The following is a 111,557-nucleotide window of genomic DNA, read 5'->3' as shown; positions in this document are numbered from 1 at the left end:
GACGCACGACTTTCTGACTCCGGCGGACGTCGAGTACTACGCCACGCGCGTCCCGCTCTACTTCCCGGAAGTGGACCTGACCGTGGCGGAGGTCGACGGAATCGCGGCGGGCTTCTCGGGAATCGCCGAGGGAAAGCTGGAAATGCTGTTCGTGCACGACGATTTCCGCGGTCGCGGCGTCGGCACGGCTTTGTTGCGCGCGGCGCTGGACCGCCACCCGGATCTCACGCTGGACGTGAACGAGCAGAACCCGCAGGCAGTCGGTTTCTATCTGCACCACGGGTTCGAGGTCGCCGGCAGGCAGGAGACCGATTCGGACGGCCGCCCGTTCCCCTTGCTGGAGCTCAAACGAGCTTGACCAACGTCTCCAGCGCGCCCGCGGCGATCGAAACCCCGCGCCCGTGCCGGATCTCCGGCTCGCGCGGATTGATCCGGACCAACGCACCCGTCGCCGCGCTGGCGAGTTCGGAATATCGTCGCACCGTCGGAACCGCTTGTCCGGCACCGATTTCGACCACCACTACGTCGCGATGCGCACGACGCCAAGCGGTGAGTTCGTCCAGCTGTTCCTGACTCCGGTCGGGAACCCAGTCGAAATCCCCGAACATCAGGATGTTCGGCCGCGCCAAACCGCCGCAGCGCGGACAGGACGGCAACGGCGGCCGGGCACGCATCGTCGCCTCGTCGATTTCGACCCTGATTTCTGTGGCCGACCAGATCTCCCTCGAACACCCGGCCAGGCACTGCAGATGGTGGATCGACCCGTGCGCCTCGGCGACGTGCGGAAATCCCGCCGCCTGAAACTTTCCGTCCACATTGGACGTGAACACGCGCACGCCGCCCGGTTTCGCCAGCCCCCATTCGAGAAGCAGACCGAACCCGCGATGCGGCACCGTTTTCCGGTACAGCTCGAGCCGATGCCCGTAGAAACCCCAGGCCAGCTCTGGATCCGAGGCGAAATGCCGCGGGTCGGCCAGCTCCTCGAACCGCAGCCCGAGCCCGGCGTACGGCGGATAAGCTCGCCAAAACCCTTCCCCGCCACGGAAATCAGGCAGCCCGGAGTCGACGCCCATCCCGGCGCCGGCGCACACGAGCAGCGCGCCGGCGCCCGAGATCAGCTCGGCGGCGCGGGAGAGTTCGTCACTCACCCGGCTTCGATGCCTGCACGACCTCGAACTCCAGCAGATTCGCACCGGTCGACACCGGATTCTTGCGCTCGCCCGCGTGCGCCTCGCGCGCCGGACCGCCCGCCCAGGCCTGGTAGTGCTCCTCGGTTTCCCACTTCGTGTACACGAAGTAGCGCGTCTCGCCCGCGATCGGGCGGAGCAGCTCGAAGCCGAGGAACCCTTCCTGGTCGTCGACGGAGTGCAGCCGCGCGGCGAACCGCTTCTCCAGCTCGGGGCCGGCGCCTTCAGGGACCTCGATTGCGTTGATCTTGACTACAGCCATGGGTTGAGTCTATGGCGTCGGCTCCGCCGCCGCGGCGGGATCGCCTTTAAGTCGGCGTCTGACGGAGCTGCGCGCCCGGCCCGGGGGGCCGTGCACGCAGCTCCGTCAGACGCCGACGCGATCCCGCGTTGTGGCTGGGTTGGGTGGCTGCGGCTGGCCCGGGTTCGCGGGTCGTGCCACTCTGTTTGCATGGGGGACGACGGAGTCTTTGGCACTGAATTGGCCCGTAATCTGCAGCGGCTCGTGAAAGCTGCGGCGGAGTCGGCTGGTTCGGGCAACGGGAATGAGCTGATCGGGCGAGTTACTGGGCACCTTGGCGTGCCGCTCGCGCGGGCGCTGGTGGTCACGCGCAATTTTGAGGACTGGGAACACGCGACCATCCAGGCCGGGGTCGACGCGTATCTCGCCGAGCATGGGGTCGGCACCGACTGGTTCGGCATCGTCGGCGGACTGCGCGGCCACGAAGACCTGGTCGGCATGCTGTTCACGGCCAAGCAGCACGGCCACTACGAGCTGGGCGCGGTGGACTACGCGACGGTCGCGGTCGGCCCGGACGAAGCGGCGGATGTCGTCCAGCTCGGGCTGGTCGGCACGACAGCGCCGGACGGTTCCCCGGTGCTGGTCGGCATGCGCGGCGCGGCCCCGCAGTACGGGCAGGCGAACTGTCGGCTCGAGGTGATCGCCGAAGACCGACGGGCGGCCACCGAGACCCGCGACCGCATCGAAACGTTGATGACCGAACACGACGTGCTGCGCGGCCAGGTGATCGCCTTCGGCCTGAGCGAGCACCGCAACAACGAGCTGATCACCTTCTTGCCGCGGCCGGAGCTGAGCAGCGAAGACGTGGTGCTGCCGGACGGCATCCTGGAATCGATCGAACGGCACACCATCGGCATCGCCGAACACGGCGCGCGGCTAGCTGCGGCGGGTCAGCATCTGAAGCGCGGCCTGCTGCTGCACGGCGCGCCCGGCACTGGAAAAACGCACACCGTGCGATACCTGATGGGTCAGCTCCCGGAGTGCACGGTCGTAATCCTGACCGGCACCGCGATGCGGTTCATCTCGAAAGCCGCTTCCCTGGCGCGCCGTCTGCAGCCGAGCATCATGGTGCTGGAGGACGTCGACCTGATCGCCGAAGATCGCGACCTCGTGCACGGCCCGACACCGCTGCTGTTCAGCCTGCTCGACGCGATGGACGGCGTCGGCGGCGACGCGGATGTCACCTTCCTGCTCACCACCAATCGGGCGAGCAGCCTGGAGAAAGCGCTGGCAGACCGGCCAGGCCGAGTCGACCTGGCGGTCGAGGTGCCGCTGCCGGACGCGGCGGGCCGGGAAGCGTTGCTGCGCCTCTACTCCCGCGGTCTGGAGCTGACGGCTGATCTCACACCGGTGGTCGAGGCGACCGACGGCGTCACGGCGTCGTTCATGAAGGAACTGCTTCGCCGGGCGTCGCTGCACGCGCTGGCGCTTCGGCCGGACGACGAAGTGCGGGTCGGTGACGCCGAACTAGGCGAGGCCCTGGCCGAGATGAACGATGCTCGCAGCAGCCTGACCAGGTCGTTGCTCGGCAGTCAGGGTCGCAACCCGCCCGGGTAAAGATCGGCATCCGACGGCACCTTCGTCCCGTGGAACCAGTCGTTGAGGAACCCGCTCACATCGCGTCCGGCGACCTTCGACACCAGCTTTTCGAAGTCCGCCCACGTCGCGTTGCTGTTGCGGTGCTGGCCCACCCATTCGTGCAGCACCTTCTCGAATCCCGGCTCGCCCAGTTCCCGGCGCAGTGCGTGCACCGCGAGGATGCCCTTGTCGTACGCGCCCTCGAACAGGTGCTCCGGCCCCATGTCGACGAGCTTCTGGCCCCAGAAATCCGTGCTGCCCTTGGTGATTTCGACGGCCGCGCGATAACGGTCGTCGAGGTTCTGGCCCTCGCGCTCGCCCCACATCCACTGCGCGTACGACGCGAAGCATTCGTTCAGGCAGATGTCCGCCCACGAGTTGAGCGACACCGAATCGCCGAACCACTGGTGCGCGTTCTCGTGCACCATGGTCAGGATTTCCGCCCATTTCGCATAAGTGGGACGGGTTTGCGTTTCCAGGGAGAAGTGGATGTCCTCGTCCAGGTAGATCCCGCCGGCCGCGCTCTGCGGGTATTTGCCGAACTTGCTTTCCAGGAACGAGAGCACCTCCGGCAGCCGGTCGCCGGTGGCCTCGCGGGGTTCCGCGCCGGGCGCGTACCCGGAAACGACCGGCGTGCCGTCCGGGAGCGTGGAGCGCTGCACGGTGAACTTGTCGATCGCGATCGTCGTCAGGTAGCTGGCCACCGGATTCGGATCGGCCCACGTCGTGGTCGTTTTGCCGTCCTTGGCGCTGGTGCCCTGTTCGCGGCCGTTGGACATGACCGTCCAGCCGGTGGGCACGTGCGCGGTCAGCGTGAACGTCGCCTTGTCGCGCGGGGTTTCGTTGACCGGGTACCAGAACGACGCGGAATGCGGCTCGCCGACCAGGTACGCGCCGCCGTCCTCGGAGCGGGCCCAGCCGTTTTCGGACCCGCCGTCGTGCGGGGTTTTCGCCGGAACACCCGAATAGCGCACGCGCGTCCGAAACGTCGAACCCGACCGCAGCGGTTCGGCCGGAGTCACGATCAGCTTGTTCTTTTCCCGGCTGTACTTCGCCGGTTTTCCGTCGATCTCCACCGCGGCGACGTCCAGCCCGCGCAGGTCGAGGTCGAAGCGGCTGAGGTCTTGGGTGGCTTTCGCGGAGACCGTGGTGTCGCCGTCGAGACGGCCGCTCGGCGGGTCGTAGCTGACGTCGACGTGGTAGTCGAGGGCGTCGTACCCGCCGTTGCCGTCGTCGGGGAAGTACGGATCGCCCGCGCTGCTCGCGCCCGGCGCCGGATGCATCGGCGGCGGCGGAGCGGCGGCGGGCTCGGCGGGGCTGCACGCGGACAGCGCGAGCACGCCGATGAGGGCGAGGACGGCGGTCTGGCGGCAGCGCATTCCTTCACCCTAAGCGCAGGTTTGTGATGAAGTGGCAGTGAAAACCCAGGAGGACTAATGCGACCAGGCCTGATCGACTTCGGCGGCGACGAACGCCCCGGCGTGTCGATCCTGCTGCTGCACGGGTTGATGGGCCGCGCCCGCACCTGGTGGCCGGTCGCGCAATGGCTCAAGCGGTACGGCCGCGTGCGCGCCCTCGACGCCCGCGGTCACGGTCGCGCGCCGCACACCGGGCCGTGGACGACCGAGCGGTTCGCCGAGGACGTCGCGGACGTGCTGGCCGATCTCGGTCCGTCTGTGCTGATCGGGCATTCGATGGGCGGCCTGCACGCCTGGGCGACGGCGGCGAAGTACCCGGAGCTGGTGCGCGCGGTGGTCAGCGAGGATTTCGCGCCGGACCAGCGCGGACGCACCGTCGAGACCTGGCGCGGCTACTTCGAGAGCTGGCCGGTGCCGTTCGAATCGCTGGCGCACGTGCGCGAGTTCTTCGGCACCGCGGGCGGCTACTTCACCGAATGCGTCGAGGAACGCGAAGACGGCTATCACCTGATCGCCGACCTGGAGAACCTGTACGAGATCGCCGCCGAATGGGGCCGCCGGGACTACTGGTCCATTGTGGACGGCATCCGCTGTCCGCTGCTGCTGGTCGAGGGCGAGCACACCGCGATGCCCGCTGGTCAGCAAGCCGAGGTCGCGGCGCGGGTGCCCGGCGCGAAGCACCTGATCGTGTCTGGTTCGGCGCATCTGCCGCACGCCGAGGCTCCGGAGACGTATCGCGGCGCGGTGGAGGCGTTCCTGTCCGGCCTGTGACGCCTCACGCGTGCTGCCCTCGCTGGCACACGTGAGGCGTCCCCGGTCAGCGGGCCAGCTCGGTGCGCCACGCGGCGGTCGAGCGGTCCGCCGGCACGATCAACGGCCAGACGTCCGAGCCGAGGTAGGCGGACTCGTCGCTGGCCCGAGCCGCGGTGCAGCTGTCGCGGGAAAGCCCGTGCGCGGCCGTCAAAGAGGACACCGCGTCGGCGGTCGCCTTGCCGAACACGCCGTCGGTGGGCACGCCGAACCCGGCTGCGCGCAGGAAACCTTGCGCGGTCCTCACCTGCGGCCCGGTGTCGCCCGGCTTGAGCAGCGGCCACTCCGGAGCGTCGAGCGGCGCGACGGACAGGCCGAGCTGCTGCCCGACCGCCTTGCGCAGCTCCGGCAGCCGGTTGTAGAGCACCTGGCCGCAGCACTCGGTCGAGTTGAAATCGCGGTGGCCCTTGATGAAGTCGGGGGTGATGCCGTATTGGTGCGCGATGTAGGCGATCAGCTGCACGAGCGAATTCCACAGTGCGACCGGCACGTCGACCGTGCTGTAGAGGCCCTCGTTCTCGATGCCGAGGCATTCGCTGTTGTGGTTGGCGACGTTCGCGCCCTGCACGTGCTGCTTCCCGCCGCGCAGGATTTCGAGGCTGCGATGCCGCCCCTCGGTGACGAAGCCGCCGCGGCTGTTCGTGAACTGCTGGCCGGTGTCGATCCAGCCGCGGGTGTCCATGTGGAAATTCTGAATGTCCCGCGAGATCTGCAGGGCGTGCGCCAGCGAGTAGTCGGTGTTGTTGCCGGGATCGACGGTGTGGTGCACCACGATGTAGGTCGGCTTGTGGTTCTCCACCACGATCGCGCCTGAGGCGGGCCGGGCGTTCCATTCGGCCGTCGAATGGATGACCGGTGTGGTGACGGCGGCCGCGGATCTCGCCGTGGCGAACCCCAAAGCGCCCACGGCAGTGACGGTGAGGCCGCCCTTCAAGACGGCACGACGCGTTGCTTCCCCCATGCGGAACTCCTCAGCCCGGAAGTGCGACGGGAGGAAAGCTAACCCGGCGCCCCGGAGGGGACAACTTTTTGCCGACTTTCGTCGTAGTGCGTCAGTGTTCCCCGGGGAGCGCGAAGAGCCCGTCGGGCGTTTGCTCCAGCAGACCGTCCACGAGCAGCGAATCCAGGCAGCGGTCGCGCTGGCCGGATTCGTGCCACACGAGGTCCAGCCGCGCCTTCTCGACCGGTCCTTCGCTACCGCGCAGGACGTCCAGCAGCAGCCCGCGCACCTGCCGGTCGGTGCCGGCGAACTTCTGCACCGGCTTGGCCGGACCGGCGTATTCGGGACGGCCGTTGTGCTGCCAGGCGCATTCGGCGTAAATCGGGCAGTCCGCGCACTTCGGCGACCGGGCGGTGCAGATCAGCGCGCCCAGCTCCATCAACGCCGCGGACAGCTTGGCCGCCGGCGCGTCTTCGGCGGGAAGCAATGCCTCGACGTCCGCCATGTCGCGCGTATTCGACGCCGGGCCAGCGTCTCCCGCGCCATGCACGGCACGCGCGACTACCCGCCGGACGTTCGTGTCCACGACCGGCGCGCGCTTGCCGTACGCGAACGTCGCCACCGCGCGCGCGGTGTACGCGCCGATGCCGGGCAACGCGAGCAGAGTGTCCACATCGGACGGAACGACGTCGCCGTGCTCCTGAGCGATGACGGTGGCGGCGGCATGCAGCCGAAGCGCGCGACGCGGGTAGCCGAGCTTGCCCCACGCACGCACGACCTCGCCGGTGGTCTCCGCGGCCAGCGCCGAGGGCACCGGCCAGCGAGCCATCCACTCCAGCCAGATCGGCTGGACGCGCGAGACCGGCGTCTGCTGCAACATGATTTCGCTGACCAGCACGCCCCACGCCGAGCAGTCCGGTTCCCGCCACGGCAGGTCCCGCCCGACGTCGGCGAACCAGTCGATCAGTACCTCGGTGTCAACTGCCACCCCGCCATTGAATACGACGGCTCTTACTTGACCTCGGTCAGGCTCCCGGCCTTCACGTCGTAGACGAATCCGCGCACGTTGTCGTTGTGCAGCAGGAAGTCGCTGCGCCGGGCGCGCTCGATCGAGGTGCGCACGCTGTCCTCGACCCTGCGGAACGCCTCGACCGCCCAGGTCGGCCGCAGTCCGGTGGCGGACTCCAGTTCGTCCTTGAACTCGTCCTCGGTGACCGTGGAGAGGCCGCAGTCGGTGTGCTGGACGATCAGCACCTCGCGGGTGCCGAGCTTGCGCTGGCTGAGCGCGAGCGAACGGATCATGTCGTCGGTGACCACGCCGCCCGCGTTGCGCAGCACGTGCGCCTCGCCCTGGAGCAGGCCGAAGATCTCGAACACCCGGATCCGCGCGTCCATGCAGGTCAGGATCGACACCTGCAGCGACGGCTTGGGGGAGGACCGGTCGCCGGGGACGATGTCGCCGATTTCCTGATTACGCTTGAGCAGCACGTCGATGGAGGTCATGGGGCACCTTTCGGCCTGCGCTTCCCCGCGGGAGCGGGCGGTTCTTCCCATGGAACCGGCCCGAGGGCGCGCACACAATGCGGTGGGCCCGAAATCACGGCAAAGGCTGGGGTGACTTGTGAGTGTTTGTGCCGGTTCTAACCGGCATAAACACTCACGACGTCACCCGCCGAACCAGGGCTCCTCGACCGTCCGCGGCGGCGCCGACGTGCGTCCCACCCGCAGCTCCGTCGGCAGCGTGATGACCTTGGGCCCGACCCGCTCGGCCGAGCTGAGCAGCAGCCGTCCGGCCACCTTGCCCTTCTCCAGCACCGGCTGATGCACCGTGGTGAGCCCGGAGCGCTCCGCCTCGGCGATGCCGTCGAAACCGGTCACCGTCAGGTCGAGCGGCACTCGCAGCCCGCGTCGCGCGGCCTCGGCCAGCGCACCGAGCGCGAGAATGTCCGAGGTGCATACCAGGGCGGTGACCTGCGGATACGCGTCCAGCAGCTGACGCGCGGCAGAGGCGCCGTCGTCCACCGTGTGGTCAAAGCGCTCGACCACCGGCACGGTCGCCCAGTCGACTCCGGCCGAGGAGAACGCCGTCGCCAGCGCCTCCAGCCGGGTGCGCTGCACGTGGAAGTGCGCGCCGCTCTGGCGTTCGGAAGTCACGAAGTCGTCGTTGCGCTCGCGGCCGAGCCGCATGCAGAGCACGCCGATCTGCCGATGGCCCAGCGCGACGAGATGGTCGGCGAGCTGCGTGACCGCGGCGGCGTCGTCCGGGCCGACCCGGTCGACGCCCTCGATGCGGGGCTGGTCGATGATCACCGTCGGCACGGGCCGTTCCAGTACGGCCGCGAGATGCGGATCGTCGTCCGGCACGGAGTACACGACGAACCCGTCCACGCCCGCGCGGTGCACTGCGGCGAGGTCTTCGCGACCGGGGCTGGCCGGCACGAGATGCAGGCCGACGCCCGCGTCCTCGCAGGCCAGCGCGAGCCCTTCGAGCACGCCGACGGCGGCCGGATCGCGGAAAGCGTAGGAGAGGTTCTCGGTCAGCAGCAGCCCGACCGCACCCGCCTTGCGGGTGCGCAGCGAGCGCGCGACCGGGTCCGGGCCGGGGTAGCCGAGCCGCCGCGCGGTCTCGAGCACCCTGCGGCGCAGTTCCGGGGAGAGCTGATCCGGGCGGTTGTAGGCGTTGGACACGGTGGTCCTGGACACCCCGAGTTCCGCCGCGAGCGACGCCAATGTCGCCTGCCTCCGGGTGCGAATAGGACGGCCCATCCGCAAACCGTAACGGTTCAGATCGTTTTCCAGAAGCGACACCCCTGTGGTGAGTGTCTCGATCCTCTCGGTGATCAAGAGCGGGTACGGCCACCCGGTGGAGTGATGCTCGCCGTTCGGATGGGGTAAAGTGAATCTGACAACGGTTTCCATTAGCAGTTCGACTCAGGAGTGCCCGATGACTTCCCGCCGCACCACGAGCGTTCTCGCCGCCGCGTCGGCTTTGGCCGTGTTCGCGCTCGGCGCGTGCTCCAGCACGTCCTCGACCGGTTCCGGGGCGGGAGGGGGAACGGGCGACCAGGTGAAGGTCGTCGCCTCCACCGACGTCTGGGGCAGCGTCGCGTCCGCCATCGGCGGCGACAAAGTGCAGGTCACGTCGATCATTCACGACCCCTCCGCCGACCCGCACTCGTACGAATCCACCGCCGACGACGCGCTCGCCGCCAAGAAAGCGCAGCTGACGCTGGCGAACGGCGGCGGTTACGACGAGTTCTTCACCAAGCTGTCCGGTGAGGCGGCCTCGGCGAAGAAACTGGTCGCCTACGACATCGCCAAGCCGGGCGAGGAGAACGAGCACGTCTGGTACGACCTGCCGGGCGTCGAGAAGGTCGCCGACCAGGTCGCGGCCGCGCTCGGCGAGATCCAGCCAGCGTCGAAGCAGACGTTCGAGGACAACGCCAAGACCTTCAAGGGCCAGCTCGACGGCCTGATCAAGAAGGCGGGCGCGCTCGGCGCCGCGCACCCGGACACGAAGGTCGTCGTCACCGAACCGGTCGCGCACTACCTGCTCAAGACCGCGAACATCGGCGACGCCACCCCGAAGGCGTTTTCCGACGCGATCGAGAACGAGACCGACGTGCCCGCCGCGGCGGTGTCCGAGTTCACCAAGCTGATCAAGGAGAAGCAGGTGAAGGCGCTGGTCAACAACGTGCAGACGGTCACCCCGCTGACCAAGCAGGCAGTCGCCGACGCGAAGGCGTCCGGGGTCAAGGTGGTCGACGTATCCGAGACGCTCCCGGCGAACGTCACGGGCTACATTGACTGGATGACCAAGGATGTGGACGCGCTGTCGGGGGCTCTGAACAGCTGATGTCCGTCCAGCTTCCCGATGCCGGCCCCGCGGTCCGCGTGCGCGGGGCCGGGCTCGCCTTCGGCGACCGCACCCTCTGGTCCGGTTTGGATCTGGACGTCGAGCCGGGCGAATTCCTGGCGGTCCTCGGTCCGAACGGTTCCGGCAAAAGCAGCTTCCTCAAGGCGTTGCTGGGCATGCAGTCGCTGTCGGCGGGCACGGTGGAAATCGCCGGCGGCCGTCCGGGCGGCGCGAACCGCAAGGTCGGCTACATCCCGCAGCAGCGCGCGATCGACGATTCGCTGACGTTGCGCGGCGTCGACCTGGTCGGGTTAGGACTGGACGGCCACCGCTGGGGCCCCGGCCTCGCCGGGATGCGCGCCCGGAAGCGCCGCGTCGCCTCGGTGATCGAATCGGTCGGCGGCACGCGCTACGCGAAACAGCCGGTCGGCCGCTTGTCCGGCGGCGAGCAGCAACGGCTGCGGGTGGCGCAGGCGCTGGTCGGCGACCCGACCGTGTTGCTGTGCGACGAACCGCTGCTGTCGCTGGACCTCGCGCACCAGCGCGCGGTCAGCGAATTGATCGACGCGCGACGGCGCGAAGCCGGGTCCGCCGTGCTGTTCGTGACGCACGAGATCAACCCGGTGCTGCAGTTCGTCGACCGCGTGCTGTACCTGGTGAACGGCCAGTTCCGGATCGGCAAGCCGGACGAGGTGATGACCTCGGAGACGCTGTCGGATCTGTACGGAACGAAGATCGAGGTGCTGCGCGTCGGCGGGCAGATCCACATCGCGGGTGCGCAAAGCGCGCTGTGCGAGGACGAACCGCATCACCACGAGCAGGAAGCAGTGGGCTGAGCCTTGGACGGCATGTTCGACTTCGCCAAGACGTGGGAGCTGATCGCGGAACTGGACAGCGTCCGGATCGCGCTGATCGCCGCCGCGGTGCTCGGCCTGCTGGCCGGGGTGCTCGGCCCGCTGATCGTGATGCGCCGCATGTCCTTCGCGGTGCACGGCACGTCCGAACTGGCCTTCACCGGCGCGGCGGGCGCGCTGTTGCTGGGCGTCGGAGTGGAGTACGGAGCACTGGCGGGTGCGGTGGCTGCCGCGCTGTTGCTGGGAATCCTGGGCATCCGCGACTCCGACCGCGATTCGGTCATCGGCGTGATCCTGTCCTTCGGGCTGGGCATGGGCGTCCTGCTGCTGTCGTTCTACAAAGGACGGTCGGCGAACAAATTCGGGATTCTGACTGGTCAGATCATCACCGTGGACAGCACGAACCTGACTGCCTTGGTGATCGCCGCGGCGGCGGTTCTGGCGGTGCTGTCGCTGATCTACCGCCCGCTGCTGTTCGCCAGCGTCGACCGCGCGGTGGCCGAGGCGCGCGGGGTCCCGGTCAAGACTTTGACGGTGCTGTTCTCCCTGCTGGTCGGCGTTGCGACGGCGCTGAGCGTGCAGGTGGTCGGATCGCTGCTGGTGGTCGCTTTGATGGTCACTCCCGCCGCGGCCGCCGCGCGAGTGACCGCCAGTCCGCTGCGCGCGACGGTGTTGTCGGTGGTCTTCGCGGAGATTTCCGCACTGGGCGGGATCGTGCTGTCGCTGGCCCCGGGGCTGCCGGTGAGCGCGTTCGTGACGTCGATTTCGTTCTTGATCTATCTGGTGTGCCGGGTGCTCGCGTGGGTCCGCGACCGTCGGCGCGGGGTGCGGACCAGCCCGGTGGAAGCAGCCCCGGTTCCAGTCGGCTAGCGGTACACGCTCACCTGCTGGCGCGAAATCGTCGGCTGGTCGATCTGGTCGAGGACGGCTGTCGCAAGATCCGCGTAGGACAACGGAATCGGCGCTGCTTGGGCGTCGAGCACGTCGCCCCCAATCCGGTACTCGCCGGTCGCCGGTGCTTCGAGCGACAACGCGGGCGGCGGTGTAATGACCAGCCAGTCCACCTCGGCGGACTGTTCCCGCCAGGCGGCCAGACTCTTCATCCGGGCTTCGGCGAAGGGGCGCAGGAAAGCGGGAAAGACCGCGGGATCCTCGAACATTCGGCCGCTGCCGGTACGAAGAGTCGCGGCGAGACCGATTTCGATCAGCCGGGCTCCCCGCGCGCCCCGAACCAGGTTCTCGACCAAACGCACGTAGTGCTCAGGGTCGAAGCCTTCGAACGACTCCGGCGGGCCGGGAAACGGCGCCACCGCATTCACTAACGCCGCGACCTCGCCCGACACGCCAGCCAGCACAGCCGCGACGCTGTCCGAGTCGGTCAGATCTCCTGCGACGACCGCGACGTCGTCCCCGAGGGCGGAGATTTCGGAGTGCCGGGCGGGATCGCGAACCACCCCGAGCACTGGGCGTCCGCGTCGCAGCGCCTCGGCGACTATGGCGAGCCCAGCCCGCCCGCCAGCACCGAAAACCACGACCGGACTGTTTCGCTTCTCAGGCACCATGTGCGCGAAGGTATCTTCGGAAAACTGGTTACTTCAACGAAACCGGAGGCTCGCGGACATGTCTGCCGATGCCCAGCTCAGCGCCCGGATGGACCCGGCGTGCCCGATGGCCGCTTTCCCCTTCCACGTCGGCGGGAAGTGGACCGGGATGGTCGTCGTCGCGTTGCTGGACGGCCCGCGGCGCTTCGGTCACCTCCGGCAAGTCCTGGGCGTCAGCAGCGCCAAAGTCCTCACCGAAACCCTGCGCGACATGGCCCGCGACGGTCTCCTCACCCGCACCGACCACCAGGCCAATCCGCCGCACGTCACCTACGAACTGACCGACCTTGGCCGCAGCCTCCTGCCCGTCATCGACGCCATGCGCGAGTGGAGCGACCAGCACCTGGCCGATCTCCTTGCCCACCGCCAAAACCACTCGCTGGCTACCGAATCGGATGCTGCGCCAACGCCGTCTTCACCGCCGAAATAAACCCCTCGTCGGTGAACGGCACCAACCCGCCGGCGACATTCCGCTCCACCGCCTGCAAAACCACCACGTGCGAGTTCACGAACTGGTCCACCGCCTGCGATTGCGGCGTCTTGTCCGTCGAATACGCGAGATACGTGAGATTCGTGAACGCCGCCTCCAGATACCGCGACGAGGCGAGGCTGAACGAGTCGCCGTAGACGAGGGTCGGCTGGTCGATCGTGCCGACGATCGGCGCGGCCGAGCGGTGCACCGGCTGGTCGATGCTTCCGACGAATTCTCCCGCGCGGTCGGTGACGCCGTCCGGGCGCAGGTTGTACCGGGTGTTCGTCTTGACGCCGGTTTGGCCGAGCAGCAGCGGCAGGTCCGCGACCGCGTCGTACTGGCCGTCCGGGGCGCTCAGCCAGCTGTTGGTGGCGCCCGGCTTGAGCGTCTCGGCGAGCGCGCGGGTCAGGACGAGGCCGCCTTCGTCGCGCCAGTGCGTGTCGTTGGGGGCGTAGATCGGGTGCCCGACCCTGGCCGCTTCGGCGGCGAGCTGCGGGCGCAGGTCGAGCGAGTGGCCTTCGGTGGTGATCTTGTACCAGTCGTTCGGCGAGGCGGCCTGCGAGCATTCCTTGCCCGGATAGCTCGCGGGCAGGAACTGCGGCACCATCGTTGTCTTGTCCGGTGTCACCACGAACACGAACTTCCGGCCGGACGCCTCGACGGCCGCGCGCAGTTCGTCGATCCGCTTCATCGTGGTGTCGATGTCCTGGGTCGGCGTGCACTTCGCCTCGGAGTCGTAGCCGTAGTACAGCCAGCCATCGGCGCCCTGAACCACCTTGCGGTACCCGGCCTGGCTGGAACCCGGTCCGCTCGGCACGGCCGGACCCGTGTTCGGCGCGCCCGGCTGCTGCAGCGGCGGTGCCGGGATCGGGCCGTTGTTCGACGCCGAGCCCTGGTCGAGCGGCGCGGCCTCGCCGAAGACGCCCTCGCTGATCCCGTTCGCCGCGTTGATCGCGCCCGCCCGGAACGACAGCTGGTCCGTCGCCCATTTGGGGAGGTTGGTGAAGAACTTGAACCCCTCGCCGAGGCTGGGGAATCCGGCGAGCTTGTGGTTCTCGATCTCGCTCGGCCGGACCCCGACGACCCACAGCAGGGTCGGCGTCACGAAGAACAACAGGGCGCTGACCAGTGCGGTCAGCTGCCGCTTGCCGTGCCGCGGGCGATGCAGCGCGTGCTCGCGGGGCAGGTAGGCCTCGTGGACTGCGGGCAGCTGCGGTGGCTCGGACACGTCACTGAGGTTAGTCAGTTCGAGTGAGCCCGGCGCGAACAACCACCGAAAAGTCAGCCGAGCATTCAGCCGAGCATGAGGAGGACTTGCAGCTCGCCGACGAGGAACCCGATCACGCCGCCCACCGCGATCAGCTTCCATTCGTCCTGCCGGAACGCCGGCCGCAGCAGGCCCTCGAACTCCAGCGGCGTCAGCGCGAGCATCCGTTGCTCCACCATCTTCGCCACGTCCATCGCCTCGGTCAGATACCCCTCGGCGTACCGCGCGGTCAGCGGCAGCTCAGCCAGCGCCCGCTGCGCCGCGGCGTGCTTCATCTCCTGCAGCCGCTGCGCGCCGACAGCGAGCGCGACCACCGGTTTCGCGGCGCTGACCTGCGTGTCCACCGCGTGCCCGACGGCGCGTTCGACCATCGCCACGAGCCGGTCCGACTTCGGGCCGCGCAGCAAGGCGTCGAGCAGATTCGGGACGGTCAGCACCTCGTTGGCGACGAGTTCGCCGTACTGCCGGGCCACCTCGGCCCGCCGCCGCTGGAACTTGCCCTGCAGGATCACCCGGCCCAGCCGCACCGGTTCGCGCGGCAGGAAGATCATCTTGATCGCCAGCCAGTCGGTGAACAGCCCGATCGCGCCGCCGAAGATCGGCAGCACCAGCGGCTGCCGGGTCAGCGCCCAGACCAGGGCCTGAACGAGACCGAGCACGAAGCCGAACACGATCCCGGCGCGCGCGATGAACGTCATCTCCGGACGGGACGTCTCCCGGATCAGCCGGACCAGCAGCGCGCGGTCGCGGGTGAGCCGTTCGACGGTCATGTGCCGGACGTCGAGGACCTCGTCCAGGTTGTCGCGGACCTCGTCCAGGAACTCCCGCACCAGCTGCGGCGCGCTGGCCTGCACCTGCTTGATCAGCAGTTCCTGCGCGATCGTGGGCATGACTTCCCACAGCCGCGGATGATGCTGTTCGAGCACGTCGCGGGCGATCCCGTCGACCGCGCGCAGCAGCGGCTGTTCGAGTTCGCGGGTGATGATCACCGGGTCGACGCGCGCGAAGACCTCGTCGATGTCGAGCAGGTTGGCGGTGAGCAGGTCGGTCGCGATCGCGGCCATCCGCCCGCCGTGCTTGGGCACCACGCCCTGCCAGCCCAGGAACGGCCGGATACCGACGAATTCGAGCGGCCGGAACATCATTTCGATCGCGACGCGCTTGGTGACGTAGCCGATCAGCGCGGCGACGAACGGCATCGAGACGTACACCGGCCAGTGCCGCGCGAAGTCGTCCAGCACCGCGTCCACCGGGTCTCCCTCCCCGCTCCGGAAGGAAACCGTATCGTGTGCCTGGCTACCCGAGGAGAAGCAACGCCTGCAGCTCGCCGACCAGCCCGCCGATCACCGCGCCGACGGCGATCAGCTTCCATTCGTCCTGCCGGAACGCGGGCCGCAGCAGCTGCTCGAACTCGAGCGGGCTGAGCCGGCGCATCCGGTCCACGATGGTGTTGCGGACGTCGAGCGCGTTGATCGCGTACGTCTCCGCGTGCCGGATGGTGTCCGGCACCCGCTCGGCGGCTTTCGCGGCGGCGACCTGCTTCATTTCCTGGAACCGTTTCGTGCCCACCGCGATCGCGACGAACGGCTTCACGACGCTCGCCTGCGCGTCGATCGTCTTCTGCACCTCACGGCTGATCAGCGAGAACAGCCGGTCCGCCTTCGGCCCGCGCAGCACGGCTTCCAGCAGATTCGGCACGGTGATGATCTCGCGCGCGATCATGTCGCCGTAGTCGGCGGCCACCTCGTCGCGGCGCTTCTGGAACACGCCCTGCCAGTTGTAAAAGCCGAAGAACCGTTTCGGCTCGCGCGGCAGGAAGATCATTTTGAGCGCGAGCCAGTCGGTCAACCAGCCGATCGCGAGTCCGAACAGCGGAAGCACGATCGGCGACTTGGTCAGCGCCCACACGAGCAGCTGCACGCAGCCGAGAATGAACCCGAACCAGATCCCCGACCGCGCGATGAACCGCATTTCCGGGCGCGAGATGTCGCGGATCAACCGGTTGAGCAAAGCCTTGTCGCGCACCAGGTTCGTGACGACCATGTGCTTGAGGTCGAGCACGTCCTCGATGTTCTGGGAAATCTCGCGCATGATCTTCGTGATCGCCCGCGGCGCCTCCGCCTGCACGCGTTTCAGCAGCAGCTGCTGCGCGCCGGACGGCAGCATTTCCCACAGCCGCGGCTGGTAGGTCTCCATCACCTCGCGGGTGACGTCCTCGACCACGCGCAGCAGCGGCTGTTCGATCTCCTTCGCGACCTGCGCCGGGTCGAGCCGGGCGAAGATCTCCCGCGGATCGACGAGATTGGTCGTGAGCATTTCGGTCGCGGTCGTCGCCATCCGCTCGGCGTTCGCGGGCAGCACGCCCTGCCAGCCGAGGAAGGGCCGCAGGCCGACGAATTCGAGCGGCCGGAACATCATCTCGATCGCGACGCGCTTGGTGACATATCCGATGAGCGCCGCGATGAACGGCATGGAGACGTACACCGGCCAGTGCTCGGCGAATGTGTGCACGCGCGTCCCCTCCGTGTTGCCTACGGAACGGTAACCCGCGCGTTCAGTGGAGCAGGAGCAGGACCTGCAGTTCGCCAACCAGCCCGCCGATCACCGCGCCGACCGCGATCAGCTTCCATTCGTCCTGTTTGAACGCCGGACGGAGAATGCCCTCGAACTCCAGTGGCGTCAGCTGCTGCATCTTCTCGACGATGGTGTTGCGGACATCGAGCGCGTCGGTCGCGTAACTCTCGACGTGCTTGACGGTCTCCGGCAGATACGCGATGGCCTTCTCCGCGGCGGCCTGCTTCATCTGCTGGTACTCGCGCCCGCCGACAGCCAGCGCGACCAGCGGTTTCGCCAGCCCAGCCTGCGCGTCGACGGTTCGTTGAACTTCCCGCGTAACGAGCGCGAACAACTTGTCCGCCCGCGGCCCGGTCAGCACAGCCTCCAGCACATTGCCCGCCGTGAGCACTTCTTCCGCGATCAACGCACCGTAATCCGCCGCGACCTGCGCGCGGCGTTTCTGGAACATTCCCTGCCAGGTGAAGAAGAGGAACTTGCGCGGCTGACGCGGGTAGAAGATCATTTTGAGCGCGAGCCAGTCTGTGACGAAGCCCGTGACGAAACCGAAGATCGGCATGATCACCGGTTGTTTCGTGAGCGCCCACGCGATGAGCTGGACGAGCCCGATGACGAATCCGAACCCGATCCCGCTGCGCGCGATGAACCGGAACTCGGGCGCGGCGACCTCGCGGATCAACCGGCAGGTGAGCGATTTGTCCCGGACCATGGCGTTGATCAGCATGTCGTTGACGTCGAGAACTTCGTCCACATTGGCCGACACTTCCCGCATCAGCCGCTTCACGACCACCGGCGCCTGCGCGCGGACGCGGTCCACCAGCAGTTGCTGCGCGCGGGCGGGCAGCATTTCCCACAACCTCGGCTGATAGGTCTCGAAGACTTCGCGGGTGACCTCGTCGACCGCCTTCAGCAGCGGTTCTTCCAGCTGCGCGACCATTTCTTCGGGATCGAGCCGGGCGAAGACCTCGCGCGGGTCGAGGAGGTTCTTGGTCAGCAGGTCGACCGCGGTGGTCGCCATTCGCCGGGAGTTGGCCGGGATGACGCCCTGCCAGCCGAGGAAGGGCCGGATGCCGCGGAACTCGAGCGGCCGGAACATCATCTCGATCGCGACGCGTTTGGTCAGGTAGCCGATGAGTGCCGCGATGAACGGCATGGTCGCGTACACGTGCCAGTGCGCGGCCAGGTCGGCGGCGATGGCTGAAAGGTCCATGCGTCTGCCCCGTTCGCCCGCGCGGTACGTCGAGGGGACAGGATGCCATGCGTGACGTCGGGTTTCGCGCTTTGTAATACAGCCGTTTGGCGGTACGTGCCGCAGGTGCCCCGATCACTAAGGTAGCCCGATGGTCGCGCCCGAAAAGCCGCAGCACCCCGCCTTTGCTGTTACCCGGAAGGGCTACGACCCGCATCAGGTCGACGCCCGCATCGCTCAGCTGACCAGCGAACTGAGCACGACTTCCCACGGCCGCGACGAGGCGGTGGCGACAGCGGGCGAGCTCACGAAGGCTCTGACGACAGCCCAGTCGGAGCTCTCCGAAGCGAAGGCCGCGCTAGTCCGAGTCACCTCGAGTCCGGCCGGCGCCGGCGCGATCTCCGAGCGCGTGCGGATGATGGTGCAACTGGCCGAGGAGGAAATCGCCGACCTCCGCCGCTCCGCGGAAGCAGACGCGTCCTCGACCCGCGGCGAAGCGGACCGCTACGCGCACGAAACCCAACGGGCAACGGACAAAGCGGCTAAAGAAGCGGAAGCGGAACGCCAGCGTCTGCTGACGGAGACCCACGCCGACCTCGCCGCGCGCTCGGAAGCCCTGGACGCCCGGGTCGCGGCCGCGGAGAAGGACTTGGCCTCGCGACAGGCGGATCTGGAGTCCCGGATCGCGGCCGCGGAAGCGGATATCGCTACTCGCACCGCCGCCGCGGACGAGGAGATCGCGACCCGCCTGGCGGATCTGGAGGCACGGCTCAAGGCGGGCAACGAAGACATCGCCACCCGCACTGCGGCGGCTGATGCGGACATCGCCGCGCGCACGGCCGCGGCCGATTCGGAGATCGCGACCCGCCTGGCCGCGGCCGACGAGGACATCTCCACGCGCACGGCTGCGGCTGATTCGGACATCGCTACTCGCACCGCCGCAGCTGATTCGGATATCGCCACCCGTACCGCGGCGGCCAATGAGGACATCACCTCGCGCACCGCCGCAGCCGACGCCGAGATCGCGTCCCGCACCGAGGCCGCCGACCGCGCCCGCACCGAAGCCGACGAGGCCGCCGCCCGGGCTCGCGCCGAGGCCGACCAGGCTTCCGCCTCCACTCGTGCCGAAGCCGACCAGACGGCGCTAGCTGCCCGCACCCAGGCCGACGAAGCCGCAGCCGAAGCCCGAGCCAAGGCCGACGCCGAATCCCAACACGCCCGCCTAGCCGCAGACGCCGAAGCCCGCCGAATCCGCGACGAGAAGGATGCGGAAGCCCTCCGCGTCCGCACCGAAGCCGACGAAGCGGCCGCCCAGGCCCGCGCCGAAGCAGACGCCGCCGCCGAAGCCGCCCGCCTCGCCGCCGACGAAGAATCGGCCCGCGTCCGCGCCGAAACGGACGCCGCTGCCGAAGCCGAGGCCGCCAAACTCCGAGCCGAAGCCGACCGTCGAGCGTCGGAAGAGATCGCGATCAAGAAGGCACAGGCCGAAACCGCCCTCGCCGACGCTCTCCAAAAGCAAACCGAAGCCACCGAATCGCGCACCCTGGCCCTGGACCTGCGCACCAAGGTCGCCGACCGAATCGCCGCCACCAACGAAGCTGTGCAGGAGGCATTGCGCTTTCTCGGTACGCAGGAAGAGGAAGCCGCCGCTGCGGAGACTTCGCAGGCTTCAGCCGACGCACCTTCGCCGACTGACTCGCCCGCACCCGCCCTGCCCCAGCCGACCCCGCGCGCAGCCGCATCCGCGACTCCGGACGCGGCCCCGCAGGAAACCGCCAAACCCGCGGACCCGTCGGCCCCTCGTACGGGCAATGGCAATGGCCGTCGCCCCGGTCGCCCCCGGGCAGGCCGTTCCTGACCTACGCCAGCTGACCCGGGTCGCATCCGCGACTCGGGACGCAGCGGCGGCCGGAGACTCGCAGTCAACCGCCAAGCCCGCAGACCCGGCAGCAAATTCCCTGGCCGGAACGGAACATGCGGGAAGATCGCGCCGAGGAAGAGTTGGCTCCGCCTGGCGAACCTGCCGGACCGGTGCGGTCGCGGCTGCTCGCACAGTGAATTCCATGGCCGGAATGGGACAACCCCGTGGATCCCGCCAAGGAAGATGAGAGGCTAGCGACTACCCGCGATCCTCAGGAGTTCCGAATGTCCGTACCGCCGGGTTTCCCTTCACCGACCCCCGCGTTGGCCCGCCGCCGGACGAACCTTCCGGCCGGTGTGGTCGCGGCCGCCCTCGGGGGCTGCACGGTGATCGCGCTGGTGTGGTTCGTCTTCGCGAACGTGGTGATCGGCGGCCCGTTCAGCAAGTGGCCAGGCATGGTGTGGACGAACGTCGTGTGCGGCCTGATCTCCGCGTTCGCCGTGGCCGTGCCTGCCGGTTTCCTGCTCGCGCGGCACGTCTGGGCGGCCTGGACCTTGTTCGGGCTGTGTCTGCTGTACGTGGTGGTGGTTGTGGCCGTACCGATGCCGGTGGGCACGAGTTTCAGCGCGCACCTCGACTTCGTGCTCGGCTTCCACAAGAGCAACGGGGTGCCGATCGGTCTGGCCACGATCTTCGCGTTCCTTACCGCGATCGCCGCGCTCGTCTCCGCGACGGTGCGGACGCCGCGCCGCTGAACGAAGTAGCAGAAATCCGGTTCGATCGCCTCGGCGCACGTCTCCTTCGGAGTGCCGCCTGAGACGGGCTGACCAGACCGAGGGTTAGCCTCGCAACGACCCCAGTCGCATCACCCCACCGCCACTGTGAACAGTTCTTCGTCAATCCAGCCACGGTCCCGTAGCTCCCGGCAAAACCGTTGATACGAAGCCAGCATCGCCGCTTCCTCACGAGGATCAGGCGCGACGAGCGACCCCACCGGCATGTCCGCGCACACCGCACTGAGCCCACCCGGAGTGCACCCCGCCGCCGCGAGGAGCGCCGCGCCGTACCCCGTTTCTGCCTGTGGTGCCACCTGCAGTCCAAGGCCGCTCACCGTAGCCCGGATCCGAGTCCACAAAGGACTCTTGCTGCCGCCGCCCGCCGCGAGGAGCGGGTCGCGGACCGAAACGCCCAGTCGTCGTAGATGATCCAGTGCGAGTCTTTCGAGGAAGGCGACTCCTTCCAGCCGGGCCCGGTGCAGTTCGACCTCGTCAGCTGGAGTGCCGAGGACGAATCCCTCCGCTTCGCCATGCGCGAAGGGGAAACGTTCTCCCTTGCGCCGCAACGGGAACGTCACCACTTCGGCCGGGCCGCGTGCGGCAGCGGCGGCATCCAGTTCCGTCAGCCGTGGACTGTCCGAAACGGACTCACCGCCGGTATTCGACGCGCCGCCTGGCAACCACCAGCCGTCGGGATGCCGGTGGCTGTACATGACTCCCGTGGAATCCGGCACCAGTGATTCCGTGACGCCCTTCAGGACATAAGTGGTCCCCAGAATCCCGACGAACCGGCCTGGTTCGACCGCGCCCGCGGCCAGCTGTCCCGCGCATCCGTCCGTCATGCCCGCCACCACGAGACATCCGGTGGGCAACCCAGCGATCGGCACTGAAATCTCACCGAGCACGGTCGTCGGAGCGACGACCGGCGGCAGCATTCCTTCTGGCACGCCCAATCCGGCGAACACCTCGGACGGCCATTCTTCAGCCAGCGGGTCGTAGCCACTCTTCAGCGCGTGCGACCAATCCGCCGCGACCGGATGTCCGGTCAGTTTCGCCGCGATCATCTCCGGCGTGTGCCGGACGGCCGCTGCCTCGGTGTTCTCGGCCAGCCACGCGATCCGGCCGAGTGCCGCCGTCGGCGAGACTCCTGAACCCAGTTTCCGCCACCGGTTAGCACCGAGTTCCACGGCCTTCGCGTTGTGGTCCGCGCCGCGCCGGTCGTCGTACATCAACGCGGGCGTAACCGGTTCTCCTGCGGCATCGACTCCGACGATCGTCCCGGACGTCGCCGCGATCGCCACTGCCGAGACCTCCGCGCCGCGTCCGGGCAGCGCGGCAGTGACCTCGGTCAGCACCGAACAGACCGCGGGCCACCACGCCGACGGATCCTGTTCGCTGCGGCCGCCGCCCGCGCGCACCGGCGCCGGCAGCGACGCCGATGCGGTGGCGAGGACCGAGCCGCCGCGCACCGCGAAGGCGCGAACCCCCGCGGTGGCGACGTCGATGCCGACCGAGACCTGCTCGTTCACGCCGTGCTGACCCTTTCTTCGACATCCTGCAGGCTGCCGTCGTGCGCGAGTGCTTTCTCGGTTTCCTCAGGCAGCTTCAGGAATCGCACCAGCACCGCGGCCACCAGGTACAGCGCGGCGAAGATGATGACCACTCCAGCGGCGCCGGCCGGCCCGAGGAACAGCGACACAATCGCCGGCCCGACGAACGCCGCCGCACCCGCGCCGAGGTTCAGCAGAGCCATCGCGCCGCCCTTGTGCTCGGGGGCCAGCGACGGCAGCAGCGCGGAGATCGGCACGAACCCGGCGAGCGTCGCGCCGTAGAGCGCGCCGACGAGCAGCGCGAGCCAGTAGTACTGCGCGCCCATCGCGACCGGCACGAAGTACAGCAGCAGGATCGAGATCGCGCAGCCGATCGCGCCGAACCAGAAAATCGTGGTGCGCCAGCCGATCCGGTCGCTCAGCACGCCGAAGATCAGGTTGAAGAAAATGTTCGTCCCGTAGATCACCGACACCAGCAGCAGCCAGCGGCTCTCCCCGAAGCCGATTTGGGAGATGAAGATCGTCGGGAAGAACACCAGCATGCCGAATTCGGGCGCGGTGTTGATGACCCGCACGATCATGCCGACGCCGACCCGCGGCTTCTTCCACGCGATCGACACGCTGGAAACCAGGCTCTGCACGGGTTTCACGTCAGGCGGTGCGAGCCTGCGGTACCCCGTGCGCTGCCGGACCCCGAGCACCGCCACGAGTCCGCCGATGCCGAGCAGCACGACCGCCACCCACAGCGTGCCGTAGTGGCCGAACAGCGGGTTGGTGAAACTCGCGACGAGCGCGCCGAGCGTGGGCAGGCCGCCGGTGAAGGCGAAGTAGAACCAGCCGACTGCCGCGCCGAGCCGGGCGACCGGAGCCACCGCGGTGATCCACACCAGGAAACCGAACGCGAACATCGGATAGCCGAATCCGCGGATGCCGTAGCAGATCAGCATTGCCGCGTAGTTCCCGCCGGCGAGGCCGAGCGTCAGGAACAGCGCGTCGAACACCAGCCAGATGACCAGGCCGATGACCATCACCCGCCGTGGTCCCCACAGTTCGGACAGCGCGCCCGACAGCCACGACGCCAGCATCACGGCGATGCCGTACACGGTGATCACGTACGACGCCTTGATTTCCGTGCCCGCGCCGTTGTCCGCCATGTACGGCGCGATGAAGCCGGACTCCACTCCGTCGCCGATCATGAACAGGAGCAGTCCGACATACCCGAGGAACAGGGGCGCGGGCAGCCCCCATTTCGTGAGCAAGCGCCCGAAGCCCGACTTGGGCAACTCCGCTGTTGCCGACTCGTTCATACACGCCTCCATGACGTCGAGATCAAACGTATCATGGACTGTGTGAACTTCGCACGCAAGAGTGTTATGAAGTCGATCAGTTGTCGGGATGTTCGGCGACCTGCACCTCGACCCGGCTGCGCAGCTCGTCGACGTAGTGCGGATCGGCCTCCTCGTCCACGATCAGCAGGTCGTAATCGTCCAGCGGGGCGAGCCGGTGCAGGGCCGTGCGCTTCATCTTGCTGTGGTCCATCAGCAGCACCTTGTGCCGCGCGGCGGCCAGCATGGCCCGCTTGATCATCACGATCTCGGGCTCCTGGTGGAAGCTCATCGACGTGCTCATCGCCGAGGTCGACACGAACGCGATGTCCACCGAGAGCCGCTCGATCGACTCGATGCTCTGCATGCCGAGGAACGAGTCGTGGGTGGGCGAATAGTCGCCGCCGATGCAGATCAGCCGCAGCTCGTGCACGTTCTTGAGGACGTCGATCGCGGCGAGGTAGTTCGTGGCCACGGTCAGCGGAGTCACGTCGACCAGCAGCCTGGCCAGTGCGAGCGCGCTCGTGGAATCGTCGAGCAGCACCGACATGCCGGGCTCGACCTGCTCCACCGCGTGCATCGCGATCAGCCGTTTGGCGTCGACGTGCGCGTTCATCCGGTATTCGGCGTTGCTCTCGAACACCGTCGACGGCATCGCCGAGACGCCGCCGCGGTACTTCCGGACCAGGCCGCGCCGGGACAGCTCGTCGATGTCCCGGTGCACCGTCATCATGCTGACGCCGAGCAGGTCGACGAGCTCGCCGATGGTCGCCGAACCCTGCCGGAACACGTGCTCGGTCAGCTTCTGCTGACGGTTCTCGCGGGGGTGGGCGGCAGGCTTTTCGCTCGACATGCCGTGATTATCGCGGTTCCACTGGGAGGTTGAAGCGCACCAGGGCAGTTCGGTCACCGCTCACCTCCAGTTCGGTGACGGCCGCGTTGTCCAGGCGCGGAAACACGCCGCGGTAGCGGGACAACGGGATGCCGAGCAGTTGGCACAGCGTGAGCCGCAGCAGCGTGTTGTGCGCGACGACCAGTGCGGTTCCGCTGGTCGCGGCGGCAATCGCGCGGATCGCGCGTGCCCCGCGCTCGGCCGCTTCGGCCGGATCGTCGGCGCCCGGGAACGCGCCGGCGACCGGGTCGGCGAGGAAGCGTTCGACCGCCTCGGGATTGGTCTGGCGCACCTCGTCGCGGGTGCGGCCCTCGGCGATCCCGAAATAGGTTTCCCGCAGGTCGGCAACGATTTCCGGGACCAGTTCAAGCGCCTCGGCCGCCGGTTCGATCGTGCGCCGGGCGCGTCGTTGCGGCGAGCAGAACAACCCGTCCGGTTTCACTCGGCGGGCGTACGCGGCCAGCGCGTCGGCCTGGCGGATCCCCTCCTCGGTCAGCGCCACCTCGCTGGTGCCCGCGTAGCGGTTCTCCGCGTGCCATTCGGTCTGCCCGTGCCTGGCCAGCAGCAGCCGTGCTCCCACTCGTGCCCTCCTTGCGTGTGAACACCCTTGCGAACTTCTCAATGTCGCTGTTAACTTAACATTGCTCGTGTGAAACGGGCTCGCTCTCTGAAGGGATCTGGTGGATGACGCTCGACGCGGTGGTGTTCGACCTCGACGGTGTCCTGGTGGAAAGTGAACACCTCTGGGAGGAGAACTGGGTCGCTTTCGCCGCTCGCCACCAGGTCGAGTGGACGGCGGAAGACACGGCCCAGGTACAAGGCATGAGCGCGCCCGAATGGGCCGGCTATCTCGCGCGCCGGTGCGGAGTGCCGGACCAGGCGGACGAGGTGGAACGCGCGGTGGTCGACGGCATGATCGCCTCGATCGACGCGGGCGAAGCGCCGTTGCTTCCCGGCGCGGGCGCGATGGTGCGCGAGGTCAGCGAGCGGGTCCCGGTCGCGCTCGCGTCGTCGGCCGCCCGCCGGGTGATCGACGCGGTGCTGGAGAAGCACCAGCTCACCGGCGAGTTCACCGCGACGGTGTCCAGCGCCGAGGTCGCGCGGGGCAAGCCGAATCCGGACGTGTACCTGGAGGCGGCGGCCCGGCTCGGCAAATCGGGAAGCGAATGTCTCGGGGTCGAGGACTCGAGCAACGGCATCCGGGCGGCGGCCGCGGCCGGGCTCACGGTGATCGCGCTGCCCAACCCGACGTACCCGCCGAAGCCGGACGCGCTGGAGCTGGCCAGCGCGGTGGCCGCGAGCAATGACGACGTCCGACTGAAGCTCCTGGCCTATCTGGCCGGCGAGCCGGTGGCTGCGAAGGACTGAACGATGACCACCTTGGGTTCCCCGGACACGTTCAAGCGGCAGTGGCTGGACGGGTTCGTCACCGCGTACGGCCGCACAGTCCAGAAGGTGCCGGATGCCTACGGCGTCGTCCGCCGCGAGGCTCCGGCGAGCCCGAAGGTCGCGGTCGTGATCGGCGGCGGATGCGGGCACTACCCGGCGTTCGCCGGTCTCGTCGGACCTGGGCTGGCGGACGGCGCGGTGGTCGGAGACGTGTTCACGAGCCCGAGCGCGGAGCAGGTCTACCGCACGGCGCGGGCGGCGGACAACGGCGCTGGCGTCCTCTTCGGTTTCGGCAATTACCAAGGCGACGTGCTCCACTTCGGACTCGCCGCCCGCAGGCTGGCGGCGGAAGGCATCCCGAGCCGCACCATCCTGGTCACCGACGACATCGCGAGCGGCCCGGCGACTGAACCGGAGCGCCGTCGCGGCGTAGCGGGCGATTTTCTGGTCTTCAAGATCGCGGGCGCGGCGGCGGAACGCGGTTACGGCCTCGACGCGGTGCACGAGGTCGCGGCGAAGGCGAACGCTCGCACGCGGACGTTCGGCGTCGCGTTCGGCGGCTGCACGCTGCCCGGCGCGGAGGCGCCCCTGTTCACCGTCGCGGACCAGGAAATGGAGCTGGGCCTCGGAATTCACGGCGAGCCAGGCGTGCGCACGGTCGGCAGGTTGTCCGCGGCGGAGCTGGCGGACGAACTGGTCGACGGGCTCCTGCCGGAGCTGCCCGAGGGCGACGGCCGGGTGGTCGTGCTGGTGAACGGGCTCGGCCGCACCAAATACGAGGAAATGTTCGTCACGTACACCCGCGTGCACGAACGGCTCGCCCAGGCCGGGCTCAGCCCCGTGCACTCCGAGGTCGGGGAGTTCGTCACGTCGCTCGACATGGCCGGAGTTTCGCTGTCGATCCTGGTGCTGGACGACGAATTGGCCGAGTTGTACGCCGCGCCGTGCGACACCCCGGGCTATCGCACCAGCGGCGCCGAACTGGCCACGGTCGAGCTTGAGTCCACAGTGGACGAACTGCTGACCGCGGAGGCTCCGGGAACCAGCGTCGTCGACCGGGTGCTCACCGCGGCTTTGCGCAGCATCGAGGAGAACGAAGCCGAGCTGGGCCGGCTCGACGCGGTGGCCGCGGACGGCGACCACGGGCTCGGCATGACTCGCGGAATGCGCGCCGCGGTCGCCGCCGCGCGACGCGAGCCGGACACGGTTTCCGGTGCGCTGCTGGCTGCCGGCACCGCGTTCGCCGATGCGGCTGGCGGTGCCTCGGGCGCGTTGTACGGCGTGCTGCTGGCCGAAACCGGAGCCGGTCTCAGCGGCGTGGCCGCCGACGACATCACCACGGCAATGCTTGCCGACGCGGTCGACGGTGCGGTTCGGGCGTTCTGCGAGCTGGGCAAGGCCGAACCGGGGGACAAGACGATGCTCGACGCGATCGAGCCGTTCCGGGCCACGCTGCGAGAGCAGGTGGGCTCGGAGGTAGTGCAGGCATGGCGGAAAGCCGCCGAAGCGGCGGTCGTAGCCGCGCGGGAGACCGCGCATTTGCGTCCGGCGAAGGGACGCGCGGCGCGGCTCGCGCAACGGAGCGAGGGTCATTCGGATCCGGGTGCGGTGTCGTTCTCGCTGCTGGTCACGGCTGTCGGCGAGGAGCTGGAAAGGAGCGCTGACTGATGCGCATCGTGGTGGCGGCGGACAACGCCGGGGTCGAACTGAAGAATCAGCTGCGCGACCTGCTTCAAGCCGATGAACGAGTCACCGAGGTGACCGACCTCGGCGTGCCGGACGCGGCGGACGACCGGGCGTACCCGTTGCTGGGGCTGGCCGCGGCGGAAGCGATCGCTCGCGGCGAAGCAGACCGCGGCGTCCTCGTGTGCGGCACCGGCATCGGCATGGCGATTTCGGCGAACAAGGTGCCTGGCGTGCGGGCGACGGTCGCGCACGATTCGTACTCCGCCGAGCGGTCGATCAAATCGAACGACTGCCAGGTGATCACCTTCGGAGCGCGCGCGATCGGCCCCGAGGTGGCGAAGAAGATCGTGGCCGAATGGGTCGGGTACCGCTTCGACCCGGCGTCGGCCAGCGCGACCAAGGTCGCGCACATCACCGAATACGAGAACGCCCACTGACCAAGGCGTCCGTCGTGGCGCACAATCGGCACAGAGCGAGTGAGGGAGCAGAGTTGCACATTCTCGCTGCGGGAGACCACTTCGTCAGCCCCGGCCTGCTGGCCGGAGCCGTCCGCGCGGAACTCGGCGGCGACCACGAGGTCGCCGAGCTGACGCTGCCGTGGCCGGTCGAGCCGTTCGGGCCGGTCGGCAACGTGCTGGAGGCCAGCGGTACCGAGGACCAGGTGATCGAGGCACTCGCCGGTGCCGAGGCCGTCGTCACGCAGATGGCTCCGTTCACCAAGAAGGTCTTCGCCGCCGCGCCGGCGCTCAAGCTCGTGTCGGTGTGCCGGGGCGGGCCGGTGAACGTCGACCTCACTGCCGCCACCGAGGCCGGTGTCGCCGTCACCTACGCGCCGGGTCGCAACGCGGGCGCGGCGGCCGAGTTCGCGGTCGGCATGATCCTCGCCGCGATGCGGCGGATCTCGACGTCCTCGGCCGAGCTGCTCGCCGGCACCTGGCGCGGCGACTACTACGCCTACGACCAGGCCGGGCTCGAACTGGGCGGCACCACCGTCGGCCTCGTCGGATACGGCGCGATCGGGTCCAGGGTCACCAAGGTGCTCGTCGCGTTCGGGGCGAACGTACTGGTGGCTGACCCCTACGCCGACCGGGACGCGGTCGAGGCCGATGGCGCACAGCTTGTCGAGCTGGATGAGCTGCTCCGGCAGAGCCGCGTCGTGAGCCTGCACGCGCGGCTCACCGAGGAAACCCGGCACCTCATCAACGCGAGCAAACTCGACCTCCTGCCGGAGGGCGCGGTCCTCGTGAACACCGCCCGCGGCGGCCTGCTCGACTACGCGCCGCTGCCCGAGGCTCTGCGTTCCGGCCGGCTCGGCGCGCTCGCGCTGGACGTCTACGACGTCGAGCCGCCGCCGGCGGACTGGGCGCTGCGCGACGCGCCCAACGTGATCGCGACCCCACACCTCGCCGGTGCGAGCAGGCAGACCGCCGAGCGCGCGGCCGCGATCGTCGCGGCGGAGGTCGGCCGGTACGCACGCGGCGAGCAGCTCGCCAACCTTGCGAATCCCGAGGTGCTGGAGCGACGGCCGTGATTGTCGGGGTCGACATCGGGACGTCGCTCACCAAGGCCGTGGTGTTCGACGAGGACGGCAGCTCCATCGCGAGCGCGTGCACGCCGTCCGAGGTGCACCACCTTCCGGGCGGCCGGGTCGAGCAGGATCTCGACCAGGTCGTCGGCACGGTCGCGACGGTGGTGCGCGAGGTCGCGGCCGCGCTGCTTGAGCCGGTGTCCGCGTTGGCGTTGACCGGACAGGGCGACGGCCTCTGGCTCCGCGACGAGACTGGTGCCGCGGTGCACCCAGCCATCTCGTGGCTCGACGGCCGGGCGAACACGGTGCTCGCGAAATGGCAGGCCGACGGCGTGACGGCGGAAGTCTTCCGCCGCACCGGTTCCGGCATGTTCCCCGGCTGCACCGCGGCCATCATGTCCTATTTGGACACTCATGAGCCCGAGGTGCTCGACCGCGCCGCGGTGGCCGGATACTGCGTGGACGCGGTGTTGCAGCGGCTTACCGGCGAGATCACGGTCGATGTTTCGGATGCGTCGTTGCCGTTCCTGAACCCGGCCACGCGCAGCTATGACGACGGCGCGATCGAGGCCTGTGGGCTGGGGCATCGCAGTTCTTTGTTCGCGAAACCAGCCCCGGCGAAGTCGGTGTTCCGGCTCGATCGGCGCGGTGCCGAATTGCTCGGGCTGCCAGTCGGGCTGCCCGTCACCGCAGGGCCTTTCGACCTGCCAGCCAGCGCAATCGGTGCTGGCGTACGGAAACCGGGCGACGGAATCCTCACCGCCGGGACCACGCTCGCCTGTCAGGTGCTCACCGCTGATCCCGCGTTCGACCCCGAAGCGGAACCGGCGGGCATGTTCCTGTGCACTCCCGACGAGCACGAGTACCTGCACGCGATGCCCGCGATGGTCGGCACCGCGGGCATCGATTGGGCCTGCGAGTTGCTGGGCATCAGCGTCGAGGAAATCGACCCGCTGCTGGCGAGCAGCAAGCCAGGCGCTCGCGGGGTACGCGCCCTGCCATTCCTTTCGGTTTCCGGCGAACGCGCGCCATTCGTCGACGCTGGAGCGCGCGCCCAATTCTCCGGGCTGAGCCTGGAAACCGGCCGAGCCGACCTGGTGCGGGCGCTCTGCGAGTCGATCGCTTACGCCGCACGGCATTGCTTTGAAGCAGCCGGCCTGTCGGGTCAGCTCTACGCCTGCGGCGGAGGAGTCCGCTCGCCCGAATGGCTGCAGATTTTCGCCGATGTGCTCGGCCGTCCGGTCGTGATCCCGAGCGATCCCGGCGTCGGCGCCCGCGGTGCTGTGCTTACGGCCGCGGACGCGTTGGGAAGGCCGTACGATCGGGACCGCTGGGCCGCGAACTCGCGAACGGTCGAGGCTCGGCCCGAAAATGTGGCTGATTACGAGCGCGGTTACGCCGACTACCAGGCTTCCCTGTCTGCCGCGCGCGGACTGTGGAGGCTGTGAATGATCCTGGAGAACGAGCGTGCCGCAGTGTGCGAGTACGCCCGCCGCCTGACGTCGGACGGCTTGGTCGTCGGCACGTCAGGAAACGTGTCCGCGCGGGCAGGCGAACTGGTCGCCGTAACCCCGACCGGCGTCGACTACGCCGCCCTCACGCCCGCCGACATCCCCGTGGTGGACCTCGACGGCAACCCCGTTGACGGCAGCCTGAAACCGACGAGCGAACTTCCGATGCACCTGGCCGTGTACACCCGAGCCGCCGATCCGGAGTCTGCGCCGGTGAACGCGGTGGTGCATACGCATTCGGTGCACGCCACCGCAGTGTCCACTTTGGTCACTGAGGTTCCGCCGATCCACTACATGCTCGCGGCCATCGGCCCCACCGCCCGCGTGGCCCCGTACTCGACCTACGGCACCACCGAGCTTGCCGACGCCATGCTGGAGGCCTTGGCCGATCGCCGAGGCTGTCTCCTGGCGAACCATGGCACGATCACTTACGGCGACTCGTTGTCGAGTGCGTATAGCCGCGCTCAGCAATTGGAATGGGTCTGCCAGGTGTGGCTGCTGGCCCGCTCCGCCGGTACCCCGGGTCTGCTGCCGCCGGAGGAAATCGAGCATGTGGTGGAGAAACTGAAGGGATACGGCCAACGCTGACTGATTAGTGCGAGGGCGGCCCGCCTTGCTGGCCGCCCTGGCCCGGCTGATGCTCGGGCTGTTGCGGATACCCAAGCTGGGGCGGATAGCCGGGCTGTTGCGGGTGTCCAGGCTGGGGCGGGTATCCGGTCTGCGGTGCGTGCCCAGGCTGCGGCGGGGCGGTTTGCGCCGGGTAATTGTTCTGGGGCAAGGGATTCTCCGGCCAGGGCGGTGCCGGGTACCCAGTCTGGGGCGGAGTCCAGGGCTGCGGCGGAACCCCGGGTTGCGCGGCGACCCCCGGCTGCGGCGGAACCCCCGGCTGCAGCGGAAATGACTGCGGTGGAAACCCGGGCTGTGCAGGACCTCCGAGCTGAGGCGGAACCTCGGGTTGCGCGGGAATCCCGGGCTGCGGCGGAACCCCGGGTTGCGCGGGAATCCCGGATGGCGGCGGAAACCCGGACTGTGCAGGAACCCCAGGCTGCCCCGGATACGCCGTCCCCGGCTGAGGCGCGTACCCGGCTTGCGGGACCTGCCCGGCGTATCCCTGCGGAGTGAACTGCGCTCCCGGTGCCGTCCAGGCCGCTGGTCCGTAACCCGCGCCGGCAGGTTGCGCGCCCGGGAGCATCTTGGCGACCGGAGGCAGCAGCATCGCGATCGCCGTCAGCGCGGCGACAATGGCCGCGATCCCCGTCTGAAGTTCCACGACGGCAAGCACGTGCCGCGAGAGCACGCGCGACAACGAAACAATTGCCACCACCGCTTGCACTACCGCAGGTACCACGAGAAAACGCGCCGGGCGCAGACCGCGGGTCGCGAGTAGTGCCGCTCCGGGCAGCACTGCGATACTGAGCACGGCCAGCAGCGGATGCACGTAACCGCCGCTGGTCCAACTGTGGTTGATCATGGTCGCGGCTTCGGCCCACAGCACGACTATCTCGCTGAGACCGAGCACTCCCGCGAGCACCAGAGCGAGGTTGCGTGCCTGTGCGGTTGGTCCGGGCATGCCGGGATAACCCATAATTCCCCCTCCGTGGTCCCCTTACGGTAGCGGGACGAGCGCCCCCATGCCCGCCCGTGCGAACTGGGTCGCCAGCCGCTGCGGCAACGGATTCGGGTACAAAATGATCGACGCGAACGGCGACGGCGTGTAGCCGGCCCCGCCGTTGCTCTGCAGGTGCACGCTGACATGGACGTTGCGGTCAGCGGGAATCTCGAACGACACCGCGCCCCAGGAAACGACGTACTGCCGGCCGTCGATTCCCGCGAACGGGATGTACGCGCCAGCGTGGAAAATATGCGTGGAAATGTCGATCGTGAGCAATCGTCGAGGCCCGTCGTGCGGGTCGACGTACGGAATCACGTTCGGGGTGGAGGCCAAATCCGGCGGCTCGGTCGGGTCGGTCATCGTTCCGGGCCTTCCGTTAGGCAATGGGCGAAGTTTACTCTCGGCGGCGCTCTGGCCGGAGCGCAAGCCTGAAGCGCCCGCAGTGATCAGAACTGGTAGTACAGGAACGGGCTGAAAGTCCCCGTAGCCACCAAGATCGCCGCATAAACCAGGCCCACCGTCATGACCCCGATCCGGAGCGCCGTGGCTCCGCGGCTTCGGGACGATTCCAGCAGCGGGCCGGTCACCGGGTGTGCCGGGAGGATGAACACGATCAGCGCCAGCAGCAGGATCACCAACCGCTGGTTCGTCAGCGCGCTTTCCACGACGTCGCCCAGGCCGCCGAAGTCCGGGATCAGCATGTGGCCGATCATCGACAACGCGTGGCCGAGGTCGGCTGAGCGGAAGAAGACCCAGCCGAACACCACGAGGATCAGCGTCAGCACTCGGCGGGCGATGCGGGCTGCCGGGCTGGCCGGGGAGTCGCCGAGGTTGAAGCGGCGTTCGATGACCAGCAGCGCGCCGTGATAGCAGCCCCAGATCAGGAACGTCCATTGTGCGCCGTGCCAGAAACCCGTCAGCACGAAGACGATCGACAGGTTCCGGTACGTCTTTCCGGCGCCCGAACGGTTCCCGCCCAGCGGGATGTAGACGTAGTCGCGGAACCAGCGCGACAGCGACATGTGCCAGCGGCGCCAGAACTCCGTGATCGTCACCGACGAGTACGGGCGGGCGAAGTTCTCCGGCAGCCGGAAACCGAGCATGCGGCCCAGGCCGATCGCCATGTCCGAATAACCGGAGAAGTCGAAGAACAACTGCAGGGTGTAGCCGATCGCGCCGAGCCAGGCTGTCGTGAACGTCATCTGGTTCGCCGGGGTCGAGAAGCAGGCCTCGACCATCGGGCTGAGCGAGTCGGCGATGATCGACTTCTTGCACAGGCCCAGCGCGAACCTCGGGAAGCCCGCGGCGATGTCGTCCAGCCGGTGCGAACGCCGCTGCGGAAGCTGGTCGGCGATCTCCCGGTACCGCACGATGGGACCCGCCACGAGCTGCGGGAACATCGCGATGTAGGCGGCGAACGACACCGGATTGCGCAGCGCGTGCCGCTCGCCGCGGTAGATGTCCACCACGTAGGAGATGTGGTGGAAGGTGTAGAAGGAAATGCCGATCGGCACCACGATGTTCGCGACGCCGAGATCGCCGCCGAACCAGTGCGCGACGGCCGCGATCTGCTGCGTCGCGAAACCGGCGTACTTCCAGATGACGAGCACGAGCACGTCGAGCGTGATGACGCCGATCAGGATCCGCTTCCGGCGCTTCCCCCGGACATCCCACGGGCTGGGTTCCAGCGCCGGTCCGGCGAGGAAGTTCACCGCCATGCAGAGCAGCAACAGGAACAGGTACGGGCCGGCGCCGATCGTGTAGAACAGCAGACTCGCGACCGCGACGATGCCGTTGCGCCAGCTGCGCGGGCACGCCAGGACCGCGATCAGCACCGCGGGCATGAAGTACCACAAGAACAGCGGCGAAACGAACGACATCGGTGACGGACCCCCTCGGTTCCGGAGGAGACCTTAGCCCGAGCGGGTGGCTCCGCGGGGCGATGCCCGACGGATCACAGCACGAATCACCGAGGGTGACGGATTTGGGCGGATTCTGCCCTTCGCGGCGGGGAACCGGGCGAGCGGTGAAGCTGCGCTGCGGCCCGGAGCCGAGGGAAATCGCCATGGGTGCGGGCGCGGGCGACTAGGGCGGTGGTTGGGCGGCTGTGTGGAAGGGCGGTGGGCACCCGATGCGGGAGTGCGGGGCGGCGGGGCGGGAGAGCGATGGCTGCGCGATGTGGGGTGCGGCGGAATGGCAATGCGATGGGGGTGTGCGGGGCGCGGCAGCGGCGACGCGGTGGGCGTGCGATGTGGGAGCGCCCCGGGCGGCGGAGCGGCAATGCGCTGGCTGCGCGATGCGGGAGTGCGAGGGGGCGGCGGAGCGGGAGAGCGATGGCCGCGCGATGCGAGACCGTGGGGCACGGCGGTGCGGGAGATCGATGGCCGCGCGAAGCGGGAGTGCGGGACGCGGCGGATGTCGCGGCGGAGCGGAAGGGCGGTGGCCGTACAGATAAGGCAGTTAGGGCAGCTGACCGGTAGCCGCACGAGAACGGCAGTGCGAGAGGGCTGAGAGGCTGAGGGGGATGAAGGGCTGAGCCAGAAAAGATGCGAGCGGGCTCAGTCGGTGATCCGGCCCAGCCACTCGCCCATCAACGCCTTCTCCGCCTCGCTCAACCCCGACACCTGCGGCAGCACCGCCCGCAAAGCCGTCGCCGCGGCCGTCGGTCCAGGGGCGCGGGACACCGGCCGATCCGTGCTGATCGCGGCGATCACCGCCTCTCGGGCCGCGATCGAAACCGTCAGGTCGCGGGACTCCGGCGGAGTGCCGATCAGGCTCAACGTCGCCCCGGACCCGGCAGCGTGGATCAAAGCCGCCGCCAGGGTTTCCGGCACTCGGAGCCGTCCGGCTGAGGCGATGCGGCTGACTCGGGCCGAGAGGATCTCCAGCGACTTCTCCAGCGCGGGAGAAGGACCGGGACGGGTGGTCATCAGCAGGTACAACGCGGGGTAGGCCAGGCCGAACTCCAGGTGCTGGTCCCAGCCCCGCCGCAGGTCCTCGAGCGGATCGTCTGCGGGGGGCTGGGCCGTTTTCGCTTCCAGGTAGTCCGCGTAGCCCTGGACGGTGATGGCGTCCAGCAGGCCGTCTTTGTCGCCGAACAGTCGATAAATCGTCGGCGGCTGGACGCCTGCCGCGGAGCTCACCGCGCGGGTCGACACCGCGTCCGGGCCGCCGGTGGACAGCAGGTCCAGGGCAGCGGCGATGATCCGGGCGCGGGCGTCGTCGGGCATGTTATCGACGATAACAGGCCGGTGATTCCAGTGAAATCAGACGCGTCCGGCGATCCGGCGGCGGCGGGCGACCTCGGCCAGCAGCACGCCGGCGGCGACCGAGGCGTTCAGCGATTCCACGCCTGCCGCCATCGGGATCGACACTGTCGCGTCGCAGGTCTCGCGGACCAGCCGGGAAAGGCCGCGGCCTTCCGAGCCGAGCACGATGACCAGCGGGTCCGCTGCCAGGTCGAGGGCGTCGATGTCGACCGTGCCGTCCGCGTCGAGGCCGACGATCATCAGGCCCTTCGAAGCCCACGCGCGCAGCTGGCGGGTGAGGTTCGTGGCGACCGCGATCGGCAGCTTCGCCGCGGTGCCGGCGCTGGTACGCCACGCGACCGCGGTCATTCCGGCGCTGCGGCGTTCCGGCAGCAGCACGCCCTGCGCGCCGAACGCCGCGGCGGACCGGATCACCGCGCCCAGGTTGCGCGGGTCGGTGACGCCGTCGAGCGCGACGAACAGCGGGGTGTTGCCCGAGTCGCGCGCGGCCTCCATCAGGTCGTCCGGGTGCGCGTACTCGAACGGCGGCACCTGCAGGCCGAGGCCCTGGTGCATCGCGCGGTTGGTCTTGCGGTCCAGCTCCTCGCGCGGGATCTCCAGGATCGAGATGCCCTTGTCGCCCGCGAGCCGGACGGCCTCGTTGACCCGGTCGTCGATGTCGATGTTGAGCGCGACGTACAGCGCCGTGCCCGGCACGTCCGCGCGCAGCGCCTCGACGACCGGGTTGCGGCCGGCGATCAGCTCCGGCCGGTCGGCCTTCTTCTGCCGGGCCTGGTCACGCTTGGTGGCGGCGCTGGCAGCGCGGTACGCCTTGTGCCCGGGCCGGTCCTCGGCCTTCGGGGTCGGGCCCTTGCCCTCGAGCGCCTTGCGCCGCTGCCCGCCCGAACCGACGACGGCGCCCTTCTTGGTGCCGGTCTTGCGGATGGCACCTTTGCGCTGTGAGTTGCCTGCCATGAATCCTCAATCTCTGCTGCCGCGAAGGAAGTCAGGAGTTCCTGACTGTCCACTGCGGACCGTTCGGGGTGTCTTCCACCGCGATCCCGGCCGCCACGAGACGGTCGCGGGCGGCGTCCGCGCGGGCGAAGTCCTTCGCCGCACGGGCCTCCTGGCGTTCGGCCAGCAGGGCTTCCACGAGCGTGCCCAGCGCGTCGCGGACGGGAGTGTCCGAGCCGCCGTCCGCCCAGTCCGGCGACAGCGGGTCGATGCCGAGCACGCCGGTCATCCCGCGGACCGTGCCGGCCAATTCGAGTGCCTTCGTGGTGTCGCCGCCGTCGAGGGCGGCGTTACCGTCGCGGACCGTGTTGTGCACCACGGCGAACGCGGCCGGGGTCGCCAGGTCGTCGTCCATCGCCGCGGCGAACTCCGCCGGAACCTCGCCCACCGAGACCGTGCCCGCCGACTCTGCCCGGCGCAGGAACGCCTCGATCCGCCGGTAACCCTGCGCGGCTTCGGAAACCGCGCCCTCGGAGTACTCGACCGTGGACCGGTAGTGCGGCTGCACCAGGTAGTAGCGCAGCTCGGGCGCACGGTAGCGCTCCAGCATCGCCGGGATCGCGACCGTGTTGCCCAGCGACTTCGACATCTTTTCGCCGGACATGGTCACCCACGCGTTGTGCAGCCAGTAGCGGGCGAACCCGTCGCCGGCCGCGTTCGACTGCGCGCGCTCGTTCTCGTGGTGCGGGAACACCAGGTCGACGCCGCCGCCGTGGATGTCGAACTCGGTGCCGAGGTAGTTGGTCGCCATCGCCGAGCACTCCAGGTGCCAGCCCGGCCGCCCGTCGCCCCACGGCGTGGGCCACGACGGCTCGCCCGGCTTCGCGCTCTTCCACAGGGTGAAGTCGCGCGAATCACGCTTGCCGCGGGTGGGCGTCTCGCCCTGCTGGACCTCGTCGAGCTGCTGCCCGGAGAGCGTGCCGTACTCCGGGAACGACTTCACCGAGAAGTACACGTCGCCGTCGACGGCGTACGCGTGCCCGGCTTCGATCAGCCGGTCCATCAGCTGGACCATCTGCGTGACGTGCCCGGTCGCGCGCGGCGTGACCGACGGCGGAAGGCAGCCGAGATCCTCGTACGCCTTCTCGAACGCACGCTCGTGCGTCGCCGCCCATTCCCACCACGGCCGTCCGGCGTCGGCGGCCTTGGCGAGGATCTTGTCGTCGATGTCGGTGACGTTGCGGACCAGCAGCACGTCCAGTCCACTGTGGAGCAGCCAGCGGCGGAGCACGTCGTAATTCAGCATGCCCCGGACGTGCCCGATATGCGGTACTCCCTGCACGGTGGCCCCACACACGTAGATCGACGCCGTTCCGCTGCGGACGGGAGAGAACTCCCGGGGGGCACGGGTCGCGGTGTCGTACAGGTGCAAAGCCACGAGGTAAAGGGTACCGGGAGCACTGTGGGAGACGTCGCAGACGTCAGAGCACGCCGTGCTCCCGCAACACGCCTAGCAGCGCGTCCGGCCGTTCCGCCGTGGGCAGCGGGTCGACCAGGGCGAACTGGCAGCCCAGCGCACGGGCGCCGCCGTCGGCTTCCTCGCTGTCGCCGACCATCAGCGTCTCTTCGGCGCGCACGCCGAGCCGCTCGATGGCCGTCTGGAAGATCTCCGGCTCCGGCTTCACGGCTCCGACCTCGAAGGACAGGGTGAATTCGGCGACGTGCGCGTCCCAGCCGCGCTGGCCGAACGCGGGCCGGATGTCGAACGCGATGTTGCTCAGCACGCCCGCCTTGCGCCCGCTGCTCGCGACGGCCTTCAGCGCGGCCTCGGTGTCCGGGTACGGCGTCCACTGGTCAGGCGCGATGAGCTGCGCGTACAGCGCCTCGGCCTGGTCGCGCCGGGGCACGCCGGACAGCCGCAGGACCTCGAGATACACCTTCCGGTGCAGCTCCGGGTCGCGGTCTCGGTTGTGCCAGGCGTGCAGGTGCTCCTCGTCCAGTTCGACAGACTGCTCGACCGGCGCGGTCATCCGCCGCATCAGCTCGGTCTGGGCTTCGACGTCAAGCGCCGAACCGTCGTCGTCGCGTACGTCGTCGAGCCAGCCGTCCTGCTGCTCAAGCCGGAAAAGAGTGCCGGAGAAATCGAACAACACCGCGTTGATGGCCACGCGCCAACCCTATCGGGCATTCCGGGTGCGATGCCGCCCGTTTGTGGTCCCCAGCTCATCCAGCCGGGACGTACAGCTCCACGAACTCCGGTGTCGCGTCGAGCCGGACCTTCAGGATCGGCACCGCCTTGTTCACCGGGTCGCCGCGGTCGTCGAACGAGATCATGCCGCTCGCTCCCGGTACCGCGGACTGCCCGTGCAGCCGGTTCCTGGCCTGCAGCACGTCCTGCGCGGTGACCTGCTCCGGCGACACCCGCGGGATGCCCCGAATGGCCCACACCACGGTCAGCAGCGCGTCGTGCGCCAGGATCGCGATGCCGTCGTCCAGCCGCTCCCGGGGGAAGACCGCGGTGAAGCAGCCATCGCACCCTGGTTCTTCGAAGCTCGCGACGGCCGCCTTGTTGAACGACTCCGGATGGTCGCGCCAGGCCTGCGGGTGCGCGAGCCCGGGCGCGAGCACGGTGACGTTCGCCTGGAGGCCGCGGCGCATTTCCGGACCGGGCGGGCCGACCTGGGCGAGGTCGCCGGTCAGCACGGTCAGGTGCTTGTCGAGACACGGCCGCTGGGCGAGCTGCGCGACGAACGACTTCAGGTGGTCCTCGCGGCCGGCGAAGTAGACGACGTCCGGGTTGTCGCCGCAGATGTTGGGCATCATCTGCAGGAACGTGTTCTCGATCCCGGGCAGGCTGGAGTCGTAGGACTCGGTGCGCCCGACGATCCGGTGCGTGGCGTCGGCGAACGTCTTGGTGAACGCCGTGGCCAGCGTCTTCGGGTACAGGTCGCCGGGGTTCTGGTCCTGCACGACGGTGGCGGTGTGCGCGGTCGGCTTCACGTAGCCGGCCATCGAACTGCCGTAGGTCGAGCTGGTCGGGGACACCCGCAGGAACCCGGGGATCTGCGAGAACTCGTCGGCGGCCAGGTGCGAGGCGACGACCGGGACGCGGTGGTCGGACAGTTTCTGGATGGCGCCCCGCGCGGTGTCGAGGCTCAGCCCGATCCCGGTCACGCCCACGATCCGGTCCGCTCCGGTGCGGCCGATCAGGTCGTCGACCACCGGCTCCCACTGTTTGAGCTGGCTGCCGGGGTTCGCGAGCAGCAGCCGGATGAGCGGCACGCTGCCCCACGACTGCGTTTTGTTGGCCCGGTGCTGTGCGACATACGCTCCTTCGAGCTGATGCCGCACCCATTCGCGGGAAAGAATGTCGTGGTCGGTGAGCGTCATCGGCAGCAGCACCGCGATCGTCACGTACGGTTTGCCGGAGCCGACGGTTTCGGTATTTTCCTGATGAATTCTGTTTTCCACATCAGCGAGGTCGGGCGAGAACACGAATTCGCCGTCAGTCGTGCCGATGCATTCGGAATTCTCACCGCGCTCCTCGACGCCGGCGCCGCACGTGCGATTCGCCTCGCTGATCGCCGGGACCACGACGAACGCCGCGACGACGATGACCGCGACCAGCAGCGCCGCGCCGCCGCCCCACAGCCACTTCGCCCAGGTCGGCCGCGGCGGCTTGATCCGTTGCGTCATCGGTAGCGCTCCGCTCGCTCGTGCAGCAGCATCGATCCTCGTCCCCGGCCCTGGGCCAGATGGTGGAATCCGCTCTCGATCGTGGCGTTGAGGGTGCCGCCCGGGTCACCGAGCGGATCGCGCGCCAGCCACAGCGAAACGACCAGCCACGCCACGGTGGTCTCCAGTTCGCCTTCCCATTCCCCGACGTGCTGCTGCACCTGCGTGTACGGATCCGCGTTCTCGACCAGGCGGTTGGGCGCGGCGGTGATCGTGTCCAGTTCGGCGAGCCACGCCTCCGCGGTCGGCACGTCGAACTCGGCGTGCGCGGCGGCGAGCGGCTTGCACAGATGCGTGACCACCGCGTCGACGTTTTCGAGCGCCAGATCGTGGTAGCGCGCGGCGGCGACCCGGCCGTTCTTCTCGTAGAAATCGCGGCAGCGGGTGTGCACCTTCTCCCAGCTCAACGGGTGATCGTCGGCGCGCGTGGCCAGCTTCCGCAGCAGCAACCGGCGCAGCCACGGGTGCAGGACGTAGCGCGACGGATCGTCCGGATCCGCCCGCAGCCACAGCTGGTCGGCGAGCTGCTTGAACAGCGGACCCTCGCCCATCGGGTTGCGCAGATCGAGAATTTCCTTGTGGAACAGCATTTCCACGTCGACCGCGGCGCTCGCGGTGACGAGTTCCTGGCGGCTCGCGGTGGAAAAATCCTGCAGCAGGTAGTCGCACATCTCGGCGAGCAAAGTGGAATCGCTGCCGTCTTCCGCGGTTACCTTGGTGTACAAGGCTTCCCGCAATGTGTTCGGGTTGGCCGGCTCGTAGCGCGCGGCGACAGTGTGCAGTACTTCCCGCACCGCGCCGGGATGTCCGTCGGTGAGCCGGGACAGGAATCGCGGCAGCCGCGACGTCGGGTGCACGTCGTGCGCGGCGGCGACATCGACGACGTCGCCGCTGGAAAGCGCGCCGAGCTCCAGCAGGTACCAGGGAGACCAGCGGTTGTCCGGCTGGCCAGGGATCCAATCGGTCTCCACGTGCGCGGGCAGCCGCGGCACCGGCCATTCGAGACCGCTCGTCCGATGCTCCGGGTTCCGGCGGATTTCCCGGTCGCTGGCGGGATGCGCGGTGACCATCGACCAGCTTTCGCCCCAGTCCGGATTCCACGTCCGGCTCGTCGCGATCACCACCAGCGGATCCGCCTCGTCCGGCGTGTGCCTGCGCGATTCGGCGAGCGCGCGCAGGAAGTCCTGCCCGCCCTTCGTGTGCGCATTGTCCAGCAATACCAGGCAATTCATCGTCCGGCGGGTGCCGGAGAGACCGGAGTACGCGCGGCGCAGATCGGCGAGGAACGCGTCGCAGATGATCGCGTCGACCGCCGCCCGGTCGTCCTCGTCGCCGTGCGCGTGCTTGGCGATCTCGATCAGGAAGTCCTGGTGATTGCCGTGCCCGGTCGGCATGGCCTTGACCTTGCCCATCAGCCGCCGCCGGTCGTACCAGCTGAGCCCGCGCAGCAGCAGTTCGGTCGCCTCGTTCCAGCCGGGAAGGCTGTTGCCGGAGGTGACCCCGCCGACGAGCTTGACGACGTCCACGATCGCGTCGCGATTGCGTTCCAGCGGCTGGTTTTTCGCGATCAGGTCCCGGAGCTTGCGCAGCGCGGCCCTGCGGTCGCCGAGTTCGACCGGCGCGCTGAGCACGAGCATGCATAGCCACAGCCGGGGAAACGCGATACGGCCGAATTGCCGCCATTGCCTGCCGAGATCGAAAGCCAAGTGGCCCAGCAGTTCCCTCGGTTGAATCTGCTCCCAGTCGCGTCGCTCGAAATCGACGAGCGCGTGCGGGATGTCCTCGCAGCGGGTGCGCAATTCCTCCAGCAGCGCCGACTTCCCGGAGCCGCGCACGCCTAGCGCCACCGCGATCGGCAGTGGTCTGCTCTGTCCTCCCGGACGGCTCAGCAGTTCTTCGACCAGCCTTCCGGTGATCGAACGTACTCCGGACAAGCGATGCGCATCGACGGGCATCGTCCCCCTTTGGCCCGGGCGGCCCCGCTCCCTGCCGCCGCAAACGTCGCGGAATAACTATAATGAGCCGCCGGTAGCCGCGCAGAAGTTAGCGGAGATCTTTGCCCGATCGGCGAAGATCGTTTTCCCGGGCAGTGTTGTTCTCGCTGGTCAAGTATCCGGGAAAATGGAATATCACGATTTCCCGCACGAGCGCATTTTGCTCAGCCGCGCACCAGCAGCGCGGTCGCGACCGCTGCGATGCCCTCGCCGCGACCGGTGAGCCCGAGCCCGTCCGACGTCGTCCCCGAGACGCTCACTGGCCCGCCGATGGCGTCGCTCAGCACCTGCTGCGCCTCGTCGCGCCGCTTCCCGATCCGCGGGTGGTTGCCGATGACCTGCACGGTCGCGTTGGCTACCTGCCAGCCCTCCGCCCGCAGCAACGCGCGCACCTCCACGAGCATGTCGGTGCCGTGCGCGCCGTCCATGCGCGGATCGCCGGTGCCGAATACCGCCCCGAGATCGCCGAGACCGGCGGCGGACAGCAGGGCGTCGCACAGGGCGTGCGCCGCGACGTCGCCGTCCGAGTGGCCCGCACAGCCGTCGACTCCGGGCCACTGCAAGCCGGCCATCCAGCATTCCCGGCCCGGCTCGACCGGATGGACGTCGACGCCGTTGCCTACCCGCAGATCGGTCACAGGGGATCCTCTCGGTCCCCGCCCGCGACGAGCGCCTCGGCGAGGGTTAGTTCGAAGGCGCTCGCGACGCGCATCGCGTCCGGGTCGCCAGGGACGGTGGCCGCGCCCGCGGTGTCGGCGAGACCGGGGTCAGCGGAATCGGCGAGCGCGGAGCGGAATGCGGAAAGGGAAAAACCAACCGGGGTTTGTGCGCTGCGGAGTCCGTCGCGATCCACCGTGGCGGTGACAATTCCGGTTTCGTCAGTGGTTTTCACCGTGTCGGACATCGGCAGCACCGGAACCGCGACGGGCGCGCCGTCCCGGACCGCGGCCAGCACGCGCTGGACCGTCCGTTGTGGAGTGAACGCCCGCAGCGCGTCGTGCACCAGCACGACGGCGTCGGGGGAAAGAAGCGGCTCGACGGCGGCGAATGCCTGCCGGAGCGAAGCACCGGGAACGACCCGGCAATCGAGGCCGCTAAGAGCCTCGGAAAACGACTTCGCACACCGCTCGGGGGCTGCGGCGACCACCAGATCGATCTCCGGTGTGCCGAGCAGCCCCCGCACGGTGTGCGTGAGTAGTGCTGCACCACCGACCGCCGTGAGCGCGAGCTCGGGATCGGCCGGACGGTGCGCGACAGTCACGAACGCGACACTGAGCACCTGTGGGTTCATCAGGTCGTGATCGTAGGGAACCGGTTGCCTCGGCGGCGAACCGGAGGACCCGGGGTCAGACCGTCGCGGTCTCTAGAACCTCGTCGAGGAGCGTTTCCGCCTTGCCCTCGTCGGTGCCCTCCGCGAGCGCGAGCTCGCTGACCAGGATTTGCCGTGCCTTCGCCAGCATGCGTTTCTCGCCGGCTGAAAGTCCGCGGTCCTTTTCTCGCCGCCAGAGGTCGCGCACCACTTCGGCCACCTTGTTCACATCGCCCGAGGCGAGCTTCTCCAGGTTGGCCTTGTACCGACGAGACCAGTTCGTGGGCTCTTCGGTGTGCGGAGCACGCAGAACATCGAAGACCTTGTCCAGTCCTTCTTGCCCGACGACATCGCGTACGCCGACGATCTCGGCGTTGTCAGCGGGCACGCGAACCGTAAGATCCCCTTGCGCGACTTTGAGGACGAGGTACTTCTTTTCCTCGCCCTTGATCACGCGGGTCTCGATGGCTTCGATGAGTGCGGCACCGTGGTGCGGGTAGACGACGGTCTCTCCGACCTTGAAAACCATGTGTCCTCTGCCCCTTTCGCTGACTCCATCCTATCACGGCTGTTCGGCGGCCACCTAGCGACCCGGGATCGTCGTCGCAGGTCAGCGGCCTGGGCAGGGCTTGACAAACCGGTTTTCGCCGTGCTCATGCAGGTGAGCCGACAGCGCCCCGACCGGCACCGTGGGATCCTTTGTGGACAGTCGATCGGCCGGGAACGCACACCGGTTCCGCGCGCGAAGAACCGCCCGGCTAGTCTTCGGGAAGGACGAGGCCGTGAAAGGGAAGGACTCTGACGTGAGGCTGCAGAATCGCCGCGTGCTCGGCGCAGGCGTGTCGGCGCTCGGCGCCGCACTCGTGCTCGCCGGTTGCGGAGCCGGTCAGATCACCCAGACCGACACCCAGCAGCCCGCCGTCAACGGCACCTACGCCCAGGTGAAGACGATCGTGCTGCGCAACGTCGCGGTGCAGTACCCGGCGCAGGGCCCCGGCTACGCGGCCGGTTCGCCCGCCCCGCTCACGCTGACTGTCGTCAACCAGGGCCAGAAGGACGACAAGCTCGTCTCCGTGACGTCCGAGGGCGCCTCCGGCCCCGCGCAGATCTCCGGCGACTCGGCCATCGTCGCCGGCCACTCGCTCGTGATCGGCCCGGCCGACGCGGTCGAGCAGGGCGCTCCGGCGCAGCCGGAATCGGCCAACAGCACGCCGGCCTCCGAGACCAACTCGGCCGCCAACGGCGCGCCCAGCTCGGCCCCGGGCTCGGCCTCGAACAGCGCGTCGAACTCCGCCCCCAACTCGGCGTCGAACGCGCCGCAGGCGGGCGAGAACGGCGGCGCGGCGAGCCAGCTCGGCACCGGCAAGGTCGTGCTGCAGGGCCTCAAGCAGCCGCTGTGGCCGGGCGCGACGATCAAGGTCACCTTCACCTTCCAGAACGCCGGCCCGATCGTGGTCGAGCTGCCGGTCGCCGCGCCGGCGCACCCGCGCTCCTGATCGCCGCCGCGTTTCTGTCGGTGCCCGCCGATAGCCTCGCGGCGTGGTGAAGAAGAGCAACACCGTCCACCGGTGCGCGGAATGCGGGTACGAAACGGCTAAGTGGCTCGGCCGCTGCCCGGAATGCCAGGCGTGGGGCACGCTCGAGGAGCGCGGCTCCGCGAAACCGGCGATCGCGCGGGTGGCCGCCGGAGCGCCGAGCGCGCCCGCGAGGCCGATCGCCGAGGTGGACGTCGAGGCGGCCCGGGCGAAGGCCACCGGCGTGCCGGAGCTGGACCGCGTGCTCGGCGGCGGGCTCGTGCCCGGTGCGGTCGCGCTGCTGGCGGGCGAACCCGGGGTCGGCAAGTCCACGCTGCTGCTCGAAGTCGCCTATCAATGGGCGGTCACGGCCGGGCGTTCGCTGTACGTCACGGGCGAGGAATCCGCGGGACAGGTCCGGCTGCGCGCCGAGCGCACCGGCAACGTGCACGGTGAGATGTACCTCGCCGCGGAGAGCGACCTGTCCGCGATCCTCGGGCACGTCGACGCGGTGAAGCCGGGCGTGCTGATCGTCGATTCGGTCCAGACCATGGCGTCGCCGCAGGTCGAGGGCTCGCCGGGCGGGGTGACGCAGGTCCGCGCGGTCACCTCCGGGCTCGTCGCGCTGGCCAAGGAACGCGGGCTGCCGGTCGTGCTCGTGGGACATGTCACGAAGGACGGGTCGGTCGCCGGTCCGCGCGTGCTGGAGCACCTGGTGGACGTGGTGCTGCAATTCGAGGGCGACAAGCATTCGACGCTGCGGATGGTGCGCGGCATCAAGAACCGGTTCGGCGCGGCGGACGAGATCGGCTGTTTCGAACTCACCGAGGAAGGCATCGTCGGCGTGCCGGACCCGTCCGGCCTGTTCCTGAGCCGGACGGCGGAGCCGGTGCCGGGCACCGCGGTCACCGTCGCGGTCGAAGGCAAACGGCCGCTGCTGGGCGAGGTGCAGGCGCTGGTGTCGAGCAGCGGCATGCCGCAGCCGCGGCGCGCGGTGAGCGGCCTCGATTCGGCGCGGATCGCCATGGTGCTCGCCGTGATGGAAAAACGCGGCCGGATGAAGCTGGGCGACAAGGACGTCTACGTCGCCACGGTCGGCGGCATGAAGATCACCGAGCCCGCGATCGACCTGGCGCTGGTGCTCGCGCTGACCTCCTCACTGCACGACGTGGCCCTCTCGCCGCGATTGGTGGCGGTGGGCGAAGTCGGGCTGGCGGGCGAAATCCGGCGGGTGCCGAACGTCGCCCGCCGGCTGGCCGAGGCGGCCCGGCTGGGCTTCACGCACGCGTTGGTGCCGCCGGATTCCGGCAAGCTCCCGGACGGCATCCGGGTGCTGGAGGTGCCCGACGTGGCGAGCGCGCTCAACGCGGCGAATCACGCGAAATGATCAGTCTCCCGCCCGGTCGGTCGTCTCGGAGGAGAACTGGGCGGAGCTGACCAAGGTGCCGGGCGCGAAGCCGGTGACGGTGCTCGTGGAGAGCACCTGGATGTCGGTGAGCTGAAGCCGCGTCGCGTCGACTGAGACGAGCATTTTGTACGGGCCGGTGAACACCGCGTACTGCGTGAAGCCCGGACCGGTCTGCACCCGCTGGAAGCCGAGCGTCGGGTCGTCCATCGCTTTCATGAAGGCGAGCCGCAGCTCGCGCGACGCGTACCCGGAAGCGAGCACGTTCAGGATCATCCCGGTCGCCGACGGATAGCTGATGCGGCTAGGGACCTTCGGAGTGCCGTAAGCCAACGGCTGTGGCAGTGGCCCGTCGCCGATGGGCGACAGCGCCGGAGGGATGCGGTCCTTCAGGAGGCGATTGGCCAGGCTGTTGGGGTCGGTCGGCAGGCTCGCGACGAATTCCGGGGTCGGCAGGGACCAGCCCAGAGTGCCGGCGGGTGAATCTCCGCTGGGAATGCGGAAGTCGGGCGTGAACCGCCCGCCGGGCGCGGACTGCTCGGCCTGGGACGGCCCGGGCAATTTCGCGCTGTCCCGGGGCTCCCCGCCGAGCAGCGTCGGCGGTTCGGCCCGGGTCCAGCGGCGTTTCCAGATTCCGGTCGGGTCGGCCGGGATCCACAGGTCCACCTGGTCCCGAACCCTGAACACACTGGTCCCGTTCACCAACGCGGTGCGGCTGTACTTGGTCACGACGTGGTTGAACGGCGCGCCCGCTTCGCGGCCGTCCGTAGCGGAGCCTGTGCCCGCGGGCGCCAGCGTCGACGGTGCGCTGGCCAGTTCCCGGACCACGACCACGCCGCCGGTGACGAGCGCGACCGCCGCGGCGACCGCGATCCATCGCCACGCGCCGGAGCGCTGTTTCCGTTGCGGGACAACGGGTTCATCCGATTCGCTCACTGCCGCGGCGGCCCGCATCATGCTCGCGCGGGCTCGGTCGAGTTCGGCGCGGTCGGTGGTCTCCTCGTGCGGGTGCAGCGCGGCGAGGGCCTCGTCGAGTTCGGCGTCGGACCACAGATGCCGCACGGTGTCGTCGTTCACTGTTCCTTCGCCTCCTCGCGGCTCGATGCGCCTGGATTGGTGCGCAGCCATCTGCGGATCCGGTGCAGTCTCGAACGCACGGTGCCCGGCGGGATGCCGAGCGCCTCGGCGACTTCGACCGGTTCTAGCCCGGCCCACGAGACCAGCAGCAGCGTGTCGCGATCGGCGACGCTCAGCTTCGCGAGCGCACCGGCCAGCTGTGCCGTGCGGGCCTGCGCGTCCACCTGCTCGGCGACCCGGGTGTCGTGCCCGCCGTGGCCGCGGTCGCTGGAATTCGCGAGCCGTGCGGTGGCCCGCAGCGCCCGGGTTTCGCTGCGGACGTGATGGCGCAGCAGGTTCGTCGCGATCCCGTACAGCCACGAGCGCGCGGTACCTAGCTCCGGCTGATACGACTCCCGGCGGCGCAGCGCGACGAGGAACGTCTCGGCGACGAGGTCGTGCGCCGTGTCCGGGCCGACGCGGCGCGCGAGGTAGCGGTGCATGGTCGCCGCGTGCGCGTCGAACAGCCGCCCGAAGGCCGGGGCCGGATCGGGTCCGCCCAGGTCGGGGCGGTCCTGCGGGCCGGTCGCCACCGGCTCGGGACCGTCATGGGTCACCTGCATGCCTGTTCTTGCCCGCAGGGCGGGCGAGCGTTCACGACCTCACCAGATGGGGTGGTCGCTGAACTTCTCCAGCGTGCTCACCGACGGCCGGACGAACCAGAGCCCGGCGCTGTAGCCGATCAGGCCGATGGCGAAATTCGCGAACGTCGCGAGCAGTTCGGTGAAGCCGAGCTTGCCGTGGTTGCCCCAGAGATCCACCAGCGCGGACACCCCGAGCGCGATCAGGCAGCTGATCGACAGCGCGGTGAAACAGGCGGCCAGCGCCGCGCGCGTGCCGCGGGCCCGGGCGATCACCAGGTAGTCGCCCTGCAGACAGCGGCGTGCGGACAGCACCACCACGGCGGTGGCGAGCACGGACAGCATCGGCAGCAGCAGAGCGGCGAGACCGAGCAGGCCGCGCGGCAGGCTGTGCCCGTGCAGCGGACGGTTCACGAGTGCGGTGATGCCGAAAACGAGCAGCGTGCCGATCGCCAGCGAAACCCCGATGACCACGGACGCGACGCGCACCCGGGCGGCGAACAACGGCGGCAGCGGGGCGTACTCCGCGGACTGCTGCCCGTAGTACTGCTTCACCGCATCACCTCCGCGCCGGCAACCCGAACGAACGTGCAAATGCTCGTGAAGACCACCTTAACGGAATGCGATTCCGGCAAGGCGGCCTTCACGGCACTTGTCACCGAGGCGTGCTAACGGGCTTGCCTGATCAAGCCTTTTCGGCCAGCAGATTCGCGCACCGGATCAGGCCGATGTGCGAGTACGCCTGCGGGTGGTTGCCGAGCGAGCGCTCCGCGACCGGGTCGAACTGCTCCGGCAGCAGCCCGGTCGGGCCCGCCGCGCCGACGATCTGCGCGAACAGCTCCTCGGCCTCGTTGCGCCGCCCGGTGCACAGGTACGCCTCGATCAGCCAGGCCGCGCAGATGTGGAAGCCGCCCTCGCCGCCGGGGAGGCCGTCGTCGCGCCGGTAGCGGTACACCGTGGAACCGCTGCGGAGCTCGGCCTCGATCGCCGTCACGGTCTTCTGGAACCGCTCGTCCGCCGGGTCGATCAGGCCGGTCAGGCCCACGAACAGGGACGCCGCGTCGAGGTCGGTGCCGTCGTAGGCGGTGGTGAACGCCTGCACCTCTTCGTTCCAGCCGTGCTCGAGCACGTCGGCCTTGATCCGGTCGCGCAGCTGAGGCCAGGCTCCCGGGACTCCGCGGCCGTACTCGTCGCCGAGGCGCACCGCGCGGTCGATGGTCACCCAGCACATCACCCGCGAGTACACCCGGTGCCGCGGCACGTGCCGCTCTTCCCAGATGCCGTGGTCCGGCTCGTTCCAGCGCCGCGTGACGGCCTCGGCCATCGCGCGCACCATCTGCCAGTCCTCGTCGCGCAGTTCGCCGCGGACCTTCGCCAGCGTCGCGACCAGCTCCACGACCGGGCCGAACACGTCGAGCTGCACCTGGTGATTGGCCAGGTTGCCGACGCGCACCGGCCGCGAACCGGCGTACCCGGGCAGCGATTCGATGACCGCCTCCGCGCCGATGACGCTTCCGGCCAGCGTGTACAGCGGGTGCAGCCGCTCCGGGCCGGCCAGCGTGGCGAGCACGCCGTGCAGCCACTTCAGGTAGCCCTCGGCCTCCTCGTGCGAACCGAGGTGCACCAGCTCGCGCACGGTCATCGCGGCGTCGCGGATCCAGCAGTAGCGGTAGTCCCAGTTGCGGACCCCGCCGATCTCCTCCGGAAGCGACGACGTCGCGGCGGCCAGCACGCCGCCGGTGTCGGTGTTGACCAGCCCGCGCAGGGTCAGCGCGGAACGGCGCACCAGCTCGGTCTGGACAGTCGGCAGCTTGAGCTTCGCCGCCCAGTCGCTCCAGTACCGGCCCGCCCGGTCCCGGCGGTCCACTTCGGACAGTTCGTGGGCGGTGAAATCCGTGGTGCCGCAACGCAATTCGAGCACCACCGGCTGCTCCGGGGCCGGCTGGACGAGCGCGGTCGCGGTGTCCTGCAGGCCGTCGGAGGTGATCGACCATTCGACCCCCGGCGAGCGCAGCACGAACGGCTCCGACGTGCCCAGCACGCGCAGGCCCTCGGCCTCGGCGACCAGCTTCACCGGCACGCCGCCGAATTCCGGCCGCGGCGCGAACACGACCTGCGCCACCGCTTCGCCGGAGATCACGCGGACGAGGTCGGTGCGGTGCCCGGGGCTTTCCGGTTCGAGGTAGTCCGTGACGAGCAGCCGCGACCAGCGGGTCTCGACCGTCATCGTGTTCGGCAGGTACCGCTGCCCGAGCGGGAGCCCGTTGCGGTGCGGTTTGATCGAGAAGTGCCCGGCCCCGGGACCGCCGAGCAGGTCGGCGAACACCGCGGGGGCGTCCGGGCCGGGGTGGCACAGCCAGGTCAGCTTCGCGTCCGGCGTCACCAGCGCGACCGAACGCTCGTTGGCCAGCAGCGACAGCCGCTCGATCGGCGTCGCGGACTCGCCGTAGAGCCAGTTGCGCCGCTCTTCCAGCAGGAACGCGAGCACCATCGCGACGTCGACGGTGTCGGGCACGTGGTACTCGGCGAGCGATTCGCCGTCGCCGACCTTGATCCCGAGGTCCGGCCCGGCCAGCCGGGCGAACGCCTTCTCGTCGGTGACGTCGTCGCCGAGGAACACCGCGGCGGTGGCCCCGACCTGGTGGCGAAGGGTGTCGAGGGCGTTGCCCTTGTCGGTCTTCACGACCGCGAGTTCGACGACTTCCTTGCCGTCAGTGGTCGTGACGCCTTCCCACTTCGCCGGGCCTTCGTGCACGTCCGAGAGGACGCGCCGGCCCGCGTTGTGCTCGGCGCGGCGCACGTGCACCGCGATGCTCGCCGGCTTGACCTCGAGCGACACCCCCGGCACGTCGAGCACCAGCTGTTCCAGCTCGTGTTCGAGCCGCCGGTGCAGCGCCTTCGCGTCCTCGTCGAGCGCGTGGATGAAGCCGATGTCGAACTCGGATCCGTGACTGCCGACCAGGTTCACCTCGGACGGGAGCCGCGACAGCGTCGCGAGGTCCCGGAGAGCCCGGCCGGAGATCACGGCGGTGGTCGTTTCGTGCAGGCCGGCGAGAGATCTCAACGCGCCCACGGACTCAGGCAGCGGCCGCGCCTCGTCCGGGTTCGCGGTGATGGGGGCCAACGTGCCGTCGTAGTCGCAGGCGACCAGCAGGCGCGGGGTACGGGCGATCTGCACGATCGCGCGCCGTAGCTCCGCGGGCAACGCCTCGGCGGTCAACACTCCTCCTCAGGAGGTCCAGCGCGGTACGGGGGAGGGGGTCAGTCGGCCGGTTCGGCACCCAGCGCCTGGAGGAACGAACGCGCCCACCGGTCGACGTCGTGGGTGAGGACCTGTCGACGCATGGCGCGCATCCTGCGTCGGCCCTCGGCGGGGTCGAGCGTAATGGCAGCCTCCAACGCGTTCTTCACCCCGTCCAGATCGTGCGGGTTGACGAGGAAAGCGCTGGTCAGTTCGGCCGCCGCGCCGGCGAACTCGCTCAGCACCAGCGCGCCGCCCAGATCCGGCCGGCACGCGACGTACTCCTTGCAGACGAGATTCATCCCGTCGCGCAACGGAGTCACCACCATGACGTCGGCCGCGGAGAAGAAGGCGGCCAGCTCGGTGCGGTTCACGGATTGGTGCAAATAGTGCACGACCGGGTGGCCGACGCGGGCGAATTCGCCGTTGATCCGGCCGACCATCTGCTCGATCTCGCCGCGCATCCGCTGGTAGTGCTCGACGCGTTCGCGGCTCGGCGTGGCCAGCTGCACGAACGTGACGTCGCCGGGTTCGAAGCGGCCTTCGTGCAGCAGCTCGTGCAGCGCCTGCAGCCGCAGGTCGATGCCCTTGGTGTAGTCGAGCCGGTCGACGCCGAGCAGCACCGTCTTCGGGTTGCCCAGGTCGCGGCGGATCTGCTTGGTGCGTTCGACGACGCCCTTGCTGCGGGCGAGCGTGTCGAGGCCGGCCGCGTCGATGGAGATCGGGAACGCGCCGACGCGCACGGTGCGGTCGCCGACCTGCACCATGCCCGGCCGGGACCGGACGCCGACCGCGCCGCGGGTGGGTTCGAGGCCGACCAGCTGCCGGGCCAGCCACAGGAAGTTCTGCGCGCCGCCGGGCCGGTGGAAGCCGATCAGGTCCGCGCCGATCAGGCCGCGCACGATCTCCGCGCGCCACGGGAGCTGCATGAAGAGCTCGACCGGCGGGAACGGGATGTGCAGGAAGAAGCCGATGCGCAGGTCGGGCCGCAGCTCGCGGAGCATCCGCGGCACGAGCTGCAGCTGGTAGTCCTGGATCCACACGGTCGCGCCGTGCGCGGCGACGGTGGCGCTGGCCTCGGCGAAGCGGCGGTTGACCTTCACGTAGCTGTCCCACCACGCCCGGTCGAAAACCGGCCGCGCGACGACGTCGTGGTAGAGCGGCCAGAGCGTGGCGTTGGAGAAGCCCTCGTAGTAGTCGCGGACCTCGGCCGAGGTGAGCGACACCGGGTGCAGGACGAGCCCGTCGTCGTCGAACTCGTCCACCTCGACGTCCGGCACGCCCGGCCAGCCGACCCACGCGCCCTTGCGGGACCTGAGGAACGGTTCGAGCGCGGACACCAGTCCGCCGGGACTGGCCGTCCAGCGCTGTTCCCCGTCCGCGGTCCGTTCGAGGTCGACGGGCAGCCGGTTGGCCACCACGACGAAATCCGCGGACGGTGCGCTTTTCTCCTCGGCGATCGCGTCAGTCACTCCAGCTGCTCCCTCGTCATCGGCGGGTCGCGGCCCCACTGGAAACCCTAGCGCGCGCGGAGTGACCGGCCGGTGACCAACTGGTTACTCCAAACGCCTTTCGGTCGGTTCCATCGGCCCGGCGAGGCGGGGCCCGGAGAGCTTGCGCTCGAGCCTGCCGAGCCCGGTGCGGACCGGCTGGGCGAGGTATTCGCCCAGTACAACGCCCGCCGCGAGGGCGAGCCCGACGGCGACCGCGGTCATCAAGGTGGAGATGTTGCCGCCTGGCGACACTGCCAATTGGTATAGACCACGATAGGTGGAGAGGCCGGGGAGCAGCGGAGTGATCCCGGACACGGCGACCACGAGCGGAGTAACCTTCAGCCGCCGCGCCATGACGCCGCCGCAGAACCCGACGAGCGTCGCCGCGATCGCTGACGCGCTCACCGCGTCCAGCGTCGCGAGGATCAACGCGCCGTAGACGAGCGCACCGATCGCGCCCGCCGCGGCGGCGACGAGCATCGCGCGCAGTTTCGAGTACGAGGCGAGCGCGAAGCAGGCGGCCGCGCCCGCCCCGCCGATGACGATGATCGGCAGGTCCTGCGCGGTCGAGATCGGGACGTCGGGCAACGGCTTGCGCGGCAGTTCGAGCATCACCGCGATCCGCAGCGCGAGCACGACGCCCGCGATCAGCCCGGCACTCATCAACGCGGTTTCCATCGTGCGGCCGGACGCGGTGACGTAGTACCCGGTGATCCCGTCCTGCACCGCCGAAACCGTGGACAGCCCGGACAGCAGCACGGTGACCGCCGCGGCGACCACCAGCGTCGGCCGGTCGGTGGTGAGGATGTTGCTGCTGACGATGATCATCGCCGACAGCGTCGCGAACAGCCCGCCGACCACCTGCTGGAAGAAGAACGGGAGGTTGAACTTGTTGAGCAGCCTGCCGATCCGGTCGATCGCGGCGGAGATGACCATCGCGACGAGCGCGATGTCGAGACCCCCGCCGAGCAGCAGCGTGATGAACCCGGCCAGCCCACCCCAGGCGGCGGTCGCGGTCCAGCGCGCGTACGGGTGCGGAGCGGAGGTGATCCGGTCCAGTTCGGTGACCGCTTCCTCCGCCCCGGTGTTGCCGCGGACGATCTGGCGCACGAGCGCCTCGGTCTCGTTGAGCCGCGTGTAGTCGAGACTGCGCGAACGGACCACTCGCAACGCGGTGACCGGCGCGAGGTCCGTCCCGCGGTGGCAGGTGACGGTGATCGACGTGAAGATGACGTCGACCTCGCAGTGCGGCAGCCCGAGTGCGGAGGTGAGCGCGAGGATGGTCGCGGTGACGTCGGAAGCTCCGGCGCCACTGGCCATCTGGACTTCGCCGATCCGCAACGTGAGATCCAGAACGAAGTTGACGGTCGCGTCGTCGGGCGGCTTGGGCCCGAGCACCTCCTCGGACTCGACCGCCGGCTGTTCCGCCGTCGGAGCCTCGAGAATGTGCCAGGCGCGGCGGCGCAGAAGATTGGGCCGATGCCGCTGGCTGGACCGCGGGTGCGGAGGCTCGAGAATCGGCCACCGTCTGCGCGCGGCCCCCTGGCCGGTACGCTCGTTGATCTTCATGATCGATCCCCACCTCCTCGTTCGTTCCCGGGGACCATCGGCCGTACCGCCCCAGCTGTTGCAGTGGCGTCCGCCACACCTGTCATCGATCGTGCCGCATGGGGTTGGATCTTGTCGATTTTCGCTGCTGACCTGGGGGTTAGGGCGGGTTGTCCGGGTGCGGCCGGGGCAGCCCGATATACTTCGGGCGCGCCCGGTGCCGGGTGCGCGCCGGTATAGCTCAGTTGGTAGAGCATCTGTCTTGTAAACAGAAGGTCAGGGGTTCGAACCCCCTTGCCGGCTCCGTTTCGATCATGGACCTGTCCGGCCGTAGATAACCGCGTCGGCTGGTACCTGAAACATGTTTCGGCCGCTGCGGTCGGCGACCCCGTGCTCAAACTCGACGACCGTCACCGCGACGTTGTCGTGAGGTCGTCATCCACCACTCGCGTGGCTGTGCCGTTGAGGTATGCCATCACGCGAGAATGCCGTATCCGCAACGACATCGCGGTGGTTCAGGCAGCGGACCGCGGGAGATCAGCGGCGGGCAAATCGATCGCGGCCCGACCGGCGTCGGTGAGGAGCGCCGGGACGCGCTCGCCGCGGCGGCCTGCGCGCAGCGGGACCACCAAGGCGAACCGGGCGAGGCGGTGGGCGGTGAACTGGTCGCAGCACGCGACGCCGTCGATGTAGAGATCGGGTTCGCAGCTGCAGGTCATTTCGGCGCGGCCGAGGCCGACGGCCGTGAGGGTGGCTCGCTCGCGATGGTTCAGCGTAAGGATCTCGGCCGACATGACTGCCTCGCTGGTGGGTTCGCTCAGTGCTTCACCCCACTGTCCGAGATCCTTCTGGTGCCAGCCAGATCCAGTTTCGAGCCTATTTCGTGGTACCAGCTGAGGTGAGGCAGCGGCACCGGACACGTTTCCGTGCGTCCGGTGCCGCTTCGAGCGGGTCGTCTGGAAAATCAGAACCCGTCGCAGGTGGCGGTCGCGAAGTTGCCCGACGCCTTCGCCGTCTTGGCTTCCTTGCCGTCCACGACGACCTTGCAGGTCACTTCTCCGCCGTCGGCGCCGGTGGTCACCGACAGGCTGCCGCCCTTGAACAGGCCCTTCGTGGTGATGTCTTTCGACCACGGCAGGGTCTGCGGCTGGTCCTGGTTGGAGGACGCGTTGCCGTCGCCGATGGTGGTGTAGCTGATCGAGGCTTCCTTCGCGGTGCCGGTTACCTCGTAGTGGATCGTCACCGTGCGGTTTGCTTCGGTGTTGATCTCGTTGACGGCCTTGGCGGTCGTCACGGTCCACACGATGCACATCGCCAGGCCGATCACCGAGAGCACCAGACCGGCGATCGAGAGGCCCTTGTTCGTGGCCTTTCCGGACCGCGTCCGGACGAAGCCGAGCGCGGAGAAGATGATCCCGAGGATCACCAACGGCCACGCGATGAGCCCGATGACCGGGATGAACGAGAAAATCAGGCCGACCAGTCCGAGCACGAACCCGGCGGTGCCGAGCCCGTTCTTCGGCGGGAGCTGGTGGGCCGGCGGGGCCGCCTGGGGTGCGGGCGGCGGGGGATAGTCAGGGGCGGACATTAAGAGCCTTTCGTGATCGACCGTGCACAAACAGGTCGCACTAGTCGCCACGGGTGTTACGTCATTTCTGGTATCAGTTCGGGCGCGGCTCCACGTGCACTCGTTCTCCCTGCAGTCCGAAGAGGATCAGCAGCTCAACCGCACCGCCGTCGGCCGAGCCGAGCCAATGGGGTTCCGTCGTGTCGAACTCCGCTGCCTCGCCGGGCGGGACCGTCAGGTCCTTCGCGCCTACGATTAACCGCAGGTGTCCATTGAGGACGTATAGCCATTCGTAGCCGCTGTGCGTTTTCAATGCGGGTTCCGCAGAACGGCCGGGGATCAGCATTTTGTACGCGTGCACCCCGCCCGGTCGCCGGGTGAGCGGCACGTAGGTCATCCCGTGCTGGTGGATCGGGCGCAGGTGGACGCGCGGGTCGCCGGCGCGGGGCGCGCCCACCAGGTCGTCGATCGGGACGTCGTAGGCGCGCGACAGCGGAAGCAGCAGTTCCAGGTTCGCCCGGCGCTGGCCGTTTTCCAGGCGGGACAGGGTGCTTTCCGAAATGCCGGTCTCGGCCGACAGGTCGGCCAGGGTGATGCCGCGCCGGTTGCGCAGGGTTCGCAGCCTCGGGCCGACCGCGTCCAGGACTTCGTCGATCTCACGCATAACACCCCAGTCTCGCCCAAACGGGAGACTGGGGTGCGGCCCGTGTCAGCTGACCAGTTCGGGAGCCGGTTTCGCGGCACGTCGCGCGGGGGCGGTTTCCGGGAGGATCAGCAGGCAGACCAGGCTCAGCACGAGCAGCGCGGCCAGGTAGTAGCCGACCGCGAGAGCGTCTCCGGTCGCGGCGACGATCCGGTTGGCGATCATCGGCGACAGGCCGCCGCCCAGCACCGCGCCGACGTGGTAGCCCACGCCGAGACCGGACTGGCGCTGCTCTCGCGGGAACAGCTCGGCGAACCAGGTGTACATCGGTCCAAAGAGGATTCCGGTGGCGGTGAAACCCAGCAGCAGCGCGACGAACACCGAGCTGACGGTGCCCGCCGAGGCGATCGGGAACATCACCAGCGCGGCGGCGATGGACAGGACCGAGCCGGTCAGCATCACCGGTTTGCGGCCGATCCGGTCGGACAGCCAGGCGGCTCCGACGTTCGCGGCGGCGTGGCACAGGAGGGTGATCGTCGAAATGGTGACGATCGGGGCGCGCGGGAGGCCGAGGCCTTCCGGGGCGGCGGCGGTCGCGTACGACAGCATGAACGTGACTAGCGCGAAAGTGCAGGCGGTGAGACCGAGGTTCGCTCCGGCGATCAGCAGCAGCCGTCGCCAATTCGAGCGGAGGACGTCGGCGAGCGGCTTTTTCGCGCGCGTTTCGGCGGCGGCCATTTTCTCGAATTCCGGGCTTTCCGATACGCCGCGGCGGACCCAGATGCCAATCGCCAGCACAATGCCGCCGGCGAGGAACGGGAGACGCCAGCCCCAGCTCATGATGTCGTCGTTGGGCAGCAGGAGAACCAGTGCGAAGGCCAGGTTCGCCAGCACGACGCCGATCGGCGAGCCGAGTGCGACGAAGGAACCGTAGAGGCCACGCCGTTTTTCCGGCGCGTGCTCAACGGCGAACACGGCCGCTCCGGCGCTTTCCCCGCCGCGGGCGGCGCCGTGCAGCAGGCGCAACCCGACGAGCAGCAGGGGCGCGGCGATGCCGATCACCGCGTACGGCGGGAGAACGCCCATGCCCAGTGTCGCGAAACCCATCAACAGGAACGCGGCGTACAGCGCGGTCCGGCGGCCGCGACGGTCGCCGATCCAGCCGAAAAGCGCCGCGCCCAGCGGGGCCATCACGAAGCCGATCGCGAAGGTCGCGAGGCTCATGAAGGTGCCGAACCAGGCGTTGCCGGTCTTGAAGAACACCGACCCGAACACCAGCGCCGCCGCGGTGCCGTAGATCGAGAAGTCGTACATTTCCAGGGAAGTGCCGACGCCGGCGGCGAATCCGAGCCGCAGCACGCCGGGAGAGTGCGCTTCGTCGCGCTTGGCCATAGCAGGCCTTTCGTCGTCTCGCGCGAGAATGCGCGGAGTGTCCGGTGGTGGGGAAACGGTGGACACAGCTTAGGGAAAGCGTGACGAAGGAGGCAAAGTCCGATTTGCGGCGGATTGATAAATAAAATCGATCAATTAATAGACAGGACGGCCGGAATCGCGAGGATTCCGGCCGCCTCCGTCAGTACAGTTCGATCACCAGTTTTTCCGAGCGGGCGCGCGACACGCACAGCGCCATCTGGTCCCCGGAAGCCTTGTCGCTGGCCGAAAGACACTGGTCCCGGTGCTCCGGCGTGCCCTCCAGCACCCCGGAAACGCACGATCCGCAGATGCCTTCCTCGCACGATTTGAACACCTCGATCCCGTTGTCGGTCAGCACCGACAGGATCGACCGGTCGGCCGGGATCTCGAACACCTCGCCGGTGTCGAGTTCGACGGTGAACGGCTGATCTCCGCTCGTGTCGACCTCGGCCGCGGTGAAATGCTCGACGTGCACCTGCGTTTCGCCGACCACCGGCGCGAACACGCCGGTGACCTGCTCCATGAACCCTTCCGGGCCGCAGGTGTAGACGTGTCCGGCGGGACCGAGCCCGGCAGCCACTTCCGTCAGCACGGCGGGCTGTTCGTCGCGCGGAACGCCGAAATACAGCAGCACCCGGTCCCGGAATTCAGCCTGTTCTTCAAGCAGCGAAACAAAAGCCGCCGACTCCCGGTCGCGCGCGAAGTAGTGCAGTTCGAATTCCGCACCGTCCGCGTGCAGCTGATAAGCCAGGCTCAGCAACGGAGTGATGCCGATGCCGCCCGCGATCAGCACGTGCCGGTCCGCGCCCGGAGCCAGCGAGAGCAGGTTCCGGGACTCGCCGACCTCGAGCTTGTCGTTCTCCGCGACGGCGTGCAGCGCCTCGGAACCACCGCGCGAATCCGGCTCCCGTTTCACCGCGATGAGCAGCGACGACGTGTCGTCCGGCCGCCCGCACAGCGAATACTGGCGCAGGATCCCGGTCGGGCCGGTGACGTCGACGTGCGCGCCGGCGGGGTGCGGGTCGAACGGCAGACCGTCGGCGCGGACGAGGCGAAGCGCCCGGATCCCGGGCGCTTCCTCGACGACCTCGGCCACGCGGACCACGGTGTTCGGCATCGGCTCTCCGTTTCAGGGCAAGGGAGTTCAGCGCAGGTAAAGGCCGCCGTTGGCGTCCCAGCAGGCCCCGGTGACCGAGGCCGCGCCGGGCGAGGCGAGCAGCGACACCATCCGCGCGATGAACGCCGGGTCGCCGAGCCGTCCGACGGGGATGTTCTTCGTGAAGGCCTCGAGGTTGTCCTCGCCGACGATCGAATGCACCATCGGGCTGTCCAGCGGCCCCGGGGACACGGAGTTCACCGTGACTCCGCGCGAGGCGAGTTCGCGCGCGAACACCTTCGTCGCGGACATGATCGCGCCCTTGGACGACGCGTAGTGCCCGCCGGTCGCGGTGCCGCCGTTCTGGCCGGCCAGCGACGCCATGTTCACGATCCGCCCGTAACCCTGCTCGGCGAAGTACGCGCCGAAGAGCTGGCAGGCGGTGAACGTGCCGGTGAAGTTGACCGCGAGGACCGCGTCGAGGTCTTCCGGCGTGATCTCCATCAGCGGGGCCGCCTGAGTGCGGGCCGCGTTGTTGACCAGCACCTGGACGCTGCCGAAATCGCGGACGACGTCGTCTTTCAGCTGCGCGAGCGCTGCCCGGTCCCGCACGTCGACCGCGTAGCCACGGCAGTTGCCAAGGGACGCGGCCAGTTTCTCGGCCGCTTCGCCGTTGACGTCCGCGATCGCGACGCGGTAGCCCTCGGCGTGCAGCTGCCGCACAATCGCTTCTCCGAGACCGCTCGCGCCGCCGGTGACCACGGCGACGTGCGGCTCCGCTGGCGCGCTCACAGCAGGAATCCCGCGGCCGGAACGGCTTCGTCGCTGTTGACTAGCCGGACGACCTTCAACGCGATCCGGGCGCCTTCCGGCGACAACTGGATGCGATGCACCAGATCCGCTGCCCACAGGTCGTGGTTGCCTCGCTTGTAGGCGACCAGGATCTGCGCCGAACGCAGCACAACTTCGTTGTCCGAAACGGATTCCGGTACGAATCGCGACACCGTGCGCACGGTGCGGGCGGAATCGACGGCGGCGAGCGCGTAGCCCTCGGTCATCCGCGCGATGCGCATCTGCCGCATCCGCGCGTCGTCGTAGACCATGTTCAGCGAGCCGGCGAAATCGTCGGTGTCCCGGTCGATCGGGATGACGTAAATGCCGTCCTCGGTGAACAGCTTCTCCCACCCGTGATACTCCGTGCGGTCCAGCAGTTCTGCCTCGCGGTTGACCAGTTCGACGGCGCGTGCGACGCGAGGGTCAGTGACGGGGATGGTTTCAGTCATCGCCCATCATCTCCTTCCACTGGGCGTACGCGGCGCGCATGCCGGTTTCGTCGGTGACGTGCGAGGTCGGCCAGCCTTCGGGGCTCGCCTTCTCCCGCGCCAACCCGCGGTTGACCAGGATCGGCAGGTCCGGGCCGCCGTGCGCGCCGCGCTGCACGCGGTCCCAGCCCTCGGCGTCGTCCGGCGTGCCGAACCCGAACGGACCCTGGAAGTGCTCGTGGATGCGCATCCGTTCGCGATTCACGATGTCCAGCTCCGGCGGTCCGTCCGGACCGATCGCGACGTGCTCGATCAAGGTCTCGTTGACCGAAATCGGCCGCAGCACGCGGAAAAACGCCGCGGACATCGAAACGTTCGGGAACAGGTTGAGGTTGAATCCGGTGCCGTGCATGGCCCGGACGACCTTGCGCACCTGCGCCTCGTCCAGCGTCTTCGACAGCTCGGCCACGACGTGGTCGAAGCGGCCCTGCAGCGGTTCGGTGCCGTCGTCGACGTCCAGGTCGGAGTGCTCCGGCACCATCTGCATGACGCTGTGGCCGTTGCCGAGCGAATGCGTGATCGCCGACGGATCGGTCATGAACGACATCATGTCGGCGGTTTCCGCGTCCACCGAAGCCATCCACGACCGGTGCACGATCGGGAAGTGATAGCCGTCGGTGGTGTTCTCCAACTGGATCTTCCAGTTGCCGCGGAACTTGAACTGGTGCTTGCCCAGCACCTTGATCGGATAACCGCCGCCCTGCTTCATGAAACGGTCGATCCACAGTTTCGCGTCGCCGAGGAAGTCCTCAAGGGACTCAGCGTCCTCGTCGAAGGTCGCGAAAACCATGCCGCCGTACGACTCGGTGCGCAGTTTCTTCAGCGACAGTTCGCCCTTTTCCAAGACGCCTTCGTAGCCGTCGGGATAAGGGATGCCGCGCAGCTTGCCGTCGAGGCCGTAGCTCCAGGCGTGGTACGGGCAGGTGAAGCCGTTGGCCTTGCCGCTCGGCTTCTCACAGAGGCTTGCACCGCGGTGGCGACAGCGGTTGAGCATCGTGTGCAGCGTGCCCTTGCGGTCGCGGGTCACGATGACGGGCTGGCGGCCGACATAAGTGGATTTGAAGTTACCTGGCTGCGCCAATTCGCTTTCGTGCGCCACCCACACCCACGAACGCTCGAAGATCTGCGTCATCTCGCGTTCGAAGATTTCGGGGTCGGTATACAGCCGGGCGGCGACGCGGTCGCTTTCGGCGAAATCCGCGGGAACGCTCGCGTTCTCAGTCATGAGGTCTCCGATTTTCAGTCGGGCAGTTCGACGTCTTCGCGGACGGTCAGCGGACGGCCGATCCGGGCTTCGATCTTGGCGAAGCGCCACAGCTTGACGCCGTTGCTGCCGACCTCGGTCGTGCGCAGCAGGTTGCAACCGGCCTTGACGGTTTCCTGGCTGTCGGCGTCGGCGAGGATGTAGCAGGTCCACGGCCAGCCCTCAGACGGGCCGACCATGTGCGCGTCGTCGTCGATGTCACCGATGAAAGTGATGCCCGGCAACGCTTTCAGCTGGTCCATCATGGACACGAAGGACTGCCAGACGTCGCCGATGGTGATGCCGTCGGCGGGCAGGTCGAAGAAGTTCTGGTTGATGCCGATGCAGAAAAGCACCCGCAGGGGCTGCGTGCTCACAGTCGGAGACTCCTCGTCGTGGTGGTGGCTGGTCAGCGGAAGCCGGGGCTGGTCGGCGGCTGTCCCATGAGAACCGCGCCGGCGGCGTCGTGGATGGCCGGGCCCAGGAACGCATGCTGCTTGGGTACCAGTGCGTCGCCCTGAAGTCCACGCAGCGGATGCGTCGAGTAGATCGGCGCGGTGCCGGAAATCTCGACGAGCTTCGAGACGACCTCGGACGACGTCTTGGCAAGGTGTGCGGCCGAAAGCCGCAGCTGGGCGTTCTGCTCGTCGCTGGCCTCGTCACCGGAGACGACGGTGTCCCAGACCTCGTGGCTGACCTCGTAGAACCAGGCGCGCGCGGACCGCAGCGCGGCCTCGGCGTCGGCGTACCCGGTGCGGTAGTAGCCGCGGTCGGCGAGCTTCGGCGCGCCGGTGACGCCGGTGTAGCCAGCGCCGACCTCGCGGGCGTGGTCGAGCGCGGCACGCGCGACACCCGCGCCGACGATAGCGAGAACCTGTGCGGCGTAAGCGATTGTGGGGTAGCGGTAGAGCGGCTCGTCGACCATGGGCGCGCCGCCGCGGATGAACGTCCACTCGCGCGGGACGTCGACGTCGCGCACGACCAGGTCGAACGAACCGGTGCCGCGCATGCCGACGACGTCCCATTCCTGGACGATCTCGACCTGGTCGGGCCGCAGCAGCGCGGTGCGCGGTTTCCCGCCGGTCGATTCGTCGCCGGGGATGCCGACGCCGAGGATGTCCGCGCCCATGCAGCCGCTGGCGAACTTCCAGCGACCGTCCACGCGGAAGCCGGTTTCGGTCGCCGGGGCGGGCTGGACCGGGAAGAGACCGCCGGCGAACGCGACGTCCGGGCCGTTCTTATACAGCTCGGCCTGCGTGTCCAGCGGGAGCGCGGCGAGGTAGATCAGCGACGAGCCGAAGCTGGCGACCCAGCCGGTTGAACCGTCCACAGTGGAAATTCGCTCGATCAGGCGGAGGAATTCGGCGGGCGGGAGCGGGTTGCCGCCGAACTTCGCCGGCGTGCTGGCCCGGTAGATGCCGAGCTGCTTGAGCCGGTCGATGAAGTCCCGCGGAACGTAGCGCTGCTGCTGGAACTCGTCCTTGCGCGTGGCGAGCTCGGCGAGCACCTCCTCCATGGTGACTTCGCTCATCGCTGCTCCTCAGAATGCCGGTGCGGTCGTTCCGACGGTACGAACCACGGCGGCGCGCGGGAATTGGTAGTGCCTGAGCGGGCGTAGGGGATTTCTTCAGTGCGAGCCGCCAGCCAGGGGCTTTACGCTGAGCCGATGGAGGCAGACCCGCGCGCGCCAGAGCTGACGACGCACGATTTCGTCGCGATGCTCAACGCCAGCCGTACGTGCGTGCTCGTGCACGACGGCGCGACGAAGAACATCCTGTGGGCCAACCCGGCCGCGTGCGAGATGCTCGAATGGAGCGTCACCGAGCTGCGGCCGTTGAAGGCGAACCACATGAGCAGCTCCGCGCAGCAGTACGACCGGGTGATCGGGCGGGCGTGGCTGCAGGAGGCGGTCGACAAGGGCGTCAGCCGGATCGAATGGCACTACCGCACGAAATCCGGCCGGGTGATTCCGACGGACGCGGTGGCTACCCGAGTCGAACTGGCGCAAGGCCCGGCCGTGATGGTGCAGTTCCGCGACATCGAACGCGAGCAGGAAATCGAGCGTGAGCTGCGGTTGACCACGTCCTGGGTCGATGCGCTGGCCCGGCACACCTCCGCGCTCGCGGTGATGCTCGACGCTTCGGGCGCGCTGCGATTTGTCACCGACTCCGCGGCGGAGCTGTTCGGGGCGACCCCGGACGAGCCGCTCGGCTGTCTCACAGACCACGCTGGCCTGCGCCTCGACGACCGTCCGGCCACGTGGGACGAGGTCCGCGAGCGGGCCGCGCCGGGCACGCCGGTGCGGCTGGAGATCCAGGGTCGCGTGTGGCTGGAGGGGAGCGTCGAACGTCTTCGAGAGCCTGGTGGGGACGCGTTTCTGATGCTGCTTTACGACGTGTCCGAACGCGTCCGCGGCGAGGTCCGACGCGAGCGGGAGCTGCACCGGGAGAACTACCTGGCGCGCTACACCGCGATGGGCGATATGGCGATGGCGATCGCGCACGAACTGAGCCAGCCGCTCGCCGCCGCCGGCAACTTCCTGGCTGGGGTGCGATCGCGGACACTCGATGCCGCGCCCGTGGTGTACGGCATCGACAGCGCCGTCCGGCAGATCGAACGGGCGAGCCAGATCGTGTCGTCGGTGCGGGCGTTCGTCGGGCATCTGGAGCATGTGGAGCAGGTGGCTGACCTCAACGAGATTGTCGAGGAATGCCTGTATTTCGTGCGATTGCGCGCGGAACCGGCCGCGATCGAGGTGACCTTCGACCGGTCCGCCGACGCCGTGCCGGTGCACTGCGAACGCGTGCTGACCGGCCAGGTCGTGCTGAACCTGTGCTTCAACGCGATCGAGGAAATGGCCCAGTGCCCCCAGCAGCGGCGCAGTCTGGTGCTCACCACGCGCCGCGACGGCGACACCGGCGTGGTCACTGTGGACGACCGGGGTCGCGGCTTCCCGCGCAACCCGTTCGACGAGTCGTTCACCGCGAAGGAGCGCGGCAGCGGCATCGGACTGGCGCTGAGCCACCGCATCATCACCCGCCAGCACGGGACGATCTGGGCCGAACACCGCGCGGGCGGCGGTTCGACGTTCGGCTTCGCACTGCCCGCGACCGGCCCGGGTTAGGAATTCTTCAGCTGTGCCGGGGAAGTTCTCGATACCCCGCGACCGGTGCGGCTTTGTACGGTCAAAGGAGTCCCGGCCCCAGTCCTAGGAGGCACCGTGTCCGAGCTGACCCGGACCCAGCGCGAGTTCCGCACCGCGATGGCCAACCTCTCCGCGGCCGTCAACGTCGTGACCACCGCGGGCCCGCACGGCCTCGCCGGCATGACGGTGAGCGCCGCCTGCTCGGTCACCGACAGCCCGCCGACCGTGCTCGTGTGCGTCAACCGGTCGAGCCGGTCGCACGCGATCCTGGTCGGCAACGGCCAGGTCTGCGTCAACGTCCTCGGCCCCGGCCAGGAGGACCTGGCCATGCACTTCGCCGGCGCGACGAAGGTGCCGACCGCCGACCGTTTCAGCGAGGACTGCTGGGACCTCGACAGCGAGGACGCCCCGGTCCTGCGCGGCGCGGCGGCCTCGCTGGTCGGCCGGATCGTCGCCGAGCAGGAGCACGGGTCGCATTCGGTGCTGTTCGTCGAGATCGAAAAGGTGCTGACCGCCCCGGACAGCGGTGCTTTGGTGTACTTCCAGCGCCGCTTCCACCGGCTTGCCGCACTCAGCGCCTGATCGAGGAGAACCCGTGGACCGGATGACCCTGACCTGCTACAACGACACGCACGGCTACGGCTGGCGGCACGTCGACCTCTTCGTGCACGACGAGCACGGCCGCGAACTGGACTGGGTGCACTGGCAGGTGCCGGCCGACGGTCCGGACGCCGCCGACGAGGCCACCGCGCGCGTCGAACCGCTGCTGCGCCGGACGTCCGACTGGCGGCATTCGGTCAGCGCGAGCGGCATGGACTACTGGACCGCCGACGCCGCCTGGACCCAGCCGTGACCGCCCCGTGGTCGCTGCGCGCCCTGGTCGCCGATCTGACCGCTGGCCGGACGACGCCGGAAGCCGCTAGCGCCGAGGCCCGCTCGCGAATCGCGGCGGCTTCCTTCGACGCCTGGGTTTCGTCGGCTTACGTGCCTGCGTCTACGGGTCCGCTGGGCGGGGTTCCGTTGGGCGTCAAGGACATCATCGACTTGGCCGGACTCCCGACCCGCTGCGGCTCCGTCCTGCGCGCGGACGCTCCACCGGCCACTGTGGACGCTTCGATCGTGCGCGAATGGCGTCGGGCCGGAGCGGTGCCGGTCGGCAAGACGGTCACCACGGAATTCGCTTTCTTCGCGCCTGGCCCCACGGATAACCCCGCTGCGCCCGGTCACACGCCCGGTGGTTCCTCCAGCGGTTCGGCGGCTGCCGTTGCCGCTGGACACGTCCCGTTGGCTTTGGGCTCGCAGACCGCTGGCTCGGTCACGCGCCCGGCCGCGTTCTGCGGAGTCGCTTCGCTGGTCATGAGCCGGGGCCGGTTCCCGGTCGACGGCGTCACCGGCCTGAGCCCGAGCCTCGACAGCCACGGCATGTTCACCGCGACGGTTTCCGATCTGGCTTTGGCCTGGTCAGCGTTGTCGGGGGAGCCGGAGGCTGCTGTTTCTCCGGCTCCGCGATTGCTCGTGTGGTCGTCCGAGGACGCGACTCCAGCGATGCGGAACGCACTTGGTTCCGCGGTTGCCGGGCTGCGAGCCGCCGGTGCCGTGGTCGACGAATTCCCAGACCCGGCTCTGGTCCCCGCTTTGACCGCCGCGCACCCCGTGGTGATGGCCTACGAGGCGGCGCGGGAACGTTCTGTTGAGCTTGCCTCCGCGGACCGGCTCAGCGCTCCCTTGGCGCAATTGCTGCGTACCGGTGCGGAGATGCCGCTCGCGGAATACGAAGCCGCGCAGGACGTCGTCGCTTCTGGTGCTTCTCGGCTCGCCGAAATCGTGGCCGGTTATGACGCCGTCCTCGCCCCTGCCGCGCTCGGGTCGGCCCCTGCCGGCCTGACCGCGACCGGCGATCCCGTGCTCAGCCGCCCTTGGCAAGCGCTGGGCCTGCCGGTCATCGCCGTGCCCGGCCTGCGCGACGAGGCTGGATTGCCGTTGGGATTGCAGCTAGTCGGCAGTTCTTTGGGGGAAACCGCGTTGCTGGCCACCGGCCGCTGGACGGAGACCGCGCTCAAACGGTGACGCGATGGGTGAGGATGTCGCGGACCAGCGTCCCCAGGCTGTCCGCCGACGTCTTCGCCTTGATCCGCGCCCGATGCACGTCGACGGTCTTGACGCTGGTGCCCAGCCGATGCGCGATCGCCTGGCTGGGCATCCCGTCGACCACCAGCCGCAGCACCTCGCGCTCGCGCTGGGTCAGCGTGTCGAGCCGAGCCCGGACCGCCTGCCGCTCCGCATGCTCCGCGAACCGGCGGCGCGCCTCGATGAGCTGGGTCTGGACCACCTCGACCATGCGCTGGGCCTGATAAGGCTTCTCCAGGAAATCGACCGCGCCCGCGGTGAGCGCACGGACCGACATCGGAATATCGCCGTGCGCGGAGCAGAAAATCAGCGGAGCCGGACAGTCGATTTCCGCGAGCTTTTCCTGCAGTTGAAAACCGCTGATCGCGGGCATTCGCACATCGACGATCACGACCGCGGGCTCGGCCGGATCGAACTCGTCCAGGAAGGTTTGCGCGTCCGGATAGGTCAGCGCCTGCACGCCGACGCTCTCCAACAGGAACACCAGGGACTGCCGGAGGTCCTCGTCGTCGTCCACCACGTGCACGACCGGGTCGTCGCTCATGGCTTCATCAGCACCGACGCCGAGGGATAGTCGCTGGCCCAGCCTGCCGGAAGCGGAGCGATGAAGACGTTTTCGGTGCGAGTGCGGGTGATCCGCCAGGTGTCGCCGACGCGACGGAACGCGTTGTTCAACCGGCTGGACCGCAGGAGCGCCTTCCCGTCGGAGAACAGCCACGGTTGCATGTGGATCCATTGCCCGGTGGCCTCGTCGCCGTCGACGTGGATTTGCTCGGAGGTGAGGTAATGCGCGTTCAGCAGAAGTTCGGGGTCTTTTTTCTCGCCCCAGAACCGCTGGAAATGCGCCCGGATAGCGTCGGCGCCTTCCGCGCGCCCGAACTGCCCGTCGTAGTACTCGCCGACGCCCTCCCAGACGGCGTCCTCGGTGTAGAGCGCCATGATGAGGTCGATCCGCTCACTGTCGTCGGCGACGCCGAACTCCGGGCAGGGAGTGTCGCAGAGGAACATGTAGCGCGCCTGCACCCGCCGGATCTCCGCCTCGGCTTCGAGCACCCCGACCCGCCTGATCAGCCCCGCGACGGTCTCCTCCAGCGCGGCGACCCGCCGGTCCGTGTCCGGGTTGGCGGGTGCGGGGTGGTCGAGAGACATCGTTTTCCTCACCAGAGAAGTCGTGACGGGTGGCGCTTCGTGCCGAGTCTGGCCCTTCGGTGCGGTTTTCGGCTCGTTGACAGGGTAACCGGACCAGACCGCGCCGGGCATTGGCAGCTTGTGACCAGCCTCTGCCCCGTTCGGAAGGGTTGTCAATCGGATCGGTGAGTTATGCGGGGCGTGTTTCAAACCCGGGGTGGTGGTTATCAATGGCGGGTTTGGCGGGGTGTGATTGATGGGTGGGTTGTTTGCGGGGTGGTGCTTCGGGGAGTCGCTTCCGGTTCGCTGCTATGCGGTCTGTGCGCTCTTCGTCGGGGCCGGGAATGTGTTGCTTGCTGGGTGATTTCTGGGCCGCTTCCGGTCTGCTGTTATCCGGTCGGCGCGCTCCTCGGCGGGGTGGAGATGCGTCGCTTGCTGAGTGGCTCTCGGGGGCCGCTTCCGGTCCGCTGCTATGTGGTCGGTGCGCTGCTTGGCGGGGCTGGGGATGTGTTGCTTGCTGAGCGACTTTCGGGACCGCTTCCGGCCCGCTGCTGTGGTCCGTGCGCTCCTCGGCGGGGTGGAGGTGCGTCGGCTCTCGGGGGCCTGCTTCTGGGCTGCCGCAGGGCCTCCCGGAGGGGGTGCTGCGGCGAAGAGGTGGGTGGACCGGCCTGCGCGAAGGCGGCCGGGGCGGGAACGCTGCCGATTCTTGCGTCGGGGGTTGTTGGTTGATGAAGAGGCTGACCATGGACCCCGAACGCAGCGGTTTGGCGGCGGTTTGGCTGCGGGGTGCACTGGCCGCCCTGCTCCGTCCGTTCGTGCCGTGCCGTGCGCGGATTATGCGGCACTCGGCTGGTCCGCGATAACGTTGAGGCATGTGCGTTTCCACTGGTGCCGGGCGTCGGCGATGAGTGCGGCTCAGCGAGCCGACGCTCGGGAGAACCGGGAGCGGATCGTCGAGATCGCCCGCGAGGCGATCGCCGGTTCGGGGGAGCTGCGGCTGAACGCGGTGGCCAAGTCGGCCGGCGTCGGGCAGGGGACGCTTTATCGGCACTTTCCCACGCGCGAGGACCTGCTTGCCGAGGTGTACCGGCAGGAGGTGGAGGAACTGGTCGCGCTGGCTCCGGAATTGCTGTCTTCGCACGGGCCGGTCGAGGCGTTGTCCCGGTGGTTCGACCGGATCGCCGAATACGCGCGAGTCAAGCGCGGCGTCTTCGCGGCGCTGGAAACCGCGGTGTGGAAAGGCTTGTCGGAAGAAAGCCATGGTCCGATCGGTGACGCCATCACCCTGTTGCTCGACGCGGGGAAATCCGAGGGAACCATCCGCCGCGACATCGACGCTCGCGACCTGTTCATCTTGTCGGGCTACTTGACCCGGCTGGACGAGGACGAGTGGGATTCCCGTGCTCGCCACCTCCTGGACGTGCTGCTGCAGGGAGTTCTTTCCCGCTGACCGCTCGGCGGAGAGGTCGGCGACACGGGCGAGCTTAGGTACTGCCGAAGACCGGCGTGGATGAGATCTGCTTACAGGACAACGGATTTACGCGTGGGTGGTGACGATCGCGGTGCGGTTGTCGAGGTTCGCTGGCCGCGATGTGCGGGCCTTGCGCCGCAATGCGGTGCGCGGTTAGCGGTGTGGTGTGCCGTGGCGCGGGTGCGTGGTGTCGCGGGCGCGGAGTGGTGAGCGTCGCTGGAAAGCTGCCGAAATTCAGCGCCCGAGTCGGCCGAAGGCCGCGGTGTTGGATGTGGTGTCCATATTGGACGGGCCGCTCGCGTACGCGGCCGGCCCGGTCCCCCAGAGTTCCCCAGTGGTGGTGCTGTTGGCGGTGCGGTTCAGGAGGCGACGGCCAGGCGGACCCGGCGGTCGCGGGCGTACGAGACCAGTTCGCGGACCTCGTCGGTGGTGATGATGCGGACGGCGTCTTCCAGGATCTCGGCCGTGGCCACCTGCAGCGGCCAGGAACGCAGGCCGGGAGCGGGTTCGTGCCAGAACCACTGGCCTTGGGAGAGATCTTCGGCGGCGACGGTGGGTGCCTCGGTGTTCATGCCTGCAGCCTAACTTGCACCACCGACAGAAAATCGCTCTACCGGACATCCCGGGACAACCCCGGAGGAAGCGCAAGAAGTGAATGCGGATTCGGTGATGGTTCCCGCTGGTCGAGGGGATACCAGCGAGCCGGCGGGTGGTGTGGGTCACGCGGTCTTCCCCGGTCGGCGGAAGAATCCGGAGGTCGGGTGCGAAAGCAAGGAGCGGGTTAACTGGTCGCCTGCCCGGCCGGGTTCAGGTGGATTTTGCACGGCCGGGCGGCCTGGCCTAGGCTTCGCCGGTCACCGCGCACACACCGGGGGTTTCCGGGACGAGAGGAACGGTGCGAATGGCTTTGCGCGACCCCGAGGCGTACCGCGATATCGATCTGCCGGCGATTCTTCGCATGGAGCGGCGGCTTCCCTGGTACGGCTGGCCGCACCTGCCGTTGGGGCTGCTGGTCTGCGTGGCCGCGATCCTCGCCGCCTACCGGGTTCCGGTTTCGTATCACCTGACTACCGCGCTGGTCGCGGGCAGCGGGGTGATCGGCGGGTTTTCCGGTTACGGCTGCGGGCTCGTCATGGTCAGCACGCCGGGTCTGGTCCAGACCGGGTACCTGAACTGGCGGCGCACCCGGGTGTCGCGGGCGTTGCTCATCGTGCTCGGCGGGTTGTCCGCGGCGTCGATGGTGGTTGTTGTCGCGTGCCATATTTCGTTGCTGGCGGGGGCTTCCGACCAGCATCCGTTCCGGCTTTCGGTGCAGGCCGGGTTGTATTTGGTGCTCGTGGTGGCCAACACCGTCCTCGCGGGGCTTGAGGCGTGGCAGTTGTCGAAGATCCTGCGCGCGCCGGTGGCCGAGGCCGCCGCGGAGCCGGCTGGGCCGGTGCGGGTTCGGCTTGGCTGACTGTCTACATCGGACAGAGTCAGCGCCTGCGCAGCAGTACTTCTTGGGTCACTGAAGCAACCAGCCGTCCGTCGGTGGTGAAGAATTCGCCGTGGGTCAGGCCTCGGGTGTTTGCGTAGCTTGGGCTTTCCATGTCGAACAGCAGCCATTCGTCCGCGCGGAACGGGCGGTGAAACCACACGGCGTGGTCCAGCGACGTCAGCTGCGGTTCGCCCGGGTCGTTGCGGTGGGGCAGCAGGGCGGTGCCGGCCAGACGAATGTCGGAGATGTAGGTGAGCGCGCAGACGTGCGCCAGCGGGGCGTCCGGCAGCGCGTCCTTCGCCCGCACCCAGATCTGCTGACGCGGGCCGCGGCCGGTGTCGGGCAGGCCGGTTTCCGGGCTGCTGACGAAGCGGACTTCGATGGCGGACAGGACGATCGGCGAGCGGTCTTGCTCGACGACGCCTGCCTCGTCCGGGGCCGGGACGTCCGGCATTCGCGCCTGGTGCGCACTGCTGTCCGCCTCGGTCTGGAACGACGCGGACAGGCTGAAGATGCTCTCGCCGTTCTGGATCGCGACGACCCGGCGCGTGGTGAACGAACCGCCGTCACGGGTGCGTTCGACCTCGTAGATGATCGGCATGTCGGTGCGCCCGCCGCGGATGAAATAGCCGTGCAGCGAGTGCACGTGTCGCGCGGTGGGCACGGTCGCACCGGCCGCGGTGAGCGCCTGCGCCGCGACCTGACCGCCGAACGCCCGCTGCGGCGAACCCTGGTGGCACCAGCCGCGGAACAGGTTCAGCTCGAGCGGTTCGAGCTTCAGCAGCTGGTCTAGCCCGGTGCGGGTCGGATCGATCGTCGTCACCCGGCCAGTCTAAGCGCCTGCTCAGTCGCCCCGCGGGGTGAGCAGCGCCGCCACCGCGGCTGGATCCTCGACGTGCGCGTTGTGCCCGAGTCCGGACAGGACCACTGCCTCGGGAACGAGGGCGCGGAGCTGCTCAGGGCGGCACATCGGATCGTTTTCGCCGGCAGCGAGCACCACCGGGCAGCGCGCGGCGGCCAGCAGGCTCGGCAGGTCCGGGCGGCCGACGCCGAAGGCGGGCGGGTCCAGGACCAGCCGCCAGCCGTCCGGGGTTTCAGTGACGCCGTCCGGGTCTGCCGAAGCCAGGCCAGTCAGTCCGGCGATCTTCAGATAGGCGGTTTCGGCCTCCTCTCGGGTTTCGAACAGCCGGGGCGGGCGGGCTGCCATCGCGGCGGCGCGAGCCAGGTCGTCTTCGCTCCACTCGACCTTGATGCCCACCGTCAGCACTCTGCTGACTTCGAGGCCGTAGCGGCCACTGGCCAGCTCCAGCGCGACGACACCGCCGAGCGAATGCCCGACGACGGCGACCGGGCCGGGCTCGTCGAGAGCGTCGGCGACTGCCGCCGCGAGCGTCCCGAAGGTGTACTCGGGCAGCCGCGGCGAGCCGCCGTGGCCGGGCAGGTCCGGCATGAGCAGCCGCCGGTCGAGTTGGCCGGTCAAGCCGTCCCAGACCGCGCCGGTGGCGCCGAGTCCGTGCAGGAGCAGGACCGGCGGTTCGCCTTGTCCGGTGACGCGCAGCTTCAGCTTTTCCACCGGACGGATCTTTCCGCAGGCGGCGGTCTCGGGGCTAGGGTCGGAACGTGTCGAGTGCTGTCATCGCCGACCCGGACACCTACGTCACGGGCGTGCCTTACGACCTGCTTGCCCGCCTGCGCCGCGAAACGCCGGTGACGCGGATCGGCGACTTCTGGGCCGTGCTGCGCCACTCCGACGTGCGGCACGTGCTTCGGACCCCTGCGGTGTTTTCGTCGCAGCTCGGCGGCACCCAGATCCGCGACCCGGCCAGCGCCGAGGATCTGCGGTACGTGCGCCGGATGATGCTCAACATGGACCCGCCCGAGCACGGCAGACTGCGCGGGCTGCTCACGAAAGCGTTCACTCCGCGTGCGGTCGGCCGGATCACGGAGCGGATCGAAGGCTGGGCACATGATCTCGTGGCGGCGGTGGCCGATCGCGGCGAATGCGATTTCGCCAAGGACATCGCCGCCGATCTGCCGTTGCTCACGCTCGCCGAGGTGTTCGGCGTTCCCGAGCAGGACCGCAGGCTGATGTTCGACTGGAGCAACCGGGTGATTGGCTTCCAGGACGCCGAATACGCGGTGAGCGCGACCGTCAAAGCCGACGATGTCACCGACCTCGCCCGTGCCGCGCTGGTCGTGCGTCCGGAACCCGGACCGGACGGCCGGATGCCGGATCCGCGCAGCCGCGCCGGAATGCCGGATCTTTATGCCTACGCGCACGCGCTTGGCGAGCACAAACGCGAGCACCCCGGCGACGACGTGATGAGCAACCTGATGCAGCACGTGGACGACGACGGCGGCCGGGTGTCGATTGAGGAGTTCGAGAATCTCTTCTGGTTGTTTTCCGTAGCTGGCAACGAAACCCTGCGCAACGGCCTTCCCGGCGGGATGGCCGCGTTGCTCGCGCATCCCGAGCAGTACCGCAAGCTGCTCGACGACCGGAGCCTGCTGCCCGGCGCGGTCGAAGAGATGCTGCGCTGGCACACGCCGGTGATGCACTTCCGCCGCACCGCGACGCAGGACACCCGACTGTCCGATGTGGACATCAAGGCCGGGGACAAGGTCGTGGTGTGGTTTTCCTCGGCCAATCGCGACGAGACAGTGTTTCCCGATCCTGATGTCTTCGACGTGACGCGTGCGCCGAGCGAACATCTGACGTTCGGCCACGGCCCGCACTTCTGCCTCGGTTCGCACCTCGCGCGAATGCAGATGCGCGCGTTGTTCGCGGCGGTGTTCGATCAGCTCGGCGAGGTCCGGCTCGCGGGCGAACCCCGCCGGCTGCGGTCGAACTTCCAGAACGGGCTCAAAAGCCTCCCGATCCGCTGGGACTGACCGGATCAGCCGAAGCCGACGAGCGAAAGCCAGCGGTCCAGGTACACCGTGTCGCCGCTGCGGTGCGCGATCTCCGACGGCAGCCTGCCGTAGACCATCAGCAGCAGATCGCCCAGCGGCGCGGCCACGGTGACCGCCGCGTTCGCCGGCGGGCCCGGGTGCCAGGCCAGCTGATCGCCGGTGAGATCGACCGTCCAGGACGCCGCCTCGTCGGTCGGCGCGAGGTGGATCGTGCGGTCCGGGCCGAGCAGTTCCCGGCGTTCGGGGACGTACTCCAGCAACTGCGGCAGCGACCCGAGTTCCAGCCATTCCTCCATCGCGTCGTGCGCGACTTCCGGCGTGACGGTGAATTCCCCGCCTGCGGCCAGCGTCGCGTCGGCGCGGTGGATCAACGTCTCGTTCATGAACCGGCGTGCGTAGAACGCTGCTCGCGGCGGCCCGTTCGGGACCGGCGTGAACACCTCCGCGTCTGGACCTGCTTCGCGCAGCGTCGCCGCCAACGTCTTCGCCCCGTCCACGAGCCACGACGCCGGGCGCGGGGTGTCCACCGGATTCCGCAGTTCGTCGTCCGGCAGCCAATGGTCGGCCCGCGTGCGCACGGTCTCCTCGGCCCACCGGTGACCGGTGCTGACGTGATCGAGCAGTTGCCCGAGGTTCCACTCCGGGCATGCCGCGACGCGCACCGTCCGGTCCGCGTCTTCGACGGCCGCGGCGAGCAGTTCCGTCTGCCGCACGATCTCCGCGCAACGCTCGTGAAAGTCCATCGGGTGTCCTCTCCGGTTCAGATCCGCTGACACCCGACAGTCGGAGCCGACGCAGCCATCCAGACACCGCGGCGGAAAAAACCCGGGCTACTCCACGCTCCAGGCGTCTCCCCATTCCGCGTCGCGAGCGGCGCGGTAGCGCACGCCGTGCCGCTTCGACACGACAGTGCCGGGAGCGAGCCCGTCGACGGTGCAGAGGTCCAGTTGCACGAACCCCTTGTGCTTGCGTGGATGCCGGATGATCCGGGCCGACGGACGGTCGACCGGTGCCGACGTGGCCGCCACGTACGAATACTTTTCGTCCTCGAAGCCCAGTGTGCCGGACTTGATCCGCCGGTGCACCCCGCTTCGGGGCAGCCGGGCGGAGAAGTGGCACCAGTCTTCTCCCGGCTTGATTGGACAGACGTCGTCGTGCGGGCACGGCGCCACCACGCTGCGGCCCATCTCGCGCAGCACCTCGCGAGCCGCGCGGATCCGCGCGAATCCGGCTGGCGTTCCGGGCTCGATGAGCACGACGGCCCCGGCTTTCGCGGCAAGCCACTGGACGACGTCGACGCGGTCGCGTTCGGGCAGTTCTCCGAGGACATACGAGAGCGTGACCAGGTCGGCTTCCGGTGCGGCCGATGCGGAATCGACCAATCCGCGCTGCCAGACCGCGGTGCGGACGGCTGGCTCGTCGGCATTGGCCGCCAGCTTGCGTCCCAGCGCCAGCGCGGCCGCCACCTGCTCCAGGACTGTGCACTTCTCCAACGAAGGCCAGACGTCGGCCGCGGCCCACGCTGCCGCTCCGGTGCCGCCGCCGATGTCGACGTGCGTTTTCGGAGCGAACCCGGGCGCGGCGGCAGCCACCTCGCCCAGCACCGCGCTGACCGCCGCGTACGTCGCCGGCATCCGGTACCCGGCGTAGGCGGCGACATCCAGCTCCGAAGAGAGGATCGGCGAGGTTGCCGAGTCGCCTTGTCGATAACGCTTGCTGAGCCGGTCCACGGCCTGTGCGAGCCGGGATTCGGGGAACCGGCCGAGCTCTTCGTCGAGGGCGGCGCGGAGACGTTCGGGGAGTACTGCCACGGACACCGATTCTCCCATGCCTGTTTTGTCCGCCGAAGTTCGCCTGACCTGCTAGTTTCGCGACCGGGAAAAAAGTTTGGGGAGGGTGTCGATCCGGCCGCGGCCCGTTCGACGCAGGGGTGAAGGCAAGCCGAGAGCGAAGGGGTACCGAAGATGCGATTCATGGTGATCATGAAGGCCAGCGAAGAGAGCGAAGCCGGCCAGATGCCGAGCACCGAACTGCTCGCCGAGATGGGCAAGTTCAACGAGGAACTCGTGCGGGCCGGCGTGATGCTCGCGGGCGAGGGGCTGGCTCCCAGCTCCCAGGGCGCCCGGGTGAAGTTCTCCGGCGACAGCGAGCCCAGCGTGGTCGACGGCCCCTTCGCCGAGACCAAGGAGCTGATCGCCGGGTTCTGGATCCTCCAGGTGCGTTCGCTCGAAGAAGCCGTGGAGTGGATCAAGCGCGTGCCTAACACCGACGGCGCGCACCACGAGATCGAGATCCGGCGGATCTTCGAGGCCGACGACTTCGGCGACAACCTCACCCCGGAACTGCGCGACGCCGAAGCGAAGGTGCGCGAGCAGGCTGCGCAGAACTGATGCGGTTCATGGTGCTGGTGAAAGCCAGCGAAGACTCCGAAGCGGGAGCCGCGCCCAGCGCTGAGTTGATCGAGCAGATGGGCCGGTTCAACACCGAACTCGCCGAATCCGGCCACCTCGTGCAGGCCGCCGGGCTGACTCCCAGTTCGGCCGGCGCCCGGCTGCTGTGGTTCGACGGGGACGCGGAGCCCAGCGTGGTCGACGGCCCGTTCGCCGAGACCAAGGAACTCGTCGCGGGAGTGTGGATTCTGGAGGGGGAGTCGCTCGCCGAGATCGTCGAGCTGATGAAGCGGGCGCCCAACCCGGACCGGCAGGCGGGCACCGTCGAGATCCGGCCGTTGTCGGCGGAGCTCTGACTCCGCGCCCGCCCGAGGGTTGCCTCGGGCGGGCCGGGCCGGTCTGATGGGCCGGTGGACACGCGAAGTGCGGTAGAGGCCGTTTGGCGGATCGAGTCGGCGCGGGTGATCGCCGGTCTCGCGCGGATGACCCGCGACGTGGGCCTCGCGGAGGAACTGGCCCAGGACGCGCTCGTCGCCGCGCTCGAACAATGGCCGGAGACCGGCGTGCCGCGCAACCCTGGCGCCTGGCTGATGACGATCGCCAAGCGGCGGGCCATCGACCTGTTCCGGCGCAACGAAACCTTCGGCCGCAAGCTCGACGAGATCGGCCGGGAGGCCGAACAGCTCGGCGAGGGCGTGCTGCCCGACTTCGACGCGGTCCTCGACGACGAGCAGATCGAGGACGACCTGCTCCGGCTGGTCTTCACCGCCTGCCACCCGGTGCTGTCCACCCAGGCGCGGGTGGCGCTCACGCTGCGCATGCTCGGCGGGCTCAGCACCGACGAGATCGCCCGCGCCTTCCTGGTGAAGGAATCCGCTGTCGCGCAACGCATCGTGCGGGCGAAGAAGACGCTCGCCGACGCCAAGGTGCCGTTTGAAACGCCGGTCGGCGACGAGCGCGTCGCACGCGTGCCCGCCGTGCTCGAAGTGATCTACCTGATCTTCAACGAGGGCTACTCCGCCACGCGCGGCGACGACTGGATGCGGCCCGCGCTGTGCGAGGACGCGTTGCGCCTCGGCCGGGTGCTGGCCGGCCTGATGCCAGGCGAACCGGAAGTGCACGGGCTGGTGGCGCTGATGGAGATCCAGGCTTCGCGCTCGGCGGCGCGCACCGGCCCGAACGGCGAACCGGTGCTGCTGATGGACCAGGACCGCAGCCGCTGGGACCGCCTGCTGATCCAGCGCGGCCTCACCGCGCTGGCCAGGTCCGAACGGCTGGCGGACGGCACGTACGGGCCCTACTCCGCGCAGGCCGCGATCGCCGCGTGCCACGCCGTGGCGGTGACGCCGGACGAGACCGACTGGGCGCGGATCGCGGCGCTGTACGCGGGATTGGCGCAGCTCACGCCGTCTCCGGTGATCGAGCTGAACCGGGCCGTCGCGGTCTCGATGGCCGAGGGGCCGGAAGCCGGGCTGGTGCTGGTGGACAAATTGCTGACTGAGCCCGCGCTGAAGAACTACCACCTGCTGCCGAGCGTGCGCGGCGACTTTCTGTACAAGCTCGGCCGCCGGGACGAGGCGCGCGCCGAGTTCGAGCGCGCGGCGAAGATGACCGGCAACGAGCGGGAGCGCGCGTTGCTTCTGGAGCGGGCCGAGTCGTGCAGCAAACTGGAAGCGGGAACGAGGTAGCCGGGCGGCGCCGTGCGGTGCGGGAGTGATCTTCATGCCGGGAACGGTCCACCACCGGCCCGACAATTCCCGGCGGCACCGACGGCCATCCCCAGGGTTGTCCACAAGTCGACACGCCTGTGGACAACCTGTTTCCACTGGTAGAAGCCACAAGACCGGCCGAGAAAACCCGATCCGGTGAAAGACTCAGCGGTTCCGCACGTACCCCAGCCGCATCGACAACGCCGCCGCCGTCCCGGCCACTGTCGCGCCCAGCTCGTCCGCCCGGCGCATCACCCGCGGAGCGGGCCCGGCGACGCTGATCGCCGCGATCGGACGGCCCGAGTGATCCCGCACGGCCGCCGCGACGCAGCCGACGTCCGGCTCGTTCTCCAGGTCGTCCACGGCCCAGCCGCGACGCCGGGTGCGCGCCAGTTCGTCCAGCAGCCGGACGGGGTCGTTGATGGTCTTGAGGGTGAGGCTGTCCAGCTTCATCCGGCGCACGCGCTCCACCCGGTCGGCCTCCGGCAACGCGGCCAGCCAGGCCTTGCCCAGCGACGTCGCGTGCTGCGGCCGCCGGGTGCCGAGGCGGCACGAGAGGGTGACCGCGCTGGCGCTGCGCTCGGTCGCGACGTAGACCATCGCGTCGTTGTCCGGCACCGCGAGATAGGTCGTCTCCCCGGAACGCTCGGCCAACGCGGTGAGATACCGGGGCGCGCAGCGGTGCAGGTCGGTCGCCGCCATCGCGCGGGCGCCCAGTTCGACCAGCCGGGTGCCGAGCCGCACGCGTCCGGTGACGGTGTCCGCCTCGAGGTACTCCAGCCGCTTCAGGGTGCCGACGATCCGGTAGGCGGCGCTGCGCGAAAGGCCCAGTTGCCGGGCGAGCGCGTTCGTGGAGATTTCCTGGTGCTGCCCGACGTGTTCGAGCACCGCCAGCCCGCGCTCCAGGGTGCCGCTTTGGTCCAGCCCGCGTGCTGCTGCGTCCACGTTCGCCCTCCGCCTGTCGCTCTGCGTTCCCGGTCACCGGTGCGTGGTGCCATCAAGCGGGGTTGGACGCTAACACCTCCGATGTATGGACGGAAGATCTTGACCGATCTCTGTCATTCGGCAAGGTCGAGGTTGCGCCGAATGGTTCAACCTCCGATCGGTAAGACTGCTTACGAAGGGTAACGGAGACTGGAGTCACCCTCTCAGGAAAATCACAGCGCCCGTGCCGCACGGTTTGCGTGATGTCCACACGTCTGCGCACCCGGGCGTCGGTCGCCGCCGGGCGGCTGACCGCGTGGTTTTCCCGTACCGCCCGGCTGGGCCGCGGCGGGGTGATCGGCGGCCGCGTCACGCTGCGGCTCGACCCCAAGGCGCTGCGCAGGCTCGGCCGCGATCGCACGGTCGTGATCGTCACCGGCACGAACGGCAAAACCACCACGTCGCTGATGCTCACCCGCGCGCTCGAAGCGCTCGCCGAGGTCGCGCACAACGGCGACGGCGCGAACATGCCCGACGGGCTGGTCGCCGCGCTCGCCGCCGCCCCGGAAGCGCCGTACGCGGTGCTGGAGGTGGACGAAACCTACGTCCCGTGGGTGGCCGAACAGGTGCAGCCGGCGGCGCTCGTGCTGCTCAACCTCAGCCGTGACCAGCTCGACCGCGTCGGCGAGGTGCGGATGATGGAGCGCGACCTCCGCGCCGCGTTCGCCGGGCTGTCGCGCACGGTCGTGGTCGCGAACTGCGACGACGTCCTGGTCACGTCCGCGGCCTCGGCGGCCGCCCGCCCGGTGTGGGTCGGCACCGGACGCCGCTGGTCGGGCGATTCCGTCTCCTGTCCTCGCTGCGGCGGCGCGATCACCCACACCGATCGCGAATGGCGCTGTGCGGTGTGCGCCTTCGCTCGCCCGGAGGCGACCTGGACCCTCGACGGCGACCTGGTCCACACGCCCGGCGGCCGGCAGGTGGATCTTGACCTGCGCCTGCCCGGCGAGGCCAACCGCGCCAACGCCGCTCTCGCGCTCGCCGCCGCGCACTGCGTCGGGGTGCCGCCGCACACCGCGGCGGCCCGGCTGCGCACGATCACCGATATCGGCGGGCGCTACCGAACGATTCGCCGCACCCGGCATTCGGTGCGGCTCATGCTTGCGAAAAATCCGGCTGGCTGGGCCGAAACGTTGCGTGTGCTCGACGAGGACACCCCGGTCGTCGTCGCGGTCAACGCGCACGAGGCGGACGGCCGCGACCTGTCGTGGCTCTGGGACGTGCACTTCGAGCGCCTGCGCGGCCGTCAAGTCGTCGTCGCCGGAGAGCGGTCCGCGGACCTCGCGGTGCGGCTTTGCTACGCCGAGGTGCCGCACTGGTCGGCCCCGGACCCGGTCAGCGCGATCGACACGCTGCCGCCGGGCGGGGTCGAACTCGTCGCGAACTACACCGCCTTCCGCGACCTGGTCGACCGGTTGCCTGATGTCTGATTCGACAGTCGGCATCGGCCTGCTGCTGCCCGAGGTACTGGGGACGTACGGCGATTCCGGCAACGCACAGGTGCTCTGCAAACGCTTGCAGTGGCGGGGTTACGACGCCGAGGTGGTGCCGGTTTCGCTCGACTCCGAGGTACCGTCCACTTTGGACCTCTACCTGCTCGGCGGCGGCGAGGACATGGCGCAGGTGCTGGCCGCGGACTTCCTGCGCGACTCGGCGGGGCTGCGGAGCGCCGCGAACGCGGGACGGCCGGTGTTCGGAGTCTGCGCCGGCCTGCAGATCCTGGGCACGCGCTTCCGCGGCGTCGACGGCGTCGATCACGCCGGGCTCGGGCTGCTCGACCTCGTCACCGGGCCGTCGCAGCAGCGCGCGGTGGCCGAGCTGATCGTCGAACCGAACCTGCTCGATACGCCGTTGACCGGCTTCGAGAACCACCAGGGCTCGAGCGTGCTCGGTCCGGGCAGCGCGCCGCTGGGCCGCGTCGTCCGGGGTACTGGCAATGGCGACGGCACCGAGGGCGCGGTCACCGACCACGTCGTGGGCACCTACCTCCACGGTCCGGCGCTGGCGCGCAACCCCGAGCTGGCTGACCTGCTGTTGTCGTGGGTGCTGGGCCACGCGCTGAAGCCGTTGGACCTGACTGAAGTGGAGACGCTGCGTTCGGAACGGCTGGCCGCACGCCGCGCCCGATGACGTCACTCCGCGCTCGTTACGCTGCGTGCGTGAGAATTCTCGCTGCAGCAGGCGTCCGAATGCGGACAACCGGGGTTGCCGTGCTCGCGCTCGCGCTTGCCATCGCGACGGCATGCGTCGTCGTGGTGCTCCTGCTGCAGCAGTCGCTCGACCGGAGCGTCACCGAAAGCGCGCGTAGTACTGCAAGGCAGGTTGCCGTCCAACTCGTGCGCGCGGGCGCGCGAGACCTGTCGCCAAGCGACGTCGCGAGTACTGGTGACACCGAAGCCGTCACGCAGGTCCTCGGGCCGCGAAGCACCCCGATCGCGAGTGACCCGGCGATTGTCGGCCGTCCGGCTATCACCGCCGCGCGTCCGGCTCCGGGACAGGAAACCGTCGAGACGCTGCCGCTCGGCTTAGACGGCGACGGCAGCGACTACCGCTTGGTCTCGGAAGGCGTCAACGGACCAGGCGGACCGTTCACTGTCATCTCGGCACGGTCGCTTGAGCCCGTCACCGAAGCGTCCGCGCGGCTTACGCTGCTGCTAGGGCTGATTTCGCTGCCACTGCTCGGTATCGCCGGCTTCGCGGTGTACCGCTCGGTCGGGTCCGCACTGCGACCGGTTGAGCGCATGCGGCGCACTGTCGCTGAGATCTCGACGCGCGACCTCGCATTGCGCGTACCGCTGCCTCCTGGCGGCGATGAGGTACATCGGCTCGCTGTCACGCTCAATGAGATGCTCGAACGGCTTGGCTCGGCGCAGGCCGCGCAACGCCGCTTCGTCGCCGACGCGAGCCACGAGCTGCGCTCACCGCTGTCGACCATCAGCACTGCGCTCGACGTTTCAAACCAACACCCGGAGACCACCGACGAATTGGTACCGGTGATCACTCGCGAGACCGCGCGCTTGCGAGAACTGGTTGACGACCTCCTGATGCTCGCGCGCACCGACGACGCCACGGACCGGCCCGCGCGCACTGAAGTCGATTTAGACGACATCGTTCGCGCCGAAGCCGAACGCGTACGCGGCGAAGCAGCTGTCGAGATCGAAGTGCGCGCAGGACCGGCGAAGGTGCGCGGCAGCGAGGCGCAGCTGCGTCGCGCCGTACGCAACCTCGTCGACAACGCGTGCGGGCATGCGCGCGAGCGGATCCGGATTGCGAGTTCGGTGCAAGATGAGATGGTCGTCGTGGAGGTGAGCGACGACGGCCCCGGAGTCGCCGAGGAGGACCGGGAGCGGGTGTTCGAGCGGTTTGTGCGGCTGGACGCGTCACGGCGGCGCGGCGGCACCGGGCTGGGCTTGTCGATCGTGGCCGGCATCGCGGCCCGGCACGGCGGCCGCGCGCGGTACGTCGACGTGGCTGATCCGAGCTACCCGGGCGCGCACTTCGTGATTGAACTGCCGAGCATCGAACTGCCCCGGATCGAGGAGGACTGAGCATGCGGTTGCTGATCGTGGAGGACGAGCTGGAGTTCGCCGAAACCCTTCGCCGCGGCCTGGTCGCCGAGGGATTCACGGTGAACGTCGCGCACACCGGCCGCGACGGGCTCTGGTCGGCGATGGAGCACGATTACGACGCCGTGGTGCTCGACATCATGCTTCCCGAGCTTTCCGGTTACGAAGTGCTGAAACGTTTGCGGGCCGCGGAGAATTGGACGCCGGTGCTGATGCTCACGGCGAAGGACGGCGAGTACGACGAGGCGGACGCATTCGACCTCGGTGCGGACGATTATCTGTCGAAACCGTTCTCGTTCGTCGTTTTGCTGGCTCGCTTGCGTGCGCTGCTTCGCCGGGGTGCGCCCGCGCGTCCGGCGGTGCTCACTGCTGGGGATTTGCAGCTCGACCCGGCCGCGCGAACTGTCCACAGAGGAGAGACGCGGATCGAGTTGACCGCCCGCGAGTTCGGGTTGCTGGAATTCTTGCTGCGCAGGCAGGGAGCGGCGTTGACCAAAAACGAAATTCTCGGCCATGTTTGGGACGCGCATTACGAGGGCGACGAGAATGTGGTCGAGGTTTACGTCGGGTATTTGCGGCGGAAGATCGACGCGCCGTTCGGAACGCGGACAATCGAAACGGTGCGCGGGGTGGGGTACCGACTCGTCGGATGAGCGGGCACGTCGTGCTCGTAGCGGCGGGAAACGGCGTTCCCAAAGCTAAGCGACCGAAATCCCCGCCACCGCCCGAACGACAGCAGTGCACCGATCCTCGGCATACTCCAACCCGGCGTCAGAAGCGATCTTCCGCGCCTCGGCCGACACAAGACCCTGCTGCAACCACAACGCCTTAGCCCCGATCGCGACCGCGGACCGGGCGATGTCCGGCGCTTCCCCGGCAGGACGGAAGACGTCCACCAGATCCACCGGCTCCGGAATGTCCTCCAGCGACCGGTACACCTTCTCCCCGAGCAGTTCGGTCGCCGACGGATGCACCGGAATGATCCGGAACCCGTGCGCCTGAAGGGAAGCCGGCACACCGTGCGCGGCCTTGCCCGGGTCGCGGCTCAGGCCGACGACCGCGATCGTGCGCGCGCTGGCAAGGATTTCTTCGGGCTTCATACTCTCCTCAACATCCCAGCACAGCCAGGGATTCCACGACGGTCACAGCCGCCACAACCGCAGCCCTCGAACGCGGTAGACCGGCCACAGCACATGCCACGGAGACCGCCGCAGAAACGCGGAACTGCACGCCAAAACATTGCGCGCGACAGTGGACGCCACCTCGTGCCGGTCTGGCCAAGCCTCGCCGCGGGCACCGAGCGCGAGGCGAAAGACCGTCAACAGGCCACGTCCCTGCACGTCATAGCGGGCACCGGTGTCGCCCGCGTCGGGAAGAAGACGGGCGATTTCCACGCGAAACGCACTGCCGACCGGCGCACCCGCTGGTACGTCGAAGACGCTGCCCGCGATCGCACGGCCGTGCAGCCGACGCGCGAATCGCGTGAGCAGCCGTCGTTCCCACCAGGGCAGCAAGCGGCGGTGAGCCAGCAGCGCGGCGCACTCGCTGTGGCCGAGGGCGAAAACCTCGGCGAGATCGTCGTATCGGCTCACCGCGGTCAGCTCCGCCAGGTGCAGCCGCACCTCGAAGCGGGCCTGCGCGATCAGTTCGTCGATCGCTTCCCGCCGGTCGAGCCGTGCCTTCTGCCGCGAAGCCGCCCAGTCGCCCATGGGCCCACACTCTGAACCCGGCAACGCACCGAGTCCAGTGGTTCAGCCGATCTTCGAGCCGTACATCTCGCCGAGGTCGTCCGCGATCAGTTCGATCCGGGCGCCGTCCGGGTCGGCGAAGTAGATCGAGGTGCCGCTTTCTTCCTGGTACTTCACGCCGGCCGCGTCGAGTCGGGAGCGCGCGCCCGCCCAGGCTTCCGGGGTGAGCGACAGGGCCAGGTGGTGCAGGCCGCCGAGCACCTCCGCGTACGGGCCGAGGTCGAGGCCGGGCAGGTCGAAGAACGCGACCGCGTTGCCGTTGCCGACGTCGAAGAAGAAGTGGCTCGACCCCGGGTAGTCGCGGTTTTCGATCAGCTCGGTGAGCGGGAAGCCGAGAATGTCCTGGTAGAAGGTGATCGTCCGCTCGACGTCGCTGGACAGCAGCGCGGTGTGGTGGATGCCGCGGCCCACGGTCGCCGGGCGCTCCGACGCGGGGTGCAGATGCTGGTCCCGCAGCCGGTCGCGAGTCTGCGCGAGCTGGGCGACTTCGGTCTCGGTGGGTGCCATTTCGGGTCACGTCCTCTCTGGGAGCCAACACGGAGAACGATACGCCGACAAACTCTCGCGTGCAAGAGGTTTGCGAGCGAGAGAAGTAGCTCGTACCGGTGAATGGAACGAACGGGTTGGCTCAAGCGGCGTGGTCAGGCAAAGTCCGTCCCGTGGAACCCGCTGAGCTGCAGGACGCCGTCGCGCTGCTGACGAGCGCGTACGAGCGCCACGAGCCGATCGATCCGCTCGTGAAGACCTTCCCCGACGGCACCATCGAAGACGCCTACCGCGTGCAGCAGGAGCAAGTCCGCGCGTGGGTGGCGGCGGGCGACGTCGTGCGCGGCCACAAGGTCGGCCTCGCCTCCGCCGCGATGCAGCGCCAGATGGGCGTGAACCAGCCCGACTTCGGGCACCTCACCAGCTCGATGTTCCTGCTCGAACACCAGCCGATCCCGACGACGCGGTTCCTGCAGCCGCGCATCGAACCGGAGATCGCGTTCGTGCTCGGCGCGCCGCTGCGCGGTCCGGGCGTGACCGTCGCCGACGCCGTCCGCGCGGTCGACTTCGTGCTTCCGTCGCTGGAGATCGTCGATTCGCGGGTCCGCGACTGGAAAATCTCGATCTTCGACACCGTCGCGGACAACGCGTCCTCCGGCGGCGTCATCCTCGGCAGCAGCCCGACCAACCTGCGCGACGTCGACCTGCGGCTCGCCGGCTGCACGCTGCACGTCAACGGCCAGCTCGCGGCCACCGGCGCGGGCGGAGCGGTGCTGGGTTCGCCGATCAACGCACTCGTGTGGCTGGCCAACACCGTCGGCCCGCTCGGCGTGACGCTGGAGCCCGGCCACGTCGTCCTGCCCGGTTCGATGACCGCCGCGCAGACCGTCCGCCCCGGCGACACCGTCGTGGCGACCATGGCCGGCTTGGGCAGCGTGACCGCGGTGTTCGCTCCGGAGGAGGAAAAGTGACCGCCGATATCGCTGCCGCAGCGCAGGAACTGCTCAACCGGACCGAAGAAAGCGCGCAGCTCACCGACACCTGGCCGGACCTCGACCTCGCCACTGCCTATGCGGTCCAGGACGAAGCCCTGCGGCTGCGCCAGGAACGCGGCGAGACGCTGATCGGGGTGAAGCTCGGGCTGACATCGCGGGCGAAGCAGCAGCGGATGGGCGTCGCGGAACCGCTGCTCGCCTGGCTGACTGACGCGATGGTGCTGCCCGCGGGCGCGCCGACGCCGCAGCTCATCCACCCGCGCGCGGAGCCGGAATTGGTGTTCGTGCTCGGCGAGCGGCTCGCTGGCCCGGGTGTCACCGCAGCTACCGCTCTTGGCGCGGTTTCCCAGGTATACGGCGGAATCGAGATCATCGACAGCCGTTACCGCGACTACCGTTTCACGTTGCCGGACGTCGTCGCGGACAATGGTTCGTCGGCGTTGTTCGGGCTCGGCTCGGTCGGCCGTCCACCGTCCTCTTTGGACCTTTCGCTGGAAGCCGCACTGCTCGAAGTGGACGGTCAGATCGTCGACACCGCGACCGGTGCCGCCGTTCAGGGGCACCCGGCCGAGGCACTGGCGTTGGCGGCGAATTCCTTGGCCGCGCGCGGATTGGCGCTGGAACCGGGCTGGCTCGTGCTGACCGGCGGGATGACCGACGCCGTCGAACTGCGTCCCGGATCCCGCGTCGCCGCGCACTTCTCGAACCTGGGCTCGGTGACGATCAGCGGGTAGCGAGCCGCTTGATCCCGGCGATCACGCGCGGCCACACTTCGCGCGGCAGGTCGTGTCCCATGCCGGGCACAAGGTCGAGGTCCGCCCCGAGCGCGCGGGCGGTCGCGCGGCCGCCGGACACGTTCACCAGCGGGTCGGCCGTACCGTGGATCACCAAGGACGGCAACGAAAGCCGGCGCAGATCGGCGGTCCGGTCGCGGGAGGACAGGATCGCGGCGAGCTGCCGGAACACGCCCGCCGGGTTGAGGCCGCGGTCGTACGTGCGTTCCGCGCGCTCGCGGAAATGGTCCTCGTCGAACACGTAACCGGGCGAGCCGATCAGCCTCGACGTGCGCACCAGTTGCGTCACGTAATCCTCGCGCGTGCGCGGCCCCGGAGCCAGCATCGCGAGCGCGGCGCGCGGGCTGGGCAGGCCGACGTGGCGCGCGCCGGTGGTCGACATGATCGAGGTCAGCGTCCACGCCCGCGCTGGGTGCCGGATCGCGAACTCCTGCGCGATCATCCCGCCCATCGACGTGCCGACCACGTGCGCGCGCTCGATGCCGAGAGCGTCGAGCAGCTTGCTCGCGTCGTCGGCCAGATCGCCGAGCGAGTACGGCGCGGAGCGCAGGAAGTACGCGAGCGGAAGGCTGGCCCGGCCGGTCCACCACTGCGAGCGCCCGACGTCGCGGTTGTCGAACCGGTGCACGTGGAAACCGGCCTCGGCGAGCTGGGCGCAGAACTCGTCGTCCCACCAGATCATCGGCGCGGCGAGGCCCATCACCAGCAGCAACGGCGGCGCGGACGGATCGCCGAACGATTCGTGGCACAGCGTGATGCCGCCGGCTTCGAGAGTGTGCTCGGTCATGGGGTCAGTCTCGCGCACTCCGGAGGTAGCGGGCACGGAGGAACGGGCGGAAATCGTCGTCGGACCCGAGGCGGACGTCGATTTCGTGGGTGAGGACGTCCCCTTCCGGGGTGATCCGGTGGATCGCGACGCCGCGTTCGGTCTGCTTTTCTAGCTGCAGCGTGCCGTCGCGCCAGCCGCCGCGCGCGGGAGACGCCGGCGGGAAGCCGTAGCTGTCGAAGCCGAACCACAGGGTTTCGCCAGTCGCCGGGTCGACGGTGAAGACGTGGTGTCCCAGCATTCGCGAGCCGTCTTCGCGGGTCTGGACGTAGTCCTCCAGCACGGCGAATCCGTCGAGCGCGCGGCGGTAACTGCAGGTCGCGGTGGCGGTCGCGGCGGGAGCCCAGGGCGCGGCGGCGAGTTCTTCGGTGCCGGACCAGTCTCCGACGAGGGCGGCAAGGGCTTCGTGCGCGACGCCGACGACGGGCATTTCCATGAGTGTCCCCCTTGGTTTCGACAGGTACCTGTCGAAGTGGAACACTAGCACGCATGACCTCGAGGACGCCCCGCGCGGAAAGCCTTACGCAGCTTGTCAACGAGGTCTTCGTGGCCAACGGCGCGCTGCTGGCCGCCGGCGACGCACTCACCGCCGAGGCCGGGTTGACCGCCGCGCAATGGCAGGTCGTCGGCTTCCTTGAAGACGGTCCGGCGACCGCGGCGGAGCTGGCCCGGCGGCGCGGGCTGCGGCGGCAAAGCGTGCAGGAGACGGTGAATCGCCTGCTCCGAGACGGAATGCTCTCCCGCGTCGACAATCCGGCGGACGCCCGCGCGCCCCTGTTGCGGCTGACTGCCAAAGCGCAGGCCGCGCTACGAATCCTGGGCTCCAGGCAGGCCGAATGGGCGGACGCCGTCGCTTCCGGCCTGTCCGAAAAAGACGTCGAGACGGCCCTGCGCACGCTTCGCGCGTTGCGCGATCTGGTCTGAGCGGAGTGCGGGTAGTACTGTCCCGCTAGAGCGCTCTATCAAATCGCAAGGGGGCGAGCAGCATGGACGTTCTGCGCGAGAAGGGCCTCGGCCCGCTGCGGGTGATTCTGGCGTTCACCCTGGTCAGCACGGTCCTGCACTACACCCACAACGTCGTGCGCGCGGCGGACTACCCGCAGGTCCCGGGGATCAGCGTGCCGGTCACGCAGGTCGTGGTGGCGCTCAGCTGGGTCGTTTTCACCGTGTTCGGCGCGCTCGGCTATCGCGCCTACGTGCGCGGCCAGTACTGGCGATCGCTGGCGTTTCTGCTGGTCTACTCGCTGTCCGGGCTGGCGAGCGCGGGACACTTCCTGGTCGGCGTGCCGCGGGTCCCGGCGTTCTGGTTCGCGACGATCTTCACCGACACGTTCGCGGCGATCGCGCTGTGGGTATTCGTCTGCTGGGCGGCGATGCGGCTCAACCGGGTGAGCGTCGCCGGGCAAATGTCTACACAACATTGACGTTCGTTGAAGTCATGTAGACAATCGAGGACGTGACCACCACCACACCTGTCACGTTCGAGCGGCATCCGGACGCTTACCGGCACTGGCGGCTGACCGTCGACGGCGAGGTCGCCTGGCTGGAGATGGACGTCGACGAGCAAGGCGGCCTCGTGCCCGGGTACGAGCTGAAGCTGAACTCGTACGACCTCGGCGTGGACATCGAGTTCTACGACGCCACGCAGCGGCTGCGGTTCGAACATCCGCAGGTGCGCGCGGTGATCGTGACGAGCGCCAAGGACAAGGTGTTCTGCGCCGGGGCCAACATCCGGATGCTCGCCGCGTCGCCGCACGAGTGGAAGGTGAACTTCTGCAAGTTCACCAACGAGACCCGCAACGGCATCGAGGACGCCACCGAGTTCTCCGGCCAGACCTACGTCGCGGCGGTGAACGGCAGCTGCGCCGGCGGTGGTTACGAGATCGCGCTGGCCTGCGAAAAGATCCTGCTGGTCGACGACAACTCGTCGACCGTCGCGCTGCCCGAGGTGCCGCTGCTCGGCGTGCTGCCCGGCACCGGCGGGCTGACCCGGGTGGTCGACAAACGGCGCGTCCGCCGGGATCTCGCGGACGTGTTCGCCACGCGGCCGGACGGCGTCAAAGGCCGGACCGCGGTCGACTGGCGGCTGGTGGACGAGCTGGTACCGCGCGTCGGGTTCCGCGAGAAGGTGCTGTCGCGGGCGCACGAACTGGCCGCCGAATCCGACCGGCTGCCCGCCGAGCAGGGGATCGAGCTCGCGCCGCTGGAGCCGTCGATCACCGACGACGGGATCGAGTACCGGCATGTTCGCGTCGCCTATGACCGGCCGAACTCGCTGGTCACGCTCACCGTGCTCGGTCCTTCCGGAGAACCGGAGCTGGACGGTTGGCTGCTGCGGCTGACCCGCGAGCTGGACGACGCGATCCTGCGGCTGCGCACGAACGAACCGGACCTCGGCACCTGGGTGCTGCGCACCGAGGGCGATCCGGAGGCGGTGCTCGCGCACGAGGAGGTCGTGCTCAGCGGGAAAGACTGGCTGAGCAACGAAATCCTGCATTACTACAAGCGCACGCTGAAGCGGCTGGACGTCACCAGCCGTACCTTGATCGCGCTGATCGAGCCGGGCAGCTGCTTCGCGGGCAGCCTGTTAGAGCTGGCCTTCGCGGCAGACCGGCAGTACCTGCTGGACGGGCCGCCGATCGACGACGAGGACAGCCCCGAGCGCGCGTCGATCACCTTGTCCGAAGCCAATTTCGGCGTCTTCCCGATGGGCAACGGCCTGACCCGGCTCGAGTCGCGGTTCTACGGCGACGACGACCACCTGACGTGGCTGGCCCGTGAACGCGACCGTGCGCTGAGCGCCGCCGAAGCCGTCGAACTCGGCCTGGTCACCGACGCTCCGGACGACCTCGACTGGGAGGACGAGATCCGGATCGCGCTGGAGGGCCGGGCTTCGCTGTCGCCGGACGCGCTCACCGGGATGGAGGCGAACCACCGGTTCGTCGGCCCGGAAACGCTCGAAACCAAGATCTTCGGGCGGCTGACCGCCTGGCAGAACTGGATCTTCACCCGACCGAACGCCTCCGGACCCGAGGGCGCGCTGCGCCGCTACGGCACCGGGCAGAAGGCGGTCTTCGACAGGAAGCGGGTCTGAACCGATGCCCGAAAAGATCGACTACGACGCCAAAATCCCGAACAACGTGCACCTCGCCGACGACCGGAGGCTGCAGCGCGCGCTGGAGGGCTGGCAGCCGAAATTCATGAACTGGTGGGGCGAAATGGGCCCCACGCTGGAGACCGAGGGCGTGTACCTGCGCACCGCGGTGAGCGTCGGCCGCGACGGCTGGGCGCACTTCGACCATGTCAATGTGCCGGATTACCGCTGGGGCATCTTCCTCGCCGAGCGGGAACAGGACCGGCGGATCGCGTTCGGCGAGCACGCCGGCGAACCGGTGTGGCAGCAGGTGCCCGGCGAGTACCGCGCCGATCTGCAGCGGCTGATCGTGATCCAGGGCGACACCGAACCGGCGTCGGTCGAGCAGCAGCGACTGCTGGGGCTCACCGCGCCGTCGCTGTACGACCTGCGCAATCTCTTCCAGGTGAATGTGGAGGAGGGGCGGCACCTGTGGGCGATGGTGTACCTGCTGCACGCGTACTTCGGCCGCGAAGGCCGGGACGAGGCCGAGGGCCTGCTGCTGCGCAACTCCGGCAGCCCGGACGCGCCGCGCATCCTCGGCGCGTTCAACGAGGAAACGGCCGACTGGCTCGCGTTCTACATGTTCACGTACTTCACCGACCGCGATGGGAAATACCAGCTCGGCACGTTGAAGGAAAGCTCGTTCGACCCGCTGTCGCGCACCTGCGAGTTCATGCTCAAGGAGGAGGCGCACCACATGATGGTGGGCACCACCGGCGTCGACCGGGTGGTGCTGCGCAGCGCGGAACTGATCCGCGAGCACGACACGTACGACATCGCCTCGCACGGCGGGATTCCACTCGACCTGATCCAGCGGTACCTGAACTTCCACTACACGGTGTCGCTCGACCTGTTCGGCAGCGAGACGTCCACGAACGCGGCGAACTACTACACCGCCGGGCTCAAGGGCCGCTGGCAGGAGACGCGGCGCAAGGACGACCACAAACTCACCGACGATTCCCGGCTGCTCGACCGTCCTCGCGAGGACGGGACCTGGACGTCCGAGGAACTGCAAGCCATCCTGCTGCTGAACCTCGACCTGCGCGGCGAGTACACCGCGGACTGCCAGACCGGCGTGAACCGGTGGAACAAGATCCTCGCCGACGCCGGGATCGACTTCCGGTTCGCGTTGCCGCACCCTGGTTTCAACCGCGAGGTGGGCATAAACTCCGGCCACCACGTCACCCCGGACGGCAGCATCGTCGACGAGGCGACATGGGAGGCAGCGCGGCACAAATGGCTGCCGACGGCCGAGGACCTGACGTTCGTCCGGTCGCTCATGCACCCGGTGTACGAGCGCGGGAAGATCGCCAGCTGGGTCGCGCCGCCGCGGCAGGGCATCAACGGAAAACCTTTCGACTACGAGTACGTGTACCTCACCTGAGGGGGCACCGATGACGGTTCCCGCGAACTTCAACGCCGCGGAGTACCTGCTCGGCCGCGGCCGTCCGGACGCGCTCGCGGTCGTCTCGCCGCGGCGCACGCTCAGCTACGGCGAACTCGCCGCCGAGACCCACCGGGTCGCGTCCGGCCTGCGCGCGCTGGGCGTGCGGCCGGAGGAGCGGGTGATGTTCTGCATGGTCGACGACGTCGAGCTGCTGAGCGGGATTCTCGGCGCGATGCTCATCGGCGCGGTCGCGGTGCCAGTGTCCACTATGGTCACGGGGCTGGAACTGGGCCAGGTGCTCGCCGATTCGCGGGCGCGGGTGCTGTGCGTGTCCGGGGAGTTTTCCGCGCAGGCGGCCGGCGCGCTGACCAGCGCGCCCGAGGTGACCGACGTGGTGCTCGACCGGGCGGATCCGGCGGAATTCCCGGCCGGGGTGCGGACGCATCGGTGGCCGCTGACCGCCGTGGACGATGTCGTGGCCGCGCCGACCTGGGAGGATTCGCCCGCGCTGTGGCTGTACACCTCGGGCACGACCGGGCAGCCGAAGGGTGCGATGCACCGGCACGGAAGCATCCGCGCGGTGTGCTCGACTTATGCTTCGCAGGTGCTGGGAGTGTCCTCTTCGGACCGATTCCTGTCCGTGCCCAAATTGTTCTTCGCTTACGGGTTGGGGAATTCCGCGTTCTTCCCGCTCTCTTGTGGAGGGACGACGCTGCTGGAACCGGCGCGTCCGACGCCGGGGATCATCGCCGCGCGGGCGCGGGCGGACCGGCCGACGTTGTTCTTCGGCGTGCCGACGTTCTACGCGGCACTGTTGGCCAGCGACGTGCCGGACGACTCGTTTTCCTCGGTGCGGTACGCGGTTTCGGCCGGAGAGCCGTTGCCGTCCGCGCTGTTCACTCGGTTCCGGGCGCGGTTCGGGGTGGAGATTCTGGACGGGATCGGGTCGACCGAGGCGTTGCACATCTTCCTGTCCAACCAGCCGGGCGCGGTGCGGCCGGGCAGCACCGGCGTGGCGGTGCCGGGATATTCGGTCGAGCTCCGGGACGAGCAGGGCGCGGTCATTTCGGAAGCGGACCGGGCGGGCGAGCTGTTCGTGTCCGGCCCGTCCATCGCGACCGGGTATTGGGCGCGATACGCGACTACGAAACAGGTTTTCCAGGGTTCGTGGCTGCGGACCGGGGACAGTTACGTGCGCAACTCGGACGGCACCTATACGTGTCTCGGCCGGTTCGGGGACATGTTGAAGGCGGGCGGGATCTGGGTGTCTCCGTCCGAAGTGGAGGAACGGCTGCTGCAGCATCCGGCCGTGGCCGAGGTCGCGGTGGTCGCCGCGCCGGACGAGGACGGCTTGGACAAGCCGGTGGCGTGTGTCGTTGCCGCTCCATCGGCCACTGTGGACGCTGAGGAGCTGATCGAGTTTTGCCGGGAGGGCTTGGCGGCGTTCAAACGGCCGCGTGGCGTGGTGGAGATGGCCGAGCTGCCGAAGACCGCGACCGGGAAGATCCGGCGGAACGTGATCCGCGAAATGGTGCGCGAGTCGCTGCTCGTGCCGCAGCCGCAATCGTGATCGACTGGCCGGCATGATCGACGAGCACTTCGTGGTGGACGCCCACGTGCACACTCCGCGGCTGCCCACGCTCAAGCCCGCGTGGCTCGACTGGGCACGCGATTTCGCCGGCGAATATCCGTGGCGCACGGTGTACGACGCGGACGGCGCGGTGATCCCCGCGGCAATGGACGACCTCATGGCGAGCGAGGGCGTCGACCGGGTGCTGTTGTTCTGCGAATACAGCCCGCGGGCTACCGGTATCCAGGCGATTGAAGACAATCTTCCGCTGGTCGCCTACAACCCGGAGCGGTTCCGGCTGGTGGCCAACGTGAACCCGCATCTGCACCATCCGCTGGTCGAGGAGGTGGAACGGCAGCTAGCGCTGGGCGCGGTGGCGTTGAAGATCCATCCGGTGCACGGCGCGTTTTCCCCGGCGGACAAAGAGTTGTACCCGGTGTACGCCTTGTGCGCCGAGCGCCGGGTTCCAGTGATCCTCCACTCTGGACTGTCGGTTTTCCCGGGTTCCCGTGCTAGCTATGGGGATCCGTCGCTGCTGTCCGATGTGGTCGAAGACTTCCCGTCGGTGAACTTCGTGTTCGCGCACGGCGGCCGGGGCTGGTGGTACGACGTGGCGGCGTTCATGGCCCAGGCGAGGCCGAACGTGTGGCTCGACCTCGCCGGGCTGCCGCCGAAGAAACTGCCGGAGTACTACGCGCGCTTCGACCTCGTGCGGCTGGCGCGGAAGTGGATCTTCGGTACTGACTGGCCGGGAGTGCCGGGAACCGCGGTGAATGTCCGCGCGGTCGCCGATCTGGGGTTGCCCGCTGACGTCCTGGACGGGGTGCTGTCCGGCAACGCGTTACGGCTGATGCCCGGCTTGCGCTGAGCTACTTCCGCCAGAACAGATGATGCACGACCCCGCTGGAGCTGGGGATTTTCTCGAGGTGGTAGCGGTCGGTCAGCTCGTCGGGATTCTCCCAAAGCCGTTCCCCCGCACCGAGTTCGACGGGCGCGACGGCGATGTGCAGCGTGTCGATGAGACCGGCGTCGAGGAATTGGCGCACCGTGTTGACGCCGCCGCCGATCCGCACGTCCTTGTCGCCGGCGGCCTTCTTCGCCTGCGCGAGCGCTTCCTCCGGGGTCGTGTCGAGGAAGTGGAAAGTGGTCTGGCCCAAGGTGATCGAGGGCCGTTCGTGGTGGGTGAGGACGAAGACCGGGGTACGGAACGGCGGTTCGTCGCCCCACCAGCCCTGCCAGTCGTGATTCTCCCACGGACCGCGGTGCGGGCCGAACTTGTTGCGCCCCATGATTTCCGCGCCGACGTGGCCGCTGCGGTGCATGTCGCGGGTGAAGTAGTCGTCGAGCCCGCGGGTGCCGCCCGGTTCGCCGCGCATGGGCCAGCTGGCGGTGGCCCCGGCCCAGGCGAAGAGCGGTCCCGGATCGGGATGGCCGAACGGCTGCTCGAGAGTTTGGTCCGGCCCGGCGCCGTAGCCGTCGGCGGAAACGTTGAAGCACTGGACGCGTACCAGCATCGAGACCCCCTGCTTGTCTTTTGCAAGCACTATGCCGGAGGTGATGGTAAAGTGCAAGTGGTCGGAGGAGGTGTGCGATGCCGGACGGTCCGCGCTCGGGATGCCCGATCAACGCCGCGATCGAGGTGATCGGCGACCGGTGGAGCCTGCTCGTCCTGCGCGACATCATGTTCGGCGACCGGCGGCATTTCCGGCAATTGCAGTCGCAGTCCGAGGAAGGAATCGCGTCGAATATCCTCGCCGACCGATTGCGCACGCTGACCGAAGCGGGTTTGCTCACCCGTGATTCGGCAGGCCGCGGTCAGCGCGCGACTTACAGTTTGACCGAACCCGCGATTCAGCTGGTGCCGGTTTTGGTGCAGCTGGGCAGCTGGGGTTTGCGGCATCGCCCGACGACGCCCGAATTGCGTGTGCGCGCGGAACTGCTGGAGGCGGGCGGACCGCCGCTGTGGGAGGAGTTCATGGCGGAGCTGCGGGAGCGGCATTTGGGGATTCCGCGGCCTGGCGGCGATGGGCCGACGGCGACGGAGCGTTTGGCGGCGGCTTATGCGGAGGCTGTCGCGCGGGGTTGACTGTGGACCGGAGGCGCTCGCCCAGCCCTGGATACGTTCCACTGGAGTTGATCACTCGATTTGGCATTCGTGCTGTTGGAACGGATTCGCCGTGTGCGCGCGGAGCTGCTGGAGGCGGGTGGGTCGCCGTTGTGGGAGGAGTTCACGGCGTGGCTCCGGGAACGGCATGTGGGGATTGCCCGGTCCGGCAGCGACGGAGCGTTCGGCGGCTTATGCGGAGGCTGTCGCGCGGGGCTGACCGCGGACCCGAGGCGCTCGCCCGGCCCTGGATACCTCCCGTCGAAGTTGATCACTCGATTCGGCATTCGTCCTGCGGAAACGGATCCGCCGAGAGGTCCGGATCGTCACCCTTCCCGACTGAGGAAGGGAGCCGGGAATGCCGGACGAGGACGAGGTGCGCCGGTTGTCGAGGAGAATGGCCGGGATTGTCGGCGCGAATCCGGGACTTCGTGACGACACCGACGACGCTTGCCAAACGGCCTGGCTGGAATTCCTGTGCCGCCAGCCGGTTTTGAAGGGGCCGAACAACCTGGCCGGTTGGCTGACCACAGTCGCGCGCAGGCACGCGCTCCGAGCGGTGGAAAAGCGTTCGCAGGTGACATTTGCCGACAATGCGCAATTGGAGACGCACAAGCCGGCGGAGTCGCCCGAGAAGCACGCGTTGGCCGGTGAACTGGCGGCCGCGTTGTGGCGTGCGGTGGAGCAGTTCCCGGAGCGCCATCGGCGGATGGTGTTTCTGCTGGCGCATTATCCGGAGCTGCGACATGACCAGTTGGCGGCGGAATTGGGGGTCGCCACGTCGAGCGTGAGCAAGATCCGGCAACGCTGTTTGACGGCGCTTCGGCGGCGGCTCGAGTCGGAGGGGTTCAGTTATCCCTGACCGCTGAAACCGCCGGTCGGAGGCGCGAACCACGGTACGATCCGGGCCGTGATCCGGACGGCGATCAGGGGGGCGCGGTGAGCGGTGTCAAGGTGTTGGTGGCTGGGGCGAGCATTGCGGGGCCTGCGCTGGCCCACTGGTTGCGCCGGCGGGGAGCCGAGGTGACCGTGGTGGAACGGGCTCCCGAGTTGCGTCCCGGCGGGCAGGCGGTGGACGCGCGCGGGGTGGCCAAGGACGTCATCGCGCGCATGGGCCTCGACGCGGCGGTGCGCGCGGCGTGCACCGACACCGCCGGCGCGCACACCGTCGACGCGGACGGGCAAGTGCTGGAGACCTTCCGTGCCGACGACGACGGCGGCGACGGGTTCATCGCGGACATCGAGATCCTGCGCGGAGACCTGTCGCGGGTGCTCTATGAGGACACCCGCGATGGCGTCGAGTACCTCTTCGGCGACCGGATCGCCGAACTCGCCCAGGACACCGGCGGCGTCGACGTGGTCTTCGCGGGCGGCGACCGACGGCGCTTCGACCTGGTGGTCGGGGCCGACGGGCTGCACTCGTCGTTGCGGTCGATGGTTTTCGGGCCGCACGAGCAGTTCCTTCGCCACCTCGGGCACGTGCTGGCCTTCTACAGCGTCCCCAACGAGTTCGGGCTGGACCGCTGGCTGCTCGAATACCAGGAGTCCGGGCGCACCGCGCTCCTGCGTCCCATCCAGGACGCGACCCGCGCGATGGCGATGTTCTACTTCGCCGCGCCTGATTTCGACGTCGACTACCGGGACGTCGCGGCCCAGAAGGTGCTGCTGCGGGAGCGGATGGCCGGCCTCGGCTGGCGGACCCCGGAGATCCTCGCGCACCTCGACGACACCCCGGACTTCTACCTCGACCAGGTCGCCCAGGTGGTAATGGACCGCTGGTCGAACGGACGCGTAGGGCTGCTCGGGGACGCGGCGTTCAGCTCGTCGCCGATGTCCGGACAGGGCACCGGACTGGCCCTGGTCGGCGCCTACCTGCTGGCCGGCGACCTGGCCGAGGCCGGATGGGACGCCGACGCCGGGTTCGCCCGCTACGAGGCGCGGATGCGTTCGTTTGTCGAAGCCAATCAGGAGATCGGCCGGTTGAACGCGCGCAGCCGTGACGTCCCGGGGCCTGATGCTGAGCCGGGTCCTGATTTCGCCAGCGAAGAATTCATGGAATTGGTCGGGCGCGCGATCAACGGCGTCGAACTGCCGGACTACGCGGAGGTGGAGGACTCCGGACCCTCGGCCAAGCCGTAGTAGGAGCTCAGCCGTTCACCGAGCGGAGGGTCCGCATCGCGTCCGCCAGCCCGGCGGCATCCGGGCCTAGCGGAGTCAGCACGATCCGCCGCAAGATCTCCGCACAAGCGGCCCTCGCTTTGACCGCTACTTCCAGCCCGTGCTCCGTCAGCGCGGCGAACGTCACCCGGCGGTCCTCCGGGCTCGGGACGCGGCAGATCAGATCCGCGGCGACCAGCCGGTCCGCCACCTTCGTGAAGCCACCGCTCGACAGGGCGGCTTCGGTGGCGAGCCGGGTCATCGGCATCCGGTGGTCCGGGGACCGCACCAGGCGCAGCAGGATGTCGAACGACGCGGGGGCCAGGCCGAATCGTTCGGCGATCTCGCCCATCAGCGCGTTCTGCGTGGCCAGATAGCCCTCGATCACGAGGCCCCACCACGTCACGATCTCGTCGTCGTCCGTCTGCGGATCCGGGGTCATCCGGCGGAGTCTACCCGGAATACATCTTGCGCGCGAGAAGTTACCGGGACAATGAAGGGAGCGCATACTCCTGGAAGCGAAGCCGCCGAACGAGGAGCGACGATGATCCACCAGTACACCGAGGGCGATCCCGATCTCCCGGTGCTTCTTCTCCTGCACGGAACCGGCGGCGGCCCGGACGATCTGCTCGGGCTGGCGAGCGAGTTGAGTCCCGGTTCGGGGACGCTCGCGCCGACCGGGCCGGTGTCGGAAAACGGTGCGGCGCGGTGGTTTCGGCGGTTGTCCGAAGGGGTTTTCGACCACGACGACGTCCTCGCGCGAGCGGACGAGCTGGCGGATTTCCTGACCGCCGCCCGCGAGAAGCACGGGTTCGGCAGGGTGGTCGCGGTGGGGTTTTCGAACGGGGCCAACATCGCGGCCGCGGTTGCGCTCACGCGGCCGGACGCGCTCAACGAAGCCATTCTCTTCTCGTCGATGTCCCCGTTGCCGGAGCCGCCACAGCTTGATCTCACCGGCAGCCGCGTGTTCCTTTCCAACGGCGAGCAAGACCCGATGGCGCCGCTGCCCGCCAACGACGAACTCGTGCGGCAGCTTCGCGAACGGCATGCCGAGGTGGCGACGCACCGGTGGCTGGGAGGGCATCAAGTGACCGTCGAAGGAGTAAGCGCGGCCAGGGCTTGGCTCGCTAGGGTCGAGGCATGACCGAGCTGACTCGCGCGCAAAACCTGCTCGCCACCACGATCCTCGCCGACGGACACAACGACCTGCCCTGGGCGCTGCGCGACAAGGCCGGTCCGAACCCGGTCGAAGCGGTGGCCGGCGTGGACCTCACGGTGGCGCAGCCGACGCTGCACACCGACTTCCCCAAACTCGCCGAAGGCAAGCTGGGCCTGCAGTTCTGGTCGGTGTACGTCCCGTGCGAGTTCAAGGGCGACAGCGCGGTCACCGCGGTCTTGGAACAGATCGAGGTGGTTTACCAGCTCGCCGAGCGCTACCCCGAGCGGCTGCGGCTGGTGACCACGGCCGACGAGGCCGAGGCGGCGTTCGCGGATGGGCGGATCGCGTCGCTGCTCGGTGCCGAAGGCGGGCACAGCATCGCGGAATCCCTTGGGGTGCTGCGGATTCTGCGCCGGCTCGGCGTTCGCTACATGACGCTGACGCACAACTTCAACACCACCTGGGCGGACTCCGGAACCGACAAACCCGAGCACGACGGGCTCACCGAATTCGGCCGCGAGGTCGTGCGCGAGATGAACCGGATCGGCATGCTGGTGGACCTTTCGCACGTCGCGCCGAGCACCATGCGCGCCGCGATCGAGGTGTCCAGCGCGCCGGTGATCTTCAGCCATTCGTCGTGCCGCGCGGTCAACGACCATCCGCGCAACATCCCCGACGACGTCCTCGCCCAGCTGCCCGGCAACGGCGGCGTCGCGATGATCACCTTCGTGCCCGCCTTCATCTCCGCCGCGGTCACCGAATGGGACAACCAGCTCCGGGACGCGATGACGGCCGCCGGACAGGAGTTCCTCGACCTCGGCCAGCGCGGCCGGTTCGCCGAGACCTGGGACGCGCCGCCCAAGCCGAAGGCGACGATCGAGGACGTCGTCGCGCACATCGAGCACGCGCGCGAGATCGCCGGGATCGACCACATCGGACTCGGCGGCGACTACGACGGCGTCGGCGAGCTGCCGGTGGGCCTCGAGGACGTGTCGACGTACCCGGCGCTCATCGCCGCGCTGATGGAACGCGGCTGGAGCGACGAGGACTGCGCGAAACTCGCCGGCCGCAACACGCTGCGGGTGCTGCGCGACGTCGACGCCAAGCTCTGAATTAGCGCATCACGGCGAGTGGGCGGACAATCACGGTATGTCCCACGCGCGAAACGACGACCCCACCGGGGCCGCGAAATCGGAAATTCCCGAGGCGCCGGGCACCGAGGTGCCCGGCGCGCTCGACCACGCCCCCCCGGGCACCGCACCGGGAGCCGAACCCGGACCGCGCCCGCCCGCCGCGAAACCCGCGGGCCGCCGGGGCAAGGTCAAGTCCACCCGCATCAGCGGCACCTGGATCGCCGTGATCGTGGCGATCGTCGTGCTGGCGTTCCTGCTGGTGTTCATCCTGCAGAACCTGGACACGGCGACCGTCCACTTCCTGGGCGCGTCCGGCAGCATGCCGCTCGCGGTGGCGATGCTCTTCGCCGCTATCGCGGGTGCGGCGCTGGTCGCGCTGATCGGCGGGGCGCGCATTCTGCAGCTGCGGAAGCAGGCTCGCCGACGGCGTTAGCCGCATTCCTGTGCTCGCAGGCCCAGCAGGATCTCGCATACCGCGGGATCCCCGCTGAGCTGCACCCGCGTGCGCACTTCCGCCGCGGGCAACGTCCCGCTGCACAGCCGCCAGAACGCGTCCGCGTCGGTCGCCAGCGACGCCAGCGGAGACCGTGACGTAGCCGCGCCCCGGTCGATCGTCCAGCCCACCGCAGTGGCGCGCACGGTCCACCGCCCGGCCCCCTCCACCGAGCACGCCACCTGACGGCCAGCCCGAGCGGTCACCGCGCGCAACGTCTGCGGCAGCGAGCGCAGGAACGTGTCCACCACCGGCGTCCGGAACTCCGGCTCGTCGAGCAGCGGAGCCTCCACCGCCTCCCGGATCTGCTGCTGATGCACCCACTGCTCGGCGTAATCGCGAGCGACCGTCAGCCACAACGGCGTCGCGGCCGGTTCGTCCAGGTCCCGGTGTTTCCACAGCTCGGTCAGCTGCGTCGTGCTGTCCACGAACATCGCGAACAGCACCTCGGGCGACAGCTGCCGGCAGGCGGACACCCAAGACGCCCCCTCGCCGAAGTGGCCGTCGCGGTCTCGCGAGAGCCGCGTGAGCTTCCGGCCGAGGATGTGGGCGGTGAGGTCGTGCACCGTCCATTCGCCGAGCGCGGGCAGTGCCCACTCCGGCGTCCGGAGGTCGGAGAGAACTCCGATCAGCGCCTGTTCTTCTCCGGCGAGCAGCGGCAGCACGTCGATCGGCGGTCCCCACGGCGCGGTCATGCGCGTCATCCAACACCCACCGGCCCGGCATCACAGGGCCGTTCGGCCTACTCGCAGGTAGCATCAGCGCGAACAGTGAGGGGAGCAGCCCGTGGACTACCAGCGACCGAACGGCCGGGGCACCGCCGAGGACGTGGCCAACCTGGCCCGCCGGGCCGGCCAGCTCGCCGGATGGGCGGCGCGCACCGGCTTCGACCTGACCCGCAAACTCCCTGGGATCGACACCGCCGAACGCGGCCTCAAGCAGGTCGAACGCGGGCTGCTGAGCGAGCTGCGCCGCCGCCTCGACGAGGTCGACGATCCGTATCACGCGGCGCTGACCGCGGCGTCCGCGATGAACCGCGCCGACGCCGGAAGCCGCGCGGTCGAGACGACCGTGACGCTGGTGCCCGCGCGCGATCACGTCGAACCGCTGCGCGCGGCGATGGCCGAACTGCTCAACCACTCCATCGGCTTCGGCCGCGAGCGGGCCCGCGAGTACCTCTACGCGATCATCCTCCGCCAGCTCACCCCCGACGAGGCACGCATCCTCGCCGCGCTGTCGGACGGCTCCCCGTTCCCCGCGATCGACGTCGCCGAGCGCAGCGCCATGGGCGGCACCGGCCGGATCGTGCTCCGCAACGCCTCGACGGTCGGCAAGGCGGCCGGGGTGTCGCTGCCGGACCAGGTGCCCGGCTACGTGACCCGGCTGATCGGCCTCGGGCTGGTCGAACTGGACGAGGAGGTGCCCTCGCTCGAGACGCAGTACGAGATCCTGCTGACCGACGAGTCGGTCCGCGAGGTGGAGAAGCAGGTGAAGCGGATCAAGATCATCCGCCGCACCATCCACGTCTCGCGGCTCGGCGCGCAGTTCTGGCAGGCCTGCGACCCGAGCCTGGGCTGACCCCGATGGGCGAGTTCGTCTCGAAGCTCCTCGACGACTTCGTCCGGCACTGGCCGCTGTATGTCTCCATCCCGATCGTCGCCGCGCTGATCGGGTACGGCACGAAGCTGGTCGCGATCCGGATGATGTTCCAGCCGGTCGAGTTCATCGGCGTCAAACCCTTCCTCGGCTGGCAGGGCATCGTGCCCAAGCGGGCCGCGCGGATGGCGAGCATCGCCTGCGACACGATGACCGAGCAGCTGATCAAACCGGCCGAGGTCGTCGCCCGGCTCGACGCTGACCGGATCGCCAAGGAAATCGAGAAACCGCTGCTCGCGGCGGTCGAGGACATCGTGCGCGAGGTGGCCGGGCACTACCAGCCGGGCCTGTGGGAATCGCTGCCGGTCGGCGTGCAGCGGCTGGTGATTCACCGCGTACAGGCCGAATCGCCGCACATGGTCAAGGCCGTGCTCGAACTCATCCAGTCCGATGTGGACAGTGTGTTCGACCTCAAGGGCATGGTGGTGACCAGCCTCGTCAAGGACAAACGGCTGCTGAACCGGATCTTCCAGGAAGCGGGCGCGGAGGAGTTCAAGTTCATCGCCCGCTCCGGCCTGGTGTTCGGCGGCCTGATCGGCGTGATCCAGATGGTCGCGTGGGTGCTGTTCAAATTCCCGCCGATCATGCCGCTGTTCGGCCTCTTCACCGGCTGGTTCACCGACTGGCTCGCGCTGCGGATGATTTTCTACCCGCTGGAGCCCAAGAAATACTTCGGCGTCACCTGGCAGGGCCTGTTCCTCAAGCGGCGCGCGGAGGTCGCCGAGGCGTACGGCGAGTTGATCGCGAAAGAAATCATCACGCCGCACAACGTCATCGAGGCGGTGCTGCAGGGTCCGCTTTCCGACCGCGTGCTCGCGCTCATCCAGCAGCAGCTCGACCGCGAGCTGGGCCGCGCGGCGAACGTGGCGAAACCGTTGCTGGTCTTCGCCATCGGCAGCCGCCGCTACCAGGACATGAAGCTGGCCATCTCCGAGCAGATCATGACCCGGCTGCCGGAGACGATGCGCTACATCGAGGATTACGCCACCGACGCGATGGACATCCGGAATGTCCTGGTCGGGAAGATGAAGGAATTGTCGCCCGAGGAGTTCGAGCAGCTGCTGCGCCCGGCTTTCCAGCAGGACGAATGGATTCTCATCGCGACCGGCGCGGTGCTCGGGTTCGCGGTCGGCGAGGCGCAGGTACTGGTGCTGGAGCATCTCGCCGTGTGACGCCTCCCCCTTGTGGAGGAGCGGGCTGGGCCGGGAGACTGACCCTCATGGGTGAGACGGCGGTGCCGTGGCCGCAGGAAATCCGGATCGCGATGGCCATGGTGGGGGGATCCAGCCTGGCAGTGTGGATGGGGGGAGTCGCTACCGAGACGTCGGCGTTGCTGCACGCTTCGCGCACGCCGGACGAGAGTAACGGCTATCGGAAACTTCTCGACCTTTTGCACGCTTCGGTCCGCCTTGACGTGCTCACCGGCACGAGCGCGGGCGGCATCAACGCCGCGTGCCTCGGTTTGGCGGAGGCGTACCGGTCGACACCGGCGATCTTGCGCGACACCTGGTTCTCCGCCGGGTCGCTGGAAAACCTGATCCGCGACCCCGGTGAAACTCAGCCGCGTTCGGTGCTGAACGGCGACAAGGTGCTGCTGGGCGGCCTGGTCCAGGCGATGCACGACATCACCGGATCCGGCGTCGTGCCCACCGAGCCGCCGGACGTGACCGTGCTGCTCACCGGAACGATGCTCGACGGCGAGACCACGCAATACGACGACGCGCTCGGAAACCGCGTGCGGGACACCGAACATCGCATGCTGTTCCGCTTCGACGGTCCATTGTGGAATAACCAGGTGCATGGCCCGCTCGCGCTCGCCGCGCGGTCGAGCGCGTCCTTCCCCGGCGCCTTCGAGCTGTCGCGCATGCCGATCGGCCCCGAAGCGGCGGACCGGCTGCATCCGGACATGACCGACTACACCGAGCTGGTGCGTTCGCATTGGCTCGCCGACGGCGGCGTGCTGGTGAACAAACCGCTGCGGCCGGCGTTGCGGGAGATTTTCGAACGCTCGTCCTCGACCGATGTGCGGCGGCTGCTGCTGTACGTCGTCCCGACCGTCGACGGCGAAGCCAAGCCGATGGCGTGCGACCCGGCCGATCCGCCGATGCTCGGCACCGCGCTGGCGAAGGTCGCCTCGACGATCATGAGCCAGACCATCAGCGTCGAGCTGGAGGAATTGAGCCGGCACAACTCTTCCGTCACCCGCACCCGGGACACGCGGGTCGCGCTCGCCTCGCTCGGCTTGCGCGGCGGGCAGCTGGTGGACGACCGGGTGCACCGGGCGTACCTCGACCGCCGGGTCGCCCTCGACGCGGCCGACCTGGTGCGAGCGGTCACCCGCCGCTACGAACTGTCCGATGAGGACAGTGGCTGGGCGGCCGGGAATTCGGCTCTGCTGCAAGACATCGCCGCCGACGGACTGCGTCGCGGGATTCCGGACACGGTGCCAGGCGATTCGGTCCCGGTCGGCGAGATGGTCCGCTACCGCACCTCGACGCTGGAAGACGCGGTCGCCACCGGAATCCAGCTGATCAACGCGGGCTTCCGGATGGGCCCGGATCTCGAGCAGGCGACGCAGCTCAACGAGGCGCGCGCGAAGATGCACGCCGCCCGCCGGAGCGCGGCTCGCGAGGCCCGGCTGTCCGGGTGGGTGGCCCGGCACGAACCGCCGTCGCCAGGTACGACGATGCCGGACTGGATCGGCCAGCTCGCCGGCGAATGGGCGGATCTCGGGGCGTCGGACGCGGTACGCGACGCGTGGCCGGAGCTGACCGGCGCGCTGCGGTCGGCCGCTCCGGTGCTGCAAGCGTTGTCGGGCAAGGAAAACCGGTGGTCCGCGGACGCCGCCGACACGGTGACGACGCTGCTGGACTGGTTCGGCCTGGACAACGCGGACGTCGCCGACGGGTTCGTGATGGCGCGGTTCCTGTTGCTGCACATGGCAACCCGCGGGCTCCTGGCCGAAGCCCCGGCAGTGGACCAGCGCGTCGACCTGGTGCAGATGAGCGCGGACAGCCGCACCCTGCTGGACCTGGCGCGACCGCGCGGCCGGGACAAGCTGACCGGGACGCAGGCGAACAACTTCGGCGCGTTCTACAAGGCGTCCTGGCGCGCGAACGACTGGATGTGGGGCCGGATCGACGCCGCGGGCTGGCTGACGCAGTGCCTGCTCGACCCGAAACGCCTGCGGGTGCTGCGCGACATCGTGGGCCCGGAGGAATTCCGGGAGCAGGTAAGGACGACGTTCCGCGAGATCGGCTGGGAGCCGCCTTCTCCCGCGGACAACGGGATGCCCGCGGACCTGCCCGGGCTGCTCGCGCAGCTGGGCGACGAGCTGGCTTTCCTCGGCCTGGACGCGAATCTGTCGCCGGTCGACTTCGGGAAAGAGGTGCCGACCAGCCTTCCGGTGACGTCGATGGTGCTGGCGAAGTCGCGGCAGCTGGCCATCGCGCGGGAGGAATTGCCGGTGCTCGCGCACCAGGCCGAGGCGGATGCGAAGGAGGGCAACGGAAAAGCGTCGGAGAGTTTCCGGAAGCTGATGGTTTCCCGTCCGCTCGACCAAGAACCGAAGAAAGCCGCCGACCAGCCGGAAAACTCCGGACACCAGGACGCGGCTCAGCGCGCTTTTCAAGCCTGCCAAGTCTCCGCCGAACGTTTCGAGGGCGAACTCGGCAGTACTTTGCTCACCAAAACCATTGTCAAAGCCGGAGCCGCCGGGCTCAACGCCGCGTCCACCGCCACGCGGGTCCCGAAAACCCTCCAGCCGCTGGTGAAATTCGCGCAGCTCAGCAGTCGTAGTTCGTGGTGGGTCACACAAGGCGCGACCCGGCTGGGCCGACCCTGGAACCTGCTCGCCGCCGCCATCACCGCGATCGCCGGATTCGTGCTCAGCGGCGAAGGCGGATCCGTCCTGCAGTGGCTCGGCCTGCCGGTCGCCGGCGGTGCGCTCGTGTTCCTCGTGGTGAGTCTGCTGACGTTGAGGCGCACGTGGCGAATGGTGCTCACTGTGCTGGGCGTGCTGGTGGTGGCCGCGTTGCTGTTCGCGGCCTTCCTGCCGCCGATCGCACAGCCGTTGTTCGGCTGGCTCGGCACCGTTGTGGACGGATGGCGGCGCGGGCAAGCTCCGCTGTGGTGGCTCGCCGTCGTCGCGCTGCTCCTGCTGCCCGCGGTCTGGACGCCGCTGTCCGGGCTCGGGCGGCGCGGCCGCGAGAAGCGGCGGTCGCGTGCGGACAGTCCACGCTCCAGCCCCAGGTAGAACACGATTTCCGGCGCTGGAGTTGCGGTAGCGCCGACGAAGGCCCATGGTCTGGTGTCACAGGTGGCATACCGAAGGTGTGCGGCCCAGGCGGACGCGTGCCCAGAACCCGGTCCCGCTAAACATGTTTGTGGTCCTCCTCACCGGGGTATCCACGTCATCCCTGGTGAGGGCGGTGGGCGTGGCATGGATCGCTGGCGGCGCGAAAATTCTCTGTTACGTTTCCAAAGTATGTCCGGAAAGCACTTGATCGAAATCCCGACCAAGGCCGATGGTGCCGCTCTCTGGCGAATCGCACGCGATTCGCAGAAGCTTGATCTCAACTCGCCGTATGCGTACCTGTTGTGGTGCAAGGATTTCGCGGAGACCTCGGTCGTCGCCCGCGTCGACGGTGAGCCAGTCGGATTCGTGATCGCTTACCGAAGGCCGTCCGCACCGGACGTCGCGCTCGTGTGGCAGGTCGCCGTCGACGCGTCGCAACGCGGAAAAGGCCTGGCCGGGCAGTTGCTGGACAGTCTGTACACGCGTCTGGTCGGCGAGGGCGTGCGGTACCTGGAAACCACGATCACTCCGGACAACCAGGCGTCGATCCGGCTGTTCGAGTCGTTCGCGAAGCGCTGGAACGCGGATCTGGAACACCGCCGGTTGTTCGAAGTCGCTGATTTTCCGCAGGGGGAGGCGCACGAACCCGAGGATCTTTACCGGATCGGGCCGCTGCGCCGCTAATAACCCGTCAATTTCGCCGAGTAGGAGCGAAAGAAATCGTTATGAGCATCTTCGAAGAGCTCGAATCAGAAGTCCGCAGTTACAGCAGGGGATGGCCGGTCGTCTTCGACCGGGCGCAGGGCAGCCGGATCTACAGCGAGGACGGCAAGGCCTACCTCGACTTCTTCGCCGGCGCCGGCGCGCTGAACTACGGGCACAACAACCCGTACCTCAAGAAGGCGCTCGTCGACTACATCCAGCGCGACGGCGTCACGCACGCGCTGGACATGTTCACCGTCGCGAAGCGGGACTTCCTGGAGACCTTCCAGGAGAAGATCCTCGCCCCGCGCGAACTGGACTACAAGATCGTCTTCCCCGGGCCCGGCGGCGCGAACGCCGTGGAGGCCGCGCTCAAGCTGGCGCGCAAGGTGACCGGCAAGGAATCGGTCATCAACTTCACCAACGCGTTCCACGGCATGACGCTCGGCGCGCTGTCGGTCACCGGCAACTCGATGAAGCGCGGCGGCGCGGGCGTCCCGCTGGTGCACGCCACGCCGATGCCCTACGACAAGTACTTCGACGGCGCGATGCCGGACTTCATGTACTTCGAGAAGCTGCTCGAAGACTCCGGCAGCGGCCTGAACGAGCCCGCCGCGGTGATCGTGGAGGGCGTGCAGGGCGAGGGCGGCATCAACGCCGCGCGCCTGGAATGGCTCAAGGGCCTCGACGACCTGTGCAAGCGGCACAACATCCTGCTCATCCTCGACGACGTGCAGATGGGCTGCGGCCGCACCGGCCCGTTCTTCAGCTTCGAGGACGCCGGCATTTCGCCGGACATCGTCTGTCTGTCGAAGTCGATCGGCGGCTACGGCCTGCCGATGGCGCTCACGCTGATCAAGCCGGAGCTGGACGTCTGGGAGCCGGGCGAGCACAACGGCACCTTCCGCGGCATCAGCCCGGCGTTCGTCACCGCGACCGAGGCGCTGCGCGTCTACTGGAGCGACGACGAACTGGAGAAGTCCACCAAGGCCAAGGGCGAGCGCATCGCGAGCACCTTCAAGGACCTCGTCGAGCGCTACCCGGAGGCGAACCTCGTCGCGAAGGGCCGCGGTCTGGCGCGCGGCCTCGAATTCGCGAACGGCGACCTGGCGGGCGCGGTCTGCAAGGAGGCCTTCGAGCGCGGCCTGCTGATGGAGACCTCCGGTCCGGACGGCGAAGTGATGAAACTGCTGCCGCCGCTTACCCTCACCGACGAAGAACTGAGCGAAGGCCTCGCGATCATCGAGGAATCCATCGCCGCCGTTCTGAAGTAACCGCCCCGAAGAACAAGAAGGAGCCTTTCACTTGCTGGTCCGCACGCTCGACGAGATCACCGACACCGACGCTGACATCAAGACCGAGAACTGGCGAAGCAAGCGCATCATCCTCGCGAAGGAGGGCGTCGGCTTCTCGGTGCACGAGACCACGCTGTACGCGGGCACGGTGAACGACTTCTGGTACGCCAACCACATCGAGGCCGTTTTCATCACTTCCGGTGAAGGCGAGATCGAGGACCTCGCGACCGGCGAGGTGCACCAGCTCAAGCCCGGCACGCTGTACCTGCTGAACGACCACGACAAGCACCAGGTCCGGCCGAAGACCGAGATCAAGTGCGTGTGCGTGTTCAACCCGCCGGTCACCGGCCGCGAGGTGCACGACGAGAACGGGGTCTACCCGCTCGTCACCGAAGACTCCTGACGCTGAGCCGCTCCCACCACCCCGAGAAAGAAGAAACGCCAGAAGAACTGGAGGCGAGCCACTGTGACGATCATGGACACCCGGGTCGACGACGGTTACCCGACCCGGATCACCGGTACGCCGGAGCACCTTCCGCGCGTGCACCCCACTGTGTGGGGTACCGAGGCTGACGGCCCGATCGACGCCGCGACCCTGGCGAATCACGACGCCAAGGGCTACACGGTCGTCGACGGGCTGCTCTCGCCCGGTGAGGTCCAGACGTACTGGCAGGAGGTCGTCCGGCTGTCGTCGGACGAGAAGCTGCGCGACGACGAACGCGTCATCACCGAGGCGCGGACCGGCGAGGTCCGGTCGATCTTCGACGTGCACGAGATCTCCGGCCTGATCGCCGAGCTGATCCGAGATCCGCGGGTGCTCGACCGGGCCCGGCAGATCCTCGGCTCGGATGTCTACATCCACCAGAGCCGGATCAACTACATGCCGGGCTTCAAGGGCACCGGCTTCTACTGGCATTCCGATTTCGAGACCTGGCACGCGGAGGACGGCATGCCGTCGCCGCGTGCGGTGAGCTGCTCGATCGCGCTCACCGACAACTACCCGTACAACGGCGGGCTCATGGTCATGCCGGGCTCCCAGCGCACGTTCGTGCAGTGCGTCGGCGAGACCCCGGACGCCAACTACAAGAGCTCGCTCAAGGACCAGCGGGTGGGCGTGCCGTCGCCGGACGACATCACGAAGCTCGCCGCCGACTACAGCATCGACCAGTTCACCGGTTCGGCCGGTTCGGCGCTGTGGTTCGACTCGAACATCATGCACGGATCGTCGAACAACATCACGCCGTATCCGCGCTCGAACATCTTCCTGGTGTTCAACAGCGTGGAGAACGCATTGCAGGAGCCGTTCGCCGCCGGCGAGCGGCGGCCGTCGTTCATCGCGGGCCGCAACCCCGCGCCGATCACGCGGTGACCAGCGTTACCTTCGCCAACCGGCGGGTCGCTCGTAACGAAGAATGTGCGCCCTGTTACGTTGTCGCCACCTCGCAGCTCGTCTGCGGAGGCATGGTTGTCCGCGGCGGTCCGGGTTCTTGCTCGGGGTGAGCCCCCCGAACCGCGGGCGGACGGCCGCGATGCACGGGTGGACCGCGCCCCCTGGCGGCCCGGCCGACGATCATTGAGTCCGGCCCCGCACCATCAGATCGGGACTGATGGTGCGGGGCCGGACTCGTCTGTTCAGGGGTCGAATTCACGAAAGAGCGGTTTCTGCGGGCTGCCGCTGACGGTAAGTTGACCTGTCTGGCTGGGGGTGAGCCTGGGAGGTGCGCGCGAGCATGGCCGATGCCGGCGCGCGGGTCGAACTGCTCGGCCCGGTGCGACTGCTCGATGGCAGCCGTGCGGTACCTGTCGGCGGTCCCGGGGTGCGGGGGCTGCTGGCGCTGCTCGCGCTGCGCGTGGGCACGGTGGTGCCGCTCGAGGAGATCATCGACGCGCTGTGGGGCCACGATCCGCCCGCCACCGCCCGCACCATCGTGCACGGCAACGTGTCGCAGCTGCGCCGTCTGCTGCGGGAGATGGCCGAACCGGTCGCGGTGATCAACACGCGCCCGCCCGGCTACCAGCTTTCCCTCTCCCCGGACCGGATCGACGCGCACCGCGCGCGGGCGCTGCTCGACCAGGCCGCGCTGGAGCCGCCGGAGAGCGCGTCGAAACTGCTCGCCGAAGCACTCTCGCTGTGGCAGGGCCCGACACTGTCCGGCGTGCCCGATTCGGTACGGGCGCCCGAATTGGACGAGCTGCGGCACGCGATCCGCTACGCCAGGGTCAACGCGGATCTGGACCTCGGCCGCTACGACGAGCTGATCGTGGAGCTGAGCCCGATCGTCCGCGCCGACCCGCTCGCCGAACGCATCGCCGGACAGCTGATGCGCGCGCTCTACCACGCCGGGCGGCGCGGTGAAGCGCTCGAGCTGTACCGCACTGTCTCGCGGGCCACGCTCGGTTCGCTGGGCGTCGAACCCGGCGCCGATCTGCGCTCGCTGCACGAGCGGGTGCTCAACGACGATCTCGCCGCGCAGGAGAGCGCGGTGCCGGAGCAGGCCGCCGCGCCGTCTCAGCTGCCGCCCGCGCTGCCGACGCTGGCCGGGCGCGAGGCCGAGGTGGAGTGGCTCGACGGGCTCGCCGAACGCGGCGACAGCACCGTGATCGTGTCCGGCACCGCCGGGGTCGGCAAGAGCGCGCTGGTCATTTGGTGGGCGCATCGCGCGGCCCGGCTGTTCCCGGACGGGGTGCTGTACGCGGCGCTGCAAGGGTTTGACCCGCATCAGCCGCCGCTGGAGCCGGGCGATCTGCTGTCGCAGTTCCTGCTCGGCCTCGGCGTGCCGGCCGACGAGGTGCCGGAGCGGGTGCACGAACGCGTCGCGCTGTACCGCTCGCTGATCGCCGGACGGCGGATGCTCGTGCTGCTCGACGACGCGCGGTCGGCCGAGCAGGTGCGTCCGCTGCTGCCGCCGGGCGCGCGGTCGATGACGGTGGTGACCAGCCGGTCGCGGCTGGAGGCGCTGGCGGTGTCCCACGCGGCGAAGCTGCGCGTGCTCGGCACGCTCGCGCCGGAAGCCGCGGTGAGCGTGATCGAGGAACTGGCCGGGCCCGCGGACTTCGACCTCAACCACGCGCTGGCCCGGCTGTGCGGCTACCTGCCGCTCGCGCTGCGG

The 111,557-nt window shown here is 68.8% G+C and carries 113 protein-coding genes and 1 tRNA gene (2 of these 114 running past the window's edge); 54 read left to right on the top strand and 60 right to left on the bottom strand.

Features of this window, described 5'->3' with window-relative positions:
- Positions 1–358: the 3' portion of an acetyltransferase gene (locus ABD156_RS02085; RefSeq protein WP_344265429.1), read on the top strand. Its footprint begins 71 nt before the window's first position; 358 of the gene's 429 nt are visible here — the last part of the coding sequence; the start codon falls outside the window, past its left edge; its stop codon occupies positions 356–358.
- Here ABD156_RS02085 and ABD156_RS02080 read toward each other — a convergent pair.
- Together ABD156_RS02080 and ABD156_RS02075 are read right to left on the bottom strand one after the other, a co-directional pair.
- On the bottom strand, positions 345–1,148 hold the full coding sequence (locus tag ABD156_RS02080; RefSeq protein ID WP_344265426.1) for an SIR2 family NAD-dependent protein deacylase: 804 nt from the start codon (positions 1,146–1,148) through the stop codon (positions 345–347). The two genes, ABD156_RS02085 and ABD156_RS02080, sit on opposite strands and share 14 nt — an antisense overlap.
- Positions 1,141–1,449, bottom strand: a complete 309-nt coding sequence (locus tag ABD156_RS02075) for an antibiotic biosynthesis monooxygenase family protein (RefSeq protein ID WP_344265423.1) — start codon at positions 1,447–1,449, stop codon at positions 1,141–1,143. The genes ABD156_RS02080 and ABD156_RS02075 overlap by 8 nt, the downstream gene beginning before the upstream one ends.
- A 189-nt stretch (positions 1,450–1,638) precedes the next feature.
- Here ABD156_RS02075 and ABD156_RS02070 point away from each other — a divergent pair, with 189 nt between their 5' ends.
- Complete coding sequence (locus tag ABD156_RS02070) at positions 1,639–3,045, top strand: AAA family ATPase (protein WP_344265420.1); 1,407 nt, start codon at positions 1,639–1,641, stop codon at positions 3,043–3,045.
- On the opposite strand, the gene ABD156_RS02065 is transcribed toward ABD156_RS02070, so the two are convergent.
- Positions 3,021–4,445 carry a M1 family metallopeptidase gene (locus ABD156_RS02065; protein WP_344265417.1) on the bottom strand — a complete coding sequence of 475 codons (1,425 nt, stop codon included), beginning with the start codon at positions 4,443–4,445 and terminating at the stop codon, positions 3,021–3,023. The genes ABD156_RS02070 and ABD156_RS02065 overlap by 25 nt on opposite strands.
- Before the next feature lie 57 nt (positions 4,446–4,502).
- Between ABD156_RS02065 and ABD156_RS02060 the strand changes: the two genes are divergently transcribed.
- Positions 4,503–5,255: an alpha/beta fold hydrolase gene (locus ABD156_RS02060; RefSeq protein WP_344265415.1), complete on the top strand. Its 753-nt coding sequence runs from the start codon at positions 4,503–4,505 to the stop codon at positions 5,253–5,255.
- Positions 5,256–5,301: 46 nt separating this feature from the next.
- Here the strand turns inward: ABD156_RS02060 and ABD156_RS02055 are convergent, their stop codons facing one another.
- The 4 genes from ABD156_RS02055 to ABD156_RS02040 form a co-directional block, all read right to left on the bottom strand.
- Entirely contained in the window at positions 5,302–6,255 is a 954-nt protein-coding gene (locus ABD156_RS02055) for a peptidoglycan recognition protein family protein (RefSeq protein ID WP_344265413.1), read from the bottom strand.
- 91 nt (positions 6,256–6,346) lie between these two features.
- Positions 6,347–7,222 (bottom strand): HhH-GPD family protein, encoded by an 876-nt coding sequence (locus ABD156_RS02050; protein ID WP_344265410.1) that lies wholly within the window; start codon positions 7,220–7,222, stop codon positions 6,347–6,349.
- A 23-nt stretch (positions 7,223–7,245) separates the two neighbouring features.
- Complete coding sequence (locus tag ABD156_RS02045; protein WP_344265407.1) at positions 7,246–7,737, bottom strand: beta-class carbonic anhydrase; 492 nt, start codon at positions 7,735–7,737, stop codon at positions 7,246–7,248.
- A gap of 162 nt (positions 7,738–7,899) precedes the next feature.
- Entirely contained in the window at positions 7,900–9,000 is a 1,101-nt protein-coding gene (locus ABD156_RS02040) for a LacI family DNA-binding transcriptional regulator (RefSeq protein WP_037809317.1), read from the bottom strand.
- Positions 9,001–9,178: 178 nt separating this feature from the next.
- On the opposite strand from ABD156_RS02040, the gene ABD156_RS02035 reads away from it, so the two are divergent.
- From ABD156_RS02035 to ABD156_RS02025, 3 genes are read left to right on the top strand one after another with little or no spacing between them, the layout of a single operon-like run.
- Positions 9,179–10,090 carry a metal ABC transporter solute-binding protein, Zn/Mn family gene (locus ABD156_RS02035; protein WP_344265398.1) on the top strand — a complete coding sequence of 304 codons (912 nt, stop codon included), beginning with the start codon at positions 9,179–9,181 and terminating at the stop codon, positions 10,088–10,090.
- Positions 10,090–10,926, top strand: coding sequence for a metal ABC transporter ATP-binding protein (locus ABD156_RS02030; RefSeq protein WP_344265395.1), 837 nt, complete (start codon positions 10,090–10,092; stop codon positions 10,924–10,926). The genes ABD156_RS02035 and ABD156_RS02030 overlap by 1 nt, the downstream gene beginning before the upstream one ends.
- A 3-nt stretch (positions 10,927–10,929) precedes the next feature.
- On the top strand, positions 10,930–11,814 hold the full coding sequence (locus ABD156_RS02025) for a metal ABC transporter permease (protein WP_344265392.1): 885 nt from the start codon (positions 10,930–10,932) through the stop codon (positions 11,812–11,814).
- On the opposite strand, the gene ABD156_RS02020 is transcribed toward ABD156_RS02025, so the two are convergent.
- The gene (locus ABD156_RS02020; protein ID WP_344265389.1) at positions 11,811–12,506 is read right to left on the bottom strand and encodes an NAD(P)-dependent oxidoreductase; all 696 of its coding nucleotides are present in this window, start codon (positions 12,504–12,506) and stop codon (positions 11,811–11,813) included. The genes ABD156_RS02025 and ABD156_RS02020 overlap by 4 nt on opposite strands.
- A 58-nt stretch (positions 12,507–12,564) precedes the next feature.
- Between ABD156_RS02020 and ABD156_RS02015 the strand changes: the two genes are divergently transcribed.
- The gene (locus ABD156_RS02015; RefSeq protein WP_344265386.1) at positions 12,565–12,975 is read left to right on the top strand and encodes a winged helix-turn-helix transcriptional regulator; all 411 of its coding nucleotides are present in this window, start codon (positions 12,565–12,567) and stop codon (positions 12,973–12,975) included.
- On the opposite strand, the gene ABD156_RS02010 is transcribed toward ABD156_RS02015, so the two are convergent.
- From ABD156_RS02010 to ABD156_RS01995, 4 genes are all read right to left on the bottom strand, one after another.
- Complete coding sequence (locus ABD156_RS02010; RefSeq protein WP_344265383.1) at positions 12,929–14,245, bottom strand: alginate O-acetyltransferase AlgX-related protein; 1,317 nt, start codon at positions 14,243–14,245, stop codon at positions 12,929–12,931. The two genes, ABD156_RS02015 and ABD156_RS02010, sit on opposite strands and share 47 nt — an antisense overlap.
- A 65-nt stretch (positions 14,246–14,310) precedes the next feature.
- Entirely contained in the window at positions 14,311–15,534 is a 1,224-nt protein-coding gene (locus ABD156_RS02005; RefSeq protein ID WP_344265380.1) for a DUF445 domain-containing protein, read from the bottom strand.
- A gap of 46 nt (positions 15,535–15,580) precedes the next feature.
- Positions 15,581–16,756 carry a DUF445 domain-containing protein gene (locus tag ABD156_RS02000; protein ID WP_344266677.1) on the bottom strand — a complete coding sequence of 392 codons (1,176 nt, stop codon included), beginning with the start codon at positions 16,754–16,756 and terminating at the stop codon, positions 15,581–15,583.
- Positions 16,757–16,838: 82 nt separating this feature from the next.
- A complete protein-coding gene (locus ABD156_RS01995; protein WP_344265377.1) occupies positions 16,839–18,068 on the bottom strand; it encodes a DUF445 family protein in 1,230 nt (409 codons plus the stop codon).
- A gap of 130 nt (positions 18,069–18,198) precedes the next feature.
- On the opposite strand from ABD156_RS01995, the gene ABD156_RS01990 reads away from it, so the two are divergent.
- Both ABD156_RS01990 and ABD156_RS01985 read left to right on the top strand, forming a co-directional pair.
- Complete coding sequence (locus tag ABD156_RS01990; protein ID WP_344265374.1) at positions 18,199–19,905, top strand: coiled-coil domain-containing protein; 1,707 nt, start codon at positions 18,199–18,201, stop codon at positions 19,903–19,905.
- A gap of 287 nt (positions 19,906–20,192) precedes the next feature.
- Complete coding sequence (locus tag ABD156_RS01985) at positions 20,193–20,663, top strand: hypothetical protein (RefSeq protein ID WP_344265371.1); 471 nt, start codon at positions 20,193–20,195, stop codon at positions 20,661–20,663.
- Between the two features lie 110 nt (positions 20,664–20,773).
- On the opposite strand, the gene ABD156_RS01980 is transcribed toward ABD156_RS01985, so the two are convergent.
- From ABD156_RS01980 to ABD156_RS01965, 4 genes are all read right to left on the bottom strand, one after another.
- Complete coding sequence (locus tag ABD156_RS01980; protein ID WP_344265367.1) at positions 20,774–22,213, bottom strand: FGGY-family carbohydrate kinase; 1,440 nt, start codon at positions 22,211–22,213, stop codon at positions 20,774–20,776.
- Positions 22,210–23,541 carry an MFS transporter gene (locus tag ABD156_RS01975; RefSeq protein ID WP_344265364.1) on the bottom strand — a complete coding sequence of 444 codons (1,332 nt, stop codon included), beginning with the start codon at positions 23,539–23,541 and terminating at the stop codon, positions 22,210–22,212. Before ABD156_RS01975 ends, ABD156_RS01980 begins: the two co-directional genes overlap by 4 nt.
- Before the next feature lie 76 nt (positions 23,542–23,617).
- Entirely contained in the window at positions 23,618–24,412 is a 795-nt protein-coding gene (locus ABD156_RS01970) for a DeoR/GlpR family DNA-binding transcription regulator (protein WP_344265361.1), read from the bottom strand.
- 7 nt (positions 24,413–24,419) lie between these two features.
- Entirely contained in the window at positions 24,420–25,031 is a 612-nt protein-coding gene (locus ABD156_RS01965; RefSeq protein WP_344265359.1) for a histidine phosphatase family protein, read from the bottom strand.
- Positions 25,032–25,135: 104 nt separating this feature from the next.
- Between ABD156_RS01965 and ABD156_RS01960 the strand changes: the two genes are divergently transcribed.
- From ABD156_RS01960 to ABD156_RS01935, 6 genes are read left to right on the top strand one after another with little or no spacing between them, the layout of a single operon-like run.
- Positions 25,136–25,819: an HAD family hydrolase gene (locus tag ABD156_RS01960; RefSeq protein WP_344265356.1), complete on the top strand. Its 684-nt coding sequence runs from the start codon at positions 25,136–25,138 to the stop codon at positions 25,817–25,819.
- 3 nt (positions 25,820–25,822) lie between these two features.
- Entirely contained in the window at positions 25,823–27,508 is a 1,686-nt protein-coding gene (locus ABD156_RS01955; protein WP_344265353.1) for a dihydroxyacetone kinase family protein, read from the top strand.
- The gene (locus tag ABD156_RS01950; protein WP_067576815.1) at positions 27,508–27,963 is read left to right on the top strand and encodes a ribose-5-phosphate isomerase; all 456 of its coding nucleotides are present in this window, start codon (positions 27,508–27,510) and stop codon (positions 27,961–27,963) included. The genes ABD156_RS01955 and ABD156_RS01950 overlap by 1 nt, the downstream gene beginning before the upstream one ends.
- 53 nt (positions 27,964–28,016) lie before the next feature.
- Positions 28,017–29,057: a 2-hydroxyacid dehydrogenase gene (locus tag ABD156_RS01945; RefSeq protein WP_344265344.1), complete on the top strand. Its 1,041-nt coding sequence runs from the start codon at positions 28,017–28,019 to the stop codon at positions 29,055–29,057.
- Entirely contained in the window at positions 29,054–30,502 is a 1,449-nt protein-coding gene (locus ABD156_RS01940; protein ID WP_344265341.1) for an FGGY family carbohydrate kinase, read from the top strand. Before ABD156_RS01945 ends, ABD156_RS01940 begins: the two co-directional genes overlap by 4 nt.
- Positions 30,503–31,153 (top strand): class II aldolase/adducin family protein, encoded by a 651-nt coding sequence (locus tag ABD156_RS01935; protein ID WP_344265338.1) that lies wholly within the window; start codon positions 30,503–30,505, stop codon positions 31,151–31,153. It begins immediately after the preceding gene.
- A 4-nt stretch (positions 31,154–31,157) separates the two neighbouring features.
- Here the strand turns inward: ABD156_RS01935 and ABD156_RS01930 are convergent, their stop codons facing one another.
- The 12 genes from ABD156_RS01930 to ABD156_RS01875 all read right to left on the bottom strand — a co-directional run bounded on the left by ABD156_RS01930 (position 31,158) and on the right by ABD156_RS01875 (position 43,946).
- Complete coding sequence (locus tag ABD156_RS01930; protein WP_344265335.1) at positions 31,158–32,135, bottom strand: hypothetical protein; 978 nt, start codon at positions 32,133–32,135, stop codon at positions 31,158–31,160.
- A 36-nt stretch (positions 32,136–32,171) separates the two neighbouring features.
- Complete coding sequence (locus ABD156_RS01925) at positions 32,172–32,537, bottom strand: hypothetical protein (protein WP_101437200.1); 366 nt, start codon at positions 32,535–32,537, stop codon at positions 32,172–32,174.
- Between the two features lie 86 nt (positions 32,538–32,623).
- Positions 32,624–34,057, bottom strand: coding sequence for an MBOAT family O-acyltransferase (locus tag ABD156_RS01920; protein ID WP_344265325.1), 1,434 nt, complete (start codon positions 34,055–34,057; stop codon positions 32,624–32,626).
- Positions 34,058–34,735: 678 nt separating this feature from the next.
- Entirely contained in the window at positions 34,736–35,407 is a 672-nt protein-coding gene (locus tag ABD156_RS01915; RefSeq protein ID WP_344265322.1) for a TetR/AcrR family transcriptional regulator, read from the bottom strand.
- Positions 35,408–35,443: 36 nt separating this feature from the next.
- Entirely contained in the window at positions 35,444–36,400 is a 957-nt protein-coding gene (rlmB, locus tag ABD156_RS01910; RefSeq protein ID WP_344265319.1) for a 23S rRNA (guanosine(2251)-2'-O)-methyltransferase RlmB, read from the bottom strand.
- A gap of 31 nt (positions 36,401–36,431) precedes the next feature.
- Positions 36,432–37,817, bottom strand: a complete 1,386-nt coding sequence (gene cysS / locus ABD156_RS01905) for a cysteine--tRNA ligase (RefSeq protein WP_344265316.1) — start codon at positions 37,815–37,817, stop codon at positions 36,432–36,434.
- A gap of 43 nt (positions 37,818–37,860) precedes the next feature.
- Positions 37,861–38,547: an HAD family hydrolase gene (locus ABD156_RS01900; RefSeq protein WP_344265313.1), complete on the bottom strand. Its 687-nt coding sequence runs from the start codon at positions 38,545–38,547 to the stop codon at positions 37,861–37,863.
- A 55-nt stretch (positions 38,548–38,602) separates the two neighbouring features.
- Positions 38,603–40,075: a type 1 periplasmic-binding domain-containing protein gene (locus tag ABD156_RS01895; RefSeq protein WP_344265310.1), complete on the bottom strand. Its 1,473-nt coding sequence runs from the start codon at positions 40,073–40,075 to the stop codon at positions 38,603–38,605.
- Positions 40,072–42,069: a hypothetical protein gene (locus ABD156_RS01890; protein WP_344265307.1), complete on the bottom strand. Its 1,998-nt coding sequence runs from the start codon at positions 42,067–42,069 to the stop codon at positions 40,072–40,074. Before ABD156_RS01890 ends, ABD156_RS01895 begins: the two co-directional genes overlap by 4 nt.
- A 203-nt stretch (positions 42,070–42,272) precedes the next feature.
- Positions 42,273–42,737 (bottom strand): 2-C-methyl-D-erythritol 2,4-cyclodiphosphate synthase, encoded by a 465-nt coding sequence (gene ispF / locus ABD156_RS01885; protein ID WP_344266674.1) that lies wholly within the window; start codon positions 42,735–42,737, stop codon positions 42,273–42,275.
- A 5-nt stretch (positions 42,738–42,742) separates the two neighbouring features.
- Entirely contained in the window at positions 42,743–43,399 is a 657-nt protein-coding gene (locus ABD156_RS01880; RefSeq protein ID WP_377926727.1) for an IspD/TarI family cytidylyltransferase, read from the bottom strand.
- Positions 43,400–43,454: 55 nt separating this feature from the next.
- Positions 43,455–43,946: a CarD family transcriptional regulator gene (locus ABD156_RS01875; RefSeq protein WP_009084200.1), complete on the bottom strand. Its 492-nt coding sequence runs from the start codon at positions 43,944–43,946 to the stop codon at positions 43,455–43,457.
- Between the two features lie 274 nt (positions 43,947–44,220).
- On the opposite strand from ABD156_RS01875, the gene ABD156_RS01870 reads away from it, so the two are divergent.
- Together ABD156_RS01870 and radA are read left to right on the top strand one after the other, a co-directional pair.
- Positions 44,221–44,913, top strand: coding sequence for a copper chaperone PCu(A)C domain-containing protein (locus ABD156_RS01870; RefSeq protein ID WP_344265298.1), 693 nt, complete (start codon positions 44,221–44,223; stop codon positions 44,911–44,913).
- Positions 44,914–44,956: 43 nt separating this feature from the next.
- On the top strand, positions 44,957–46,318 hold the full coding sequence (gene radA, locus ABD156_RS01865; RefSeq protein ID WP_344265295.1) for a DNA repair protein RadA: 1,362 nt from the start codon (positions 44,957–44,959) through the stop codon (positions 46,316–46,318).
- Here the strand turns inward: radA and ABD156_RS01860 are convergent, their stop codons facing one another.
- From ABD156_RS01860 to ABD156_RS01835, 6 genes are all read right to left on the bottom strand, one after another.
- Positions 46,319–47,413: a hypothetical protein gene (locus ABD156_RS01860; protein WP_344265292.1), complete on the bottom strand. Its 1,095-nt coding sequence runs from the start codon at positions 47,411–47,413 to the stop codon at positions 46,319–46,321.
- Positions 47,410–48,015: an RNA polymerase sigma factor gene (locus ABD156_RS01855; protein ID WP_344265289.1), complete on the bottom strand. Its 606-nt coding sequence runs from the start codon at positions 48,013–48,015 to the stop codon at positions 47,410–47,412. The genes ABD156_RS01860 and ABD156_RS01855 overlap by 4 nt, the downstream gene beginning before the upstream one ends.
- 39 nt (positions 48,016–48,054) lie before the next feature.
- Positions 48,055–48,588 (bottom strand): hypothetical protein, encoded by a 534-nt coding sequence (locus ABD156_RS01850; protein ID WP_344265286.1) that lies wholly within the window; start codon positions 48,586–48,588, stop codon positions 48,055–48,057.
- Positions 48,589–48,718: 130 nt separating this feature from the next.
- Entirely contained in the window at positions 48,719–51,253 is a 2,535-nt protein-coding gene (gene otsB, locus ABD156_RS01845; RefSeq protein WP_344265283.1) for a trehalose-phosphatase, read from the bottom strand.
- Between the two features lie 41 nt (positions 51,254–51,294).
- Entirely contained in the window at positions 51,295–52,746 is a 1,452-nt protein-coding gene (locus ABD156_RS01840; RefSeq protein ID WP_344265278.1) for an alpha,alpha-trehalose-phosphate synthase (UDP-forming), read from the bottom strand.
- A gap of 84 nt (positions 52,747–52,830) precedes the next feature.
- Positions 52,831–54,336 (bottom strand): threonine/serine exporter family protein, encoded by a 1,506-nt coding sequence (locus ABD156_RS01835; RefSeq protein WP_344265275.1) that lies wholly within the window; start codon positions 54,334–54,336, stop codon positions 52,831–52,833.
- 209 nt (positions 54,337–54,545) lie between these two features.
- Between ABD156_RS01835 and ABD156_RS01830 the strand changes: the two genes are divergently transcribed.
- Positions 54,546–54,618, top strand: a tRNA-Thr gene (locus ABD156_RS01830).
- A gap of 212 nt (positions 54,619–54,830) precedes the next feature.
- Here ABD156_RS01830 and ABD156_RS01825 read toward each other — a convergent pair.
- The 10 genes from ABD156_RS01825 to ABD156_RS01780 form a co-directional block, all read right to left on the bottom strand.
- Entirely contained in the window at positions 54,831–55,109 is a 279-nt protein-coding gene (locus ABD156_RS01825; RefSeq protein ID WP_344265272.1) for a hypothetical protein, read from the bottom strand.
- A gap of 170 nt (positions 55,110–55,279) precedes the next feature.
- The gene (locus ABD156_RS01820; RefSeq protein ID WP_344265269.1) at positions 55,280–55,903 is read right to left on the bottom strand and encodes a DUF4190 domain-containing protein; all 624 of its coding nucleotides are present in this window, start codon (positions 55,901–55,903) and stop codon (positions 55,280–55,282) included.
- Positions 55,904–55,976: 73 nt separating this feature from the next.
- Positions 55,977–56,546 carry a helix-turn-helix domain-containing protein gene (locus ABD156_RS01815; protein WP_344265266.1) on the bottom strand — a complete coding sequence of 190 codons (570 nt, stop codon included), beginning with the start codon at positions 56,544–56,546 and terminating at the stop codon, positions 55,977–55,979.
- Between the two features lie 45 nt (positions 56,547–56,591).
- Entirely contained in the window at positions 56,592–57,917 is a 1,326-nt protein-coding gene (locus ABD156_RS01810) for an MFS transporter (RefSeq protein WP_344265263.1), read from the bottom strand.
- A 181-nt stretch (positions 57,918–58,098) separates the two neighbouring features.
- A complete protein-coding gene (locus ABD156_RS01805; protein WP_344265260.1) occupies positions 58,099–59,055 on the bottom strand; it encodes a PDR/VanB family oxidoreductase in 957 nt (318 codons plus the stop codon).
- Positions 59,056–59,082: 27 nt separating this feature from the next.
- The gene (locus ABD156_RS01800; protein ID WP_344265257.1) at positions 59,083–59,826 is read right to left on the bottom strand and encodes an SDR family NAD(P)-dependent oxidoreductase; all 744 of its coding nucleotides are present in this window, start codon (positions 59,824–59,826) and stop codon (positions 59,083–59,085) included.
- Entirely contained in the window at positions 59,823–60,317 is a 495-nt protein-coding gene (locus ABD156_RS01795; protein WP_344265254.1) for an aromatic-ring-hydroxylating dioxygenase subunit beta, read from the bottom strand. Before ABD156_RS01795 ends, ABD156_RS01800 begins: the two co-directional genes overlap by 4 nt.
- On the bottom strand, positions 60,310–61,581 hold the full coding sequence (locus ABD156_RS01790; RefSeq protein WP_344265251.1) for an aromatic ring-hydroxylating oxygenase subunit alpha: 1,272 nt from the start codon (positions 61,579–61,581) through the stop codon (positions 60,310–60,312). Before ABD156_RS01790 ends, ABD156_RS01795 begins: the two co-directional genes overlap by 8 nt.
- Positions 61,582–61,595: 14 nt before the next feature.
- The gene (locus ABD156_RS01785; protein WP_344265248.1) at positions 61,596–61,976 is read right to left on the bottom strand and encodes a hypothetical protein; all 381 of its coding nucleotides are present in this window, start codon (positions 61,974–61,976) and stop codon (positions 61,596–61,598) included.
- Between the two features lie 32 nt (positions 61,977–62,008).
- Positions 62,009–63,130: an acyl-CoA dehydrogenase family protein gene (locus ABD156_RS01780; RefSeq protein WP_344265245.1), complete on the bottom strand. Its 1,122-nt coding sequence runs from the start codon at positions 63,128–63,130 to the stop codon at positions 62,009–62,011.
- 135 nt (positions 63,131–63,265) lie between these two features.
- Here ABD156_RS01780 and ABD156_RS01775 point away from each other — a divergent pair, with 135 nt between their 5' ends.
- From ABD156_RS01775 to ABD156_RS01760, 4 genes are all read left to right on the top strand, one after another.
- A complete protein-coding gene (locus ABD156_RS01775) occupies positions 63,266–64,723 on the top strand; it encodes a PAS domain-containing sensor histidine kinase (protein ID WP_344265242.1) in 1,458 nt (485 codons plus the stop codon).
- Positions 64,724–64,819: 96 nt separating this feature from the next.
- On the top strand, positions 64,820–65,326 hold the full coding sequence (locus ABD156_RS01770) for a flavin reductase (RefSeq protein ID WP_344265239.1): 507 nt from the start codon (positions 64,820–64,822) through the stop codon (positions 65,324–65,326).
- Positions 65,327–65,348: 22 nt separating this feature from the next.
- Entirely contained in the window at positions 65,349–65,597 is a 249-nt protein-coding gene (locus tag ABD156_RS01765) for a hypothetical protein (protein ID WP_344266668.1), read from the top strand.
- The gene (locus ABD156_RS01760) at positions 65,594–66,811 is read left to right on the top strand and encodes an amidase (protein ID WP_344265236.1); all 1,218 of its coding nucleotides are present in this window, start codon (positions 65,594–65,596) and stop codon (positions 66,809–66,811) included. Before ABD156_RS01765 ends, ABD156_RS01760 begins: the two co-directional genes overlap by 4 nt.
- Here the strand turns inward: ABD156_RS01760 and ABD156_RS01755 are convergent.
- Both ABD156_RS01755 and ABD156_RS01750 read right to left on the bottom strand, forming a co-directional pair.
- A complete protein-coding gene (locus ABD156_RS01755) occupies positions 66,801–67,415 on the bottom strand; it encodes a response regulator transcription factor (RefSeq protein WP_009084166.1) in 615 nt (204 codons plus the stop codon). The two genes, ABD156_RS01760 and ABD156_RS01755, sit on opposite strands and share 11 nt — an antisense overlap.
- Entirely contained in the window at positions 67,412–68,020 is a 609-nt protein-coding gene (locus ABD156_RS01750) for a nuclear transport factor 2 family protein (protein WP_344265230.1), read from the bottom strand. Before ABD156_RS01750 ends, ABD156_RS01755 begins: the two co-directional genes overlap by 4 nt.
- An 883-nt stretch (positions 68,021–68,903) precedes the next feature.
- Here ABD156_RS01750 and ABD156_RS01745 point away from each other — a divergent pair.
- Positions 68,904–69,449 (top strand): TetR/AcrR family transcriptional regulator, encoded by a 546-nt coding sequence (locus ABD156_RS01745; RefSeq protein WP_344266665.1) that lies wholly within the window; start codon positions 68,904–68,906, stop codon positions 69,447–69,449.
- Positions 69,450–69,829: 380 nt separating this feature from the next.
- On the opposite strand, the gene ABD156_RS01740 is transcribed toward ABD156_RS01745, so the two are convergent.
- Positions 69,830–70,042, bottom strand: a complete 213-nt coding sequence (locus tag ABD156_RS01740; protein WP_344265227.1) for a hypothetical protein — start codon at positions 70,040–70,042, stop codon at positions 69,830–69,832.
- A gap of 329 nt (positions 70,043–70,371) precedes the next feature.
- On the opposite strand from ABD156_RS01740, the gene ABD156_RS01735 reads away from it, so the two are divergent.
- Positions 70,372–70,926 carry a hypothetical protein gene (locus ABD156_RS01735; protein WP_344265224.1) on the top strand — a complete coding sequence of 185 codons (555 nt, stop codon included), beginning with the start codon at positions 70,372–70,374 and terminating at the stop codon, positions 70,924–70,926.
- Between the two features lie 19 nt (positions 70,927–70,945).
- On the opposite strand, the gene ABD156_RS01730 is transcribed toward ABD156_RS01735, so the two are convergent.
- Positions 70,946–71,770 (bottom strand): acyl-CoA thioesterase, encoded by an 825-nt coding sequence (locus ABD156_RS01730; RefSeq protein ID WP_344265221.1) that lies wholly within the window; start codon positions 71,768–71,770, stop codon positions 70,946–70,948.
- A gap of 21 nt (positions 71,771–71,791) precedes the next feature.
- The gene (locus tag ABD156_RS01725) at positions 71,792–72,520 is read right to left on the bottom strand and encodes an alpha/beta fold hydrolase (protein WP_344265218.1); all 729 of its coding nucleotides are present in this window, start codon (positions 72,518–72,520) and stop codon (positions 71,792–71,794) included.
- A 47-nt stretch (positions 72,521–72,567) separates the two neighbouring features.
- Between ABD156_RS01725 and ABD156_RS01720 the strand changes: the two genes are divergently transcribed.
- Positions 72,568–73,839: a cytochrome P450 gene (locus tag ABD156_RS01720; protein WP_344265215.1), complete on the top strand. Its 1,272-nt coding sequence runs from the start codon at positions 72,568–72,570 to the stop codon at positions 73,837–73,839.
- Positions 73,840–73,844: 5 nt separating this feature from the next.
- Here the strand turns inward: ABD156_RS01720 and ABD156_RS01715 are convergent, their stop codons facing one another.
- Together ABD156_RS01715 and ABD156_RS01710 are read right to left on the bottom strand one after the other, a co-directional pair.
- On the bottom strand, positions 73,845–74,603 hold the full coding sequence (locus ABD156_RS01715) for a maleylpyruvate isomerase family mycothiol-dependent enzyme (RefSeq protein WP_344265212.1): 759 nt from the start codon (positions 74,601–74,603) through the stop codon (positions 73,845–73,847).
- An 87-nt stretch (positions 74,604–74,690) separates the two neighbouring features.
- Entirely contained in the window at positions 74,691–75,689 is a 999-nt protein-coding gene (locus ABD156_RS01710) for a small ribosomal subunit Rsm22 family protein (RefSeq protein ID WP_377926714.1), read from the bottom strand.
- 135 nt (positions 75,690–75,824) lie between these two features.
- Here ABD156_RS01710 and ABD156_RS01705 point away from each other — a divergent pair, with 135 nt between their 5' ends.
- Genes ABD156_RS01705 through ABD156_RS01695 form a run of 3 tightly spaced genes read left to right on the top strand, consistent with a single transcriptional unit; the run spans position 75,825 to position 77,938 of the window.
- A complete protein-coding gene (locus tag ABD156_RS01705) occupies positions 75,825–76,250 on the top strand; it encodes a YciI family protein (protein WP_344265209.1) in 426 nt (141 codons plus the stop codon).
- Complete coding sequence (locus tag ABD156_RS01700; protein WP_344265206.1) at positions 76,250–76,606, top strand: YciI family protein; 357 nt, start codon at positions 76,250–76,252, stop codon at positions 76,604–76,606. Before ABD156_RS01705 ends, ABD156_RS01700 begins: the two co-directional genes overlap by 1 nt.
- A gap of 54 nt (positions 76,607–76,660) precedes the next feature.
- Positions 76,661–77,938, top strand: a complete 1,278-nt coding sequence (locus ABD156_RS01695) for an RNA polymerase sigma factor (protein WP_344265202.1) — start codon at positions 76,661–76,663, stop codon at positions 77,936–77,938.
- Between the two features lie 186 nt (positions 77,939–78,124).
- Here the strand turns inward: ABD156_RS01695 and ABD156_RS01690 are convergent, their stop codons facing one another.
- Entirely contained in the window at positions 78,125–78,904 is a 780-nt protein-coding gene (locus ABD156_RS01690; protein ID WP_081684630.1) for an IclR family transcriptional regulator, read from the bottom strand.
- 242 nt (positions 78,905–79,146) lie between these two features.
- Here ABD156_RS01690 and ABD156_RS01685 point away from each other — a divergent pair, with 242 nt between their 5' ends.
- Genes ABD156_RS01685 through ABD156_RS01670 form a run of 4 tightly spaced genes read left to right on the top strand, consistent with a single transcriptional unit; the run spans position 79,147 to position 83,162 of the window.
- Positions 79,147–80,373 (top strand): MurT ligase domain-containing protein, encoded by a 1,227-nt coding sequence (locus ABD156_RS01685; protein WP_344265193.1) that lies wholly within the window; start codon positions 79,147–79,149, stop codon positions 80,371–80,373.
- The gene (locus ABD156_RS01680) at positions 80,366–81,073 is read left to right on the top strand and encodes a type 1 glutamine amidotransferase (RefSeq protein ID WP_344265190.1); all 708 of its coding nucleotides are present in this window, start codon (positions 80,366–80,368) and stop codon (positions 81,071–81,073) included. Before ABD156_RS01685 ends, ABD156_RS01680 begins: the two co-directional genes overlap by 8 nt.
- A gap of 29 nt (positions 81,074–81,102) precedes the next feature.
- Entirely contained in the window at positions 81,103–82,491 is a 1,389-nt protein-coding gene (locus ABD156_RS01675; RefSeq protein ID WP_344265187.1) for a HAMP domain-containing sensor histidine kinase, read from the top strand.
- A 2-nt stretch (positions 82,492–82,493) separates the two neighbouring features.
- Entirely contained in the window at positions 82,494–83,162 is a 669-nt protein-coding gene (locus tag ABD156_RS01670; protein ID WP_009084133.1) for a response regulator transcription factor, read from the top strand.
- 45 nt (positions 83,163–83,207) lie between these two features.
- Here the strand turns inward: ABD156_RS01670 and ABD156_RS01665 are convergent, their stop codons facing one another.
- Genes ABD156_RS01665 through ABD156_RS01655 form a run of 3 tightly spaced genes read right to left on the bottom strand, consistent with a single transcriptional unit; the run spans position 83,208 to position 84,764 of the window.
- Positions 83,208–83,609, bottom strand: coding sequence for a CoA-binding protein (locus tag ABD156_RS01665; protein WP_344265181.1), 402 nt, complete (start codon positions 83,607–83,609; stop codon positions 83,208–83,210).
- Between the two features lie 42 nt (positions 83,610–83,651).
- A complete protein-coding gene (locus ABD156_RS01660) occupies positions 83,652–84,218 on the bottom strand; it encodes a hypothetical protein (protein ID WP_344265178.1) in 567 nt (188 codons plus the stop codon).
- A 42-nt stretch (positions 84,219–84,260) separates the two neighbouring features.
- Positions 84,261–84,764, bottom strand: a complete 504-nt coding sequence (locus tag ABD156_RS01655; RefSeq protein WP_344265175.1) for a VOC family protein — start codon at positions 84,762–84,764, stop codon at positions 84,261–84,263.
- 152 nt (positions 84,765–84,916) lie between these two features.
- On the opposite strand from ABD156_RS01655, the gene ABD156_RS01650 reads away from it, so the two are divergent.
- Positions 84,917–85,714: a 2-keto-4-pentenoate hydratase gene (locus tag ABD156_RS01650; protein ID WP_344265172.1), complete on the top strand. Its 798-nt coding sequence runs from the start codon at positions 84,917–84,919 to the stop codon at positions 85,712–85,714.
- A complete protein-coding gene (locus ABD156_RS01645) occupies positions 85,711–86,472 on the top strand; it encodes a 2-keto-4-pentenoate hydratase (protein ID WP_344265169.1) in 762 nt (253 codons plus the stop codon). The genes ABD156_RS01650 and ABD156_RS01645 overlap by 4 nt, the downstream gene beginning before the upstream one ends.
- Here the strand turns inward: ABD156_RS01645 and ABD156_RS01640 are convergent.
- Together ABD156_RS01640 and ABD156_RS01635 are read right to left on the bottom strand one after the other, a co-directional pair.
- Positions 86,462–87,319, bottom strand: coding sequence for an alpha/beta fold hydrolase (locus ABD156_RS01640; RefSeq protein ID WP_344265166.1), 858 nt, complete (start codon positions 87,317–87,319; stop codon positions 86,462–86,464). The genes ABD156_RS01645 and ABD156_RS01640 overlap by 11 nt on opposite strands.
- A 4-nt stretch (positions 87,320–87,323) precedes the next feature.
- Entirely contained in the window at positions 87,324–87,794 is a 471-nt protein-coding gene (locus ABD156_RS01635; protein WP_344265163.1) for a DUF1579 family protein, read from the bottom strand.
- Positions 87,795–87,847: 53 nt separating this feature from the next.
- On the opposite strand from ABD156_RS01635, the gene ABD156_RS01630 reads away from it, so the two are divergent.
- The 6 genes from ABD156_RS01630 to ABD156_RS01605 all read left to right on the top strand — a co-directional run bounded on the left by ABD156_RS01630 (position 87,848) and on the right by ABD156_RS01605 (position 94,319).
- The gene (locus ABD156_RS01630; RefSeq protein WP_344265160.1) at positions 87,848–88,282 is read left to right on the top strand and encodes a MarR family winged helix-turn-helix transcriptional regulator; all 435 of its coding nucleotides are present in this window, start codon (positions 87,848–87,850) and stop codon (positions 88,280–88,282) included.
- 62 nt (positions 88,283–88,344) lie between these two features.
- A complete protein-coding gene (locus ABD156_RS01625; protein ID WP_344265157.1) occupies positions 88,345–88,782 on the top strand; it encodes a hypothetical protein in 438 nt (145 codons plus the stop codon).
- Between the two features lie 32 nt (positions 88,783–88,814).
- Positions 88,815–90,452: a 2,3-epoxybenzoyl-CoA dihydrolase gene (boxC, locus tag ABD156_RS01620; RefSeq protein WP_344265154.1), complete on the top strand. Its 1,638-nt coding sequence runs from the start codon at positions 88,815–88,817 to the stop codon at positions 90,450–90,452.
- Positions 90,453–90,456: 4 nt separating this feature from the next.
- Positions 90,457–91,878 (top strand): benzoyl-CoA 2,3-epoxidase subunit BoxB, encoded by a 1,422-nt coding sequence (gene boxB / locus ABD156_RS01615; RefSeq protein ID WP_344265151.1) that lies wholly within the window; start codon positions 90,457–90,459, stop codon positions 91,876–91,878.
- A 10-nt stretch (positions 91,879–91,888) separates the two neighbouring features.
- On the top strand, positions 91,889–93,451 hold the full coding sequence (locus ABD156_RS01610; RefSeq protein WP_344265148.1) for a benzoate-CoA ligase family protein: 1,563 nt from the start codon (positions 91,889–91,891) through the stop codon (positions 93,449–93,451).
- A 13-nt stretch (positions 93,452–93,464) separates the two neighbouring features.
- Positions 93,465–94,319 carry an amidohydrolase family protein gene (locus ABD156_RS01605; RefSeq protein ID WP_344265145.1) on the top strand — a complete coding sequence of 285 codons (855 nt, stop codon included), beginning with the start codon at positions 93,465–93,467 and terminating at the stop codon, positions 94,317–94,319.
- 1 nt (position 94,320) lies between these two features.
- On the opposite strand, the gene ABD156_RS01600 is transcribed toward ABD156_RS01605, so the two are convergent.
- Positions 94,321–94,965 (bottom strand): dihydrofolate reductase family protein, encoded by a 645-nt coding sequence (locus tag ABD156_RS01600; protein ID WP_344265142.1) that lies wholly within the window; start codon positions 94,963–94,965, stop codon positions 94,321–94,323.
- A 77-nt stretch (positions 94,966–95,042) separates the two neighbouring features.
- On the opposite strand from ABD156_RS01600, the gene ABD156_RS01595 reads away from it, so the two are divergent.
- From ABD156_RS01595 to ABD156_RS01585, 3 genes are all read left to right on the top strand, one after another.
- Complete coding sequence (locus ABD156_RS01595) at positions 95,043–95,537, top strand: winged helix-turn-helix transcriptional regulator (RefSeq protein ID WP_344265139.1); 495 nt, start codon at positions 95,043–95,045, stop codon at positions 95,535–95,537.
- Between the two features lie 376 nt (positions 95,538–95,913).
- Positions 95,914–96,417, top strand: a complete 504-nt coding sequence (locus ABD156_RS01590; RefSeq protein WP_344265136.1) for an RNA polymerase sigma factor — start codon at positions 95,914–95,916, stop codon at positions 96,415–96,417.
- A 77-nt stretch (positions 96,418–96,494) separates the two neighbouring features.
- Positions 96,495–97,694 carry an FAD-dependent monooxygenase gene (locus ABD156_RS01585; protein WP_344265133.1) on the top strand — a complete coding sequence of 400 codons (1,200 nt, stop codon included), beginning with the start codon at positions 96,495–96,497 and terminating at the stop codon, positions 97,692–97,694.
- A 7-nt stretch (positions 97,695–97,701) separates the two neighbouring features.
- Here ABD156_RS01585 and ABD156_RS01580 read toward each other — a convergent pair whose 3' ends face one another.
- Positions 97,702–98,154, bottom strand: a complete 453-nt coding sequence (locus tag ABD156_RS01580) for a MarR family winged helix-turn-helix transcriptional regulator (protein WP_344265130.1) — start codon at positions 98,152–98,154, stop codon at positions 97,702–97,704.
- A 102-nt stretch (positions 98,155–98,256) separates the two neighbouring features.
- Here ABD156_RS01580 and ABD156_RS01575 point away from each other — a divergent pair, with 102 nt between their 5' ends.
- The 3 genes from ABD156_RS01575 to ABD156_RS01565 are packed head-to-tail and all read left to right on the top strand — an operon-like array spanning position 98,257 to position 100,437.
- Positions 98,257–98,856 (top strand): alpha/beta hydrolase, encoded by a 600-nt coding sequence (locus ABD156_RS01575; protein ID WP_344265127.1) that lies wholly within the window; start codon positions 98,257–98,259, stop codon positions 98,854–98,856.
- Positions 98,853–99,983, top strand: coding sequence for a dipeptidase (locus tag ABD156_RS01570; protein WP_344265125.1), 1,131 nt, complete (start codon positions 98,853–98,855; stop codon positions 99,981–99,983). Before ABD156_RS01575 ends, ABD156_RS01570 begins: the two co-directional genes overlap by 4 nt.
- Positions 99,984–100,020: 37 nt before the next feature.
- Positions 100,021–100,437, top strand: a complete 417-nt coding sequence (locus ABD156_RS01565; protein WP_344265122.1) for a LapA family protein — start codon at positions 100,021–100,023, stop codon at positions 100,435–100,437.
- Here ABD156_RS01565 and ABD156_RS01560 read toward each other — a convergent pair.
- Positions 100,434–101,192 carry a maleylpyruvate isomerase N-terminal domain-containing protein gene (locus ABD156_RS01560; RefSeq protein WP_344265119.1) on the bottom strand — a complete coding sequence of 253 codons (759 nt, stop codon included), beginning with the start codon at positions 101,190–101,192 and terminating at the stop codon, positions 100,434–100,436. The genes ABD156_RS01565 and ABD156_RS01560 overlap by 4 nt on opposite strands.
- Before the next feature lie 91 nt (positions 101,193–101,283).
- Between ABD156_RS01560 and ABD156_RS01555 the strand changes: the two genes are divergently transcribed.
- The 8 genes from ABD156_RS01555 to ABD156_RS01520 form a co-directional block, all read left to right on the top strand.
- Positions 101,284–102,075 carry an Abi-alpha family protein gene (locus tag ABD156_RS01555; protein WP_344265116.1) on the top strand — a complete coding sequence of 264 codons (792 nt, stop codon included), beginning with the start codon at positions 101,284–101,286 and terminating at the stop codon, positions 102,073–102,075.
- Between the two features lie 5 nt (positions 102,076–102,080).
- Positions 102,081–103,325 carry a DUF445 domain-containing protein gene (locus tag ABD156_RS01550; RefSeq protein WP_344265113.1) on the top strand — a complete coding sequence of 415 codons (1,245 nt, stop codon included), beginning with the start codon at positions 102,081–102,083 and terminating at the stop codon, positions 103,323–103,325.
- 47 nt (positions 103,326–103,372) lie between these two features.
- Positions 103,373–106,408, top strand: coding sequence for a patatin-like protein (locus ABD156_RS01545; RefSeq protein WP_344265110.1), 3,036 nt, complete (start codon positions 103,373–103,375; stop codon positions 106,406–106,408).
- Positions 106,409–106,639: 231 nt separating this feature from the next.
- Positions 106,640–107,134 (top strand): diaminobutyrate acetyltransferase, encoded by a 495-nt coding sequence (ectA, locus tag ABD156_RS01540; protein WP_344265107.1) that lies wholly within the window; start codon positions 106,640–106,642, stop codon positions 107,132–107,134.
- 41 nt (positions 107,135–107,175) lie between these two features.
- The gene (ectB, locus tag ABD156_RS01535) at positions 107,176–108,426 is read left to right on the top strand and encodes a diaminobutyrate--2-oxoglutarate transaminase (protein WP_344265104.1); all 1,251 of its coding nucleotides are present in this window, start codon (positions 107,176–107,178) and stop codon (positions 108,424–108,426) included.
- Between the two features lie 31 nt (positions 108,427–108,457).
- Positions 108,458–108,850 (top strand): ectoine synthase, encoded by a 393-nt coding sequence (locus tag ABD156_RS01530; RefSeq protein ID WP_093572617.1) that lies wholly within the window; start codon positions 108,458–108,460, stop codon positions 108,848–108,850.
- A gap of 63 nt (positions 108,851–108,913) precedes the next feature.
- On the top strand, positions 108,914–109,816 hold the full coding sequence (gene thpD, locus ABD156_RS01525) for an ectoine hydroxylase (protein WP_344265098.1): 903 nt from the start codon (positions 108,914–108,916) through the stop codon (positions 109,814–109,816).
- Between the two features lie 361 nt (positions 109,817–110,177).
- Positions 110,178–111,557 carry the 5' portion of an AfsR/SARP family transcriptional regulator gene (locus ABD156_RS01520; protein WP_344265095.1) on the top strand. 1,368 nt of this gene lie beyond the right edge of the window, so 1,380 of the gene's 2,748 nt are visible here — the first part of the coding sequence; its start codon is at positions 110,178–110,180; its stop codon lies beyond the right edge, outside the window.

It is taken from the genome of Amycolatopsis albidoflavus, assembly GCF_039525725.1.
GTDB classification, from domain to species: Bacteria; Actinomycetota; Actinomycetes; order Mycobacteriales; family Pseudonocardiaceae; genus Amycolatopsis; species Amycolatopsis albidoflava.
Note: the sequence above shows the minus strand (reverse complement) of the source record. Positions and strands in the feature narration are given on the sequence as shown.

What these genes read in the sequence shown, in the direction of transcription:
- ABD156_RS01655 (WP_344265175.1), bottom strand. Translation starts at nt 84,764, where the DNA reads ATGGCACCCACCGAGACCGAAGTCGCCCAGCTCGCGCAGACTCGCGAC.
- ABD156_RS01550 (WP_344265113.1), top strand. Translation starts at nt 102,081, where the DNA reads ATGGGCGAGTTCGTCTCGAAGCTCCTCGACGACTTCGTCCGGCACTGG.
- ABD156_RS02040 (WP_037809317.1), bottom strand. Translation starts at nt 9,000, where the DNA reads ATGGGCCGTCCTATTCGCACCCGGAGGCAGGCGACATTGGCGTCGCTC.
- ABD156_RS01565 (WP_344265122.1), top strand. Translation starts at nt 100,021, where the DNA reads ATGTCCCACGCGCGAAACGACGACCCCACCGGGGCCGCGAAATCGGAA.
- ABD156_RS01625 (WP_344265157.1), top strand. Translation starts at nt 88,345, where the DNA reads ATGGACGTTCTGCGCGAGAAGGGCCTCGGCCCGCTGCGGGTGATTCTG.
- ABD156_RS01680 (WP_344265190.1), top strand. Translation starts at nt 80,366, where the DNA reads ATGTCTGATTCGACAGTCGGCATCGGCCTGCTGCTGCCCGAGGTACTG.
- ABD156_RS01595 (WP_344265139.1), top strand. Translation starts at nt 95,043, where the DNA reads ATGCCGGACGGTCCGCGCTCGGGATGCCCGATCAACGCCGCGATCGAG.
- ABD156_RS01810 (WP_344265263.1), bottom strand. Translation starts at nt 57,917, where the DNA reads ATGGCCAAGCGCGACGAAGCGCACTCTCCCGGCGTGCTGCGGCTCGGA.
- ABD156_RS02000 (WP_344266677.1), bottom strand. Translation starts at nt 16,756, where the DNA reads ATGCCGTTCATCGCGGCGCTCATCGGATATGTCACCAAGCGCGTCGCG.
- ABD156_RS01835 (WP_344265275.1), bottom strand. Translation starts at nt 54,336, where the DNA reads ATGAAGATCAACGAGCGTACCGGCCAGGGGGCCGCGCGCAGACGGTGG.
- ABD156_RS01780 (WP_344265245.1), bottom strand. Translation starts at nt 63,130, where the DNA reads ATGAGCGAAGTCACCATGGAGGAGGTGCTCGCCGAGCTCGCCACGCGC.
- ABD156_RS01765 (WP_344266668.1), top strand. Translation starts at nt 65,349, where the DNA reads ATGACCCTGACCTGCTACAACGACACGCACGGCTACGGCTGGCGGCAC.
- ABD156_RS01950 (WP_067576815.1), top strand. Translation starts at nt 27,508, where the DNA reads ATGCGCATCGTGGTGGCGGCGGACAACGCCGGGGTCGAACTGAAGAAT.
- ABD156_RS01790 (WP_344265251.1), bottom strand. Translation starts at nt 61,581, where the DNA reads ATGACTGAGAACGCGAGCGTTCCCGCGGATTTCGCCGAAAGCGACCGC.
- ABD156_RS01665 (WP_344265181.1), bottom strand. Translation starts at nt 83,609, where the DNA reads ATGAAGCCCGAAGAAATCCTTGCCAGCGCGCGCACGATCGCGGTCGTC.
- ABD156_RS01635 (WP_344265163.1), bottom strand. Translation starts at nt 87,794, where the DNA reads ATGGAAATGCCCGTCGTCGGCGTCGCGCACGAAGCCCTTGCCGCCCTC.
- ABD156_RS01995 (WP_344265377.1), bottom strand. Translation starts at nt 18,068, where the DNA reads ATGGACCTTTCAGCCATCGCCGCCGACCTGGCCGCGCACTGGCACGTG.
- ABD156_RS02045 (WP_344265407.1), bottom strand. Translation starts at nt 7,737, where the DNA reads ATGACCTCCATCGACGTGCTGCTCAAGCGTAATCAGGAAATCGGCGAC.
- ABD156_RS01795 (WP_344265254.1), bottom strand. Translation starts at nt 60,317, where the DNA reads ATGACTGAAACCATCCCCGTCACTGACCCTCGCGTCGCACGCGCCGTC.
- ABD156_RS01985 (WP_344265371.1), top strand. Translation starts at nt 20,193, where the DNA reads ATGTCCGTACCGCCGGGTTTCCCTTCACCGACCCCCGCGTTGGCCCGC.
- ABD156_RS02035 (WP_344265398.1), top strand. Translation starts at nt 9,179, where the DNA reads ATGACTTCCCGCCGCACCACGAGCGTTCTCGCCGCCGCGTCGGCTTTG.
- ABD156_RS01755 (WP_009084166.1), bottom strand. Translation starts at nt 67,415, where the DNA reads ATGAGCGACGACCCGGTCGTGCACGTGGTGGACGACGACGAGGACCTC.
- ectA (WP_344265107.1), top strand. Translation starts at nt 106,640, where the DNA reads ATGTCCGGAAAGCACTTGATCGAAATCCCGACCAAGGCCGATGGTGCC.
- ABD156_RS01815 (WP_344265266.1), bottom strand. Translation starts at nt 56,546, where the DNA reads ATGCGTGAGATCGACGAAGTCCTGGACGCGGTCGGCCCGAGGCTGCGA.
- ABD156_RS01825 (WP_344265272.1), bottom strand. Translation starts at nt 55,109, where the DNA reads ATGTCGGCCGAGATCCTTACGCTGAACCATCGCGAGCGAGCCACCCTC.
- ABD156_RS01855 (WP_344265289.1), bottom strand. Translation starts at nt 48,015, where the DNA reads ATGCAGGTGACCCATGACGGTCCCGAGCCGGTGGCGACCGGCCCGCAG.
- ABD156_RS01915 (WP_344265322.1), bottom strand. Translation starts at nt 35,407, where the DNA reads ATGCCCGACGACGCCCGCGCCCGGATCATCGCCGCTGCCCTGGACCTG.
- ABD156_RS02030 (WP_344265395.1), top strand. Translation starts at nt 10,090, where the DNA reads ATGTCCGTCCAGCTTCCCGATGCCGGCCCCGCGGTCCGCGTGCGCGGG.
- ABD156_RS02075 (WP_344265423.1), bottom strand. Translation starts at nt 1,449, where the DNA reads ATGGCTGTAGTCAAGATCAACGCAATCGAGGTCCCTGAAGGCGCCGGC.
- ABD156_RS01715 (WP_344265212.1), bottom strand. Translation starts at nt 74,603, where the DNA reads ATGGACTTTCACGAGCGTTGCGCGGAGATCGTGCGGCAGACGGAACTG.
- ABD156_RS02055 (WP_344265413.1), bottom strand. Translation starts at nt 6,255, where the DNA reads ATGGGGGAAGCAACGCGTCGTGCCGTCTTGAAGGGCGGCCTCACCGTC.
- ABD156_RS01745 (WP_344266665.1), top strand. Translation starts at nt 68,904, where the DNA reads ATGAGTGCGGCTCAGCGAGCCGACGCTCGGGAGAACCGGGAGCGGATC.
- ABD156_RS01580 (WP_344265130.1), bottom strand. Translation starts at nt 98,154, where the DNA reads ATGACCCCGGATCCGCAGACGGACGACGACGAGATCGTGACGTGGTGG.
- ABD156_RS01600 (WP_344265142.1), bottom strand. Translation starts at nt 94,965, where the DNA reads ATGCTGGTACGCGTCCAGTGCTTCAACGTTTCCGCCGACGGCTACGGC.
- ABD156_RS01880 (WP_377926727.1), bottom strand. Translation starts at nt 43,399, where the DNA reads ATGAACCCACAGGTGCTCAGTGTCGCGTTCGTGACTGTCGCGCACCGT.
- ABD156_RS01955 (WP_344265353.1), top strand. Translation starts at nt 25,823, where the DNA reads ATGACCACCTTGGGTTCCCCGGACACGTTCAAGCGGCAGTGGCTGGAC.
- ABD156_RS01610 (WP_344265148.1), top strand. Translation starts at nt 91,889, where the DNA reads ATGACGGTTCCCGCGAACTTCAACGCCGCGGAGTACCTGCTCGGCCGC.
- ABD156_RS01930 (WP_344265335.1), bottom strand. Translation starts at nt 32,135, where the DNA reads ATGCCCGGACCAACCGCACAGGCACGCAACCTCGCTCTGGTGCTCGCG.
- ABD156_RS01660 (WP_344265178.1), bottom strand. Translation starts at nt 84,218, where the DNA reads ATGGGCGACTGGGCGGCTTCGCGGCAGAAGGCACGGCTCGACCGGCGG.
- ABD156_RS02065 (WP_344265417.1), bottom strand. Translation starts at nt 4,445, where the DNA reads ATGCGCTGCCGCCAGACCGCCGTCCTCGCCCTCATCGGCGTGCTCGCG.
- ABD156_RS01700 (WP_344265206.1), top strand. Translation starts at nt 76,250, where the DNA reads ATGCGGTTCATGGTGCTGGTGAAAGCCAGCGAAGACTCCGAAGCGGGA.
- ABD156_RS01925 (WP_101437200.1), bottom strand. Translation starts at nt 32,537, where the DNA reads ATGACCGACCCGACCGAGCCGCCGGATTTGGCCTCCACCCCGAACGTG.
- ABD156_RS01875 (WP_009084200.1), bottom strand. Translation starts at nt 43,946, where the DNA reads ATGGTTTTCAAGGTCGGAGAGACCGTCGTCTACCCGCACCACGGTGCC.
- ABD156_RS02020 (WP_344265389.1), bottom strand. Translation starts at nt 12,506, where the DNA reads ATGGTGCCTGAGAAGCGAAACAGTCCGGTCGTGGTTTTCGGTGCTGGC.
- ABD156_RS01775 (WP_344265242.1), top strand. Translation starts at nt 63,266, where the DNA reads ATGGAGGCAGACCCGCGCGCGCCAGAGCTGACGACGCACGATTTCGTC.
- ABD156_RS01590 (WP_344265136.1), top strand. Translation starts at nt 95,914, where the DNA reads ATGCCGGACGAGGACGAGGTGCGCCGGTTGTCGAGGAGAATGGCCGGG.
- ABD156_RS01640 (WP_344265166.1), bottom strand. Translation starts at nt 87,319, where the DNA reads ATGACCGAGCACACTCTCGAAGCCGGCGGCATCACGCTGTGCCACGAA.
- ABD156_RS01970 (WP_344265361.1), bottom strand. Translation starts at nt 24,412, where the DNA reads ATGTCGAGCGAAAAGCCTGCCGCCCACCCCCGCGAGAACCGTCAGCAG.
- ABD156_RS02070 (WP_344265420.1), top strand. Translation starts at nt 1,639, where the DNA reads ATGGGGGACGACGGAGTCTTTGGCACTGAATTGGCCCGTAATCTGCAG.
- rlmB (WP_344265319.1), bottom strand. Translation starts at nt 36,400, where the DNA reads ATGGCAGGCAACTCACAGCGCAAAGGTGCCATCCGCAAGACCGGCACC.
- ectB (WP_344265104.1), top strand. Translation starts at nt 107,176, where the DNA reads ATGAGCATCTTCGAAGAGCTCGAATCAGAAGTCCGCAGTTACAGCAGG.
- ABD156_RS01895 (WP_344265310.1), bottom strand. Translation starts at nt 40,075, where the DNA reads ATGACGCAACGGATCAAGCCGCCGCGGCCGACCTGGGCGAAGTGGCTG.
- ABD156_RS01685 (WP_344265193.1), top strand. Translation starts at nt 79,147, where the DNA reads ATGTCCACACGTCTGCGCACCCGGGCGTCGGTCGCCGCCGGGCGGCTG.
- boxB (WP_344265151.1), top strand. Translation starts at nt 90,457, where the DNA reads ATGCCCGAAAAGATCGACTACGACGCCAAAATCCCGAACAACGTGCAC.
- ABD156_RS01740 (WP_344265227.1), bottom strand. Translation starts at nt 70,042, where the DNA reads ATGAACACCGAGGCACCCACCGTCGCCGCCGAAGATCTCTCCCAAGGC.
- ABD156_RS01805 (WP_344265260.1), bottom strand. Translation starts at nt 59,055, where the DNA reads ATGCCGAACACCGTGGTCCGCGTGGCCGAGGTCGTCGAGGAAGCGCCC.
- ABD156_RS01820 (WP_344265269.1), bottom strand. Translation starts at nt 55,903, where the DNA reads ATGTCCGCCCCTGACTATCCCCCGCCGCCCGCACCCCAGGCGGCCCCG.
- ABD156_RS02060 (WP_344265415.1), top strand. Translation starts at nt 4,503, where the DNA reads ATGCGACCAGGCCTGATCGACTTCGGCGGCGACGAACGCCCCGGCGTG.
- ABD156_RS01990 (WP_344265374.1), top strand. Translation starts at nt 18,199, where the DNA reads ATGGTCGCGCCCGAAAAGCCGCAGCACCCCGCCTTTGCTGTTACCCGG.
- ABD156_RS01575 (WP_344265127.1), top strand. Translation starts at nt 98,257, where the DNA reads ATGATCCACCAGTACACCGAGGGCGATCCCGATCTCCCGGTGCTTCTT.
- ABD156_RS01975 (WP_344265364.1), bottom strand. Translation starts at nt 23,541, where the DNA reads ATGAACGAGTCGGCAACAGCGGAGTTGCCCAAGTCGGGCTTCGGGCGC.
- ABD156_RS01750 (WP_344265230.1), bottom strand. Translation starts at nt 68,020, where the DNA reads ATGTCTCTCGACCACCCCGCACCCGCCAACCCGGACACGGACCGGCGG.
- ABD156_RS01705 (WP_344265209.1), top strand. Translation starts at nt 75,825, where the DNA reads ATGCGATTCATGGTGATCATGAAGGCCAGCGAAGAGAGCGAAGCCGGC.
- ABD156_RS01735 (WP_344265224.1), top strand. Translation starts at nt 70,372, where the DNA reads ATGGCTTTGCGCGACCCCGAGGCGTACCGCGATATCGATCTGCCGGCG.
- ABD156_RS01960 (WP_344265356.1), top strand. Translation starts at nt 25,136, where the DNA reads ATGACGCTCGACGCGGTGGTGTTCGACCTCGACGGTGTCCTGGTGGAA.
- ABD156_RS01670 (WP_009084133.1), top strand. Translation starts at nt 82,494, where the DNA reads ATGCGGTTGCTGATCGTGGAGGACGAGCTGGAGTTCGCCGAAACCCTT.
- ABD156_RS01890 (WP_344265307.1), bottom strand. Translation starts at nt 42,069, where the DNA reads ATGCCCGTCGATGCGCATCGCTTGTCCGGAGTACGTTCGATCACCGGA.
- ABD156_RS02015 (WP_344265386.1), top strand. Translation starts at nt 12,565, where the DNA reads ATGTCTGCCGATGCCCAGCTCAGCGCCCGGATGGACCCGGCGTGCCCG.
- ABD156_RS01630 (WP_344265160.1), top strand. Translation starts at nt 87,848, where the DNA reads ATGACCTCGAGGACGCCCCGCGCGGAAAGCCTTACGCAGCTTGTCAAC.
- ABD156_RS01935 (WP_344265338.1), top strand. Translation starts at nt 30,503, where the DNA reads ATGATCCTGGAGAACGAGCGTGCCGCAGTGTGCGAGTACGCCCGCCGC.
- ABD156_RS01545 (WP_344265110.1), top strand. Translation starts at nt 103,373, where the DNA reads ATGGGTGAGACGGCGGTGCCGTGGCCGCAGGAAATCCGGATCGCGATG.
- ABD156_RS01920 (WP_344265325.1), bottom strand. Translation starts at nt 34,057, where the DNA reads ATGTCGTTCGTTTCGCCGCTGTTCTTGTGGTACTTCATGCCCGCGGTG.
- ABD156_RS01710 (WP_377926714.1), bottom strand. Translation starts at nt 75,689, where the DNA reads ATGGGAGAATCGGTGTCCGTGGCAGTACTCCCCGAACGTCTCCGCGCC.
- ABD156_RS01605 (WP_344265145.1), top strand. Translation starts at nt 93,465, where the DNA reads ATGATCGACGAGCACTTCGTGGTGGACGCCCACGTGCACACTCCGCGG.
- ABD156_RS01570 (WP_344265125.1), top strand. Translation starts at nt 98,853, where the DNA reads ATGACCGAGCTGACTCGCGCGCAAAACCTGCTCGCCACCACGATCCTC.
- ABD156_RS01560 (WP_344265119.1), bottom strand. Translation starts at nt 101,192, where the DNA reads ATGACCGCGCCGTGGGGACCGCCGATCGACGTGCTGCCGCTGCTCGCC.